This window comes from Ancylobacter sp. VNQ12 (assembly GCF_049445835.1).
Lineage (GTDB): Bacteria > Pseudomonadota > Alphaproteobacteria > Rhizobiales > Xanthobacteraceae > Ancylobacter.
Map to the genome: position 1 here is coordinate 55465 of NZ_JBMSDU010000003.1, position 112483 is coordinate 167947.

Annotated in this window: 98 protein-coding genes, 1 tRNA gene, 1 pseudogene and 1 riboswitch (2 of these 101 running past the window's edge); of the genes and pseudogenes, 62 read left to right on the top strand and 38 right to left on the bottom strand. The window is 67.7% G+C overall.

The features are described from left to right. Together metH and ACO2RV_RS06840 are read left to right on the top strand one after the other, a co-directional pair. Positions 1–584 carry the final stretch of a methionine synthase gene (gene metH / locus ACO2RV_RS06835; protein ID WP_423291169.1) on the top strand. The gene continues 3160 nt to the left of window position 1, outside the view, so 584 of the gene's 3744 nt are visible here — the last part of the coding sequence; its start codon lies off the left edge, out of view; it ends in the stop codon at positions 582–584. Between the two features lie 5 nt (positions 585–589). Continuing rightward, positions 590–1393: an LssY C-terminal domain-containing protein gene (locus ACO2RV_RS06840; RefSeq protein ID WP_423291171.1), complete on the top strand. Its 804-nt coding sequence runs from the start codon at positions 590–592 to the stop codon at positions 1391–1393. Positions 1394–1417: 24 nt separating this feature from the next. On the opposite strand, the gene ACO2RV_RS06845 is transcribed toward ACO2RV_RS06840, so the two are convergent. Beyond that, positions 1418–2677, bottom strand: coding sequence for an amidase (locus ACO2RV_RS06845; RefSeq protein ID WP_423291558.1), 1260 nt, complete (start codon positions 2675–2677; stop codon positions 1418–1420). Positions 2678–2821: 144 nt separating this feature from the next. Between ACO2RV_RS06845 and ACO2RV_RS06850 the strand changes: the two genes are divergently transcribed. The 10 genes from ACO2RV_RS06850 to ACO2RV_RS06895 all read left to right on the top strand — a co-directional run bounded on the left by ACO2RV_RS06850 (position 2822) and on the right by ACO2RV_RS06895 (position 15231). Then, on the top strand, positions 2822–4009 hold the full coding sequence (locus tag ACO2RV_RS06850) for a diguanylate cyclase domain-containing protein (protein ID WP_423291173.1): 1188 nt from the start codon (positions 2822–2824) through the stop codon (positions 4007–4009). Positions 4010–4150: 141 nt separating this feature from the next. Beyond that, complete coding sequence (pdxY, locus tag ACO2RV_RS06855) at positions 4151–4999, top strand: pyridoxal kinase PdxY (RefSeq protein ID WP_423291175.1); 849 nt, start codon at positions 4151–4153, stop codon at positions 4997–4999. Between the two features lie 5 nt (positions 5000–5004). Beyond that, entirely contained in the window at positions 5005–5901 is an 897-nt protein-coding gene (locus tag ACO2RV_RS06860) for a PhzF family phenazine biosynthesis protein (protein WP_423291177.1), read from the top strand. 10 nt (positions 5902–5911) lie between these two features. Further along, entirely contained in the window at positions 5912–6628 is a 717-nt protein-coding gene (locus ACO2RV_RS06865; RefSeq protein WP_423291179.1) for an NUDIX domain-containing protein, read from the top strand. Positions 6629–6747: 119 nt separating this feature from the next. Then, positions 6748–7788, top strand: coding sequence for a BMP family protein (locus ACO2RV_RS06870; RefSeq protein WP_423291181.1), 1041 nt, complete (start codon positions 6748–6750; stop codon positions 7786–7788). A 153-nt stretch (positions 7789–7941) separates the two neighbouring features. Continuing rightward, a complete protein-coding gene (locus tag ACO2RV_RS06875) occupies positions 7942–9489 on the top strand; it encodes an ABC transporter ATP-binding protein (protein ID WP_423291183.1) in 1548 nt (515 codons plus the stop codon). A 205-nt stretch (positions 9490–9694) separates the two neighbouring features. Further along, positions 9695–10762: an ABC transporter permease gene (locus tag ACO2RV_RS06880; RefSeq protein ID WP_423291185.1), complete on the top strand. Its 1068-nt coding sequence runs from the start codon at positions 9695–9697 to the stop codon at positions 10760–10762. Continuing rightward, on the top strand, positions 10762–11709 hold the full coding sequence (locus ACO2RV_RS06885; protein ID WP_423291187.1) for an ABC transporter permease: 948 nt from the start codon (positions 10762–10764) through the stop codon (positions 11707–11709). Before ACO2RV_RS06880 ends, ACO2RV_RS06885 begins: the two co-directional genes overlap by 1 nt. After that, positions 11706–12998 carry an amidohydrolase family protein gene (locus ACO2RV_RS06890; RefSeq protein ID WP_423291189.1) on the top strand — a complete coding sequence of 431 codons (1293 nt, stop codon included), beginning with the start codon at positions 11706–11708 and terminating at the stop codon, positions 12996–12998. The genes ACO2RV_RS06885 and ACO2RV_RS06890 overlap by 4 nt, the downstream gene beginning before the upstream one ends. 133 nt (positions 12999–13131) lie before the next feature. Further along, positions 13132–15231, top strand: coding sequence for a putative bifunctional diguanylate cyclase/phosphodiesterase (locus tag ACO2RV_RS06895; RefSeq protein WP_423291191.1), 2100 nt, complete (start codon positions 13132–13134; stop codon positions 15229–15231). Here the strand turns inward: ACO2RV_RS06895 and ACO2RV_RS06900 are convergent. Both ACO2RV_RS06900 and ACO2RV_RS06905 read right to left on the bottom strand, forming a co-directional pair. Then, a complete protein-coding gene (locus ACO2RV_RS06900) occupies positions 15194–16018 on the bottom strand; it encodes an MBL fold metallo-hydrolase (protein ID WP_423291193.1) in 825 nt (274 codons plus the stop codon). The genes ACO2RV_RS06895 and ACO2RV_RS06900 overlap by 38 nt on opposite strands. Before the next feature lie 92 nt (positions 16019–16110). Next, positions 16111–16746, bottom strand: a complete 636-nt coding sequence (locus tag ACO2RV_RS06905; protein WP_423291195.1) for an MBL fold metallo-hydrolase — start codon at positions 16744–16746, stop codon at positions 16111–16113. Between the two features lie 113 nt (positions 16747–16859). Between ACO2RV_RS06905 and lepA the strand changes: the two genes are divergently transcribed. Both lepA and ACO2RV_RS06915 read left to right on the top strand, forming a co-directional pair. After that, complete coding sequence (lepA, locus tag ACO2RV_RS06910) at positions 16860–18665, top strand: translation elongation factor 4 (protein ID WP_423291197.1); 1806 nt, start codon at positions 16860–16862, stop codon at positions 18663–18665. 81 nt (positions 18666–18746) lie between these two features. Next, complete coding sequence (locus tag ACO2RV_RS06915) at positions 18747–18944, top strand: YegP family protein (RefSeq protein ID WP_423291199.1); 198 nt, start codon at positions 18747–18749, stop codon at positions 18942–18944. A 75-nt stretch (positions 18945–19019) separates the two neighbouring features. On the opposite strand, the gene ACO2RV_RS06920 is transcribed toward ACO2RV_RS06915, so the two are convergent. Next, positions 19020–19403: a PRC-barrel domain-containing protein gene (locus tag ACO2RV_RS06920; protein ID WP_423291201.1), complete on the bottom strand. Its 384-nt coding sequence runs from the start codon at positions 19401–19403 to the stop codon at positions 19020–19022. A gap of 235 nt (positions 19404–19638) precedes the next feature. Between ACO2RV_RS06920 and ACO2RV_RS06925 the strand changes: the two genes are divergently transcribed. Continuing rightward, entirely contained in the window at positions 19639–20655 is a 1017-nt protein-coding gene (locus tag ACO2RV_RS06925) for a L,D-transpeptidase (RefSeq protein ID WP_423291203.1), read from the top strand. Between the two features lie 10 nt (positions 20656–20665). After that, positions 20666–21565 carry a penicillin-insensitive murein endopeptidase gene (gene mepA / locus ACO2RV_RS06930; protein WP_423291205.1) on the top strand — a complete coding sequence of 300 codons (900 nt, stop codon included), beginning with the start codon at positions 20666–20668 and terminating at the stop codon, positions 21563–21565. 183 nt (positions 21566–21748) lie between these two features. On the opposite strand, the gene ACO2RV_RS06935 is transcribed toward mepA, so the two are convergent. The 3 genes from ACO2RV_RS06935 to ACO2RV_RS06945 all read right to left on the bottom strand — a co-directional run bounded on the left by ACO2RV_RS06935 (position 21749) and on the right by ACO2RV_RS06945 (position 25169). Further along, positions 21749–23368: a GMC family oxidoreductase gene (locus tag ACO2RV_RS06935; protein WP_423291207.1), complete on the bottom strand. Its 1620-nt coding sequence runs from the start codon at positions 23366–23368 to the stop codon at positions 21749–21751. 122 nt (positions 23369–23490) lie between these two features. Beyond that, positions 23491–24330 (bottom strand): lytic murein transglycosylase, encoded by an 840-nt coding sequence (locus ACO2RV_RS06940; protein ID WP_423291209.1) that lies wholly within the window; start codon positions 24328–24330, stop codon positions 23491–23493. Positions 24331–24422: 92 nt separating this feature from the next. Next, positions 24423–25169: a DUF3750 domain-containing protein gene (locus ACO2RV_RS06945; RefSeq protein ID WP_423291211.1), complete on the bottom strand. Its 747-nt coding sequence runs from the start codon at positions 25167–25169 to the stop codon at positions 24423–24425. A 191-nt stretch (positions 25170–25360) separates the two neighbouring features. Here ACO2RV_RS06945 and ACO2RV_RS06950 point away from each other — a divergent pair, with 191 nt between their 5' ends. Together ACO2RV_RS06950 and ACO2RV_RS06955 are read left to right on the top strand one after the other, a co-directional pair. Then, positions 25361–26701: an Nramp family divalent metal transporter gene (locus ACO2RV_RS06950; protein ID WP_423291213.1), complete on the top strand. Its 1341-nt coding sequence runs from the start codon at positions 25361–25363 to the stop codon at positions 26699–26701. A gap of 105 nt (positions 26702–26806) precedes the next feature. Next, positions 26807–28189 (top strand): malonyl-CoA decarboxylase, encoded by a 1383-nt coding sequence (locus ACO2RV_RS06955; protein WP_423291215.1) that lies wholly within the window; start codon positions 26807–26809, stop codon positions 28187–28189. Positions 28190–28239: 50 nt separating this feature from the next. Here ACO2RV_RS06955 and ACO2RV_RS06960 read toward each other — a convergent pair whose 3' ends face one another. Further along, positions 28240–28581: an ArsR/SmtB family transcription factor gene (locus tag ACO2RV_RS06960; protein WP_423291217.1), complete on the bottom strand. Its 342-nt coding sequence runs from the start codon at positions 28579–28581 to the stop codon at positions 28240–28242. Positions 28582–28665: 84 nt separating this feature from the next. Between ACO2RV_RS06960 and ACO2RV_RS06965 the strand changes: the two genes are divergently transcribed. Together ACO2RV_RS06965 and ACO2RV_RS06970 are read left to right on the top strand one after the other, a co-directional pair. After that, on the top strand, positions 28666–29019 hold the full coding sequence (locus ACO2RV_RS06965; RefSeq protein WP_423291219.1) for a carboxymuconolactone decarboxylase family protein: 354 nt from the start codon (positions 28666–28668) through the stop codon (positions 29017–29019). A gap of 92 nt (positions 29020–29111) precedes the next feature. Continuing rightward, a complete protein-coding gene (locus tag ACO2RV_RS06970; protein WP_423291221.1) occupies positions 29112–30329 on the top strand; it encodes a class I SAM-dependent methyltransferase in 1218 nt (405 codons plus the stop codon). A 193-nt stretch (positions 30330–30522) separates the two neighbouring features. Here the strand turns inward: ACO2RV_RS06970 and ACO2RV_RS06975 are convergent, their stop codons facing one another. Continuing rightward, the gene (locus ACO2RV_RS06975; protein WP_423291223.1) at positions 30523–31170 is read right to left on the bottom strand and encodes a TetR/AcrR family transcriptional regulator; all 648 of its coding nucleotides are present in this window, start codon (positions 31168–31170) and stop codon (positions 30523–30525) included. Between the two features lie 130 nt (positions 31171–31300). Between ACO2RV_RS06975 and ACO2RV_RS06980 the strand changes: the two genes are divergently transcribed. Beyond that, entirely contained in the window at positions 31301–32494 is a 1194-nt protein-coding gene (locus ACO2RV_RS06980) for an HlyD family secretion protein (protein WP_423291225.1), read from the top strand. An 82-nt stretch (positions 32495–32576) separates the two neighbouring features. Here the strand turns inward: ACO2RV_RS06980 and ACO2RV_RS06985 are convergent, their stop codons facing one another. Further along, a complete protein-coding gene (locus ACO2RV_RS06985; protein WP_423291573.1) occupies positions 32577–32735 on the bottom strand; it encodes a hypothetical protein in 159 nt (52 codons plus the stop codon). On the opposite strand from ACO2RV_RS06985, the gene ACO2RV_RS06990 reads away from it, so the two are divergent. Next, entirely contained in the window at positions 32671–34245 is a 1575-nt protein-coding gene (locus ACO2RV_RS06990; protein ID WP_423291227.1) for a DHA2 family efflux MFS transporter permease subunit, read from the top strand. The genes ACO2RV_RS06985 and ACO2RV_RS06990 overlap by 65 nt on opposite strands. Positions 34246–34579: 334 nt before the next feature. Beyond that, on the top strand, positions 34580–36166 hold the full coding sequence (locus ACO2RV_RS06995; RefSeq protein ID WP_423291229.1) for a 2-isopropylmalate synthase: 1587 nt from the start codon (positions 34580–34582) through the stop codon (positions 36164–36166). Between the two features lie 70 nt (positions 36167–36236). Here ACO2RV_RS06995 and ACO2RV_RS07000 read toward each other — a convergent pair whose 3' ends face one another. After that, a complete protein-coding gene (locus ACO2RV_RS07000; RefSeq protein ID WP_423291231.1) occupies positions 36237–38084 on the bottom strand; it encodes a DUF6600 domain-containing protein in 1848 nt (615 codons plus the stop codon). A 387-nt stretch (positions 38085–38471) separates the two neighbouring features. Between ACO2RV_RS07000 and ACO2RV_RS07005 the strand changes: the two genes are divergently transcribed. Next, a complete protein-coding gene (locus ACO2RV_RS07005) occupies positions 38472–39200 on the top strand; it encodes a DUF930 domain-containing protein (RefSeq protein ID WP_423291233.1) in 729 nt (242 codons plus the stop codon). Between the two features lie 3 nt (positions 39201–39203). On the opposite strand, the gene ACO2RV_RS07010 is transcribed toward ACO2RV_RS07005, so the two are convergent. The 3 genes and pseudogenes from ACO2RV_RS07010 to pabB form a co-directional block, all read right to left on the bottom strand. Continuing rightward, a complete protein-coding gene (locus ACO2RV_RS07010) occupies positions 39204–40010 on the bottom strand; it encodes an aminotransferase class IV (RefSeq protein ID WP_423291235.1) in 807 nt (268 codons plus the stop codon). A 143-nt stretch (positions 40011–40153) separates the two neighbouring features. Then, positions 40154–40714 (bottom strand): annotated as a pseudogene (locus ACO2RV_RS07015) (anthranilate synthase component II); the annotation flags it as partial. After that, a complete protein-coding gene (pabB, locus tag ACO2RV_RS07020; RefSeq protein WP_423291237.1) occupies positions 40711–42126 on the bottom strand; it encodes an aminodeoxychorismate synthase component I in 1416 nt (471 codons plus the stop codon). The gene pabB and the pseudogene ACO2RV_RS07015, both read right to left, overlap by 4 nt. A gap of 204 nt (positions 42127–42330) precedes the next feature. Between pabB and ACO2RV_RS07025 the strand changes: the two genes are divergently transcribed. The 8 genes from ACO2RV_RS07025 (at position 42331) to ACO2RV_RS07060 (ending at position 47835) form a co-directional block, all read left to right on the top strand. Next, positions 42331–43317 carry a tripartite tricarboxylate transporter substrate binding protein BugD gene (locus tag ACO2RV_RS07025; protein WP_423291239.1) on the top strand — a complete coding sequence of 329 codons (987 nt, stop codon included), beginning with the start codon at positions 42331–42333 and terminating at the stop codon, positions 43315–43317. Positions 43318–43412: 95 nt separating this feature from the next. Then, a complete protein-coding gene (locus tag ACO2RV_RS07030) occupies positions 43413–43892 on the top strand; it encodes a tripartite tricarboxylate transporter TctB family protein (RefSeq protein WP_423291241.1) in 480 nt (159 codons plus the stop codon). Positions 43893–43907: 15 nt separating this feature from the next. Continuing rightward, the gene (locus ACO2RV_RS07035; RefSeq protein ID WP_423291243.1) at positions 43908–45407 is read left to right on the top strand and encodes a tripartite tricarboxylate transporter permease; all 1500 of its coding nucleotides are present in this window, start codon (positions 43908–43910) and stop codon (positions 45405–45407) included. A gap of 110 nt (positions 45408–45517) precedes the next feature. After that, positions 45518–45593, top strand: a tRNA-Lys gene (locus tag ACO2RV_RS07040). Between the two features lie 266 nt (positions 45594–45859). Next, positions 45860–46054 carry a hypothetical protein gene (locus tag ACO2RV_RS07045; protein ID WP_423291245.1) on the top strand — a complete coding sequence of 65 codons (195 nt, stop codon included), beginning with the start codon at positions 45860–45862 and terminating at the stop codon, positions 46052–46054. A 79-nt stretch (positions 46055–46133) separates the two neighbouring features. Next, on the top strand, positions 46134–46364 hold the full coding sequence (locus tag ACO2RV_RS07050; protein WP_423291247.1) for a hypothetical protein: 231 nt from the start codon (positions 46134–46136) through the stop codon (positions 46362–46364). Positions 46365–46418: 54 nt separating this feature from the next. Next, positions 46419–47312, top strand: a complete 894-nt coding sequence (locus tag ACO2RV_RS07055) for a transglutaminase family protein (protein WP_423291249.1) — start codon at positions 46419–46421, stop codon at positions 47310–47312. 49 nt (positions 47313–47361) lie between these two features. Continuing rightward, positions 47362–47835 carry an HXXEE domain-containing protein gene (locus ACO2RV_RS07060; RefSeq protein WP_423291251.1) on the top strand — a complete coding sequence of 158 codons (474 nt, stop codon included), beginning with the start codon at positions 47362–47364 and terminating at the stop codon, positions 47833–47835. A 6-nt stretch (positions 47836–47841) separates the two neighbouring features. Here the strand turns inward: ACO2RV_RS07060 and ACO2RV_RS07065 are convergent, their stop codons facing one another. After that, the gene (locus ACO2RV_RS07065; RefSeq protein WP_423291253.1) at positions 47842–48939 is read right to left on the bottom strand and encodes an alkene reductase; all 1098 of its coding nucleotides are present in this window, start codon (positions 48937–48939) and stop codon (positions 47842–47844) included. Positions 48940–49162: 223 nt separating this feature from the next. Here ACO2RV_RS07065 and pncB point away from each other — a divergent pair, with 223 nt between their 5' ends. The 8 genes from pncB to ACO2RV_RS07105 all read left to right on the top strand — a co-directional run bounded on the left by pncB (position 49163) and on the right by ACO2RV_RS07105 (position 61295). Continuing rightward, on the top strand, positions 49163–50455 hold the full coding sequence (gene pncB, locus ACO2RV_RS07070; RefSeq protein ID WP_423291255.1) for a nicotinate phosphoribosyltransferase: 1293 nt from the start codon (positions 49163–49165) through the stop codon (positions 50453–50455). Positions 50456–51050: 595 nt separating this feature from the next. Further along, on the top strand, positions 51051–52223 hold the full coding sequence (locus tag ACO2RV_RS07075) for an SH3 domain-containing protein (RefSeq protein ID WP_423291257.1): 1173 nt from the start codon (positions 51051–51053) through the stop codon (positions 52221–52223). A gap of 134 nt (positions 52224–52357) precedes the next feature. After that, complete coding sequence (locus ACO2RV_RS07080) at positions 52358–53356, top strand: Gfo/Idh/MocA family oxidoreductase (protein ID WP_423291259.1); 999 nt, start codon at positions 52358–52360, stop codon at positions 53354–53356. A gap of 13 nt (positions 53357–53369) precedes the next feature. Further along, on the top strand, positions 53370–54539 hold the full coding sequence (locus ACO2RV_RS07085; RefSeq protein WP_423291261.1) for a DegT/DnrJ/EryC1/StrS family aminotransferase: 1170 nt from the start codon (positions 53370–53372) through the stop codon (positions 54537–54539). A gap of 50 nt (positions 54540–54589) precedes the next feature. Beyond that, complete coding sequence (locus tag ACO2RV_RS07090) at positions 54590–55183, top strand: Uma2 family endonuclease (RefSeq protein ID WP_423291263.1); 594 nt, start codon at positions 54590–54592, stop codon at positions 55181–55183. Between the two features lie 33 nt (positions 55184–55216). Further along, positions 55217–56761, top strand: a complete 1545-nt coding sequence (murJ, locus tag ACO2RV_RS07095) for a murein biosynthesis integral membrane protein MurJ (protein ID WP_423291265.1) — start codon at positions 55217–55219, stop codon at positions 56759–56761. Between the two features lie 143 nt (positions 56762–56904). Continuing rightward, positions 56905–58104, top strand: coding sequence for an efflux RND transporter periplasmic adaptor subunit (locus ACO2RV_RS07100; protein WP_423291267.1), 1200 nt, complete (start codon positions 56905–56907; stop codon positions 58102–58104). A 17-nt stretch (positions 58105–58121) separates the two neighbouring features. Next, positions 58122–61295 (top strand): efflux RND transporter permease subunit, encoded by a 3174-nt coding sequence (locus ACO2RV_RS07105; protein WP_423291268.1) that lies wholly within the window; start codon positions 58122–58124, stop codon positions 61293–61295. Positions 61296–61372: 77 nt separating this feature from the next. Here the strand turns inward: ACO2RV_RS07105 and ACO2RV_RS07110 are convergent, their stop codons facing one another. Beyond that, positions 61373–61993 (bottom strand): helix-turn-helix domain-containing protein, encoded by a 621-nt coding sequence (locus tag ACO2RV_RS07110; RefSeq protein ID WP_423291270.1) that lies wholly within the window; start codon positions 61991–61993, stop codon positions 61373–61375. Between the two features lie 151 nt (positions 61994–62144). Here ACO2RV_RS07110 and ACO2RV_RS07115 point away from each other — a divergent pair, with 151 nt between their 5' ends. After that, the gene (locus tag ACO2RV_RS07115; protein ID WP_423291272.1) at positions 62145–63134 is read left to right on the top strand and encodes a threonine ammonia-lyase; all 990 of its coding nucleotides are present in this window, start codon (positions 62145–62147) and stop codon (positions 63132–63134) included. A gap of 12 nt (positions 63135–63146) precedes the next feature. Here ACO2RV_RS07115 and ACO2RV_RS07120 read toward each other — a convergent pair whose 3' ends face one another. The 4 genes from ACO2RV_RS07120 to ACO2RV_RS07135 form a co-directional block, all read right to left on the bottom strand. Then, positions 63147–64202 (bottom strand): glycosyltransferase family 4 protein, encoded by a 1056-nt coding sequence (locus tag ACO2RV_RS07120; protein ID WP_423291274.1) that lies wholly within the window; start codon positions 64200–64202, stop codon positions 63147–63149. Further along, positions 64202–65029 carry a UDP-2,3-diacylglucosamine diphosphatase gene (locus ACO2RV_RS07125; protein ID WP_423291560.1) on the bottom strand — a complete coding sequence of 276 codons (828 nt, stop codon included), beginning with the start codon at positions 65027–65029 and terminating at the stop codon, positions 64202–64204. Before ACO2RV_RS07125 ends, ACO2RV_RS07120 begins: the two co-directional genes overlap by 1 nt. Before the next feature lie 87 nt (positions 65030–65116). After that, a complete protein-coding gene (locus ACO2RV_RS07130) occupies positions 65117–65728 on the bottom strand; it encodes a LysE family translocator (RefSeq protein WP_423291276.1) in 612 nt (203 codons plus the stop codon). 181 nt (positions 65729–65909) lie between these two features. Next, positions 65910–66725, bottom strand: a complete 816-nt coding sequence (locus ACO2RV_RS07135; RefSeq protein WP_423291278.1) for a universal stress protein — start codon at positions 66723–66725, stop codon at positions 65910–65912. Positions 66726–66959: 234 nt separating this feature from the next. Here ACO2RV_RS07135 and ACO2RV_RS07140 point away from each other — a divergent pair, with 234 nt between their 5' ends. The 3 genes from ACO2RV_RS07140 to ACO2RV_RS07150 all read left to right on the top strand — a co-directional run bounded on the left by ACO2RV_RS07140 (position 66960) and on the right by ACO2RV_RS07150 (position 69112). Beyond that, a complete protein-coding gene (locus tag ACO2RV_RS07140; RefSeq protein ID WP_423291280.1) occupies positions 66960–67397 on the top strand; it encodes a c-type cytochrome in 438 nt (145 codons plus the stop codon). Positions 67398–67413: 16 nt separating this feature from the next. Beyond that, entirely contained in the window at positions 67414–68121 is a 708-nt protein-coding gene (locus ACO2RV_RS07145) for a cytochrome b/b6 domain-containing protein (RefSeq protein ID WP_423291282.1), read from the top strand. 67 nt (positions 68122–68188) lie between these two features. Next, the gene (locus ACO2RV_RS07150) at positions 68189–69112 is read left to right on the top strand and encodes a DMT family transporter (RefSeq protein ID WP_423291284.1); all 924 of its coding nucleotides are present in this window, start codon (positions 68189–68191) and stop codon (positions 69110–69112) included. On the opposite strand, the gene ACO2RV_RS07155 is transcribed toward ACO2RV_RS07150, so the two are convergent. Next, positions 69109–69345: an Lrp/AsnC ligand binding domain-containing protein gene (locus ACO2RV_RS07155; protein ID WP_423291286.1), complete on the bottom strand. Its 237-nt coding sequence runs from the start codon at positions 69343–69345 to the stop codon at positions 69109–69111. The genes ACO2RV_RS07150 and ACO2RV_RS07155 overlap by 4 nt on opposite strands. Before the next feature lie 128 nt (positions 69346–69473). Beyond that, a riboswitch (TPP riboswitch) is annotated at positions 69474–69584 on the top strand. A gap of 57 nt (positions 69585–69641) precedes the next feature. Here ACO2RV_RS07155 and thiD point away from each other — a divergent pair. Beyond that, the gene (gene thiD, locus ACO2RV_RS07160) at positions 69642–70448 is read left to right on the top strand and encodes a bifunctional hydroxymethylpyrimidine kinase/phosphomethylpyrimidine kinase (RefSeq protein WP_423291288.1); all 807 of its coding nucleotides are present in this window, start codon (positions 69642–69644) and stop codon (positions 70446–70448) included. A 76-nt stretch (positions 70449–70524) separates the two neighbouring features. After that, positions 70525–71655 carry an MFS transporter gene (locus ACO2RV_RS07165; RefSeq protein ID WP_423291290.1) on the top strand — a complete coding sequence of 377 codons (1131 nt, stop codon included), beginning with the start codon at positions 70525–70527 and terminating at the stop codon, positions 71653–71655. On the opposite strand, the gene dgcA is transcribed toward ACO2RV_RS07165, so the two are convergent. Next, on the bottom strand, positions 71656–72633 hold the full coding sequence (gene dgcA, locus ACO2RV_RS07170; protein WP_423291292.1) for an N-acetyl-D-Glu racemase DgcA: 978 nt from the start codon (positions 72631–72633) through the stop codon (positions 71656–71658). A 266-nt stretch (positions 72634–72899) separates the two neighbouring features. Here dgcA and ACO2RV_RS07175 point away from each other — a divergent pair, with 266 nt between their 5' ends. From ACO2RV_RS07175 to ACO2RV_RS07190, 4 genes are read left to right on the top strand one after another with little or no spacing between them, the layout of a single operon-like run. Continuing rightward, positions 72900–74048 carry an ABC transporter permease gene (locus ACO2RV_RS07175; protein WP_423291294.1) on the top strand — a complete coding sequence of 383 codons (1149 nt, stop codon included), beginning with the start codon at positions 72900–72902 and terminating at the stop codon, positions 74046–74048. 60 nt (positions 74049–74108) lie between these two features. Further along, positions 74109–74897: an ABC transporter ATP-binding protein gene (locus ACO2RV_RS07180; RefSeq protein WP_423291296.1), complete on the top strand. Its 789-nt coding sequence runs from the start codon at positions 74109–74111 to the stop codon at positions 74895–74897. Positions 74898–74904: 7 nt separating this feature from the next. Then, the gene (locus ACO2RV_RS07185; protein WP_423291298.1) at positions 74905–75951 is read left to right on the top strand and encodes an MlaD family protein; all 1047 of its coding nucleotides are present in this window, start codon (positions 74905–74907) and stop codon (positions 75949–75951) included. Between the two features lie 45 nt (positions 75952–75996). Further along, positions 75997–76617, top strand: a complete 621-nt coding sequence (locus ACO2RV_RS07190; RefSeq protein WP_423291300.1) for an ABC-type transport auxiliary lipoprotein family protein — start codon at positions 75997–75999, stop codon at positions 76615–76617. A 171-nt stretch (positions 76618–76788) separates the two neighbouring features. On the opposite strand, the gene ACO2RV_RS07195 is transcribed toward ACO2RV_RS07190, so the two are convergent. Then, on the bottom strand, positions 76789–82683 hold the full coding sequence (locus ACO2RV_RS07195) for an apolipoprotein acyltransferase (RefSeq protein ID WP_423291302.1): 5895 nt from the start codon (positions 82681–82683) through the stop codon (positions 76789–76791). Positions 82684–83094: 411 nt separating this feature from the next. On the opposite strand from ACO2RV_RS07195, the gene ACO2RV_RS07200 reads away from it, so the two are divergent. Next, positions 83095–83415, top strand: a complete 321-nt coding sequence (locus tag ACO2RV_RS07200) for a 2Fe-2S iron-sulfur cluster-binding protein (protein WP_423291304.1) — start codon at positions 83095–83097, stop codon at positions 83413–83415. Here the strand turns inward: ACO2RV_RS07200 and ACO2RV_RS07205 are convergent, their stop codons facing one another. Genes ACO2RV_RS07205 through ACO2RV_RS07215 form a run of 3 tightly spaced genes read right to left on the bottom strand, consistent with a single transcriptional unit; the run spans position 83416 to position 86456 of the window. Further along, entirely contained in the window at positions 83416–84438 is a 1023-nt protein-coding gene (locus ACO2RV_RS07205) for a YcjF family protein (RefSeq protein WP_423291306.1), read from the bottom strand. A 7-nt stretch (positions 84439–84445) separates the two neighbouring features. Continuing rightward, positions 84446–85909: a YcjX family protein gene (locus tag ACO2RV_RS07210; protein ID WP_423291308.1), complete on the bottom strand. Its 1464-nt coding sequence runs from the start codon at positions 85907–85909 to the stop codon at positions 84446–84448. 25 nt (positions 85910–85934) lie between these two features. Next, positions 85935–86456: a SixA phosphatase family protein gene (locus ACO2RV_RS07215; RefSeq protein ID WP_423291310.1), complete on the bottom strand. Its 522-nt coding sequence runs from the start codon at positions 86454–86456 to the stop codon at positions 85935–85937. A gap of 203 nt (positions 86457–86659) precedes the next feature. Here ACO2RV_RS07215 and ACO2RV_RS07220 point away from each other — a divergent pair, with 203 nt between their 5' ends. After that, positions 86660–87526 carry a MipA/OmpV family protein gene (locus tag ACO2RV_RS07220; protein WP_423291312.1) on the top strand — a complete coding sequence of 289 codons (867 nt, stop codon included), beginning with the start codon at positions 86660–86662 and terminating at the stop codon, positions 87524–87526. Between the two features lie 214 nt (positions 87527–87740). Then, positions 87741–88157: an RNA polymerase-binding protein DksA gene (gene dksA, locus ACO2RV_RS07225; RefSeq protein ID WP_258733292.1), complete on the top strand. Its 417-nt coding sequence runs from the start codon at positions 87741–87743 to the stop codon at positions 88155–88157. A 104-nt stretch (positions 88158–88261) separates the two neighbouring features. Here the strand turns inward: dksA and ACO2RV_RS07230 are convergent, their stop codons facing one another. Further along, positions 88262–89233, bottom strand: coding sequence for a hypothetical protein (locus ACO2RV_RS07230; RefSeq protein WP_423291322.1), 972 nt, complete (start codon positions 89231–89233; stop codon positions 88262–88264). Between the two features lie 265 nt (positions 89234–89498). Here ACO2RV_RS07230 and cckA point away from each other — a divergent pair, with 265 nt between their 5' ends. The 3 genes from cckA (at position 89499) to ACO2RV_RS07245 (ending at position 95480) form a co-directional block, all read left to right on the top strand. Beyond that, complete coding sequence (gene cckA, locus ACO2RV_RS07235) at positions 89499–92018, top strand: cell cycle histidine kinase CckA (protein ID WP_423291562.1); 2520 nt, start codon at positions 89499–89501, stop codon at positions 92016–92018. 30 nt (positions 92019–92048) lie between these two features. After that, on the top strand, positions 92049–93692 hold the full coding sequence (gene pgi, locus ACO2RV_RS07240) for a glucose-6-phosphate isomerase (RefSeq protein WP_423291324.1): 1644 nt from the start codon (positions 92049–92051) through the stop codon (positions 93690–93692). 159 nt (positions 93693–93851) lie between these two features. Next, the gene (locus ACO2RV_RS07245) at positions 93852–95480 is read left to right on the top strand and encodes an alpha-D-glucose phosphate-specific phosphoglucomutase (RefSeq protein WP_423291326.1); all 1629 of its coding nucleotides are present in this window, start codon (positions 93852–93854) and stop codon (positions 95478–95480) included. 166 nt (positions 95481–95646) lie between these two features. Here the strand turns inward: ACO2RV_RS07245 and ACO2RV_RS07250 are convergent, their stop codons facing one another. From ACO2RV_RS07250 to ACO2RV_RS07280, 7 genes are all read right to left on the bottom strand, one after another. Beyond that, positions 95647–96153 carry a MarR family transcriptional regulator gene (locus tag ACO2RV_RS07250; RefSeq protein WP_423291328.1) on the bottom strand — a complete coding sequence of 169 codons (507 nt, stop codon included), beginning with the start codon at positions 96151–96153 and terminating at the stop codon, positions 95647–95649. Between the two features lie 300 nt (positions 96154–96453). Beyond that, positions 96454–96942, bottom strand: coding sequence for a DNA starvation/stationary phase protection protein Dps (dps, locus tag ACO2RV_RS07255; protein ID WP_423291330.1), 489 nt, complete (start codon positions 96940–96942; stop codon positions 96454–96456). 105 nt (positions 96943–97047) lie between these two features. Further along, on the bottom strand, positions 97048–98004 hold the full coding sequence (speB, locus tag ACO2RV_RS07260; RefSeq protein WP_423291332.1) for an agmatinase: 957 nt from the start codon (positions 98002–98004) through the stop codon (positions 97048–97050). After that, on the bottom strand, positions 98004–98960 hold the full coding sequence (speB, locus tag ACO2RV_RS07265) for an agmatinase (RefSeq protein WP_423291334.1): 957 nt from the start codon (positions 98958–98960) through the stop codon (positions 98004–98006). The genes speB (ACO2RV_RS07260) and speB (ACO2RV_RS07265) overlap by 1 nt, the downstream gene beginning before the upstream one ends. 181 nt (positions 98961–99141) lie before the next feature. After that, positions 99142–99918 carry a creatininase gene (locus ACO2RV_RS07270; RefSeq protein ID WP_423291336.1) on the bottom strand — a complete coding sequence of 259 codons (777 nt, stop codon included), beginning with the start codon at positions 99916–99918 and terminating at the stop codon, positions 99142–99144. Between the two features lie 18 nt (positions 99919–99936). Next, positions 99937–100662 (bottom strand): SDR family NAD(P)-dependent oxidoreductase, encoded by a 726-nt coding sequence (locus tag ACO2RV_RS07275; protein WP_423291338.1) that lies wholly within the window; start codon positions 100660–100662, stop codon positions 99937–99939. After that, entirely contained in the window at positions 100656–101414 is a 759-nt protein-coding gene (locus ACO2RV_RS07280; RefSeq protein WP_423291340.1) for an SDR family NAD(P)-dependent oxidoreductase, read from the bottom strand. The genes ACO2RV_RS07275 and ACO2RV_RS07280 overlap by 7 nt, the downstream gene beginning before the upstream one ends. A 105-nt stretch (positions 101415–101519) precedes the next feature. Here ACO2RV_RS07280 and ACO2RV_RS07285 point away from each other — a divergent pair, with 105 nt between their 5' ends. After that, positions 101520–102446 (top strand): LysR family transcriptional regulator, encoded by a 927-nt coding sequence (locus tag ACO2RV_RS07285; RefSeq protein ID WP_423291342.1) that lies wholly within the window; start codon positions 101520–101522, stop codon positions 102444–102446. On the opposite strand, the gene ACO2RV_RS07290 is transcribed toward ACO2RV_RS07285, so the two are convergent. After that, on the bottom strand, positions 102431–104551 hold the full coding sequence (locus ACO2RV_RS07290) for a GumC family protein (protein WP_423291344.1): 2121 nt from the start codon (positions 104549–104551) through the stop codon (positions 102431–102433). The genes ACO2RV_RS07285 and ACO2RV_RS07290 overlap by 16 nt on opposite strands. Before the next feature lie 129 nt (positions 104552–104680). After that, complete coding sequence (locus ACO2RV_RS07295; protein ID WP_423291346.1) at positions 104681–105988, bottom strand: lipopolysaccharide biosynthesis protein; 1308 nt, start codon at positions 105986–105988, stop codon at positions 104681–104683. Positions 105989–106094: 106 nt separating this feature from the next. Between ACO2RV_RS07295 and ACO2RV_RS07300 the strand changes: the two genes are divergently transcribed. The 5 genes from ACO2RV_RS07300 to ACO2RV_RS07320 all read left to right on the top strand — a co-directional run bounded on the left by ACO2RV_RS07300 (position 106095) and on the right by ACO2RV_RS07320 (position 110628). Further along, positions 106095–106535 (top strand): hypothetical protein, encoded by a 441-nt coding sequence (locus tag ACO2RV_RS07300; RefSeq protein WP_423291348.1) that lies wholly within the window; start codon positions 106095–106097, stop codon positions 106533–106535. Between the two features lie 184 nt (positions 106536–106719). Then, complete coding sequence (locus ACO2RV_RS07305) at positions 106720–107565, top strand: polysaccharide biosynthesis/export family protein (RefSeq protein WP_423291350.1); 846 nt, start codon at positions 106720–106722, stop codon at positions 107563–107565. A gap of 26 nt (positions 107566–107591) precedes the next feature. Next, on the top strand, positions 107592–108428 hold the full coding sequence (locus ACO2RV_RS07310) for a WecB/TagA/CpsF family glycosyltransferase (RefSeq protein WP_423291352.1): 837 nt from the start codon (positions 107592–107594) through the stop codon (positions 108426–108428). Then, positions 108425–109774, top strand: coding sequence for a hypothetical protein (locus ACO2RV_RS07315; RefSeq protein WP_423291354.1), 1350 nt, complete (start codon positions 108425–108427; stop codon positions 109772–109774). Before ACO2RV_RS07310 ends, ACO2RV_RS07315 begins: the two co-directional genes overlap by 4 nt. A gap of 2 nt (positions 109775–109776) precedes the next feature. Beyond that, the gene (locus ACO2RV_RS07320; RefSeq protein ID WP_423291355.1) at positions 109777–110628 is read left to right on the top strand and encodes an FkbM family methyltransferase; all 852 of its coding nucleotides are present in this window, start codon (positions 109777–109779) and stop codon (positions 110626–110628) included. 4 nt (positions 110629–110632) lie between these two features. Here the strand turns inward: ACO2RV_RS07320 and ACO2RV_RS07325 are convergent, their stop codons facing one another. Together ACO2RV_RS07325 and ACO2RV_RS07330 are read right to left on the bottom strand one after the other, a co-directional pair. Further along, on the bottom strand, positions 110633–111589 hold the full coding sequence (locus ACO2RV_RS07325) for a glycoside hydrolase family 18 protein (RefSeq protein ID WP_423291357.1): 957 nt from the start codon (positions 111587–111589) through the stop codon (positions 110633–110635). Positions 111590–111618: 29 nt separating this feature from the next. Then, positions 111619–112483: the 3' portion of an exopolysaccharide biosynthesis polyprenyl glycosylphosphotransferase gene (locus ACO2RV_RS07330; protein ID WP_423291359.1), read on the bottom strand. It continues 551 nt past the right edge of the window; only the last 865 of its 1416 coding nucleotides appear in the window; the start codon falls outside the window, past its right edge; the stop codon is at positions 111619–111621.

Below are 112483 nucleotides of genomic sequence, written 5' to 3' on the forward strand. Positions count from 1 at the left end.
CATTGGCCGATTTCATCGCCCCGGCGACGACGGCCGTGCCGGATTACATCGGCGGGTTCTGCGTCTCGACCGGCTTCGGCGAGCATGAGCGCTCGGAAGCCTTCAAGGCGGCGCATGACGACTATTCCGCGATTCTTCTCAAGGCCTTGGCGGACCGTCTTGCCGAAGCCTTCGCCGAGCGCATGCATGAGCGGGTGCGTAAGGAGTTCTGGGCTTATGCGCCGGATGAAGAACTTCAGAATGAGAATCTGATTCAAGAAGCCTATCGCGGCATCCGTCCCGCACCGGGCTATCCGGCTCAGCCTGACCACACGGAAAAGGCGATTCTTTTCAATCTGCTGGACGTAACTCCTAAGATCGGCGTCGAGCTGACGGAGAGTTTCGCCATGTGGCCGGGTGCGGCGGTTTCCGGTCTGTACTTCGCCCATCCCGACAGTTCATATTTCGGTGTAGGACGGATCGAACGCGATCAGGTCGAGGACTATGCGGCACGCAAGGGGATGAGCGTGGAGGAAGCCCAGCGCTGGCTCGCCCCGGTGCTCAACTACGATCCGCTCAGCTACAAGTCCGTCGCCGCCGAGTAGGGCGCATGATCGAGAAGGACGCGGCGCACGCATTGTGGTGGGGGCTCGCCGCTATTCTGGTGTGGGGGGCGCTGGCCTATGTAATGCTGCCGCGCCTGTGGACGCACCACGAGCGCCAGCCCGGCATCAAGCATCTGCCGATGGTGACGCAGACCAAGCAGGGCATTCCCGGCGACCCGATCGATATCGGACTGGTCGGAACGCGCGAGGATGTCATCCGGTCGATGTACGCGGCCGGCTGGCAGCCGGCCGATCCGGTCACGCTCAAATCGAGCATCGAGATCGTCGGCTCGGTGCTGCTGCGCCGGCCGGATCCGCAGGCGCCGGTATCGCCGCTCTACTACGATGGCCGCGTGGAGGACCTCGCCTTCGAGAAGGAAGTGGGCCGCAGCGCCAACCGACGCGACCATGTGCGGTTCTGGAAGGTGATGGACGCGGGCACTGAGGGCGCGCCGGTCTGGCTTGGCTCGGCGACCTATGACCGCGGTGTCGGCCTCAGCCATTACACCGGCGCCGTCACCCACCATATCGGCCCGGATGTCGACGCGGTGCGCGACCTGATCATCGGCGACCTGAAGGCCGCCGGGGTGGTGCGCGACATCTATCAGGTCACCGGCCTCGGCCCGACCCTGTTCGGCCGCAATGGTGGCGGCGACCGCTATTACACCGATGGCGAGCTCTGGTTCGCGCGGCTGATGCCGGACGGTGAGAAGAACCCCGATCCGCCGACCATCGTCGCCCCGCCGCCGGCCGTCGGGATCAAGGATGCCGTCTGGAACACGGTCGCCGATCTCGTCGGGTTGCAGTGAAGGCTGCCCGCGCTTTGCCCGGTCTTACGCGGCGTTGATCGCACGTTCGAGGAAGCGCGCCGCACTGAGCGCCTCCCGGTCGCGGCCGAAGCGGCCGATTAGCTGGATGCCGATCGGCAGGCCGGTGAGGCCGGTGAGGCCGGTCACGTTGATGCAGGGCGCCCCGCTCAGCGTCCACAGCCGGTTGAAGATCGGCGAGCCGGTGTTGGCGAAGCCCTCGGGCGCCTCGCCGGGCGCCGAGAAGGTGAGGATGGCGTCGAAGCCCGCCATGACATCGGCGAGGGCATGCCGGCCGCGACGGCTGGCGCGCCGCGCCTCGTCATAGGCCTCCGGCGTCACCCGCGCCGCGTCCGCGAGATAGGTGCGCAGCTTTTCCGACAGTTCCCCGCGATGGCGGTCCCATTCGTCGGCGAAGGCGAGGGCGGCCTCGAAGGCCTGCACGTCGGCGCAGGCCAGGTCCGCCGCCTCGACTTCCGCCGGCAGGTCGATCACGGTGACGCTCGCGCCCGCCTTCCCGGCGGCACGGATGGCCTCGTCGAGTGCGCGGTGCGCGTCGGGGCTCGCCTGGTCGGCACGCGCCGTCCGCGCCACCGCGAAGCGCGGGGCCTGCATGTCGTCATCCGGGACAAGCTTGCGGCCGCTGATGGCGGCAGCGGCGAAGGCGACATCGGCGACATGGGCGCCGAACAGGCCGATGGTGTCGAGCGACCAGGAGAACACCTTGAGCCCGAGCACCGGCAGCAGCTTGAAGGAGGGCTTGTAGCCGGTGACGCCGCAGAACGAGGCGGGCCGGATCACCGAGCCGCCGGTCTGCGTGCCAAGGGCGATGGGCAGCATGCCCGCCGCCACCGCCGCCGCCGAGCCGGAGGAGGAGCCACCCGGCGAGTGGGTGAGCCGGCGCGGGTTCTTCGTGCGCGAGGGGGTCATGAAGGCGAATTCGGTGGTGACGGTCTTGCCGGCGATCACGCCGCCGGCGCGCGCCGTCATCCGCACGATGGCGGCGTCCGTCGCGGGCCGATAGCCCGCATAGATCGGCGAGCCGCGCTCGGTGGGGAAGTCGGTCGTGTCGAGAATGTCCTTGATGCCGACAGGCAGGCCGGCGAGCGGCCTCTGCGCCAGGTCCGGCGCGCGGGCGCCCACCAGCAGCGCATCCGGATCGAACGCGGCGAAGGCCTGCACGTCGGCTTCCTGCGCGCGGATCGCTTCGATGCAGCGCTCGGCGACGTCGAGCGGCGTGAGGTGTCCGGCACGAATGGCCTGGGCGAGGGCGACGGCTGAGAGCATCTCGGTCATGCAATCGGCTGTCGCATGAGTGCCGGGCGGAGGCAAGATGCGACGTCGCGGCCGGCACGCGGACGCTGCAATGGAATGTCGGCGCAGGGGAACCTATGGTAGCTGCGTGCAGTTGCTGTCGCGCCAGGGTGGTCGATGCGGGGTGCCACTTTTCTTCTGGTCATCAATTTCGCCATCGGCCTGTCTTTCGCCACCGCCTTTCTGGGTCTTTCCTGGCGTTCGCGCATTGGCCTCGGCTTCTGGTGCGCCGCCGGGTTTGCGGCGGCGGCGGCGACAGTCGCCGTGGAGGCGATAGCCCCGCTCATGGCGTCGGCGCGGCTGATCTCCGGCCTGTCCTTTGCTCTCCTGATGTCGGCCCTGACTTTCATCGTCATCGGCATTGTGCGCCATTATCGGCCGGGCATGCCGCTTGGTCCCGTCATGCTGGTGCTCGCCGGCTCGATCGCGCTGGATCTCGGCGTGACCTATGATTTGCAGCGCGGCACGCTGGTCCACGGCCTCGCCTATCAGGGGCCGTATGCACTGATGACCGCGATCGGTGCCGGCATCATCCTTTGCTCGCGCCGACGCCATCGCGCCGACCTGGCGCTTGCCGCGGTGCTGGGGCTCTGTTCACTTCAGTTTCTCTTCAAGGCCGCTGCACCGCTGTTCAGCGCGGGCGCCGCGCCGGACGTGCGCAGCTATGTTTCCAGTCTCTATGCCTATTACTCGCAGACCATTGGCGCCGTCGCTGCGCTGCTGCTGGGTCTGGCGCTGCTCGGTGTGATCATCGTGGAGGTGGTTGCGGAAGCAACCGGCCGGCTGCAGCGCGATTCGCTTTCGGGCGTGCTCAACCGCGCCGCCTTCCTCGACCGCGCCGCGGCGACAGTGAACGGTCTCGTACCGGGGCAACGGGCCTGGCTGGTGATGATCGACCTCGACCATTTCAAGTCGATCAACGACCGATTCGGACACGCGGCCGGCGACGAGGTGATCCGGGCGGTTGGTGGCGTATTGAACGCACTGGCGCCGCCGGGACATCTTTCCGGCCGGCTGGGCGGCGAGGAGTTCTGCCTGCTGCTGCCCGATACCGGCGAACCGGAGATGACAGGGACGATCGAGGCCGTTCGAGCGGCCCTTCGTGGTGCGAGCTACACCCTGGTGCCGGACGACGTGCAGGTCACGGCGAGCTTCGGTGTCGCATCGCTGGGAGCCGAGGTACGGCTCGACCGGGCGATGCGCCGCGCCGACCTCGCGCTCTACCGGGCCAAGGCCGCCGGTCGCGACCGGGTCGTGCTCGCCGATCCGCCGTCGGTGGAGGGCAGTGTCCCCGTGGGGTACTGAAACGCTTCATCTGCGGGTGAATGGCGGCCTCGGCACGTTCCATCGGCATTTCTGATGGATCATCGCTCAGAAATTCGTTTGAGCCCTTGCGCGGGCGGCGGTAAGCGCGGATCGTTCAGACAAGGCTCGGGGCGCGTTTCAATGAATATTCTGTCGATCCAGTCGTGGGTTGCCTACGGCCATGTGGGCAACGCCTCGGCCATGTTCCCCATCCAGCGGCTCGGCCACGAAGTGTGGGGCATCCACACCGTGCAGTTCTCCAACCACACCGGCTACGGTGCCTGGCGCGGCGAGGTGTTCGGCGCCGAGCTGATCCGCGAGCTGGTCGGCGGCCTGGAGGATCGCAACGTGCTGCCGCGCTGCGACGGCGTGCTGTCCGGCTATATGGGTTCGGCCGAGATCGGCGACGCCATCCTCGATACGGTCGGCCGCGTGAAGGCTGCCAACGCCGCCGCGCATTACTGCTGCGATCCGGTGATCGGCGATGTGGGGCGCGGCGTCTTCGTGCGTCCGGGAATTCCCGAATTCATGCGCGACCGCGCGGTGCCGGCCGCCGACCTGATCACGCCGAACCAGTTCGAGTTGGACTATCTCTCCGGCCGCACCACGACCACGCGCGCCGAGGCTTTCGCGGCCTGCGACGCGGTGCATGCCAACGGGCCGCGCGTGATCATGGTCACCAGCCTGCACACCGAGGACACGCCGGCCGATTGCATCGACCTCATGGCCTCCGGGCCGGACGGGCGCTACCTCGTGCGCACGCCCAAGCTGGACATTTCGGTCAACGGCGCCGGCGATGCCATTGCGGCGCTGTTCTTCGTGCATTGGAAGAGCACGCACTCGACCGCCGAGGCGCTTTCCAAGGCGGCGTCCTCGGCCTATGGCTTGCTTGCCCGTACGGCAGCCGCCGGCTCGCGCGAGATCCTCACCGTCGCCGCGCAGGATGAATTCGTCACCCCGTCCCGCATCTTCACACCGGAGAAGCTTTGACCGCCATGGCACGTCGTTTCGTCACGCTCGACGTTTTCACCGACCGTACCCTCGCGGGCAATCCGCTGGCCGTCGTGCTCGATGCCGACGGGCTGGACGGCAACCAGATGCAGGCCATCGCCCGCGAGTTCAATCTCTCGGAGACGGTGTTCCTGCTGAAGCCGCAGGAAGATGAGAACCGCGCCCGGTTGCGCATCTTCACCGTCAATCACGAACTGCCCTTCGCCGGCCATCCCACGGTGGGCACGGCGGTGCTGCTCGCCATCCGCGACGGGGTGGAGACCTCGACCGACTTCGTGCTGGAGGAGAGTGTCGGCCTGATTTCCTGCCATGTGAACGTGAAGGGGCCCCGGCTCGGCAACGCCATCTTCACCGTGCCGCGCATCCCCGAGATCATCGACGACGAGCCGATGAGCATCGAGGCCTGCGCGCAGGCGCTGGGGCTGGACGCCTCCGACATCGGCTTCGACGAGTATCGCCCGGTCGTCGCCTCGGCGGGCGTGCCTTTCGTCTGCGTGCCGCTCGCCTCGCGCTCGGCGCTGGCGCGCATCAGCCCGAGCGCGGCCCGCCTGATCGGCACCTTCGGCAGCGAGGCCGAGTCGGTCTATGTGTTCTGCCGCGACGAGGACGGGGAGGGCGATTTCCGCGCCCGCATGTTCGGCGCCAATATGGGCATCGACGAGGATCCGGCGACCGGCTCGGCCGCTGCCGCCTTCGCGGCCGTGCTGCTGGCGGGCGAGAAGCCGGCCGACGGCTTCCACGCCTTCGACATTTTGCAGGGCGTGGAGATGGGGCGGCCGAGCCTGGTGCGGCTCGGGCTGGACGTGGTGGACGGTGCGCTGAAGGCGGTCACCATCGGCGGCGGCGCCACCATCGTCGCCGAGGGCGTGATCCATATCTGACGGCGCGGTGATGGCGGGAGCGCAAGCCCTGGAGATCTTCGAGGTCGACCGGCTGGACATGCGGTTCGATCCCGCTCCCTGGGCTTCGGCGCGGGAGAACCGGGCGGCGATCGACGCCAATTTCGCCGCGCGGCTCAGCCGGCAGCCGGACATCTGGAACGGGCGCATCCTCGTCCTGGTCGATCATGCGCTGGACGCGGGCACGCTGACCGGCCGCTATGCCGAAACCGACTACGCCGCGCTGCTGTGGCTGCTGGCCGCCGAGCCGCCGCTTGCCGGCGCGCGGAACGCCTTTGCCATGGGAGCCTTGCGCGGGGCGGACGGCGGCTTCGTGCTGGCCCGCATGGCGCCCTGGACCGCCAATGCCGGGCGGATCTATTTCGCCGCCGGCACGCCCGATCCGGACGACGTCACCGCCGATGGCCGGGTCGACCTCGAGGGCAGCATGCTGCGCGAACTGGGCGAGGAGACCGGCCTTGCCCCGGACGACGTGACGCCGGCGCCGCGCTGGACGGTGCTGCGCGACGAGCGCCGTCTCGCCTTGCTGCGCCCGCTCGTCGCGCGCGAGAGCGCCGACGCCGTGGCCGAACGCATTCGCGCCCATATCGCCCATGAAGATCGCCCGGAGATCGACGCCGTCCTGGTCGCGCGCGGTCCGCGGGATATTGTCGAGGGCATGCCGCCCTTCATCCGCGCCTATCTCGATCGGGTGTGGGGACGGTCTTGAAAAGTAGCGTGACTTTTCGGACTAATCAGTTCGAAAATGGCACGCCGCTAGCATGTGATGGCGCGCCACGGGGTCCGCGTTGGGGCGAGCCGCCGTCCTTTTCTCGGGGAGATAGAGACATGGTCGTCAAGACGTCCGATAGCCTGCCGCTTTTTTCGTCAGGCATGCTCGATCGGCGGCAGCTGCTGGCTCTCGGTGCGGGGGCGATCGCGCTGACCGCCGCAGGCAGCGATGCCTTCGCCGCCGGCAAGCCGAAGCCGATCAAGGTCGCCGCCATCTATACCGTGCCGGTCGAGCAGCAATGGGTGTCGCGCATCCACAAGGCGCTCAAGGCGGCCGAGGCGCGTGGCGACATCACCTATAAATTCTCCGAGAACGTGGCCAATACCGACTATGAGCGCGTGATGCGCCAGTACTCGCAGGAGGGCGCGGACCTCGTCGTCGGCGAGGTGTTCGCGGTGGAACGCCCGGCCCGCAAGGTCGCGGCGGATTATCCGAACACGGCGTACCTCATGGGCTCCTCCTTCGGCCCGACCAAGCCGAACTTCTCGGTGTTCGACAACTTCATCCACGAGCCGTCCTTCCTGACCGGCATGGTGGCGGGCAAGACCACCAAGTCGAACATCATCGGCCTGGTCGGCGGCTATGCCATTCCGGAGGTGAACCGGCTGATGCAGGCCTTCATGGAAGGCGCGCAGTCGGTGAACCCGAACGTGAAGTTCATCGTCACCTTCATCAACAGCTGGTACGACCCGCCCAAGGCCAAGGAAGCCGCCTTCGCCCAGATCGACAAGGGCGCGGACATTCTCTACGCCGAGCGCTTCGGCGTGTCGGATGCCGCCAAGGAGCGCGGCGTGAAGGCCATCGGCAACGTCATCGACACCTCCGCGCAATATCCCGGCACGGTGATCGCCTCGGCGCTGTGGCAGATGGAGCCGACCATCGACAAGGCCATCAAGGCGGTGATGGACGGCACCTTCGTCGCCGCCGATTACGGCCCGTACAGCTACATGGCCGAAGGCGGCGCGAGCCTCGCCCCGCTCGACCCGAAGGTGGTTCCGCCGGAGGTCATCGAGCTCGTTCTCCTGAAGGAGAAGGAGATCAAGGACGGCCTGTTCCGGGTGAACGTCAACGACGCCGAGCCGAAATCGACGCTGTAGTGCGCGCAGAACCCTCTCCCCGACGGGGAGAGGGTTGGGGTGAGGGGGCTTCGACGCTCCGCAATGGCGTAGCCCTCACCCGGCCGCTGCGCGGCCGACCTCTCCCCGTCGGGGAGAGGTTGAGAGAGCATTCCTCAGGCTGCGGCCACGCCCATGCACCCCGATCCCCGCCCGCTCGTCCTCTCGCTCGCTGGCATCACCAAGCGGTTCGGCCCGCTGACGGCGAACGACCATATCGACCTCGACGTGCACGCTGGCGAGATCGTCGCGCTGCTCGGCGAGAACGGTGCCGGCAAGACCACGCTGATGAGCATCCTGTTCGGCCATTACGTGGCCGACGAGGGCACGGTGCATATCGCCGGCGCCGACGGCCAGCTCGCCCCGCTTCCGGGCGGCTCGGCCGAAGCGGCGCTGGAGGCGGGCATCGGCATGGTGCACCAGCATTTCGCGCTGGCGGAGAACCTCACCGGCTTCGAGAACATCGTGCTCGGCACGCAGTCGCTGTGGAGCTTCACGCTGAAGCGCGGCGCCGCCCGCGCCAAGGTCGAGCGGCTGATGGCGGAATCCGGCCTCGCCGCCGATCTCGACGTGCCGGTGGCGCGGCTTTCGGTCGGCGAGCAGCAGCGCATCGAGATATTGAAGGCGCTCTATCGCGACGTGCGGGTGCTGATCCTCGACGAACCGACCGCCGTGCTGACCCCGCAGGAGGCGGATGGGCTGTTCGCCACCGTGCGCACGCTGGCGGCGAAGGGGCTGGCGGTGATCTTCATCAGCCACAAGCTGCACGAGGTGCTGGCGCTGTGCGAGCGGGTCGTCGTGCTGCGCGGCGGCGCCAAGGTCGCCGACCGGCCGACCGCCGGGGCCGACCGTGCCATGCTGGCCGAACTGATGGTCGGCCGCGCCATCCCGCCGCGCGTGCGGCCGCCCTCATTGCCCGGCGCGCCGATCCTCAGCCTGCGTGCCGTCAGCGTCGGTGGCGCCAGCGCGCGCGACCGGCTGGAAGATGCCGATCTCGAGGTGCGCGCCGGCGAGATCGTCGGCATTGCCGGCGTGTCCGGCAACGGGCAGGGGGCGCTTGCGGCGCTGGTGGCCGGCCTTGCGGCTCCCCGTGCGGGCGAAGCCCTGATCGCCGGGGTGAAGGTCGGGCGGGCCGACCCTGCCGGACGCATCGCCTCCGGCGTCGGGCGTATACCGGAGGACCGCCACCGCGACGGCACGGTCGGCGCGCTGTCGGTGGCGGAGAACTTCGTTATCGAGACCATCGCCGAGCCGGAAAACCAGACGGCGGGGCTGATGCGCCGCGGCGACATCCGCGCCCGCACCGCCGAGGCGATCAAGGCTTATGACGTGCGCTGCCCCGGACCGGACGCGGCGATCCGCTCGCTATCGGGCGGCAACATGCAGAAGGTGGTGCTCGCCCGCGTGCTGGAGCGCGAGCCGCGCCTCGTGCTCGCCCACCAGCCGACGCGCGGCCTCGACATCGGCGCTACCACCGATGTGCACCGCCGGCTCATTGCCGCGCGCGGGCGCGGCGCGGCGGTGCTGCTGATCTCCGAGGACCTCGACGAACTCTTCGCCCTGTCGGACCGGATTGCCGTGGTGCATGCCGGGCACCTGTCCGCGCCGATGGAGACGCAGGGGCTGGACGTGCGCACGGTCGGGCTGATGATGGCGGGCCATTCGGCCGAGGAGGCGGCATGATGGTGTGTCGCGCAAGGATACCTCGACGTGAGAATTCTCCCTCTCCCCGACGGGGAGAGGGATGGGGTGAGGGGGCTTCGACGCTCCGCAATGTTGTCACCCCTCACCGACCCGCTCCGCGGGCCACCTCTCCCCGACGGGGAGAGGGAGGAGCACCAATAGCCATGCAGATTTGGCCGCGACGGCTGTCCGTCGGAGGCCGCCGATGATCCGCTTCGTTCCGCGCGAGCGCACGCCGGTCTGGCTCACGGTGGCGGTTTCCGTCGGCTCGGGGCTGGCCGCGCTGCTGCTCACCGCCATTCCGCTCGCGCTCTCGGGCGCGCCCGTGTTCACCGCCTTCGTCCTGATGGCGAAGGGCGCGGCCGGCGACGGCTTCGCGCTGGCCGAGACGCTGACGCGGGCGACACCGCTGATCTTCACCGGCCTTGCCGCTGCGGTGGCCTTCCGCGCCAAGCTGTGGAACATCGGCGCCGAGGGCCAGCTTTATGCCGGCGCGCTCGCCACCGTCGCTCTGGGGGCCGGGCTGATCGAGGCGCCCGCCTATCTCCTGGTGCCGCTGGTGCTGGTCGGCGCCGCGCTTGCCGGCGCGCTGCTGCTGCTGGTGCCGGTGCTGTTCAAGACCCGCTTCGGCGCCGACGAGGTGGTCGTCACGCTCTTGATGAACTTCATCGTGCTGCTGTTCGTGCAGATGATGATCGAAGGGCCGATGAAGGACGAGATGGCGATGGGCTGGCCGCAATCGGCGCCCGTGCTCGACGAGGCGACGCTGCCCAAGCTGGTCACCGGGCTGCGGCTGCACTGGGGCCTCGTCATCGCCGTGGTCGCGGCCGTGCTGCTGCATGTCTTCATCACCCGCACGGTGTGGGGCTTCCGCCTGCGCGCGGTCGGCGAGAACGCCCGCGCGGCGCGCTATGCCGGCCTGCCGGTGGGCAAGGCGATGGCGCTGGTCGGCCTCATCTCCGGCGGGCTGGCGGGGCTTGCCGGCGCCAGCGAGGTGGCGGGGCTGAAAGGGTATCTGACCTCCGACCTTTCCCCCGGCTTCGGCTATGCCGGCATCGTGGTGGCGACGCTGGCCAATCTCTCGCCGCTCGGTGTCATTCCGTCCGCCATCTTCGTTGCCGGGGTCTTCGTCGGGGCGGATTCGATGAGCCGTGCCATTGGCGTATCGAACTATCTCGCCGATCTTGTCGTCGCCTTCGCGCTGCTTAGCGTGCTGGTCGGCGGTCTCCTCACCCGCTTCCGCATCGTGCTCGTTCGCCGGGGGACCGCCTGATGCTGTGGGCCGCGCTCGACATCCTCACCCAGGCGAATTTCTGGGCCGCGACCGTGCGCATCGCCACGCCGCTGATCTTCGGCGTGCTCGGCGCGCTGCTGTGCGAGCGGGCGGGTGTGCTCAATCTCGGCATTGAGGGCATCTTCGTCGTCGGCGCCATGTCCGGCTGGCTCGCGGTCTATCTCGGCCTGCCGCTGTGGGGCGGGGTGGCGGTGGCGGCACTCGCCGGGGCGGTGTTCGGGCTGCTCCACGGCGTGCTGACCGTGCCGCTGGGGCTCTCCCAGCATGTCACGGGCATCGGGGTGACGCTGCTCGCCACCTCCGTCGCCTATTTCGGCTATCGCGTCGCCTTTCCCAATGTGGCGACGCCGCCGCGCATCGAGCCGTTTCCCCCGCTGCATGTGCCGGTGCTGGGCGACCTGCCCTTCATCGGCCCGATCCTCGGCCAGCAGACGGCGTTCACCGTGCTGGCCTTCCTGTGTGTCGGGCTGCTTGCCTTCGTGCTGGCGCGCACGCCGCTCGGCCTCGCGCTGCGGGCGGTGGGCGACAATCCGGAGGCGGTGGAGGCGCAGGGGCTTTCCGTGGTGGCCTTGCGCATCGGCGCGGTGATGGCGGGCTCGGCGCTGATGGCGCTGGGCGGCGCCTTCCTCACGCTCTCCGCCTTCAACGCCTTCTATTTCGGCATGATCAACGGGCGCGGCTGGGTATGCATCGCGCTCACCGTCTTCGCCTCCTGGCGGCCGGGCAAGGCGCTGCTCGGCGCGCTGCTGTTCGGCGCGCTGGACGCCTACCAGCTGCGACTCCAGACCATCACCGGCGGGGCGGTGCCGAGCCAGATATTCCTCATGCTGCCCTATATCTTCTCCATTGCCGCGCTAGTTCTGGTGGCGCGCCGGGCGGACTATCCGCGCGCGCTGATGAAGCCTTACTTCAAGGGACAACGATGAGTTTCGATCTTCTGGTCCGCAATGCCCGCTTGGCCGACGGGCGGGCGGGCGTCGACATCGCCTGCGCGGGCGGGCGCATCGTGGCCGTCGAGCCGGGGATCGAGGCGGAGGCGGGCCGGGTGATCGATGCCGGTGGCCGGCTCGTCGCGCCGCCCTTCGTCGACGTGCATTTCCACATGGATGCGACGCTGTCGCTCGGCCTGCCCCGGCTCAACACGTCGGGCACGCTGCTCGAAGGCATCGCGCTGTGGGGCGAACTGAAGCCGCTGCTGACGCATGAGGCGGTGATCGAGCGCGCGCTCGCCTATTGCGACCTCGCGGTCAGCCAGGGCCTGCTCGCCATCCGCTCGCATGTCGATGTGTGCGACGACCGGCTGCTCGCGGTCGAGGCGCTGCTGGATGTGCGCGAGAGGGTGAAGGACTATATCGACCTTCAGCTCGTGGCCTTTCCGCAGGATGGCTATTACCGCTCGCCGACCGCCGCGCGGAATCTGGAGCGCGCGCTCGATATGGGCGTCGACGTGGTCGGCGGCATTCCGCATTTCGAACGCAGCATGGCGGACGGCGCCGGCTCGCTGAAGGCGCTGTGCGAGATCGCCGCCGCGCGGGGCTTGCGCGTCGACATCCATTGCGACGAGAGCGACGACCCGCTGTCGCGCCATATCGAGGCGCTGGCCTATGAGACCCAGCGGCTGGGGCTGCACGGGCGCGTGGCGGGTTCGCACCTCACCTCCATGCACTCCATGGATAACTACTACGTCTCCAAGCTCATTCCGCTGATCGCGGAAGCCGGCGTGCACGCCATCGCCAATCCGCTGATCAACATCACCCTGCAGGGCCGGCACGACACCTATCCCAAGCGCCGCGGCATGACCCGCGTGCCGGAGCTGCGGGCGGCGGGGGTGAACGTCGCCTTCGGGCATGATTGCGTGATGGACCCCTGGTACTCGCTCGGCTCGGGCGACATGCTGGAGGTGGCGCATATGGCGCTGCATGTCGGCCAGATGACCTCGCGCGAGGCGATGATCTGGTGCTTCGAGGCGGTGACGACCAATCCCGCCCGCATCATGGGGCTGGAAGGCTACGGCATCGCGCCCGGCTGCAACGCCGATTTCGTGCTGCTCCAGGCGGCCGATCCCATCGAGGCGATCCGCCTCAAGGCGGCGCGGCTGTTCGTGGTCCGGCGCGGGCGGGTGATCGCCGAGGGCGCGCCGCGCGTCTCGGCGCTGGACCTTCCCGGCCGGCCGGCGCTGGTCGACCCGGCGGCCTATGCGCCGCGCGAGGCCTGAGCCGAAACAGGGGCGACGCGCCTTCGCCCCGGTGTATGCTGGGCATGGGATCCCGATCTGACGCTGCGGAATCGCGGGCCGGGATCGCCAGCTTGAGGGTCGACCGCGTATGCCCATGTCGTTCGGAACGGGAGTGACGTCTGGCTTCCCACTGCCGGAATGCCGGACCGAGGGACTCGACCTGCTCCGCCGTCCCGTGTGGATTCTCGACACCGACACGATGCGCAAGCGCTACGCCAATGCCGCGGCGCGCGAGTTCTGGCGGGTCGCGCCGGGCGAGGAGGAGGAGTTCTTCTCGCGCGATTTCACCCCGCACTCGGCGGCGATACGGGCGCGGCTGCGGCTGACCCTCGACAGGGTGCGCTCCGGCGAGGTCGTCGCCGAGCGCTGGACCTTCTATCCACGGGAGCACCCCTTCACCGTCGACTGCGTGATGAGCGGCGTGCGGCTTTCCGACGGCCATATCGGCATGCTGGTCGAAGCGACGGTGCCGGAGGTCGAGCCTGCCGAGCGGCGCGGCGTCGAGGCGCTCCGGCATACGCTGGTGATGGTGACGCTGTATGACGAAGAGGGGGCGGTGCTGTTCCGGAACCCTGCTGCAGCACGGTGCTTTACCGGCGAGGCCCACCGCTTCGCGGCCGGCTTCGCGGAACCGGGCGACGGGCTCGCCATGTGGCGCGAGGCCCTTGCGCAGGAAGCTGTGCATGCCGACGCATTTCTCGGCAAGACGGTGTCGGGGGACTATCGCGTGATCACCAGCCGTGGCGTGCGCTGGCACGGCATCGATATCCGCACGACGACGGACCCGGTGAGCGGGCGGCTGGCCATGCTGGTGAACGAGCGCGACATCACCGACCGCGTGCAGGCCTATGCCCGTTCGGAATATCTCGCCAGCCATGACCCGATGACCGGCCTCGTCAACCGCAGCCGCTTCGTCGAGCTGCTCGACGCGGCGGTCAGCGTGCCCGGTTCGACAGGCGCGCTGGTGACGGTCGACCTCGACAACTTCAAGGAGGTCAACGACACGCACGGCCACGCCGCCGGCGACGCGGTGCTGCGCGAGATCGGCACGCGCCTGCGGGCAAGCCTGCGGCCGGGCGATGTGTGCGCCCGTGTCGGCGGCGACGAGTTCGCGCTCATCCTGCCGGGTCTCGTCGATGCGGATGCCCTGCAGCGGCGTGCGACCGAGCTGGACCTGAGGCTCAGCCAACTGATCGTCGACCCGGTTTCGGGCGGGGCCTTCAGCATGGCGGCGAGCTTCGGCATGGCCTGCTGGCCGGTCGACGGCGCCAGCCCGGACATTGTCCAGCGCAACGCGGATCTGGCGCTCTACGCCGCCAAGGCCGAGGCCGGACGGCGCATCCGGCGCTTCGACATGCTCATGCGCATCGATGCCGACGAACGCCATCAATGCGTGGAAGACCTCGTCGCCGCCGTCGAGCGCGACGAGTTCGATGTCTTCTTCCAGCCGCTTGTCGACCTCGCCTCGGGCGGGCTGGTCGGCTTCGAGGCGCTATTGCGCTGGCGCCATCCCACACGCGGCCTGCTGCTGCCGGACCGCTTCATCCCCGCGGCGGAAAGCGTCGGCCTGATGACCTCCATGGGGCGGCTCATGTTCGCCCGGACCTGCGCGCAACTGCGGACGTGGCTCGATGCCGGGATCGAGCCGGGTCGCATCGCGGTGAACCTGTCGGCCAACCAGTTCCGCGACCGCCGTCTGGCCGAGCAGCTGACGGCGTGGGTGAGGGAGGCCGGGCTTTCCCCGTCGCGGATCGAGTTCGAGGTTCCCGAGACCGTCACGCTTGGCCGTAGCGGGGAGGCGGTGCTCGACACGCTCTCCAAGCTGAGGCTGGCGGGATTCAGCATTGCTCTGGACGATTTCGGCACCGGCCACGCCTCGCTCACGCATCTGCGCCGGCTGCCGATCGACACCATCAAGATCGACCGGACCTTCGTCGCCGAGATGGAGCAGTCCGGTGCCGATCGTGCCATCGTTCATGCCGTCGCGGTGCTGGGGCGCGAATTGTCGATGCATGTGCTGGCCGAGGGGATCGAGACCGAGGGGCAGCGGGCGGCGCTGGCCGCTCTCGGCTGCGATTTCGGCCAGGGTTTCCTGTTCGGCCACCCGATGGACGCGGCTACCGCCACCGACTGGCTGGTGGCGCGGACAAGCGGCCGGGCCGGTCGTGGCGGGGTCATCGCGTTTCCGGCAGCACGACGACCGTCGGCTTGAGCGGCAGCGTCTCGCGGGACAGGACGATCTGCGGGCTGTCCTGCCGCTCGATCACGTATCGGCTGCTGGCGAAGCGGTCGAGAAAGCGGTTCAGCGTGCCCTGGTTGAAATAGTGCATGGGGATGACGAGCGGCGCTTCCAGCGATTTCAGCACCTCGACCATGCCGTCGACATCCAGCGTGTAGCTGCCATCGACCGGGGCCAGCACCACGTCGATGCGCCCCAGCGCGCCGAGGTCCTCCTGGGTGAGCGTGTGGTGCAGGTGGCCGAGATGGGCGATGCACAGATCCGCCGCCCTAAAGATGAAGATGGAATTGCCGTTGCGGATCGTGCCGCCTTCCATGTCACGGATATTGGTCGGCAGGTTGCCCACCCAGAGGTCGTCGATCTCCTGGTCGTAGCGGGCCGGCTCGCGGTCCTCGCGCCAGCCCTTCATCACGAATTCGATGCCGGGGTCCGGGTTGAGCGAATAATGGGTCGAGTGCGCCCGGTTCATCGTGGCCACGCGCGGCACGACGGCGGGCCGGACATAGTCGTTGTAGTCGGTCGCGACGGTGACGCCGCCGGCCGTTTCGATCAGGAAGGTCGAGTGGCCGATATAGGTGAGGCTGACCTGTTTCGGCTCCAGATAGGCCGCCGGCAGGGTCAGCGGCGCAGCCGGCGCCAGGAAGGGGCTCGTCGCCACCAGCTTCGGGCAACGGTCGGCCTGGGCTTGCGCGGGCAGGGCGCCGAGGGGGGCTGCAAGGCAGGCGAGGGCGAGCAGGCCCACGGTCGCGAAGCGCGTCATCACGGGACTCCGGGCGGGTGTCCCGTGATCATCGGCCGTGCGGTGACGCAGCGCGAGTAACAGTTTCGTGGCGATTGCCTTAGGCAATCGCCTCAGCGCAGGTACGGGTTGGTCCGCTTCTCCAACGCGATGTTCGACGCGGCGCCATGGCCGGGCAGGATGGTGAAGGCGTCGCCCAGCGGGAGGATCTTCTCCTTGATACCCTTGATGAGCAGCGGCCCGTCGCCATAGGGAAAGTCGGTGCGTCCGACGGAGCGCTGGAACAGCGTGTCGCCGACGATGGCGATCTTGTTGGCGCGATTGACCAGCACGACATGGCCCGGCGTATGGCCGGGGACGTGCAGGATATCGAACGCAACGCCGCCGATATCCACCGTGTCGCCCTCGTTGAGCCAGCGATCGGGCGTGACCGGCCGGCCGGGAATACCGGTGCGCGCGCCGGCGGTCGGCAGGTCGTCGAGCAGGAACTTGTCGGCCTCATGCGGGCCTTCTACCGGGATGTTCAGCGTCTCGGCGAGTTCCGCCGCACCGGCGGCGTGGTCGATATGGCCGTGGGTGAGCACGATCTTCTCGGGCGTGACCTCCAGTTCCTCCAGCGCGGCGAGGATGCGCGGCAGGTCGCCGCCCGGATCGATCACCGCGCCCCGCTTGGTGGTTTCGTCCCACACGATCGAGCAGTTCTGCTGGAACGGGGTCACGGGTACGACGGCGATCTTCATTTCGGACATGTCGGCTCCTTGAAGGCAGGCGGCGGGAATGTGGTCGAACATATCCTCGCGCGCAAGCCGCCGGCGGGCCTGCCGCCTTGTGGCGCCTTGCGGCCAATGCTATCCCGCGCCCCATGAGCACCGAACCCATCGACAACATCCGCAACTTCTCGATCGTCGCCCATATCGACCACGGGAAGTCGACCCTCGCCGACCGCCTGATCCAGATCACCGGCGGGCTGTCGGAGCGCGAGATGTCCGAGCAGGTGCTCGACAGCATGGATATCGAGCGCGAGCGCGGCATCACCATCAAGGCGCAGACGGTGCGGCTGTCCTATCACGCCAAGGACGGCAAGGATTACGTCCTCAACCTCATCGACACGCCCGGCCATGTCGACTTCGCCTATGAGGTGAACCGCTCGCTCGCCGCCGTCGAGGGCTCGCTGCTGGTGGTCGACGCCTCGCAGGGCGTCGAGGCGCAGACGCTGGCCAACGTCTACCAGGCGATCGACAACAACCACGAGATCGTCCCGGTCCTCAACAAGGTCGACCTGCCGGCCGCCGAGCCGGACAAGGTGAAGGCGCAGATCGAGGACGTGATCGGCCTCGACGCCTCCGACGCCGTGCTCATCTCGGCCAAGACCGGCCTCGGCATTCCCGACGTGCTGGAAGCCATCGTCACCCGCCTGCCGCCGCCCAAGGGCGACCGCGACGCCCCGCTCAAGGCGCTGCTGGTCGACAGCTGGTACGACGTCTATCTCGGCGTCGTCGTGCTGGTGCGCATCGTCGACGGCGTGATGAAGAAGGGCCAGCGCATCAAGATGATGCGCACCGAAGCCGTCTACGACATCGACCGCGTCGGCGTGTTCACGCCCAAGCTCACCGTCATGTCGCAGCTCGGCCCGGGCGAGATCGGCTTCCTCACCGGCTCGATCAAGGAAGTGGCGGATACCCGCGTCGGCGACACCATCACCGAGGAGAAGCGGCCGACCGCCGAGGCGCTGCCGGGCTTCAAGCCGGCGCAGCCGGTGGTGTTCTGCGGCTTGTTCCCGGTCGATGCGGCCGATTTCGAGGATCTGCGCGCGGCGATGGGCAAGCTGCGGCTCAACGATGCCTCCTTCTCCTTCGAGATGGAGACCTCGGCCGCGCTCGGCTTCGGCTTCCGCTGCGGGTTTCTTGGGCTGCTGCATCTGGAAATCATCCAGGAGCGGCTGGAGCGCGAGTTCAACCTCGACCTCATCGCCACCGCCCCCTCGGTCATCTACGAGATCGAGATGAACGACGGCTCGGTGATCGACCTGCACAACCCGGCCGACATGCCGGACGTGGTGAAGATCAAGGAGATCCGCGAGCCGTGGATCCGCGCCACCATCCTGACGCCGGACGACTATCTCGGCGCGGTGCTCAAGCTCTGCCAGGACCGCCGCGGCAACCAGATCGAGCTGACCTATGTCGGCTCGCGCGCCATGGTCACCTATGACCTGCCGCTGAACGAGGTGGTGTTCGACTTCTACGATCGGCTGAAGTCGATCTCGAAGGGCTATGCCTCGTTCGATTACCAGATCACCGATTACCGCGTCGGCGACCTGGTGAAGATGTCGATCCTGGTCAATGCCGAGCCGGTCGACGCGCTCTCCATGCTGGTGCACCGCACCCGCGCGGAATATCGCGGCCGGGCCATGTGCGAGAAGCTGAAGGACCTGATCCCGCAGCACCTGTTCCAGATTCCGATCCAGGCCGCGATCGGCGCCAAGATCATTGCCCGCGAGACCATCCGCGCGCTGCGCAAGGACGTCACCGCCAAGTGCTACGGCGGCGACATCACCCGCAAGCGCAAGCTGCTGGAGAAGCAGAAGGAGGGCAAGAAGAAGATGCGCCAGTTCGGCCGGGTGGAGATTCCGCAGGAAGCCTTCATCGCCGCGCTGAAGGTGGACGACTGAGGCGCCGGTCCGTCCGGCTTTCGCATCGGCGGTATTTGTGTTCCCATCTCCCGTCGGCAATACGCGACGGGAGGCAGGATCATGGCCTACAAGTTCGAAGTGTATGAGGACAAGTCGGGGGGATATCGCTTCCGATTCAAGGCCTCCAACGGCGAGACGATGTTCGCCTCGGAAGGCTACAAGGCCAAGGCGTCGGCGCTGAGCGCCATCGAATCCCTCAAGAAGAACGTGCCGGGGGCCGAGGTGGTCGAGCTTCCCAAAGACGAGAAGAAAGCCTGACGGCATCGGCCGAACCTCGTCCGTAATGAAAAAGGCCGGGCTCGCGCCCGGCCTTTCCGTTGATGCGGCCTCGCGTCAGATGACGTAGGGCGGCACGTGATAATACTCGTTGACCTTGCGGTCCCAGTCGCGGTCCTGCCACGTGCCCTCGTCGAGGTTCTTGTGGCGGGGCGCACCGTGGAGCTGCTCCTCGGTGACGTCGACGACATAGCCGTCGAGGTTCTCGTCATATTTCAGCAGCGACCAGGGCAGCGGGTAATAGTCCTCGCCGAAGCCGAGGAACCCGCCGAAGCTCATCACCGCATAGGCGGTCTGCCCGCTGAGCTTGTCGATCATGACGCGGGCGATCGAGCCGATCCGGTCGCCATTCGGACGGTAGACGGCGGTGCCCTCGACCTTGTCGCTGCCGATCAGCGTCATGGTTTCGCGGGCCTCGAGGTTCTGCTGCGTGCTGTGCATCGTAAGCCTCCCTTGTGGTTGACCAGCTGGTGATGTGAGGAAAACGATGTTGTCGCCGTCCTGTTCCGCCAAGAATTTGGAATTATGCTTGAAATATAGGGGCAACGTCTTTGAGGAGAACTCACATCGGCGATGACTTGATCTTGATACCGTCGGGAGATCCGCCGATGCGCGGTTGTGGCGTCGCGTAGCCGTGCCGGATATATTGCGCGCGCCGGCGGCGGAGAATCACGACATGGCGTGCGACGACAGCAATCCCCGACTGACGCGCCGCGCGGCGCTGGCATGGGCAGGCACCGTTGCCGCAGCTCTCGGCATGCCCGCGGGCAGCGCATTTGCGCAGCAGGCGGACGCAGCCGACGTCGATGCGCTGAAGCCCGGCCAGTATGTCTGGTACCCCGACCGGGCGCCGGACGGGTTCGTCGCCATCATCGTCTCGCTGCCGGACCAGCGCTGCTTCGTCTATCGCAACGGCGTGCGCATCGGGGTGTCGACGTGCTCGACCGGCCGGGCCGGGCACCAGACCCCGGTGGGCGTGTTCACCATCCTGCAGAAGGATGTCGACCACCATTCCTCGCTCTATGACGACGCGCCGATGCCGTTCACTGAGCGGCTGACCTGGTCGGGCGTCGCCTTGCATGCCGGCGGGCTGCCCGGCTACCCGTCCTCGCATGGCTGCGTGCACCTGCCGCTCGAATTCTCCAAGCTGCTGTTCGGCATCACCCATTACGGCACGCCGGTGATCATCGCCGACGCGCATTCCCAGCCGGTCGACGTGCTGCATCCCGGCCTCGTGCTTCCGGCGGATGCGACGACGGCGATCAAGGACGACGCCCCGAAAAACCCGAACGGCACGCCCGACACGGCGGCGGCGCCCGATCCGGCGGCCGACGCGGTGTCGATGATCGTCAGCGGCGCGGACAAGCAGCTCGTCGTCATCAAGGACGGCGTGGAGGTGCTGACGGCCCCGGTGACGATCCGCGATCCCGGCACGCCGCTCGGCAATGTGGTCTATGTGCTGAAGAAGGTCGGCGGCGAGGTCTCCTGGACCTCGGTCGCCTTCGAGGGCAACGGGGCGGGGCAGGGCAAGGCGGCCAGCGCGATCGACCGCATCACGGTGGCGCCGGAGGCGAACCAGCAGCTCGCCAAGCTGCTGGTTCCCGGCTCGACGCTGTTCATCACCGAGCTGCCGGCGGCGCAGAATACCCGCTCGAACAAGGATTTCGTTATCCTGTCGCAGGCGGTGAGCTGAGGAGACCCCGATGAACCGGCTTGCATCGGGGTTCGCGGTGTTTTGCGCCGTGCTCGGCGCCGCGACGCTGGCATGGGGGCAGCCCGCGCCATCGCCCGCCGCCGCGGCGGCCACGCCGGCCAAGCAGCTGTTCGGCGCGGCGAAGACGCCGGCCGATCTCGCCGTCCGCTCCATCGGCTTCTACTCGAAGGGCTGCCTTGCCGGCGCCGAGGCGCTGCCGATCAACGGCAAGACCTGGCAGGCGATGCGCCTCTCGCGCAACCGCAACTGGGGTCATCCCGAACTGATCGCCTTCCTGGAGCGTTTCGCCGCCAAGGTGCCCGCGGTCTCGCCATGGCCGGGCATACTGGTCGGCGACATGTCGCAGCCGCGCGGCGGGCCGATGCTGACCGGCCATGCCTCGCACCAGATCGGCCTCGACGCCGACATCTGGCTGACGCCGATGCCCAAGCGCAGCTTCACCACCGAGGAGCGCGAGAAGGTCTCCGCCACGATGATCGTGCGGCCGGACCGGCTCGACGTCGACGCCAAGGTGTGGACGCCGGCGCATGTCGCGGTCATCCGGGCGGCGGCGCAGGACCCCGAGGTCGAGCGCGTGCTGGTCAATGCCGCGATCAAGAAGGCGCTGTGCCGCGACGCGACGGGCGACCGCGCGTGGCTGCAGAAGGTGCGGCCCTATTGGGGGCATGACTACCACATGCATGTGCGCATCTCCTGCCCCGCCGGCAGCCCCGATTGCCGGCCGCAGGATGCGGTGGTGCCGGGCGAGGGCTGCGGCAGCGAGCTCGACTGGTGGTTCTCGGACGCGAACCTGCATCCCAAGCCGCCGAAGGAGCCGCCCAAACCCAAGCCGCCGCTGATGCTGAAGGACCTGCCGCCCGCCTGCCGCGAGGTGGTGCTGGCCCCGTGAGGCCCGGCGGCAAGCGGTTTCCGAAGGGCCTGCGTGCGGGAGGGTGCACTTTTCCCCTCTCCCCGTGGGGGAGAGGGTGGGGTGAGGGGGCTCTGGGCCCGGCCGCCGTGTTACCCCTCACCGACCCGCTGCGCGGGCCACCTCTCCCCGACGGGGAGAGGGAAGACGCTGCGAGCCGACGGTTCAGCGCCGCCCATCCTCCAGGATCATGCCGGCCGCCTTCTCGGCGATCATGATGGTCGGGGAATTGGTGTTGCCCGACACGATGGTCGGCATGATGGAGGCATCCGCCACGCGCAGGCCGGCAATGCCGAACACCCGCAGCCGCTCGTCCACCACTGCCAGCGGGTCGCTCGCCAGTCCCATCTTCGCCGTGCCGACGGGATGGAAGATGGTGGTGCCGATGTCGCCGGCCGCGCGGGCCAGCGCCTCCTCGGTGTCGGCGACGGAAGGGCCGGGCAGCAGTTCGTCGGGCCGGTAGCGCGCGAGTGCCGGCTGGCCGACGATGCGCCGGGCGACGCGGACACTGTCCGCCGCCACGCGCCGGTCTTCCTCGGTGGCGAGATAGTTGGGCTGGATGCGCGGCGCCGCCGTGCTGTCGGCGCTCGCCAGCGTCAGGGTTCCACGGCTGGTCGGGCGCAGATTGCACACGCTCATGGTGAAGGCGGGGAAGTCGTGCAGCGGCTCGCCGAACTTGCCGAGCGAGAGCGGCTGGACGTGGAATTCGAGGTCGGCCCGCTCCTTCTCGGCTCGCGAGCGGGTGAAGATGCCGAGCTGCGAGGGCGCCATGGTCAGCGGTCCGCGCTGAAGGAAGGCGAACTGCAGGCCCATCTTCGCCCGGCCGAACAGCGAGTGGTACTGCTCGTTCAGCGTCGGGATGCCGGTGACCTTGTAGATCATGCGCAATTGCAGATGGTCCTGCAGGTTGGCGCCGACGCCGGGCGCGTCCTTCACGACAGCGATGCCGTGCTGTGCCAGTTCCCCGGCAGGCCCGATGCCCGAGAGCTTCAGCAAATGCGGGGAGCCGATGGCGCCGGCCGCGAGGATCACCTCGCCGCGTGCCTTCGCCGTGCGCGTCACGCCGTTCTGCCGGTAGACGACGCCGGCGGCGCGGCCGTGCTCGATCAGCACCCGCTCGGTGTGGCAGCCGGTCTCCAGCCGGAGATTGGGCCGCGCGAGCGCCGGCTTGAGGAAGCCGCGCGCGGCGCTCCAGCGGAAGCCGCGCTTCTGGTTCACCTGGAAGTAGGACGAGCCCTCATTGTCGCCGGTGTTGAAGTCCGCGATCGGCGGGATACCTGCCTGCTGCGCCGCCACGCGAACCTCGTCGAGCAGCTTCCAGGTGAGGCGGGGAAACTCCACCCGCCATTCGCCGCCACCGCCGTGAAACGCGCCGGCGCCGAGATAGTGGTCCTCGTGGCGCTTGAAGGTGGGCAGCACGTCGTCCCAACCCCAGCCGGCGAGCCCGAGCTGGCGCCAGTGGTCGTAGTCGGCGGCCTGGCCGCGCATATAGATCATGGCGTTGATGGCGGAGGAGCCGCCAATGGTCTTGCCGCGCGGATAGTTCAGAGCGCGCCCGTTCAGCCCCGCCTCGGCCTCGGTCTTGAAGCACCAGTCGGCGCGCGGGTTGCCGATGGCGAAGAGATAGCCGACCGGGATGTGGAACCAGATCCAGTTGTCGCGTCCGCCGGCTTCCAGCACCAGCACGCGATTCCCGGGGTCGGCCGAGAGCCGGTTCGCCAGCACGCACCCCGCCGAGCCGGCGCCGACCACGATGTAGTCATAGGTCTCGGCGTCGATCGGCATGGCGGGCTCCCCCTCGCGGTTCTGGTTGCCGGCAACCTGCCCGCGGGGCTGGGGGGCGGCAACGGGAAATCCCGCGCAAGGGTTTTTCGCATGCGCGCGCAGCGCTCGACGATGTTTGGAGGCTACTGCGTCAGCTGGCGGGCGAAAATGCCGAGTGCCTGCGCATAGACCTCGGCCTTGTTCCAGCCGCGCAGCGCCTGATAGTTCGCTTCGCCCGGCCCCCAGCCCGCGCCCGCTCGCCAGCCATAGCCGCGCAGATAATTGGCGGTGGAGGCGAGCACGTCCGGCGCACTGCGCACGAGGTCGGCGCGGCCGTCGCCGTCGAAGTCGACCGCGAACTTCACATAGGAGCTGGCGAGGAACTGGGTCTGGCCGATCTCGCCGGCCCAGGCGCCGCGCATCTCGTCGAGGGTGAGATCGCCGCGCTGATAGATGCGCAGCGCGTCGAGCAGTTGCGGCGTGAAGAAATCGGTGCGCCGGCAGTCATAGGCGAGCGTCGACAGCGAGCGCAGGATGGGCATCTTGCCGATGTTCACGCCGTAGTCGGTCTCCATGCCCCAGATGGCGACCAGGATCGGCCCGGGCACGCCGTACTGGCGCTCGATGCGCGCCAGCGTCGAGGCGTATTGCTGCAGCAGCTGCCGGCCCTTGGCGATGCGACCCTTGGAGATGCGGTTCTTGATGAACTCGTCGAGGCTGACCTTGAAGTGCTTCTGGTTGCGGTCGAGGCTGATCACCTTGGTGTCGTAGCTGACCCCGTCGAGCACGCGCAGCGTGGCCGGCGAGATGCCTTGTCCGACCGCCTCCTGCTTGAAGGCGCCGAGCCAGGCGTCGAAGCCCGAGCTGTCATTGCCGCAGGGCGCGGCGAGCGCGGGGGCCGCCGCGAGGGGGGCAATCAGCGCGGCGACAAGGGCGGCGCGCAGGCCCGCGCGTTTCATTCGACGGATGGCACGTTCGATCATGGGCCGCTCTCCCGCGACGCTTCATTGCATCCCAACAATGCACCGTGAAAATGAACGGCCGGTATCCGCCAAACGCCCTATTCCGGGGGGCATCAGATGCCGATGCGGCCGAAGCCCGGCAGCTTGATGCCCGGCCGGCGCAGATCGATCCCGACCACGGCGCCGAACATGTTCAGCTCGATGCCCTCCACCCAGGCGAGGGTGAGCCCGGCATAGCCGTCGAGCGTCAGCCGCAATCCCGTCCGCGAGGGAGCGAGGCCGACCCAGTCGCCGTCGACCGGGAAATCCTTGCCGATGGCGGTGGAGGGCAGGGCGACGGCCATCTCCGGCACCTGCTCGACGACATGGGCGACGAAGGTGTTCGAGTTCGGCCCCGGCCAGATCCGGTAGTCGCCATAACCGGCATAGGGATAGGAGGCGATGGCGGCGCGCAGCCGCGGGATCAGCCGCTCGGCCTCCTCGCCGCTGGCGGTGAAGACGACGTCCGGCTCGTTGCCGTACCAGCGGGCGTCCGGCGCCCGCATGTTGTGGCGGATCGGCGCGCCGCTCCAGCCCACCACATCGTAGCGCTCATAGGCATCCGCGCCGCGCTCCTTGAAGACGATCCAGCTATGGACGGCGAAGATGGAGCGCCAATGGCCGACGCGGGCGGCATAGATGCGTACCAGCGCCGGCGGGCTCTGCGCAGCGGGAGGCAGGGTGCCGGTGCTGGACCAGTCGGCGGTGCGCCAGTTCTTCGTCCAGTCCACGCCGTGCCACTGCACAAGCGCGTGCGCGCCGAGCGGCAAGGCGAAAAGCAGGACGAAGACATAGGCGTTAAGGCGGAGGAAGCGGCGCATGCCGCCAAATCTGCCCGGAAATCCGTCCGGCACAAGGCTTTGCGCCTATGCGCGCGCAAATGTGTCCGACAGAAATTCGGCCGGAGCGAACGGGCTCGGGCTTTGTTGCGATTGGTTCGCAATTGCATTGACAGCAATGGTGCGGCGCGCCATGTTTAATGCAAGTCATTTGCAATAGCGGATCGGTCGGGATGTTGGATCGTTTGCAGGCCGAGAATGCGGGCTGGCGGCGCGAGCGCGGCGATCCGGCATTGGCGGAGGTGCATGGCAGCATCGCCGTGCCGAAGAAGTCCGGCATCTGGCGCTTCTTCGCCTTCATGGGGCCGGGCTACCTTGTCGCCACCGGCTACATGGATCCGGGCAACTGGGCGACCTCGCTCGCCGGCGGCTCCAAGTTCGGCTACGGCCTGCTCACCGTCGCGCTGCTCTCCAACATGATCGCCATCCTGTTGCAGGCGCTGTGTTCGCGGCTCGGCGTCGCCTCGGGGCGCGATCTCGCGCAGGCCTGCCGCGACTCCTTCCCGCGCCCGGTGGGTTTCGTGCTGTGGATGCTGGCGGAGGCGGCGATCTGCGCCACCGACCTCGCCGAGGTGATCGGCACCGCCATCGGCCTCAACCTGCTGTTCGGCATTCCGCTCGAGATCGGCGTCGTCATCACCGCGCTCGACGTGTTCCTGATCCTGTGGCTGCAAAATCTCGGCTTCCGCTTCGTCGAGGCGCTGGTGGTGGCGCTGCTCGCGGTCATCGCCGCCTGCTTCGGCATCCAGATCGCCATGGCCGACCCGAACTGGGGGGAGGTCATCCGCGGCTTCGCGCCGACCACAGAGATCGTCACCAATCCCGACATGCTCTATCTCGCGCTCGGTATCCTCGGCGCGACGGTGATGCCGCATAATCTCTATCTGCACTCGGCCATCGTGCAGACCCGGCGCCACGACGGCACGCTCGACGGCAAGCGCGAGGCGATCAAGCTCGCCACCTGGGATTCGACGCTGGCGCTGATGTTCGCGCTGACCATCAACGCCTCCATTCTCATTCTTGCAGCCTCCGCCTTCCACCATGGCGGCACGGGAGAGGTGGCCGATCTCGGCAAGGCGCATGAGCTGCTCAATCCGCTGCTCGGCAGCGCCTGGGCGCCGACGCTGTTCGCCATCGCGCTGCTGTGCTGCGGCCTGAACTCCACCGTGACCGCCACCATCGCCGGTCAGGCGGTGATGGAGGGCTTCCTCAACATCCAGTTGGCCCCGTGGCTGCGGCGGCTGATCACTCGCACCATCGCCATCGTGCCGGCGGCGGCGGTGACGATCGCCTATGGCGAGAGCGGGGCAGGGGCGCTGCTGATCCTCAGCCAGGTGATCCTCAGCCTGCAACTGCCCTTCGCCGTGGTGCCGCTGATCATGTTCACGGCGGACAAGCGCAAGATGGGCGTGCTCGTCGCCCCACGCTGGCAGATCGTGCTCGCCTCGCTGGCGGCGGCGCTGATCATCGCGCTGAACATGAAGCTGCTGTTCGACTTCGTCACCGGGGCATGAGGGCGGGAATATCCGGCCGGCGCGGCCAACCAAGGTCCGTCTTGCGCTGGTAATGGTCTCGCGTTCTCATTCCTGCCGGCGACGCGGTGGGCGCAGGAGAGCGCGATGGATGGCAGCACCAGCTTTTTCAGCGATCTGCTCGGCTCGATCGCCGAGCGCGGCCGGGCCCTGCTCGACATCGGCCGCGAGCGGCGCCCCACCGGCGCGGTGAAGGCTGCCGGGCTCACGGAATTGTGCGAGCGCCTGCTCTCCGGGCGCGGCGAGGCCTCCGGCGTCGCGCTGGCGCAGGATATCCTCGTGGCCTATCGAGGGCTCAAGACCGGCGAGCGCGTCGCCTTCTTCGAGGCGCTGGCGCAAGCCTTCGGGCCGGACCGGCCACGCCTCGACAGGGCCATCGCCGCCTATGGCGCCGGCGCTTCCGCCCGCACCCTCGCCGAACTGCATGCCGCCAGCGAGCCGCGCCGGCAGGAACTCGTTCGCCGGCTCAATCTCGCTCCCGGCGCGACGGCCCTGCTTGTCAAAATGCGTGCCGACCTTCTTGATGCGCTCGCGCGCCGCCCCGATCTTGCCGAGGTCGACGGCGATTTTGTTCATCTGTTCGCTTCCTGGTTCAATCGGGGGTTCCTTGTGCTGCGCCGGATCGATTGGTCGACCCCCGCAAACGTGCTGGAAAAGATTATCCGCTATGAAGCGGTGCACGAGATCCGCGACTGGAACGATCTGCGCGCCCGCGTCGACAGCCCGGACCGGCGTTGCTACGCCTTCTTCCATCCGGCGCTGGTGGACGAGCCGCTGATCTTCGTCGAGGTCGCGCTGACCCGCGAGGCGCCCGATGCCATCGCCCCGATTCTCGCGGAAAAGCGCACGCCGCTCGATCCCACATCGGCCAAGACGGCGGTGTTCTACTCGATCTCCAACTGCCAGCGCGGGCTCGGCGGGGTGACGTTCGGCAATTTCCTCATCAAGCAGGTGGTGGAGGAAATCTCCCGCGAGTTTCCCAACCTCACCAATTTCGTCACCCTGTCGCCGGTCCCCGGCTTCCGGAGCTGGCTGGAGGGCGAGCGGCGCAACCCGGCCTCGGCGGTGCTGACCGGCGAGGACCGCGCCGCGCTGGAAGCGCTCGATGCCGGCGGGACGCCGGACGAGGCGGCCCGTACCGCTCTCCGGCCGGTCGTTGCCGCGCTCGCGGCGCATTATTTCCTGATCGCACGGACATCGAAGGGCAAGCCGATCGATCCGGTGGCGCGGTTCCATCTCGGCAATGGCGCGCGGCTGGAGCGGATCAACCCGTTCGGCGACCTGTCGACGCGCGGCATGAAGCAGGGGGCCGGGCTGATGGTGAATTACCGTTACGTGCTCGCCGACATCGAGAAGAACCATGAGGCGTTCTTCGACAAGGCGGAGATCGTCGCCAGCCCGGCCGTGCGCAAGCTGTTGCGGGCCGAGACCCAGCAAAGGGCGCTCGCCGTGCGCGAGGCGGTGGTCTAGCGACGCGGGGCGGGCCCTTCGGGGCGCCTGTCAGGGACGGCAAGCCGGCTTCACTGCGCCGCGCGGTCGCCCGCTCCGCTGTCGATCTCCGCGCAGAAATTCTCGAAGAGCACCTGCATCACTTTCGTCGCCGCCCGATCGGCGATGAAATAATACAAGGTGCGGTGCTCGCGGCGGAAGGAGACGATGTTCTCCTCCTTCAGCTTGGCGAGGTGCTGTGACATCGAGGTCGGCGGCAGTCCCGTCGCCTCGATCAGCGCCGCGACGCTTCGCTCTCCGGCTGACAACTCGCACAGGATCAGCAGCCGGTGCGGGCTCGCCAGTCCCTTCAGGAAGCCGGCCACCTTCTCGGCCTTCTCCGCCATGGAGCCGATAGCGGCCGAATGCTGCATCCGTAATCTCCCGACGTCAATTTACCGAAATGTAATATCATAAAAACGTAAATCGACAATTTTCCGAATGTGGAGATCAAGGCCATGGCCAAGGATTATCGCGCGCTCACCCGTGACATCGGTGCCTATACGAGCGAGCTGCGGAAGCTGTTGCCCGACGCGATGCAGGCGTTCTATGCGCTCTCGCGCGGGGCAGGCGCCAGCGGCCGCATCGACGCCAGGACCAAGGAGATGATCGCGCTCGCCATCGGCATCACCCAGCACTGTGACGGCTGCATCGGCTTCCACGCCAAGGCGCTGCACGGCATGGGCGCGACGCGCGAGGAGATCGCCGAGGTGGCGGCGATGTGCGTCTATATGGGAGGCGGCCCCGCGCTGATGTACGCCGCCGACGCGCTGCGCGCCTTCGACCAGTTCGCGGCCGGCGAGGAGAGCTGAGACCGGCCGGCCGGCGGGCTCGCTCTTGACAGGGGGACCGGGCTTATGCCCGATGCCCCGAGACCCCGGCCGTCGAGAGTGTTGTATCGTCCATGCGTTTTCTCCCGCATCTCCTGAAGCGCTTCGTCCACAAGGGGCGGCTCGTCGTCATCGAGCCGAACGGCCAGCGCACCTCCTTCGGCACCGGGCAGGACGGTCCTTCGGTCGTGCTGCAACTGCACGACGAGAAGCTGGACCGCGAGCTGTTCTTCAATCCCGAGCTGGTGTCGGCCGAGGCCTATATGGACGGCCGATTGAGCTTCGAGGACGGCTCGACGGTGTACGACTTCCTCTATCTCTTCTCGATCAACCGGCGTGGTCTCGCCTCGCATCCGGTGCAGCAGGCGCTGCGGCGCGGCTGGCGCGCCTTCAAGCGCTGGCACCAGTCGAACCCGCTGGGAAAGTCGGCCAAGAACGCCCAGAGCCATTACGACCACCCGCCCGAATTCTACCGGCTCTGGCTCGACAGCCAGATGATCTATTCCTGCGCCTATTTTCCCACGCCCGAGACTTCGCTCGAAGACGCCCAGCAGGCCAAGCTGCGCCACATCGCGGCGAAGCTGAAGCTGGAGCCCGGCATGCGGGTGGCGGAGATCGGCTCGGGCTGGGGCGCGCTCGCCATCTATCTCGCCAAGCTTGGCGTGCATGTCACCGCGATCAACGTCGCCACCGAGCAGCTGGCGGAATCGAAGAAGCGTGCCGAGGCGGCGGGCGTGCTCGACCGCATCACCTTCTTCGAGCGCGATTATCGCGACCTCACCGGCACCTTTGACCGCATCGTCTCCGTCGGCATGATGGAGCATGTCGGGGTGAACCATTTCGACGAGTATTTCTCGACCATCAAGCGGCTGCTGGCGCCCGGCGGCTTCGCCATGATCCACGCCATCGGACGCATGTCGCCGCCCGGCACCACCGCACCGTTCATCCGCAAGTACATCTTCCCCGGCGGCTATGTGCCGGCCATGTCGGAGGTGTTCACCTCGCTGGAGCGCGTCGGCCTGTGGACGGCCGACTGCGAGATCCTGCGGCTGCACTATTACTGGACCATCCGCCACTGGCGGCTGAACTTCGAGGCCAGGCGCCCCGAGGTGGTGGAGATGATGGGCGAGCGTTTCGCCCGCATGTGGGAATTCTATCTCGTCGCGGTCGAGCTCGGTTTCCTGCACGGCTCGAACATGGTGTTCCAGCTGCTGCTGTCGAACGAGCGCGACGACGTTCCGGTGATCCGCGATTTCATCGTGGATGAGGAAAGGGCGCTGGCGAGGGCTTGAGAAAGCACGTCGCACCGCCACGCCCCAGAGCGAACGTCATCCTGAGGTGCCCGGCCAAGGGCCGGGCCTCGAAGGATGTTCATTCGGGCGCACCTGAGCGACCATCCTTCGAGGCTCGCTGTGCTCGCACCTCAGGATGACGGTAATCCGCGAGTGAGTCTCCAGGGAGCCTTACTTACCAGCGAATGCCGTCCTACGCCTTCGCCCCATAGGCCGCGAGGAACACCCGCACCGCGCGGTCGACGGTTTCTTCGATCTGCGCGGGCGTCGGCGGCGTCGGGTTGCCGAACAGCAGCTCCTTGGCCAGCTTGCCCTGGCACATGTTGAGGAACAGGTGCGCGTCGGCGAGGTCGTCGTCCAGCACGAGGCGACCGAGATCCGCCTGCTGGCGCAGCAGCGCGGCGAGGCGCTGGCCGCCATGGCAGGGGCCGGCGTCGAAGAAAGAGCGCCCCACGCGAGGGAACTTCTCGGCGACGGCGATGACCATGCGTACCAGACGGATGTGGTCCGGCTGCACCATCATGGTCATGAAGGAGATGCCGATTCGCCGCAGCACGCTGGCGACATCGCCGGTCGAGGTGTCGACCTCGAAGAGATGTTCGGCCGAGCGGGCGCGGTCGTTCAGCACCAGCGCCTCAAACAGCTCTTCCTTGCTGCTGAAGTAGACGTAGATCGTCGCCTTGGAAACGCCGGCGGCCTTGGCCACCTCGTCCATGCTGGCGCCGTCGAAGCCCTTGTCGAAGAACACGCGGCGCGCGCCGTCGATGATGTCGCGGCGCTTCGTGGATTCGGGCTCGGCGCGCGGTGCGGCGCGATCGGTATCGGATTCGGTAATGCTCATGGCCACCTCTTGGCCCCAGTGCATAGGGCGTGGAGCCCCTCTCTGTCAAAGAGATTGACTAAACGGTTTAGTTTGATATGTAAAGCGACAAGTGAACTAAACAGTTTAGTTTGTGACAGGTGAGGCAGCCATGGCTCAATCCGGCCTGAAGGCGATGGAAGTTCTCGAACCGGAGCGTCCGCAGGGCGCCGAGCCGGTGCCGCTCACGACGCGCCGCAAGGCCGAAGCGGCGCCCTCGCAGACCTCGGCCGCGCCGCTCGATGCACCCGCGAAGCCGAAGCGCTCGCGCCGGCAGCTGGTGTTCGGCGCCATCCTTCTCGCCGCGCTCGCGGGGGGCGGCTATTACGGCCTCGACTGGTGGCGCGTGGGGCGCTTCCTCGTCGCGACCGATGACGCCTATGTCGGTGCCGACACCTCCGTCCTCGCCGCCAAGGTGAGCGGTCATATCGTGGCGGTCGAGGTCGAGGCCAACCAGCCCGTGAAGGCCGGGGATGTCATCGCCCGCATCGACGACGGCGACTACGCGCTGGCGCTCAAGGCGGCGGAGGGCAAGATCGCCACGCAGCAGGCGGCCATCGACCGCTACGGCCAGCAGATCGAGGCGGCGCGCGCCAATGTCGACCAGGCCAAGGCGCAGCTCGTCGCCGACCAGGCCGAGCTGAACCGCACCGAGCTTGAGCTCGGCCGCCAGTCGGAGCTGGTGAAGTCGCAATTCTCCAGCCGCGCCACGCTCGACAATGCCCGCGCCGACCGCGACAAGGCGCAGGCGGCGGTCGATGCCGGCAAGGCCTCCGTCACCTCCGCCGAGGCCAACATCGCGGTGCTGGAGGCCCAGCGCAACGAGGCCGCGCACACGCTGGCCGAGCTGCGGACCGCGCGCGATCAGGCGCAGCGCGACCTCGATTTCACCGTCATCCGCGCGCCGTTCGACGGCATCGTCGGCAACCGCGCCGTTCAGGTCGGGCAATTGGTGCAGGCCGGCACGCGGCTCATCGCGCTGGTGCCGATCCGCAAGGTCTATGTCGACGCCAACTTCAAGGAGACGCAGCTTGGCAGGCTGCAGGCCGGCCAGAAGGTGAATGTCGAGGTCGACGCCTATCCGGACGAGGAGTTCCACGGCCGCGTGGTCAGCGTCGCGCCGGCGTCGGGATCGGTGTTCAGCCTGCTGCCGCCGGAGAACGCCACCGGCAACTTCACCAAGATCGTGCAGCGCGTTCCCGTGCGCATCGAGCTCGACGAGGCCGCCCGTGACAAGGCGGAACTGCGCCCCGGCATGTCGGTGGTCGCCACCGTCGACACGCGGACGGGAACAGACGGGAAGTAGGGCCGCAGAGGACGATACTCCCTCTCCCGGTGGGGAGAGGGGTGGGGTGAGGGAGCTCGACGCTTCGCAATCGTGTCACCCCTCACCGACCCGCTGCGCGGGCCACCTCTCCCCGACGGGGAGAGGGAAAGTGATAGGGGCCGCTGCCCCCCGGCGCCACCAACAGGACGACGACCATGTCGGACATCACCAGCACAGCAGGAGCCGCCCCGCGGGCGGCCTCGTCGGAGGGACGGCGCATGTTCGCCTTCCTCTGCATGGTGTTCGGCATGTTCATGGCGATCCTTGACATCCAGATCGTCTCGGCCTCGCTGGCGGAGATCCAGGCCGGTCTCGCCGCCTCGTCCGACGAGATTTCCTGGGTGCAGACCAGCTACCTCATCGCCGAGGTGGTGATGATCCCGCTCTCCGGCTTCCTGTCGCGCGCCCTGTCGACGCGCTGGCTGTTCGTTGCCTCGGCGGTCGGCTTCACCGTCATGAGTTTCATGTGCGCGACGGCGACGAGCATCAACCAGATGATCGTCTATCGCGCGCTGCAGGGCTTCCTCGGCGGCGGCATGATCCCGACCGTGTTCGCCGCCGCCTACTCGGTCTTCCCCAAGGAGAAGCAGTCCGTCGTCGCGCCGCTGATCGGCCTGGTGGCGACGCTGGCGCCGACCATCGGCCCGACCATCGGCGGCTATCTCACCGACCTGTTCTCCTGGCACTGGCTGTTCCTGGTGAACATCGTGCCGGGCATCTTCGTCGTCGTCACCACCGCGATGCTGGTCGATTTCGACGAGCCGGACCTCGCGCTGCTCGACCGCTTCGACTGGTGGGGCCTCATCTTCATGGCCGGCTTCCTCGGCAGCCTCGAATTCGTGCTGGAGGAGGGGCCGACCAATGACTGGTTCGAGGATGAAGCGATCTTCTTCTTCGCCGTGGTCGGCACCTTTTCGGCAATCGCCTTCTTCGCGCGGGTGTTCATGGCGCGCGAGCCGGTGGTGGATCTGCGGGCTTTCGCCAATCGCAATTTCGCCGTCGGCTCGGCGTTCAGCTTCGTGGTCGGTATCGGGCTTTACGGGCTGACCTACCTCTACCCGCTCTACCTGGCGCGCGTGCGCGGCTATTCGGCGCTGATGATCGGCGAGACCATGTTCGTCTCCGGCCTCGCCATGTTCATCTGCGCGCCGATCGCCGGGCGGCTGATGGGCAAGGTCGATCCGCGCGCGATGATCGCCTTCGGCTTCGGCGCCTTCGCGCTCGGCACCTGGCAGGTCACGGGACTGACCAAGGACTGGGACTTCTGGGAGCTTCTGGTGCCGCAGATCCTGCGCGGCGTCGGCATCATGATGGCGATGATTCCCATCAACAACATCTCGCTCGGCACGCTGCCGCCGGCGCAGCTGAAGAACGCCTCCGGCCTGTTCAACCTGATGCGCAATCTCGGCGGCGCGGTGGGCCTCGCACTCATCAACACCGTGCTGAACGACCGCTGGGACCTGCATCTCGCGCGCCTGCACGAGAACGTGCAATGGGCGAGCGCCGTGGCGGTCGAGCGGCTCGACACCATGACCCGCTCGCTCTCCGCGCTCGGCTCGGACGCCGACGTGGCGGCGTTGAAGAAGATGGCGGGGCAGGTGCGCATCCAGGCCGAGGTGATGGCCTTCTCCGACGTCTTCCTCGTGCTGACGGTGCTGTTCGTCGCGCTCCTGTTCGCCTCGCCGCTGATGAGCCGGCCGGTCAACAAGGGCGGTGGCGGCGGGCACTGAGCCCGGCATGCACGACGCGCTTGCCGTCGTGCCGCCGCTCGGCTAAAGAACTTTTCCAGAGAGTAACCTCGCGAGAGCCGAGCCGTGACGCATTCGTCCGTCCGCTGCTATTCCGCGACCCCGGCCGCCCTGCGGTTCACGGGGAAGGCTCTCATTGCGTCCGGGCTCCTTCTTCTTAGCCGCCCCTGAGGGCCGGCCGGGCTTATGCCTGGGCGCTCAGGGGACGACGCCTCCACTGTACGATCCGCCTGAATGACAGATTTGCGCCGGACGATGTCCGAGGGACAATGCCGCAAGCGTGGCACCCGGCGCCGGAGACAAGAAGGAAGCTCCAATGTCCAACGCCAGCAATTCCAACGCCGATCATGGCAACCGCGTCATCATTTTCGACACCACCCTGCGTGACGGCGAGCAGTGCCCCGGCGCCTCCATGACCTTCGAGGAGAAGCTGCAGGTCGCCGACCTCCTCGACACCATGGGCGTCGACGTCATCGAGGCCGGTTTCCCCATCGCCTCCAATGGCGATTTCGAGTCGGTCGCCGAGATCGCCCGCCGCACCAGGAACGCGGTGATCGCCGGTCTCGCCCGCGCCATTCCCGCCGACATCGCCCGCGCCGGCGAGGCGGTGAAGCATGCGCGCCGCCCGCGCATCCACACCTTCGTCTCCACCTCGCCGATCCACCTCGAGCACCAGATGCGCAAGACGCAGGAGCAGGTGATCGACATCATCACGGCGACCGTCGCCCAGGCGCGCAACCTGATCGACGACATCGAATGGTCGGCGATGGATGCCACCCGTACGCCGATCGACTATCTCGCGCGCTGCGTCGAGACCGCGATCAAGGCCGGCGCCACCACGATCAACCTGCCCGACACGGTCGGCTACGCCACGCCGTCGGAATATGAGGCGATGTTCCGCGAGGTCCGTGCGCGCGTGCTCGACCGCGTGCCGAACCCGGAGAAGATCGTGTTCTCCGCGCACTGCCACGACGATCTCGGCCTGGCGGTCGCCAACTCGCTGGCGGCGCTGGCCGGCGGCGCGCGGCAGATCGAATGCACCGTCAACGGCCTCGGCGAGCGCGCGGGCAACGCGGCGCTGGAAGAGGTGGTGATGGCGATCCGCACCCGCGGCGACGTGCTGCCCTATGAGACCGGCATCGACGCCTCCATGGTGACGCGCGCCTCCAAGCTCGTCTCCGCGGTGACGTCGTTCCCCGTGCAGTACAACAAGGCCATCGTCGGCCGGAACGCCTTCGCCCATGAGAGCGGCATCCATCAGGACGGCATGCTCAAGAACAACACCACCTACGAGATCATGACGCCGGAAAGCGTCGGCGTGTCGAAGACCTCGCTGGTGATGGGCAAGCACTCCGGCCGCGCCGCCTTCCGCGACAAGCTGAAGGCGCTCGGCTACGAATTGGGCGAGAACGCGCTGAACGATGCCTTCACCCGCTTCAAGGACCTCGCCGACCGCAAGAAGGTGGTCTATGACGAGGACATCGAGGCGCTGGTCGATCAGGAGATCGCCGCCGCGCATGACCGCATGAAGCTGGTCTCGCTCAGCGTGATCGCCGGCAGCCACGGGCCGCAGCGCGCCACCATGAAGATGGCGGTCGACGGGGTCGTCATCACCGAGGAATGCGAGGGCAACGGTCCGGTGGACGCGGTGTTCAACTGCATCCAGGCCATCGCGCCGCACACCGCCAAGCTGGCGCTCTACCAGGTGCACGCGGTGACCGAGGGCACGGACGCGCAGGCGGAAGTCTCGGTGCGGCTGGAGGACGGCGACAAGGCGGTGACCGGGCGCGGCTCCGATCCGGACACGCTGGTCGCCTCGGCGCAGGCCTACATCATCGCGCTCAACAAGCTGCAGCTGAAGCGCCAGAGCCTCAACGCGCAGGCCCAGCCGGCCGCCGAATAAGCTCACAACAGCCTGTAGGAACAACGAAACCCCGGCCGCGAGGCCGGGGTTTTTGTTTGGGAAGTCCGGCTTACTGGGCGCCCGGAGGCAGCGGCTGGTTCGGATCCGCATTGCCGGGCCGGCGCGGCTGCTGCTGCTGCGGGGGCTGCTGCTGCCCGCGCATCTGCTGAATCTGCTGCTGCTGGGCCGCCCTCTGCTGCTGGATCTGCTGTTGTTGCGCGGCGCGCTGCTGCTGCACGGCTTGCTGCTGCGCCGCGCGCTGCTGCTGGATCTGTTGCTGCTGGGCGGCGCGCAGCTGCTGCGCCTGCTGGGCCTTCTCCTGCTGCGCGGCGCGCTGTTGCTGGATCTGCTGCTGTTGCGCGGCCCGCTGCTGCTGCGCAGCTTGCTGCTGGGCCGCACGTTGCTGCTGAATCTGCTGCTGCTGGGCTGCCCGCTGTTGCTGCACGGCCTGCTGCTGAGCTGCCCGCTGCTGCTGGATCTGCCGCTGCTGTTCGGCGGCGCGGCGCTGAGCTTCCACGGCCTGTTGCTGCTGCTGGGCGCGCAGTTGCTGCGCCTGCTGAGCGCGTTCCTGCTGAGCCCGCTGCTGCTGCTCGGCGGCGCGACGCTGGGCTTCCACCCCCTGCTGCTGGTTCTGCAGCTGCTGGGCGCGGATTTGCTCCTGTTGCGCGCGCTGGCGTTGCATCGCGTCCTGCTGGGCGGCATTCGGAGCGTTCTGCGGTCTGCCGGGGGCGACGGCCGGGCGATAGCCCGGCATGCCGGGGTTGCCCTGCATGCGCTGCGCCCGCTCGAGATATTGCTGGCGCACGCGGTCGGCCCGCGCGCGGCGCTGATCGTTCAGCTGCTGCTGCTGAGCCGCGATCTGCGCGTTGCGCGCCATCGCGTTGCGGCGCATCTCCTCCAGCCGGGTCGCGCGCTGCTGCTCGAATTTCTGCATCTGCTGGCGATACAGGTCGGGCTGGTTGAAGCGGGCCTGCCGGAGCGCGCTCCGCTGGTTGGGCTCAAGCACATTCAGCAGGGCGGCGGAGGGGGCGAACACGCCGCGCGGGTCGCGATCGGCGTCGACATATTGGCGGATGATCGCCCGCTGGCCCGGATTGAGCCGGCGCTCATAACGCGGCGGCGGGCCGAACCGGTTGCCCATCGCGATGGCGGGGGCGAAGATTCCGAGCTGGCCGTTGCCATAGAACACGTCGTCGCGGTTTTCGACAAAGACGACATCGCGGGTGTAGAGGCGGTCGCGGATACGGCCATCATAAACATCGTAGCCGAAGCCGCGATTGACGTAGTAGCCGTCATCCCAGCTCGGCTCATAATAGTCCGGTGCTGCGGCGAGAAACACATTGGTCTGCGGGATCGGCGCGACATAGATGGCGAGGTCTTCCTCGGCCATGTAGCGGTCCTCGACGAAGACCCAGCTCTCGGCGACCGGCGGCGCATAATAGTTCGCCCGGCCGAGCGCGTATCCCGGACGGTCCGGCGCGATCGGCGCCCAGCCCGTGCGCCCGCCGCCGCGCCGCCAGGTCACCCAGGCCGGCGACCAGGTGTCGCCGGGCACCCAGAACCAGCCATAGGACGGGTCATATCCCCAGCGCCCGTAATGGTAGGTCGCCCAGCCGAACGGCTCGTAGGATTCCCAGTACCAGCCATATTGGTCGGTCCAGACCCAGCGGCCTTCCTGATAGGGGCGCCAGTCCGGTCCGACATTGGTGGGGACGAAGACGAACTCATAGTCGGGGTGCTCCACCCAGGTGCCGTAGCGGCCCAGCTGATCGTAGAACACGTTCACGTCGAGGGGCGCGTTCGCCTGCGTGGCATAATCGGGCGGCCCGTTCTGCGCAGAGGCGGGCAGCATGGCGCTGGTGGCGAGCAGGCCCGCGGTGAGGCCCGCGACGAGCAGCGGACGATAGAAACGAAGCATGGCAGGCACCTCGTGCGATCCACGGTGGGTACGTCTAACGTCCCCACCTCATTATGGTTTCAAATATAGATTTGGCAGATTGAAAATTAATCGGACATGAACAGCCGCTATAGATCGTGTCAAAACTGTGTTTTAAAGGTGTCATGAGACTATCTGAATTTTAATTACACTGAGCGCTGGCATTCAAGCTCGCTGTTGTTCATTGATTCGGCGTGCCTTCCAAATAATCGTTGGGGGCGGTGTCTGCGTGTCAGGCGTCACCTCCACAGGCTCGGAGGCGCCTGCCACAAAGATGCCGGGCGCGTTAGCCAAACTTGCGGTTCACGCCAGCGGACCGCGCTTGCCCATGTCTCGCCTCACAACGCACCGTCCTGCATGACGATCTCCGTGACTGCGCCAACGCTCGCCGGTGCGGATGCGGGGTTGCGCTGGTCCACCGGGCGACGTCCGCCGGTCCGCGCCGTGCCGACCGAGTTCATCGCCTCGCTGGCACTCCATGCCGCGCTGGTCACTGCGGCGGCCCTGCTCGCCATATCGTCGCCGCTGTCGCCCCCCACGGAGAATGCGGTCGAGACCGAGGTCATCAGCGCCCGCGATTTCGACGCGCGGTTCCGTCCGCCGCCGTCCTTGCCCTCCGCCGCTGCGGAGCCGTCGGGAGAGGCCGCCACCCCGGCCGCCGCGCAGCCTTCTCCTGTCAGGCCGGAGGCCGTCGCACCGCTCGGGCCGCCCGATATGATGCACCCCTCGCAGATGCTGTCCGAACAGGCGCTCGCCAATCCACGCAGCCGTGGGCTGCGGCGGGAGCTCGGCCGGCTCGTCGAGGAGGACCGCGTGGCCCAGCTGTGCAACCTTGAGGCGATGGAGCAGATCCATGCCTGGCGGCAGGACTTCCAGCCCGACCGTCTGGTCGACTATGCGCGCTCCGATACGCGGATGGAGGGCCACACGCTCATCGCCCAAGGCGGCGCCTTCCGCAGCGCGCGCAACTGGTACGAGGTGTCGTACCAGTGCGAGCTGGATGCGGGTCTGGGCAAGGTCGTGGGCTTCGCCTTCCACGTCGGGTCGGCGATCCCGCGCGAGGAATGGGTGGCGGACAATCTGCCGGCAGTGCACTGAAGTTCAGGCCGGGGCAGGTAGGTCGCCGCATTCGGCGGTTAGGCGGGCCTTCAAGGCTTCCGCCAGCCGGGCAATGGCCCGGTGCTCGGCGAATTCGCGTCCATCCAGCGCCGTCACGGCACGGATGACGCGCACCGAATTGGTGAGGAACACCGCTTCCGCGCCGGCGAGCGTCTCCGGGAGGAGCGGCCGCTCCGCCACCGCAAAGCCGAGCGCGGGAGCCATCTCGATCACCAGCGCCCGCATGATGCCGGGCAGGCATCCCTCGCTGAGCGGCGGGGTGACGAGCGTTCCCTCGACCAGAGCGAAGATGTTGGCGATGGCCGAGCAGGCGACGCGGCCTTGTGTGTTGAGGATCAGTGCGTCGTCGGCGCCGGCCAAGGCCGCCTCGCGCGCGGCGAGAATGTGGTCGAGATAGCCCAGCGTCTTGAGGTTCGCGGTGGGTGAGAACTCATTGCGCCGGCCACTCGCCGTTACCAGCCGCGCCGTCTGGCCGAGCAGCGCCGGGCTCCAGGGCGAGGTGGTCACGAGAACCGTCGGCGCGCCGGCGCTGGCGGGCCACAGACCCCGCGCCGCGGTGCCGCGGGTGAGCGTGGTGCGGATGATCGCCGGTGCGGCGGTCAGTGCCGCGTCGATCGCATCCTCGATGCGGCGCCGGTCCACCTCGATGCCGATGGTCCGCGCCGCGTCGATCAGGCGGACGATATGCCGCTCGCGGGCGAACACTTTCCCGTTCAGCGCCAGTGCCGTGTCGAACACGCCGTCGCCGAGGGTGAAGCCGCGATCTGCCGCCGACACAACGGGGCTCACCGCTCGCTGCCCCATCGCGCGGGCCACACCTTGGCCCAGTCCGGTGTCGGCAGGGCGGCTGATGCGAGCAGCGGGGGATAGGCGCGCGGTTCCTCGTCCACCCCGCTGACGGCCGGCCGCACCGACGACCGGACCGGCAGGCCGGCGAGCCGCAGGAAATTCGCCAGCAATTCGTAGCCGGGTCCGGTGAGCACGGATTCCGGGTGAAACTGCACGCCATAGGTCGGGTGCTCGCGATGGGCGAGGCCCATGATCTCGCCATCCTCGCTCCAGGCGGTGGCGATGAGCGGGGAGCCTTCTTCCAGCTCCACCGCGAGCGAATGATAGCGCCCGGCGGGAAAGGGGGAGGGCAGTCCCTCGAACACGCCCGTCCCGACATGGCGCACCTGCGAGGCGCGCCCGTGCATCGGTTCCTTCGCCCGCACCACGCGACTGCCGAAGGCCTGGCCGATGCACTGGTGGCCGAGGCAGATGCCGAGGATCGGCAGGCGGCCGGAGAAAGTCCGCACGGCGTCGAGCGAGACGCCCGCCTCGTTGGGCGAGCAGGGGCCGGGCGAGATCACCAGCGCCGCGGGGCGCAGGCGCTCGATCGCGTCGAGGTCCAGCGCGTCGTTGCGCATCACCTGCACGTCTTCGCCGAGTTCGGTGAGGTAGCGCGCGACGTTGAAGACGAAGCTGTCGTAATTGTCGATCAGCAGGATCATGCGGCACCCTCCGGCTTGAAGGTGCGGAACAGCCTTTCCGCCTTGGTCAGGCTTTCCTCATATTCGGCGACGGGATCGGACAGGGTGGTGATGCCCCCACCGACGCCGAAGCTCGCCACACCCCCCTCCACCGTCACGGTGCGGATGGCGATGTTGAAATCCATCGTGCCGTCGAAGCCGATATAGCCGATGGAGCCGCAATAGACGCCGCGCGGGCGTTGCTCCAGCTCGTGGATGATCTCCATGGCGCGGATCTTCGGCGCGCCGGTGATCGAGCCGCCGGGGAACGACGCCGCCATCAGGTCGAGCCCGTCGCGCCCTTCCTCCAGCGTCCCCGTCACCACCGAGACGAGGTGGTGCACATTGGCATAGGTCTCCAGCCCGCACAGGCGCGGCACCTTCACCGTACCGGGACGGCACACGCGCGAGAGATCGTTGCGCAGGAGGTCGACGATCATCACGTTCTCGGCGCGGTCCTTCTCGCTTGTCGTGAGTTCCCGCCCGCGAAAGGCATCGAGCGTCGGCTCGACGGAGCGCGGCACCGTGCCCTTGATCGGTCGCGTCTCGACCTGCGCACCCGTCAGCTTCACGAAGCGCTCGGGTGAGGAGGAGGCGATGGTCCGGTCCTCGTTCACGATCAGCGCGGCGAAGGTCGCCGGGTTGGCGCGGCGCAACTGGTCGTAAAGGGCGAACGGGTCGACCTCGCCGATCTCCGTCTCGAAGCGCTGGGTGAAGTTGGCCTGGAAGATGTCGCCGGCGCGAATGTACTCGATGACCCTTCCGACCGCCGCCTTGTAGCTCTCGGCCTCGAAGTTCGAGCGCCAGCGATCGGCGGCGACCGTGGCGCCGAGTTCGGGCAGGGGAGCAGCAAGCCGGGCGGTGGCGTCCTCCAGCCGCTCGCGTGCGCGGCGGGAGCGCTGCGCCGGGTCGCTCTCCGGCCAGCCGGTCGAGATGACGAAGGCGCGCCGGCCCGCCATGTCGAAGGCGAGGGTGAGGTCGTAGAAGCCGAGGTCGATCTCCGGGCCTTCGCCCGCCTCCGGCGCGGCGGTCGGGAAACGGTCGAACAGCCGGCCAGCCTCATAGGCGATATAGCCGGCCGCGCCGGCCTGGAAGGCGGCGTCGCCCGGCAGGCGGGGCTGGGCATAAGTTTTCAGGCGTGCGCGCAGCGCGTCGAGCGGGGCATCGGCCTCGCGCTCGCCGTTCCAGCGCGCCACGCCGCCCTCGACGCGGAAGCGCCCGAAGGGCTGCGCCATCACATAGGACCAGCGCCCGAGCAGCGGATGCGTCATCGCGCTGTCGAGGAAGACGAGCCCGTCCGCGCGCGCCCCCCCGCCGCCGGCGAGCCGGCGCGCGGCCTGCCAGGGGTCCTGGAAGGCGATCTCGACGACGAGCGGAGGCGGTTCCTGAATCATGGGCTGAATATGGGACCTCGTGCGTCGTCTTCCTAGAACGGTCGCGCAAAGACGAAAACACCTGATCATCAAGGAGCTATTGGCCAAACGGCCACTTGACGCTCAGGCACGCGGATGATGGCTTAGACGCTCAAACTGGCGACGGTCCTGACCGCAGCGCCAGATGCGTGAAAAACGTCGTCAAGATAGTCTCGGGAGGGACGTATGAGGAAGTTGAAGTCGGCAGCGGTCGCGCTCGCCGCCCTGGCGTTGTCCGCCGCATCGTTCGGCTCCGCCAGCGCACAGGATTTTCCCAACCGCACCGTGACCATGGTTGTGCCGTTCGCGGCCGGCGGCCCCACCGACACGGTGGCGCGCCTCGTCGCGGAATCGATGTCGCGCTCGCTCGGCCAGCAGGTCATCGTCGAGAATGTCGGCGGCGCCGGCGGCACCCGCGGCGCGGGCCAGGTCGCCAAGGCAGCGCCGGATGGCTACACGGTTCTCCTGCACCATATCGGCCAGGCGACCTCCGCCACGCTGTACCGCAAGCTGCCCTACAACGTGCTCACGGACTTCGAGGAAGTCGGCCTCGTCACCGACGTGCCGATGACCATGATCGCCAAGTCCGGCCTGGAGCCGAAGGATATTCCGGGCCTGATCGCCTATGTGAAGGCGAACAAGGACAAGGTGATCTACGGCAATGCCGGCGTCGGCTCGGCCTCGCATCTGTGCGGCATGCTGTTCATGTCGGCGCTGGGCACGCAGATGACCACCGTTCCCTATCAGGGCACGGGTCCGGCGATGAATGACCTCGTCGGCGGCCAGATCGACCTCATGTGCGACCAGACCACCAACACCACCGGGCAGATCAAGGCCGGCAAGGTGAAGGCCTATGGCGTCACCACCCCGAACCGCCTGAAGTCGCTGCCGGACATTCCGACCTTCAAGGAAGGTGGGCTGCCGGGCTTCGAGGTTGCCGTCTGGCACGGCATGTACGCGCCGAAGGGCACCCCCAAGGCGGCGATCGACAAGCTGAACGCGGCGCTCGTCGCGGCATTGCAGGACCCGAAGGTGATTGCCCGCTTCGCCGATCTCGGCACCGAGCCGGTGGCCCTCGACCGTGCCACCCCGGAAGTGCACCAGAAATTCCTCGCGGCGGAAGTCGCCAAGTGGAAGCCGGTGATCGAGCAGGCCGGCGTCTTCGCCGACTAGAATGACACAGCAGTCAGGTCCGCCCGCACTGCCGCCCCATCGGGCCGGCGGGGCGGGCGGACAGCTGTATTGAGTTGAGGAAGGTAGGGGCGGGTATGACGCGTTTCGTTAAAAACCCGAGGAACGTCGCCACCGGATTGCTGCTGATAGCGGCCGCGGCCCTGTTCACATGGCAGGGCCTGGATCTGCCCCTGGGGCGGGCCATCCGCATGGGGCCGGGCTACTTCCCGATGATCCTTTCCGGCCTGCTGGCCTTTCTCGGCCTTATCGTCCTGATCACCGGCATCGCCCTTCCCTCCGAGCATGACGGCGGCATTCATTTCCGCCACTGGCCGTGGCGTGCCTTGTCGCTGGTCACGCTGGCCGTAGTGCTGTTCGGCCTGAGCATTCGCCCGCTCGGCCTCGGCCCGGCCATGGGACTTGCCGTCTTCATCTCGGCGCTGGCCAGCCAGAAGTTCAACCTTGTCACCGGACTCGTTTCGGCGGGCATCATGGTCGCCTTTTCCTGGGCGGTGTTCATCAAGGGCCTCGGCCTGCCGCTGCCCATGCTCGGGCCGTGGCTCGGCGGCTACTGATCGGGAGCGGGTACCTTGGAAATCTTTGACAATCTTGCCCTCGGCTTTTCCGTCGCCTTCACCTTCCAGAACATTGCCTATTGCTTCCTGGGCGTGCTGCTCGGCACGCTGATCGGGGTGCTGCCGGGCCTCGGCCCGGTGCCGACCATCGCCATGCTGCTGCCGATCACCTTCGGCCTGCCGCCGGTGGCGGCGCTGATCATGCTCGCGGGCATCTATTACGGCGCGCAATATGGCGGCTCCACCACCGCCATCCTGATCAACCTGCCCGGCGAGAGCTCCTCGGTCGTCACCGCGATCGACGGCTACCAGATGGCGCGGCAGGGCCGCGCCGGCGCCGCACTGGCCACGGCCGCGCTCGGTTCGTTCTTCGCCGGTTCGGTCGCGACCTTCCTGCTCGCCGTGTTCGCCCCGCCGCTGGCCGACCTCGCGCTGAAATTCGGACCGCCGGAATATTTCGCGCTGATGGTGCTCGGCCTCGTCGCCTCGGTGGCGCTGGCTTCCGGCTCGGTGGTCAAGGCGCTGGCGATGGTGGTGTTCGGCATCCTGCTCGGCCTGTCCGGCCAGGACGTCTACACCGGCACGCCGCGCTTCACCTTCGACATGCTGGAACTGGCCGACGGCATCGAGTTCGTCGCGCTGGCGATGGGCGTGTTCGGCGTCGGCGAGATCGTCCGTAATCTCGAGGACGAGCACACACGCACGGTGACGGTGCAGAAGGTGAAGGGGCTGCTGCTGTCGAAGGACGACGTCAAGCGCATCCTCGGCCCGATCCTGCGCGGCACCTTCCTCGGCTCCTTCCTCGGCATCCTGCCGGGCGGCGGCGCGATTCTCTCTTCCTTCGCGGCCTATTCGATCGAGAAGAAGATCTCCCGGCATCCCCAGAAGTTCGGCAAGGGCGCGATCGAGGGCGTCGCCGGTCCGGAGGCGGCCAACAATGCCGGTGCGCAGACCTCCTTCATCCCGATGCTCACCCTCGGCATCCCCTCAAATCCGGTGATGGCGCTGATGATCGGCGCGCTGATCATCCAGGGCATCGTGCCGGGCCCGAATGTCGTCAACGAGCAGCCGAGCCTGTTCTGGGGCATCATCGCCTCGATGTGGATCGGCAATTTCATGCTGGTGGTGCTGAACCTGCCGCTGATCGGCATCTGGGTGCGGCTGCTGACCGTGCCGTACCACATCCTGTTCCCGCTGATCGTCGGCTTCTGCTGCATCGGCGTCTACAGCGTGAACAACAACGGCATCGACGTGTACACGATGGCCCTGTTCGGCATCGTCGGCTACGTGCTGGTGAAGCTGCACTGCGAGCCGGCGCCGCTGCTGCTCGGCTTCATCATCGGCCCGATGCTGGAAGAGTATCTGCGGCGCGCCATGCTGATCTCGCGCGGCGACCCGACGGTGTTCTTCACCCGGCCGATCTCCGCCACCATGTTGGCGCTGGCGGCGCTGGCGCTCGTCGTCGTGCTGCTGCCTTCGGTGCGCAAGAAGCGCGAAGAAGCGTTCCAGGAGTGAGTGTCCACAGGGCTGTTGGGGAAAGATGAGGAAGCGGGGCTGTCGCTATGGACAGGCCCGGATGCCTCTGCTACACGACCCCCCGTTCGCAAGGCAACGCCGCGCGGCAAGGGCGCATAGCTCAGTTGGTAGAGCAGCTGACTCTTAATCAGCGGGTCCTAGGTTCGAGCCCTAGTGCGCCCACCAAATCTCCGGTCGATGGAATTTTGGTGGTTTTCGGCGGTGAGGATTGATCCTCCCCGTCAGGTCTTCAGGCCGTTCCGGGCCTATATCAACCGGACGACTTTCACTTCGCCCAAGTCACAGGCCGCGAAGAGGCGCTCATCCTCTGTGCGCATGCGCGGCACCGAGACCCCGTGCATTGCGGGTTTTCATGCCTATATGGTGGGGCAGGTCATGCTGGCGCTTGATGCCGGTTCTCGGAGGACCGCAAGATCGAACATTCAGGCAGCATGCTCTGCGCCCATTGCCGGCGCTGCGGCCGTCGCTCGGCGGTGGCCCGCGGCGACCAGAACGCTCTGGCTGCACCGGGGCCGGACGAGCCGGCGCCGCGTCTGCGCTGCGACATGTGCGGCGGCCGGCAGGTGACGCTGTTCAACGCACGCGGACCGGTGGAAATGCTGGCCTTCCTCACCGGGCGCATCTGACCCGCGCGTCCAATGGCGAACGATTCAGCTTCTGGCGCGTTACTCCCGCGACATGGCTTTCCGGGCCGGGAGAACGATGATGGCGAACATGAAGGGCGGCTCCAACGGAGCAGACGAAGTGGTGGCGGCATCGAGCCGGGGCGCAACGGCGGCGACACGGCCGGGCGCATCGCCGAAGCCGCTCAGGGTTGCCGCGCCGGCTGATCTGCCGGTGACGGGTGTCGCCCGTCCGGAGCGGCGCTATTCCTTCAACATGCTGGTTGCCACCGCGCTGCTGGCCTTTGCCGCCGGGCGGATTTACGGACGCTGAGCCGCGCCCATTCACCACGCTCTCGTGCGCGGCCATTTTTCGGAAAGAAGCTCGATGCAGACCCTCACCGTCCGTCATGTGACGCAGTACGATTACGCCAATCCCGTCGTGTTCCAGCCGCACCGGCTGATGCTGCGCCCGCGCGACAGCCACGACCTGCGGGTGGTCAGCGCCGAGCTCTCGCTCTCGCCGCATGCCAATGTGCGCTGGCTGCATGACGTGTTCGGCAATTCCGTCGCGGTGGTCGATTTCCTCGAACCCGCCAGCCAGCTGAAGATCGAAAGTGTGCTGACGCTGGAGCGCTACGGCATCGGCGCGCCGGTGTTCGAGATCGAGGACAGCGCCAGGGAATATCCCTTCGTCTATTCCCCGGATGACCGCATCGACCTCGGCCGCATGCTGGACTGCCATTACCCCGATCCCGGCAATGAGCTGGAACAGTGGGCCAAGGGGTTCGTCGCCGCGCGCCCGACCGATACGATGGCGCTGCTCGCCGACCTCAACAGCGGCATCCATAACGGCTTCTCCTATAATCTCCGTCATGAGGAAGGCACGCAGGCGCCGCTGGAGACCTTGCGGCTCGGCACGGGCTCCTGTCGCGATTTCGCGCTGCTGCTGATCGAGGCGGCGCGTGCGCTCGGCTTCGGCGCCCGCTTCGTCACCGGCTATCTCTACGATCCCGCGCTGGACGGCGATGCGCCGGCGGTGGTCGGCGCCGGTGCTACCCATGCCTGGGCCGACATCTACCTGCCGGGCGCCGGTTGGGTGGAATTCGACCCGACCAACGGCACGATCGCCGCCGACAACCTGATCCGCGTCGCCGTCACCCGTGATCCCAGCCAGGCGGTGCCGGTGGCGGGCGGCTTCACCGGGCTGGTCGGCGACTATCTCGGCATGAATGTCGATGTGACGGTGCGGGCGCTCGCGCCGGAAGCTCTAGCCGCCTAGGCCTGAGCGGATTACCCTTCTCGCCGGTTTCGGGCGGGGAGGGGACGGCATGAGTTTTCAGCTCTGGGCGTGGCTGGCGCTGCTCGCCTACACGCTTCACATCCTGGAAGAATATACGTTCGACTGGCGCAACTGGGCGCGCGCGGTGATCAAGCTGCCGGTCGAGTGGAGCGACTTCTATCTCACCAACGCCGCCGTCGTGGTGCTCGGCTTCGCGCAGGCGCAGATGGTGGGCCTGTTGCCGCTGGCACCGTTGGCCTTCGCGGCGCTGATGATCATCAACGCCACCTTCTTCCATGTTCTGCCGATGGTCACCACGCGCGGGCGCTTTTCACCCGGCGCTTTCACGGCGGTCGCGCTGTTCTATCCGGTTGGTCTCGGCGTCTACGTCTCGGCCGCCGCCGAGGGCCTGCTCACCACCGGCGCGGTCATCGGCTCCATCCTGATCGGCGCCCTGCTGATGGCCTATCCCGTCGTCATGCTGCGGCTGAGGGGCCTGCCCTATTTCCGGCAGGCCCCGTGACGCGGCTCAGGCGCCGGCGCTCTCCAGCGTCGGGTAGTCGACATAGCCCTTGGCGCCACCGCCATAAAGGTGGTCGCGGTCCAGCTCGTTGAAGGCGACGCCGCGGCGCAGACGCTCCACCGCGTCCGGCGAGGAGACGAACGGCTTGCCGAAGGCCACGAGGTCGGCCTTGCCGGCGGCGACAGCCTCTTCGGCCATGGCCTTGTCGTAGCCGTTATTGACCATCCAGGTGCCGCTGTAGCGCGTGCGCAGCGCCTCGAAGTCGAAGCCGGGGACGATGTCGCGCGGACCGCCGGTGGCCCCCTCGATCATGTGCACATAGACCGGGTGCAGGCTCTCCACGACGTCGAGCACATGGTTGAACAACGCCTGCGGGTTGCTGTCCGACAGGCCGTTCGCCGGCGTTACCGGGGAGAGGCGGATGCCGGTGCGGTTCGCGCCGATCTCGCCGATCACGGCGGCCAGTACCTCCTTGAGGAAGCGCGTGCGGTTCTCGATCGAGCCGCCATAGGCATCGGTGCGCTGGTTGGCGCCGTCGCGCAGGAACTGGTCGATGAGATAGCCATTGGCGCCGTGGATCTCGACGCCGTCGAAGCCGGCGCGGATGGCATTGGCCGACGCTCTGCGGAAGTCGTCGACGATGCCGGGAATTTCTTCCAGCGTCAGCGCGCGGGGCGCGTCGACTTCCGCGAAGCCGTTGTTCACATAGGTCTTGGTCTCGGCCCGGATGGCGGAGGGGGCGAGTGGAGCGGCGCCGCCCGGCTGCAGCGAGCGATGCGAGACGCGCCCGACATGCCAGAGCTGGACGAAGATACGCCCACCCTTCGCGTGCACCGCGTCGGTGACGCGCTTCCAGCCCTCGACCTGTGCTTCGGTGAACAGGCCGGGCGTGTCCTGATAGCCCTGGGCGGTGTCGGAGACCTGCGTCGCCTCGGTGATGATGAGGCCGGCGCTGGCACGCTGGCCGTAATATTCGACGGCGAGCGGGGAGGGGACGAGGCCTTCGACGGCGCGGTTGCGCGTCAGCGGGGCCATGACGATGCGGTTCGACAGCGTGATGTCGCCGAGGCGATAGCTGTCGAACAGGGACTTGGTGGTAGCCAAGGTCAACTCCTGTGCGTTTGGTGCGTCGCCCCTATTCGGGTACGCGCTTCGCAAACAGATTTAAGCGCCGCGCGCCGGGTTCCAAGGGGCGAACGCACGGTCTTTTCGCAATGCAGCGAAAGCCGGCTTTCACACCTGACTGTCGACCGCCGCCGGGAGCGCGCTAGGAGATTGGGGCCGGCATCGGCTAGAAGGGGCGGCCGGGCAACGGGGCCTCTTCCGCATGATCGACATCGCCACGCGCGTCTACAACCACACCTGGAAGATCGATCCGATCGTCCGCTCCGTGCTCGACACGGATTTCTACAAGCTGCTGATGGCGCAGACGATCTATCGCCGCCATTTCCAGACCCGCGTGACCTTCGGCATCATAAACCGTACCCGGAGCGTGCGCATCGCCGATTTCGTCGACGAGGGGGAACTGCGCGAGCAGCTCGACCATGTGCGCTCGCTGGCGCTGACGCGCGGGGAATCCACCTGGCTGCGCGGCAATATGTTCTACGGCAAGCGCCAGATGTTCTCGCCGGACTTCATCGCCTGGCTCGAAGGCTTCCGCTTCCCCGCCTATCACCTCGAAAAGCGCGACGGCCAGTACGAGCTGACCTTCGAAGGGCCGTGGATCGAGACCACCATGTGGGAAATCCCGGCGCTCGCCATCATCAACGAGCTGCGCTCGCGCGCGGTACTGCGCAGCATGGGGCGCTTCGAGCTGCAGGTGCTCTATGCCCAGGCGATGACGCGGGTGTGGAAGAAGGTCGAGCGGCTGAAAGCGCTGGGCGGCGCCAATGTCGCCGATTTCGGCACCCGCCGGCGTCACGGCTTCCTGTGGCAGGACTGGTGCGTGCAGGCGATGATGGAGGGGCTGGGCGAGAGCTTCCTCGGCACCTCCAACTGCCTGATCGCGCTGCGGCGCGAAGTGGAGGCGACCGGCACCAACGCGCACGAGCTGCCGATGGTCTATGCCGCGCTGGCCGATTCGGACGCGGAGCTGGCCGAGGCGCCCTACAAGGTGCTGTCCGACTGGCAGAAGGACTATGAGGGCAACCTCCGCGTCATTTTGCCCGACACCTTCGGCACGACCAATTTTCTCGCCAATGCGCCGGACTGGGTCGCCGGCTGGACCGGCATCCGCATCGACAGCAAGGATCCGATCGAGGGCGGCGAGGAAGCGATCGCCTGGTGGCGCGCGCGCGGGCAGGACCCGACGCAGAAGCTCGCCATCTTCTCCGACGCACTCGACATCGACGACATTGAGCGCGTCTTCCGTCATTTCGAGGGCCGCATGCGGATGGGCTTCGGCTGGGGAACGTTGCTGACGAACGATTTTCGCGGCTTTGGCCGGAATGGCCGGCTCGATCCGATATCGATCGTGTGCAAGGTCATTTCCGCCGACGGTCGACCCACCGTGAAGCTCTCCGACAATCCGACCAAGGCGATGGGGCCGCCGGAGGAAATCGCCCGCTATGAGCGGGTGTTCGGCGAGGCGCCGAAGCTCGCTCGCGCCGCCCTTGTGTGAGGCGGGTGGGGTGTGAATAACGGCTCAGTTTGGAGGTATTCGAGTAAACAACGGGTGGGGGCTGTCAAATCGGGCCCAGAGTTGCCGCAATCCGTGGTCAATCTTAAAAATCAGTGATGTGGCTTTCTTGCACCAAGCCGGCTGCTGCGGTTAATGTGCGCGCCGGAGCGTGCGAAGCGGAAAGCCAGAGTCGAGTGGAAGCGGACCTGCAAGGGTTCGCCAAGAACCGGAAATAACGCATGCGAAGTGTCCAGCACCGTGAAACCGAGTGGATGACTGCCGGCGCCGAATGGCGCTGCCCGTCGGAGCCCCGATCCGCTGCCGAGACTTTCGTGCCTTCCGATTCCGAACTGTGCCTGTCGCGCGTGCCGTTCAGCTGCGCTGCTGTCCTCAAGCCTCCGGTAGAGTGACCAGCGCCATGTCGACTTCATCGCAAGAGCCGCGCGGTACGGGCCTTTCATCGACACTTGTCAGCGATTTCCGCGCAATTTTGAACTCTCTCGAGCAGGAGAAGGCGGCTCGCAAAGGCGGTTCCGATGACGCTGCCGCCTCTGGCGCCGCCGACCGGAGCGCTGGCGAGACGGCGGCTCCAGCCGTGGCCACCTCCGCTCCCGGTCCGGTGCCGCCGCGCCGGCCTGCCCCGCCGAACCGGCCCGCGCCGCCCCCCTATTCGGATGTCCGCAACCAGATCGCCGCGCTCGGCGAGGTGAGCGACATGTTCGCCGGCCGCCCCGCCGCTGCGGGTGCCGCAAGCGCTCCCTCCGCGCCGCGCGCCGCTACGGCGTCCGCCGATGCCGCTTCGGCGGTGCCGCCGACCGAGGCCGGCAAGCCGATCAATGCGCGGGCGGCGACGCCGGTTCCGCTCGCGGCGATCGCTGCTGCCGATACGAGGCGGCGTGGTTTCGGCGCGGCGCGCGAGGGCGAGGTCGTCACTCGCCGCCGCCGTTCGACGTCATCCGACGTCATCACCTGGAAACGCCTGGGCGTGTTGACCGTCTGCATGGCCCTGGCCGGCGGCGGGGCCATGGCGCTGCAGTCCGTGGTCGGTCGCGAGGAAGCCAAGGTCGCGCCCGAGGCGATCGGTAACGCCGCTATCGCCAGCGTGGCGCCTTCTGTGCCCCTGGCCGCGGTCTCGGCTCCGGCGCCGGAAGTGGAGGCGTCCGCCCCTCCCGCGGCTCCGGCCTTCGCGATCGGCGCAGCGCCCGCGCCGGCAACGATTCCCAACGTGGCCGCCATCGTGGCCGACGTTCCCCAGCCCTTGCTGCGCAACGCCGAGCCGGTGTTCGACACGTCGCCGCGGCCGAAGGTTCCGGCCAGCGCTGCGGCTTTCGCATCTCCCGATTCCGGCGATGCCGATGCCACCCTCGCGGCGAGCGAGGCGCCCAAGGCGGCGGCTCTGCCCAAACAAGCACCGCTGCCGCCGGCCCGCCCGGTTGCCGCCGCCGCGCCCGCCGACGCCGGTTCCACCGCAGCCCATGCGGCCGATGCCGAATCGGCGGCCGACGATGCGCCGGATGGCGAAGCCCCGGCCCAGGCCGTTTTCGGGGGCGATCCGGTCGGCACGGTGACGATCCGCTCCTCCGTCACCATGCGCTCCGAGCCGAAGCGCGGCGCCGCCGCCATCGGCAACCTGCAGAGCGGCCAGAAGGTCGATCTCGTCGCCTGTGACGGCTGGTGCGAGGTCATCGTCGAGGGCAAGCGGGGCTTCATCTACAAGAGCTTCGTCGATGCCCGCTCCGCCCGACAGGCGGACGCAGCGCCGCAGTGAACGACGCAGGCGCGGTAACATCCTGAATCAATGATTGAACCCGAGCCGGCGGGGAAGGTGCCCCGCATGGCTCGTCACGACTCCGGTCGCGTGTTAGACCCCGAGCCCAGCAGTATCACCTGAGGAATTTCGTCATGGCCCAGAGCCCGGCTGCGGAGAGCGCGCCTATCCGTGTAGGCGTCATCGGTGTTGGCGTCATGGGGTACAACCATGCGCGCGTCCTCGGCGACCTTCCCGGCGCGCAGATGGTGGGCATCGCCGATCCCGACGAGGGACAGCGCGGCAGGGTCTCCGCCCTGCTGGGGTGCACGGGCGTAGGCTCGGTGGATGAGCTGATCGCGCTCGGTGTCGATGCACTGGTCATTGCCGCGCCGACGCATCTGCACCACGACGTCGCGCTGGCCGCCATCGCCGCCGGCAAGCATGTGCTGGTGGAGAAGCCCATCGCACCCACCGTCGCCGAGGCCGAGGCCATCGTCGCCGCCGCCAAGGCCAAGGGCGTGGCGCTGATGGTCGGGCATGTCGAGCGCTTCAATCCGGCGGTCGAGGCAGTCAAGAACGCCATTCGCGGCGAGGAGATCCTCTCCATCGGCATCACCCGTGTCGGTCCGTTCCCCCCGCGCATGTCCAATGTCGGCGTGGTGATCGACCTCGCCGTGCACGACATCGACCTGATCTGCCACTTCACCGGCTCGCATATCGTGGACGTGCAGCCGCAGGTGAAGGCGGCGGTGGCCGATCGCGAGGATATCGCGCTGCTGCAGTTCCGCACCGCCAACGGCGTGCTGGCGCACATCAACACCAACTGGCTGACGCCGTTCAAGGCGCGGACGGTGCATGTCGCCACCCGCAACAAATACGTCATCGGCGACCTGCTCACCCGGCAGGTGACCGAGTGCTTCGACTACAAGCCGGATGGCAGCTATTCCATGCGCCATCTGCCGGTCGCCTATGCCGAGCCGCTGCGCGTCGAACTGACCCGCTTCCTGGAAGCGGTGCGCGGCGGCCGCGACCCCGCGGTGTCGGGCGAGGATGGCGTCGCCGCCATCGCGACCGCCATGCGCTGCCTCGACAATTTCCCCGCCCCGAAATCGGCCCCCGAGACGCCCCTGCGCGTCGTCGCCGCCGGCTGAGCGAGACAACCGAATGAATTCGCACGTGAAGACCGAGAGCGTTCCCGTGGCCCTGGCGCCGATCCCGTTCATCGACGTCGCCTCCCAGCGCGCCCGTCTCGGCACGCGGATCGACGAGGCGGTGACGCGGGTGCTGAACCACTGCCGCTTCGTGAACGGCCCGGAAGTGACCGAGCTGGAGAGCAAGCTCGCCGCCTTCGCCGGTGCCAAGCATGCGATCTCCTGCTCCAGCGGCACGGATGCGCTGGCGATGATCCTCATGGCCTGGGGCGTCAAGGCGGGGGATGCGGTGTTCTGCCCGTCCTTCACCTTCTGCGCCACCGCCGAGGTGGTGCCGTGGGTCGGCGCGACGCCGGTTTTCGTCGACGTGCTGGAAGACACCTTCAACATGGATCCGCGCAGCCTTGAGGCCGCGATCAAGGTCGCCACGGACAAGGGCCTCAATCCGAAGGTGGTGATCCCGGTCGACCTGTTCGGCCAGCCGGCCGATCTCGACGCCATCCTCGCCATCGCCAAGGCGCATGGGCTGAAGGTGCTGTGCGACACCGCGCAGGGGTTCGGCGCCACCTGGAACGGCCAGCGCACCGGTTCCTTCGGCGATGCCACCGCCACCAGTTTCTTCCCGGCCAAGCCGCTCGGCTGCTTCGGCGATGGCGGGGCGGTGTTCACCGATGACGACGATCTCGTGCCGGTGCTCAAGAGCGTGCGCGAGCACGGCCAGGGCGTCGACAAATACGAGAACGTGCGCATCGGCATGACCGGCCGTCTCGACACGATCCAGGCAGCTATCCTGCTGGAAAAGCTGGCGATCTTCGAGGACGAGATCGCCGCCCGCCAGCGTGCGGCCGCGCGCTACAACGCGGCGCTGGCGGATGTCGCCATCGTCCCGGCGGTCGATCCGCGCGCGACCTCGATCTGGGCGCAGTACACCATCCGCCTGCCGCATGGCGTGCGCGACGGGCTCGGCGCGGCGCTGGCCCGCGAGGGCGTGCCGACGGCGGTGTATTACCGCATCCCGATGCATCGCCAGCCGGCCTATGCGCAGTACCCCGCCGCCGGCAACGGCCTGCCGGTGTCCGAGCGGCTTTCCGGCGAAGTGATCAGCCTGCCGATGCACGCCTATCTCGACGAGGCGGCGCAGGACCGGGTGATCGCGGCGGTGCGGCGGGCGCTGGGAAAGTAGCGCGTTTCGCTGCGTCTTGTAGAATGGACGGGTTCCGAGGGAGCCGGTCCATGGCACCGCCCGCATTGAAGCGCATGACGCCGGAAGAGTTCTATCGCTGGCCGGGAGAGGAAGGCGTCCGCTACGAGCTGGTGGACGGTTTTCCCGTCAAGGCGATGACCGGCGCGAGCCGCCGGCATGATCGGATCGTCGTTAACGCGCTGAGCAGGCTTGATGCCCAGTTGCGCGGCGCACCGTGCCGGCCCTCGACAGATGACATCGCCATTGCCGCGATGAATGGCAACATCCGGCGCCCGGACATCTCGGTCGACTGTGGAGACTTGGCCGACACCGCCTATGAGGCGACCTCGCCACGCCTCGTTGTCGAGGTGCTCTCGCCCTCGACCCGCCAGACCGACCTCGTGCGCAAGCTCGAAGAGTACAAGGCGCTGCCCTCGCTCGCCTATATCCTGCTGGTCGAGCCGGATCTTCCGCGCGTGCTGCTGTGGTGGCGCGCACCGGGCGATATCTGGGAGCTTTCGCAGTTCGACGGACTGGAGGGCGTCATCGATCTCTCCGCCATCGGCGCGTCGCTCGCCATGGCCGATCTCTACTACCGCGTGACGTTTCCCGACCCGCTGGCGGGCGAGGGCGGGCTCCGTTAGGTTCCCGCTCCTCTCAGCGCGTCCGGACATTCCATGATTCGCAGCATCTTCTCCGTCGGCGGCTGGACGCTTCTCTCGCGGCTGACCGGCTTCGTGCGCGATATCGTGATGGCGGCGGTGCTGGGTGCCGGTCCCGTCGCGGATGCCTTCTACATCGCCTTCCGCCTGCCCAACCATTTCCGCTCGATCTTCGCCGAGGGGGCGTTCAACACCGCCTTCGTGCCGGCTTATGCGCGGGTGAAGACGGTGGAGGGCGACGGCGCGGCGCGGCGCTTCGCCGACGGCATCCTCTCCGCCGTGGTCGTCGTCCAGCTGGCGATTCTGGCCTTCGCGCTGGCGGCGACGAGCTGGGTGGTGTCGGTGCTCGCGCCGGGCCTGTCGGGCGATGGCGAGCGTTTCGCGCTGACGGTGGATTTTACCCGCATCACCTTTCCCTATCTCGGGCTGATCGCGGTGGTGACGCTGGTCGGCGGCGTGCTCAACGCCAACGACCGCTTCTGGGCAGCGGCATCCGCCTCGATCCTGCTCAACGTCGCCATGGTCGGCACGCTGAGCCTTGCCGGCCTGTTCCCCACCGCCGGTCATGCCGCGGCCTGGGGCGTGCTGATCTCCGGCTTCCTGCAGGTCGGCCTGCTGGTGTGGGACTCGCAGACACACGGGCTCGGCCTGCGCTTCGGGCGCCCGAGGCTCGATCCGGACATGCGCCGCTTCCTGCTGGCTCTGGGGCCCGCGATCATCGGCTCGGCCGGCGTGCAGCTGGCGCTGTTCGCCGACACCATCATCGCCTCGTTTCTTCCGCAAGGCGCCATCGCCGCCCTGTTCTATGCCGACCGGATCAACCAGCTGCCCATCGGCGTCGTCGGCATCGCCGCGGGCATCGTGCTGCTGCCGGAAATGTCAAAGCGCATCGCGGCCGAGGATTTCGAGGGGGCCCGCTTCGCGCAGGCGCGGGCGATCGAACTGACCATCCTGCTGGTGCTGCCCTTCCTGGCGGCGGCGCTGGTGATCCCCGAGATCATCATGCGCGGGCTGTTCCTGCGTGGTGCCTTCACCGCCGAGGCGGCCGCCGCGGCTGCGGCGACGCTGGCGGCCTATGGTGTCGGGCTCATCCCCTTCGTCATCATGCGCGCCTTCATGTCGCCGTTCTATGCGCGCGGCGACACCCGCACGCCGGTGTTGGCGACGCTGGGCGCGGCGGTGGTCAACATCCTCTTGAAGATCTGGCTGATGCACGATCTGGCGCAGGTCGGCCTGGCGCTGGCGACCTCGGCCGGCGGCTGGATCACGGTGATCGTGCTCGCCATACTGGCGCGCCGGCGCGGCTATGAATGCGGCGACGCGCAGCTGGCAGGCAAATTGCCGCGCCTGATGTTGATCGGAGTGGGGATCGCCGGGGCGCTTTTCCTCGCCGGTCACTACGGGCCGGCGCTGGTGGCCGGGCTTCCCCGTGGCCGGGACATCGCTTTGCTGGCCTTGTGCATCGCAGCCGGCGGGGTGGTCTATGGCGTGCTGACGGCGCTGCTCATCGGCCCGTCTTATCTGAAGGCGCTGCTGCGCGGGCGTCCGCCGCTGCGTTGACCGATCGGTTTTATTGCTTACGCGGTGCAGCAAAATTTGCTACTCGATCACCCGCTATGCGTCTCCTGAGCGGGGCTGAGGCGTAGCGCACGGCGCCGAAGCCGGATCCGGTGTCGAACGATAGCTGTCTCGGAGATAGACGCATGACTGCCGCCTTCGCTCGCATTTCCCTTGTTGCCTTCTCGCTCGTCGGGTTGACCCTTGCCGGCTGCTCGGAACAGAAGCAGGCGCAGCAGGCCCCGCCCGCCGCGCCGGTGACGGTGGCCCTGCCGACGACGCGCAGCATCACCGACACGGACGAGTATGTCGGCCGCTTCACCGCGGTTGATCTCGTGCAGGTCTATGCCCGCGTCTCCGGCTATCTCCAGAGCATCAATTTCACCGACGGCCAGCTGGTGAAGCAGGGCGACCTGCTGTTCACCATCGACAAGCGTCCCTTCCAGGTCGCGCTCGATCAGGCCCAGGCGAATCTGGCCAAGGCGCAGGCCGACCTCGATTTTGCCCAGTCCGACCTGCAGCGCGCCCAGACGCTGATCGACGACAAGACCTCGAACGCCATTTCCAAGCAGGCCTATGACCAGCGCCTGCAGAGCGAGCGCTCGGCCCGCGCCAGCGTGTCGGCGGCACAGGCGGCGGTGCACGCCGCCCAGCTCGACGTCGAGTTCACCGATCTGCGCTCGCCGGTGACCGGGCGCATCGGCGATCGCAAGGTCTCGGTTGGCAACCTCGTCACCGGCGGCTCGGGCGGCACCAACACCAACACGCTGCTCGCCACCATCGTCTCGATGGACCCGATCTATTTCGAGTTCACCTATGACGAGGCCTCGTTCCTGCGCTACCAGCGCATGGCGAAGGCGATGGGCGTCGCCGACAAGCCGGTCCCGGTCCGCCTCGCGCTGATCGACGAGAAAGGCTTTCCGCACGAGGGCACGCTGAACTTCGTCGACAACCAGATCGACAACACCACCGGCACGATCCGTGGCCGCGCGCAGTTCGCCAATCCGGACGGCCTGTTCACGCCCGGCATGTTCGGCCGCATCGAGGTGCCGTCCTCCGCGCCGCACGAGGCGCTGCTGGTGCCGGACGTCGCCATCGGCACTGAGCAGACCCGCAAGTTCGTCTATGTGATGGCGCCGGGCGACCAGCCGCAGGTGCCGCAGATGAAGTATGTCACGCTCGGCCGCGTCTATGACGGCCAGCGCGTGATCACCAGCGGCCTCGGCAAGGACGATCTCGTCGTGGTCAACGGCCTGGTGCGCATCCGTCCCGGCGCGAAGGTGGTCGGCAAGCCCGAGCAGCCGGCGCCCGCAGCTGCCGCGCCCGCCGCCAAGCCCGCCAACTGAGCGCGGGAGCCAGGGCCATGAAGTTTTCGCATTTCTTCATCGACCGCCCGATCTTCGCCTCGGTGGTTTCCATCGTGGTGATGATCCTCGGCGCGGTCGCTTACGTCTCGCTGCCGGTCGCGCAATATCCCGATATCGCCCCACCGGTCGTCAACGTCACCGGCCAATATCCGGGCGCGAGCGCCGAGACGGTCGCCGACACCGTCGTCTCGCCCATCGAACAGCAGATCAACGGCGTGGAGGGGATGCTCTACATCTCCTCCAACTCGACCGCCGACGGCCGCTTCTCCATCGCCGTGACCTTCGATATCGGCACCGACCTCGATATCGCGCAGGTGCAGGTGCAGAACCGCGTCGCCGTCGCGACGCCGCGCCTGCCGCAGGAAGTGCAGCAGATCGGCGTCACCGTCGCGAAGTCATCGCCCGACATCCTGATGGTGGTGAGCCTGTTCTCGCCGGACGATACGCGCGATTCGCTGTTCATCTCCAACTACGCCAATCTGCAGATCAAGGATCAGCTCCAGCGCGTGCCCGGCGTCGGTTCGATCACCGTGTTCGGCTCGCGCGACTACGCCATGCAGGTGTGGCTCGACCCGCTGAAGCTGCAGGCGCTCAAGCTCACGGCCACGGACGTCACGGCCGCCCTCCAGGCGCAGAATCTCCAGGTCGCCTCGGGCGTGCTGAACGCGCCGCCGGTCGAGCAGCAGCTCGCCTTCCAGGTGGCGGTGCGCACGCTCGGGCGCCTGTCGACGCCCGAGGAGTTCGGCAACATCGTCGTGCGCCAGAGCGGCAATGCCGTGGTGCGCCTGCGCGACGTCGCGCGGATCGGCATCGAGGCGCAGGACAACTCCTCGATCTCCTATTTCGACTCCAAGCCTTCCGTCGCGCTCGGCATCTTCCAGCTGCCGGGATCGAACGCGCTCGCCACCGGACAGGCCATCGAGGCGCAGATCAAGGAGATCGCCAAGAGCTTCCCGCCGGGTGTCGCCTATTCGACCGCCTATAATCCGACGCAGTTCATCGCCGAATCCGTGCGCGCGGTGGAAGACACGATCCTCGAGGCGATCGTCCTCGTGGTGATCGTGGTGATCCTGTTCCTGCAGACCTGGCGGGCGGCGATCATCCCGATCCTGGCGATTCCGGTCTCGCTGATCGGCACCTTCTTCATCATGAGCCTGTTCGGCTTCTCGCTGAACAATCTGTCGCTGTTCGGCCTTGTGCTCGCCATCGGCATCGTGGTCGATGACGCCATCGTCGTGGTGGAGAGCGTCGAGCACAACATCTCGACCGGGCTCAGCCCACGCGATGCCGCCTACAAGACCATGGATGAGGTAGGCGGGGCGCTGGTCGCCATCTCTCTGGTGCTGGCCTCGGTGTTCATTCCCTCGGCCTTCATCACCGGCATTTCCGGCGAGTTCTACCGGCAGTTCGCGCTCACCATCGCCGGCTCGACGCTGATCTCGCTGCTGGTGTCGCTGACGCTGTCGCCCGCCATGTGCGCGCTGCTGCTCAAGCCGCATAAGGGCCCCGAGCACAAGCCGGTGTGGTTCCTGCGGCCGATCACCGGCTTCTTCCATTACTTCAACAAGGGGTTCGACGGCATCTCGCGCGGCTATGGCTGGCTGACCGGCAAGCTGGTGCGCTTCGCGGTGATCGTGCTGCTGGTCTATGTCGGCATCCTCGCCGGCGGCTTCCAGCTGTTCCGCATGACGCCGCAGGGCTTCATCCCGGCGCAGGATCGCGGCTATCTCATCGTCGCCGCGCAGCTTCCCGGCGGCGCCGCGCTTTCGCGCACCAACGAGGTGATGACCCGCGCCGCCAAGGAAGTGCTCGCCACGCCGGGCGTCGCCCATGTGGTGAACATCGTCGGCTTCTCCGGCGCGACCTTCACCAACGCGCCGAATGCCGGCGCCATGTTCGTCATTCTCGGACCGGCCGAAGAGCGGGCCAAGCATCCCGGCCAGTCGGCCGTCGCGATTCAGGGCCAGCTGTTCGGCAAGCTGTCTTCGATCGAGGAAGCCTTCATGATCGTCGTCATGCCGCCGCCGGTGAACGGTATCGGCAATGCCGGCGGCTACCGTATGATGATCGAGGATCGCGGCGGGCGCGGCTATGAGGCGCTGCAGGGCGCGGTCTATGCCATGATGGGCCGGGCCAATCAGACGCCGGGGCTCAAGCAGGTCTATTCGCTGTTCGAGACCTCGACGCCGCAGCTCTTCCTCGACATCGACCGCACCAAGGCGCAACTGCTCGGCGTCAACATCGCCGACGTGTTCTCGACGCTGCAGACCTTCATCGGCTCGTCCTACGTCAACGACTTCAACCTGTTCGGCCGCACCTACCGCGTGCAGGCGCAGGCTGACGCGCCCTATCGCCTGACGCCGGACGATCTGCTGCGGCTGCGGGTGAAGAACGCCGACGGAGAACTCGTGCCGCTGGGCTCCTTCACCACGGTGAGGGACATTTCCGGTCCCTACCGCGTGCCGCGCTACAATCTCTATCCGGCGGCGGAACTGGACGGCGACGTGGCCGGCATCTCGCAGGGCCAGGCGATCCAGCTGATGCAGAATATCGCGGCGGAGACGCTGCCGGACGGCTTCTCCTTCGAGTGGACGACGCTGGCCTTCCAGCAGGTGCGGGCGGGTAACACGGCGATCTTCGCCTTCGGGCTCGGCGTGGTGTTCGTCTTCCTGGTGCTGGCGGCGCAGTATGAGAGCCTGACGCTGCCGCTGGCGGTGGTGCTGATCGTGCCGATGTGCCTGATCGCCGCCGTCACCGGCATTTTGCTGCGCGGACAGGACAGCAACATATTGAGCCAGGTCGGCTTCATCGTGCTGATCGGTCTGGCGGCGAAGAACGCGATCCTGATCGTGGAGTTCGCCAAGCAGCTGGAGGATCGCGGCGAGAACCGTTTCGCCGCCGCGACCCATGCCGCCCAGCTGCGCCTGCGCCCGATCATCATGACCTCGCTCGCCTTCATCCTCGGCGTGGTGCCGCTGGTGCGGGCGACCGGCGCGGGCTCCGAGCTGCGTCAGGCGCTCGGCACGGCGGTGTTCTCCGGCATGATCGGCGTGACCGTCTTCGGCCTGCTGTTCACGCCGACTTTCTACGTGGTGTGCCGCTGGCTCGCGGGCTTCGGCGAGCGCCGGCGCGAACGCAAGCTGGCCGCTGCCGAAAACACGCCGCACTGACGGCCTGCCGACCAGACAGAAAAGGCGCCCTGCGGGGCGCCTTTTTTCATTTCGGGCTCGTGTCCCGCACTCGCGGCTCAGTCCAGCACGGCGGCCTTGAGCAGGCAGACCATGGTGGCGTGGGCGGTTTCCCCGGTCAGATTGCGGATGACGTGGCGGCGGTCGCAGCGGTAGCGCAGCGTCTCGCCGGCACGCGCGGTCTCGATGATGTCGCCGCACTCGACCTGGAGCTCGCCGGAGATCACCGACAGGCACTCCACCGAGCCGCGCTGGTGGCCGTCCGAGATCAGTTCGCCGCCGGGCTCGGCGACGAAGTCGAACCATTGCAGCCATTCCACCGTCTTGATCCAGCCGGTGATGCTGAGCCGGCACTTGCCGTCCTCCGAGAGCAGGATCGGCGTGTCGGCGCGCGTCAGATGCTCGACGAAGGGCTCGTCGTCGGTCGCCGCCATGAAGCGGTCGATCGACATGTCGAGCGCCTGCGACAGGCGCCAGACCGTGGCCAGCGTCGGGTTGGTCTCGTTGCGCTCGATCTGGCTGATGATCGACTTGGCGACGCCCGACTGCTCGGACAGCTCCGACAGGGAGAGGTTGTAGGCCTTGCGCAGGCGCTGGATGGTGCGGCCGAGCTGGCCGGTAATGGCCTGGGCGCCGGCATCCATGCCGATGCGGTCCAGGGTGCGGGTGCGGCCCGACATGGCGTCTCCCACTTGTTCGAAACTGGAATTTAGGGCGGCGGAGCGCTCCGGCGCAAGCGGCGTCGTCGTTGGCTGCGCGGCATTCAACGCAAATCGGGAATGTCCGCCACAGGGGGGTGCGCGGCGGCGCGCGCGGGACTAGATTTGGCGCATGACACACGCCAATGCTCTCCCCACGATTGAAGATGTTGCCTCGGCGGCCGAGAGGCTTGCCCCGGTGGCCGTGCGCACGCCGCTGATTTCCTCGCCGAGGCTCGACGAGATCACCGGCGGACGCGTCTTCCTGAAGCCCGAGCCGCTGCAGCGCACCGGCTCGTTCAAGTTTCGCGGCGCCTATAACCGCATCTCGCGAATCCCGCTCGACCAGCGCGCGGGCGGCGTGGTCGCCTGTTCCTCGGGCAACCATGCGCAGGGCGTGGCGGCGGCGGCGACGCTGCTGGGCATGCCCTCGGTCATCGTGATGCCGAAGGACGCACCGGCGATGAAGCGGGCCCGCACCATCGCCTTCGGCGGCGAGGTGGTCGAATATGACCGGGAGACCGATGACCGCGACGCCATTGCCGACGTCATCGCGCGCGAGCGTGGCGCGGTGTTCGTGCCGCCCTATGACGATTTCTACATCATCGCCGGGCAGGGCACGGTCGGGCTGGAGATCGCGCAGGATCTCGCGGCGCTGGGCATCGCCCCGGATGTGGTGATCGCCAACGCCTCCGGCGGCGGTCTCGTCTCCGGCATCGCGCTGGCGGTGAAGGACCGTTTCCCTGAGGCGCGGGTGATGACCGCCGAGCCCGCCGGCTTCGACGACCATGCGCGCTCCTTCCGCTCCGGCGGGCGCGAGCGCAACAACCGCGCCACAGGCTCGATCTGCGACGCGTTGCTGGCGGCGACGCCGGGGCGGCTGACCTTCGAGATTTCCTCGCGCATCGTCGGGGAGGGGCTGTCTGCCACCGACGAGGAGGTGGCGCGTGCCGTCGCCTTCGCCTTCGAGGAGCTGAAGATCGTGGTGGAGCCGGGCGGCGCGGTTGCGCTGGCCGCCGTGCTCGCCGGCAAGATCGATCTCAGGGACAAGGTCGCGGCCGTCGTGCTGTCAGGCGGCAATGTCGACGCGGAGATGTTCGCCCGCTGCCTCGCCGTCGCCTGAGCCCGGCGAGCGTCAGGCGGCGCGGCTGAAGCGTTTCACGCGGGCCTGCGCGGCCTCGATATTGTGCAGGAACTGTTCGGTACAGGCGCGCCAGGTGAAGCGCAGCGCGTAGTCGCGGGCGTCCGAGCGGTCGAGGTCGAGCGCGGCGAGCGCCGCGCGGCGCAGGTCGTTGTCGAGCACGCCGGCGGGCGACTCGGCGGGGGCGTCGTTTATGACGTCCATCGGCCCGGTGACGGGGAAGGCGGCGACCGGCAGGCCGCTCGCCAGCGCCTCCAGCAGCACGATGCCGAAGGTGTCGGTCAGGCTGGAGAAGACGAAGACATCGGCCGCGGCATAGATACGCGCCAGCGCCTCGCCCTGCCGCAGGCCGAGAAAATGCACGCCCGGATAGCGCTTTTCCAGCTCCGCCCGCGCCGGCCCGTCGCCGACCACGACCTTGGAGCCGGGCAGGTCGAGCGCGAGGAAGGCGTCGATGTTCTTCTCCACCGCGACGCGGCCGACCGACAGGAAGATCGGCCGCGGCAGGTCGCGTACGAAGGCGTCCATCTCGTCATGCGGGCGGGGGCGGAACAGTTCGGCGTCGACGCCGCGCGACCAGCGCATGATGTTGTGGAAGCCGCGTCCGCGCAGCTCGTCCTCAAGCGTATGGGTCGAGACCATGATGCCCGCGCCGGCATTGTGGAAGCGGCGCAGCCAGGCATAGGAGAGCGCCTGCGGCACCGGCGCGCGCGCGGCGAGATATTCCGGGAAGCGGGTGTGGTAGCTGGTGGTGAAGCTGCGTCCGCGCCGCAGGCACACGCGCCGCGCCATGATGCCGATCGGCCCCTCGGTGGCGATATGCACGAAGTCGGCGCCGATCTCGTCCATGCGCCGCGCGACCATGCCGGGCGTGGCAAGCGCGAGCCGGATTTCCGGATAGGTCGGCATGGGCAGTGTGCGGAAGTCGCCGGGGGTGAGGAAGTCGATCCGCGCGCCGAGCAATGCCGCCTCGCGCGCCGTGTTTTGCAGCGAGCGCACCACGCCGTTCACCTGCGGCGTCCAGGCATCGGTCGCGATCAGGATGCGCATCAGGCGGCGACCTTCGGCCTCTCGAGCAGCAATGGCGCGTTGAGCCGCGCACGAGTCTGGCGCGCCCAGTCGATCAGTTCCAGCCGCCCGTCGGCATGTTCGACGATGGCGGTGCAGCTCTCGACCCAGTCGCCGCAGTTAACATACTCCACGCCGAAGCTGTCATGCATTACCGCGTGGTGAATATGGCCGCAGACCACGCCGTCGACCTTGTGGCGCCGCGCCTCGGTGGCGACGGCTTCCTCGAAGCGGCCGATGAAATTGACCGCGTTCTTGACCTTCAGCTTGGCCCACTGGCTCAGAGACCAATAGGGAAAGCCGAGCTTGCGCCGGGCCCAGTTGACATAGGTGTTGATGCCGAGCGCGGCGGTGTAGGCGCCGTCGCCGAGGAAGGCGAGCCATTTGGCGTGGCGCACGACGACGTCGAACACGTCGCCGTGGATGACGAGGTAGCGCTTGCCGTTGGCCGCTTCGTGAATGGCCGTCTCGACCACCTCGATGCCGCCGAAATGACTGCCGTAATAGTCGCGGAGGAATTCATCGTGGTTCCCCGGCAGGTAGACGATGCGCGCGCCCTTGCGCGCCTTGCGCAGCAGCTTCTGCACGACGTCGTTATGCGCCTGCGGCCAGTACCAGCCGGAGCGCAGCCGCCAGCCATCGACGATGTCGCCGACGAGATAGATCGTGTCGGCGTCGTAGTAGCGAAGGAAATCAAGCAGGAGGTCGGCCTGGCAACCCTTGGTGCCGAGATGGACGTCCGACAAAAAGAGGCTGCGATAGCGGTGTGCCTCGGGCGTGTCGTTCACCTCGGAAGCCCTCCCCGTCATGCCCGGAAGCGGGCTTAGCGATGGGTTCATGAGGGCACATAAGCCCGACTCGCATCACCGTTTTATGACGGTTGCTGCAGTGCAGCGTCACAGGAAGAGCATGATCACGCTGGAGGCGACGAGGGCGGCCATGACGTAGTTCACGATGCGCTGCTGGCGCGGGGTGGAGAGCAGCCGGGCGAGCAGGGCGCCGAAGCCGGCCCACAGGGCGAGGCTGGGAAGCGTCACCAGGCCGGAGACCAGGGCAATGACGAGGATCTCCTCCACCAGCCGGTCGCCGCCCACCGTGGTGAAGGCGGGCACCATGCTGAGCGCGAGGGTCCACGCCTTCGGGTTGACCCACTGGAACAGCGCCGACTGCAGCGAGGTCATCGGCTTTTCCATCGCCGTGCCGCCGCCCGGCCCACCGGCATTGGCGATCTTCCACGCCAGCCAGAGCAGATACAGCGAGCCGACGATCTTCAACCCCTGATGCAGATAGGCAATGCTGGTGAACAGCGCGCCGAGCCCGAGGCCGACGGCCACCACCATGAAGGCGAAGCCGAAGGTGACGCCCCAGATCTGCGGCAGGGTGCGCCGGAAGCCGAAGGCCGCGCCCGATCCGGCGGAGATCATGTTGTTCGGGCCGGGCGTGAGCGCACCGGCGACGGCGAACAGCACCAGCGGAAGCAGCTGGCCAGACAGAAGCTGGCTGGGCACGGGGGCGTTTCCTAGGTTACGTCAGCTATGCTGACATTTATCCGTCATTGCTATTCCTCGAGCAGGGGGCCTGCAACCCGAAATCGCGGGGGGCGGCGTACGCACGCTGTCCGCTCGTCCGCAACGAAAAGGGCCGGCCTCCTTTTGGAGACCGGCCCCGAATCGTCGTGCTGTGCCGTGCTCAGTGGGCGACCAGCAGCGCCACCGGTGGGTCGTCCAGCAGCGAGGCGGTCACGCCGCCCAGCACCAGTTCGGCGATGCGCGAGCGGCTATAGGCGCCGAGCACGAGGAGGTCGGCGCCGAAGGAGCCTACTTCCTTGATGATGGCGCCCGTCGCGTCGCCTTCGCTGACGTGGTGGTGCTTGGCGTTGACGCCGTGCGACTTGAGATAGGCGGTCAGCTGCTCGCCCGATGCGGCGGCCTTGGCCGAGCCTTCGGCGACGGTGAGCACCTCGACCTCGGTTGCCTCGGCGAGCACGGGAAGCGCGAAGCGCACGGCATGGCCGGCCTCGCGCGAAGGCTTCCACGCCACCAGAACCTTGCCGACGCGCGCCGGCACCGGCTTGCCCGTGGGCACCACCACGACCGGGCCGTTGGCGGCGAGGGCGAGGTGCTCGGGAAGGGTGGCGGCGAGCTGGTCGTCCACCGTGCCGTAGCGCGTTTCGCTGACGACGGTGATGTCGGAGAAAGTGACGGCATCGCGCAGCGCCGTGGTCACGTCGCCTTCGACGCTCGCCCAGCTGCCGACGACCCCGGCAGCGCCCGCGGCCTGCTCGAACTGGGCCTTGAGCACGGCCTCCTTCTCCTTCGCCTCGTGCACCAGCTCGTTCACATAGATCGACAGCGCCCGACCCACGCGCGGAACGCCTGTCGGGTAGAGAGTGTAGACGGCATTGATCGATGCCCCGGACTGGCGGGCAAGCGCGATCGCGAAGGCGAGTCGATCGCTGAAGCCGCTGTCGGCAGCGGCGTGCAGGAGAACGGTTCGAATGGCCATGGCGTATTTTTCTCCACTAACGGGCGTTTCGCGCGTTTTTTTGACCTTACGTTACACGTCGGCAACGGAAATCGGGGAAACCACGATCCGTAGGCAACATTATGCCGACATAATGCCGCAAGGTAACTCACTTCACGTCCTCGCGAACTGGACATTGGGACAATTGTCTCGATTTAGACCGCCAATAAGGTGCGAGGCGGGCCGGCTGTCGGCCCGCCGCTTTGGGGAGCACCTATGAGCCGTCGCATTCTGGTCATTGCCGCCGCTTTCGCTACCGCTGTCGCCGCCACGGCCGTCATGGCGCAGGCGGAAGTCGTCAAGCAGCGCGAAGCGCTCATGAAGGATCTCGGCAACGCCACCAAGCCGGTCGGCGGCATGCTGCGGGGGAGTGTGCCGTTCGACCTCGCGACCGTGCAGGCGGCGCTCGACACCTATGCCAAGAACGCCAAGGCGCTGCCCGTGCTGTTCCCCGCCGGATCGGGCGAGGGCAGCGATGCGCTGCCCACCATCTGGGAGCGCAAAGCCGAGTTCGACGGCCTGTTCGTCAAGCTTGCGGCCGACGCCTCCGCCGCGCGCGCCGCGATTACCGACGAGGCCAGCTTCAAGGCGAACTTCCCCGGCGTGATCCGCACCTGCGGCACCTGCCACGACAGCTTCCGCAAGAAGAGCTGAGGCGTTGGACGCTTCCGTGCATGCGCATTCCCTGGGCACCCCGGCCGGCTCCGTGCTGGCCTGGGACCTGCCCACCCGAATCGCCAAATGGCTGCTTGCGGCGCTGGTCGGGCTTGCCTTCGCCAGCCGGTATTACGGCGATGCAGGCCTTGTCTGGCACCAGTGGAACGGGCTCGCCATCCTCGTGGTGATCGTGTTCCGCCTGCTCTGGGGCGCGGTCGGCGGCTCGACGGCGCGCTTTGCCCGATTCCTACGCGGTCCCGGCGCCGCCTTCGCCTATCTCGCCAGCCTGCTGCGCGGCCGACCGCAGCGCTTCCTCGGCCATAATCCGCTCGGGGGATGGATGGTGGTGGCGCTGCTCGCCATCGTTGCCGCGCAGGCTCTGACCGGGCTGTTCACCACCGACGACATCGCCGTCTACGGTCCGATGACGATGGTGGCGAGCGACGAGACCATCGCCCGCGCCTCGGCGTGGCACCAGAAGATCTACCCTTTCCTGCTCGCGCTGATCGCGATCCATATTGCGGCGAACGTGCTCTACGCGCTGTTCGGCCGCGACAGGCTGATCGCGGCGATGATCACCGGCCGCAAGCCGGCCGGCGCCTATCTCGACCGCGCGCCGGCGACGGCGGGATCGATCGTTCGGGCGCTCGGCTGCCTCGTGGTCGCAATCGTGATCGTGTTCGGCACGATCGCGCTTGCCGGCGGCGATCCCTTCCCTTAAGCCTCGCCGCCTCCTTCGCTCTTCGATCCGTCTCCGGGCGGATCGAAACTACTTTTCGTGGCGCCAAATGAATGCGCTCAAGGGCATCGCGCTGCAGATCGGCGCGACGTTCCTCTTCACCATCATGTCGGCCATGGTACGCATCGTGTCGGAGCATGTTCCGACCGGCGAAGTGGTCTTCGCGCGCTCCTTCTTCGCGCTGTTCCCGCTCATGGCGATGCTCGCCTGGCGCGGCGAGATCAGCGCCGCGGTGCGCACCGCCCATCCGCTCGGCCATATATTGCGCGGCACCATCGGCGTGATGTCGATGGGGCTCGGCTTCGCGGCGCTGGCGCGCATCCCGCTCGCCGACGTCACCGCCATCGGCTTCACCGCGCCGCTGCTGACCGTCGTGCTGGCGGCGCTCGTCCTGGGCGAGCGGGTGCAGCTCTATCGCTGGGCCGCGGTGTTCGTCGGCCTGGGGGGCGTCGTGGTGATGCTCTGGCCGCATCTCGCCGGCAATTTCGACAGCTGGGAGCACAAGCTCGGCGCTATGATGGCGCTGGCGGCGGCCGGGTTCACCGCCGGGGCCATGATCCAGGTCCGCCGGCTCACAGGGACGGAGACCACGGCCGCCATCGTGTTCTATTTCCAGGCGCTGGCGGCCGTCGCCGGCCTCGCCACCGCCGGTTGGGGATGGGTGGTGCCGACCCTGCGCGAGGGGGTGATGCTGGTCACCCTTGGCATCATCGGCGGGATCGGGCAGATCCTGCTCACCGAGAGCTACCGCTGGGCGCCGGCCTCGGTGGTGGCGCCCTTCACCTATTCCGCGATGCTGTGGTCGCTGCTGCTCGGTTTCGTGCTGTTCGCCGAGGTGCCGCCCGTGCTGGTGGTCGTCGGCGCCGTCATCGTGATCGGTGCCGGCCTCTTCGTCATCTGGCGCGAGCGCCGCGCGGGCGCGGTGACGGCGCCGGACGAGGGGGCCGTCCCGCCGGCCGGGCCGATTACCTAGAAGGCCTTGAAGGTGATGATGGTGCGGGTGTCCTGGATGCCGGGAATCTGCTGCACCTTCTCGTTCACGAAGTGGCCGATATCGGTGGCCTCGGGAACGTAAAACTTGACCAGCAGGTCGAATTCGCCGGCGGTGGAATAGATTTCCGAGGCTATCTCGGCATCCGCGAGGGCGTTCGCCACCTCGTAGGAGCGGCCGAGCTGGCATTTGATCTGGACGAAGAACGGGACCATCGCGAGGCATCCGGGCACGGTTTTGGTGCGCCACAGGATCAGAACCGGCCCCGCCGCGCAACCCCCGCCCTGCGCCGCGCCGAGACGTGTCTTGAAAGCGCGCGGCGCTTCGCCTATTGCGGGACAAGTCGATCTCGTTGGGGTGCCCCGGAACGCGAAAGCCGGGGCTGAGAGGCGGTGAGCCAACCCACGAACCTGATCCGGGTCATGCCGGCGGAGGAAACGGGTCGCGCGCGCCGGGCGTTTCGCGCTCGGCGAAGGACGCGCCCGGCCTTGCCGGCCAGGGAGGCGTGCCGATGACGGCGTCCACGGCGATTGCGGTGACGATTGCGGGCTCGGATTCCGGCGGCGGCGCCGGCATCCAGGCCGATCTCAAGACATTCTCGGCGCTGGGCGTCTACGGCGCCTCGGTGATCACCGCGCTGACGGCGCAGAACACGCTGGGCGTTACCGGCATCCACGACGTGCCGGCCGATTTCATTACCGCGCAGATCGACGCGGTGTTCTCCGATCTCGCGGTCGATGCGGTGAAGATCGGCATGCTGTCGCGTCCGGAGGCGATCGGCGCGGTTGCGGAGGGGCTCGACCGTCACGCGATCGCGACCGTCGTGCTCGACCCGGTGATGGTCGCGGCCTCGGGCGACCGGCTGCTGGTGCCGGAGGCGGTGGAATCGCTGCGCACGCAACTCTTGCCGCGCGCGCTGCTGATCACGCCGAACCTGCCCGAGGCGGCGGTGCTGCTCGACGAGGCGCCCGCGGCCGATCTCGCCGCCGTGCGCCGGCAGGCCGAGCGGCTGCGCGCGCTCGGGGCGCGTGCCGTGCTGATCAAGGGCGGGCATGGCGAGGGGCCCGACAGCGTCGACGTGCTGCTCGATTCCGAGGGCTTTGCGGAGTTCTCCGCCCCGCGCGTGGCGACCCGCAACACCCATGGCACCGGCTGCACGCTGTCTTCCGCCATCGCTGCCGGGCTGGCGCGTGGCATGAGCCTGCGCGCGGCCGTCGAGGCCGCCAAGGTCTATCTCACCCAGGCTATCGGCGCCTCCGACATGCTGACCATCGGGCGGGGCCACGGGCCGGTGCACCACTTCCACGCCTGGTGGTGAGGGCTGACGGCGAGGGCGTCCTCGCCGTCGCCCGCGCGGGCTGCTATCGAGGCGGCGCAATCTCAGAGTCGCCCCCGTGCCCGTCCTCGCCCCACGCCATGCCATCGCCACCGCCTATGCCGGGCTGTTCTTCGGCATCGGCGTGTACCTGCCGTTCTTTCCGGTGTGGCTGGAGGGCAGGGGCTTCGACGCCTCGATGATCGCCTTCACGCTGGCGGTGCCGTTTGCCGTGCGCCTGTTCACCATGCCGCTCGGCGGGCTGGCGGCCGACCGCAGCGGGCGGCCGCGCGCGACCCTCATCGTCTATGCGCTGGCGACGGCTTGTGCCTTCACCGGCGTGGCGCTGGCGCCCAGTGCCGCGCTGATGATCGTGGCGCTCGGCGTCGCCGCCAGTTTCTGGCAGCCGAGCCTGCCGGTGCTGGACGCCTATGCCGTGGCGCGCCGCGCCGAGGGGCTGATCGACTATGGCCGCGTGCGGCTGTGGGGCTCGCTTGCCTTCATCGGCGGCAATTTCGCCGCCGGCTTCCTGCTCGGCGGCCTGCCGGCGGACGCCATCGTCTGGTTCATCGTCGCGGGCAGCCTCATTGCCGCCTGCGCGGCGCTGACGCTCGACGAATTGCGGCTGCCCCCGCGCGAGGCGACAACGCATCGCCTGCCGAAGATCTCGCTGGTGCTCGGCCTTGCCATCCTGGCGGCGGCGCTGGTGCAGGGCTCGCACGCCACGCTCTATGCCTTCGCCTCGCTGCACTGGCGGGCCATCGGCCTGTCGGATTCGGCGATCGCCCTGTTATGGGCGACCGGCGTCATCGCCGAGGTGGTGCTGTTCCGCTTCGGGACGGGGCTGACGCGCCGGCTGGGCGCCGACCGGCTCTTGCTGATCGGCGGGCTGGCCGGCGTGCTGCGCTTCGGCGCCATGGCGTTCGATCCGCCGGTGGCGCTGGTGCTGCCCTTGCAGTTGCTCCACGCAGCGACCTTCGGCTGCACCTATCTCGGCACGGTCGAGATGGTGGCGCGCCACGCGCCGCCAGGACGCGGCGCGGCGGTGCAGGCGCTGGCGGCCTGGGTGACGATCATCGCCATGGCGACGGCGACGGTGGCGGCGGGGCCGCTGTGGCAATGGTTCGATTGCGGCGCGTTCTTCGTCTCAGCCGGCTTTGCCGCAGCGGGGACGCTCATCGCGCTCATCGTCGCGATGCGGCGGGGCTGATCAGCCCCAGAGCTCCGGTTCGGGTGGCAAGACCCGGCTGCCGACATAGCGCAGCCCCGGCTCTCGGTCATGGGCCAACAGCAGCGGGCCGTCGAGATCGACGAAGCGGGCGAGGCCGGCGAGCAGCAAGGCCGGCGCCATGGCACGCGAGGTCGCGACCATGCAGCCGACCATGATGTCGATGCCCTTTTCCCGCGCGGCTTTCGCCAGTGCAAGGCCCTCGGTGAGGCCGCCGGTCTTGTCCAGCTTGACGTTGATGGCGTCGTAGCGGCCGACCAGATGCGGCAGCGTGTCGAGCCCGTGCACGCTCTCGTCGGCGCAGATGGCGACGGGATGCTCGATCTCGGCGAGGAGGGCGTCATGTTCCGCCGGCAGCGGCTGCTCGACGAGTTCCACCCCGGCGCGGGCACAAGCGTCGAGATTCGCGGCCAGATCGCCGGCCGACCAGCCCTCATTCGCATCGACGATGAGTCGCGTGTGCGGCGCCGCGGCGCGGATGGCGGCCAGACGCGCGGCGTCGCCTGCGGCGCCCAGCTTGAGCTTCAGCAGGTCATGGCCGGAGCGCGCGGCCGCGCTCGCCATGGCTTCGGGGGTGTCGAGGCTGATCGTATAGGCGGTCAGGACGGAGGACGGCGCGGGTACGCCGGCGGTCTCGAAGGCGCGCCGGCCGCTGCGCTTGGCTTCAAAGTCCCACAGCGCGCAGTCGATCGCATTGCGCGCGGCGCCGGCCGGCATCAGCCTCTGCAACGATTCACGGTCCAGTCCGTGGGTGATGGCGGCGCGCATCGCGTCGATCGCCGCCGCCACCCCTTCGACGCTTTCACCGTAGCGGGCATAGGGCACGCATTCGCCGCGGCCGATCGCGTCGCCGTCGCGGATCTCCGCCGTGACGACGATGGCTTCGGTCTTAGAGCCGCGCGCGATGGTGAAGGAGCCGCGGATGGGAAAGCGTTCGACGCTGACGGTGAGCTGGGGCATCTGGACGAGAAGAACCTACAATTGGCCTGCGAATCACTAGGTGGCCTTCTGGTCTTCTATGAGGCACGCGATGGGTCTGGCCGTCACAGGGAAAGCACACTATTCGCAGTAGCGTGTGCGTATAGTATCTAATTACCCTTGCGAAGGGCTGGCGGCTCGACAGAGCGGAAGCCGTACCTGTATGAAACGACACGGCGAATTGTGTTTTGGCAGGACGAGGCGATCGTCCGGGCCGAACTGGGCTGCGGGGGAAGTGGGAGCCGGTTTTGGGAGCTGCTGAAGCGCCGCTTCTGGCGACAGCGCGCCACGGGCGAGAGCTGGTCTTCGTCGGCAATGGCCGGTGGACGGCTGCGGAGGCGCGCGCGCTCGAAGGATCGGTGGAAGCCAGCCTCGCGCAGCTTGCGAGCGGTGCGGTGGAAACGGCCCGGCTCGACCTTTCCGGCGTGCGCCGTTTCGACACCGTCGGCGCGGTCATGCTCGACCGGCTGATCCGCGGGCTCGAGGAGAATGGCGCGCGGCTTCAGGTCATTGGCCTCGAAAAGCGCTTCCAACCGCTGCTCGACGAGGTGGTGCGGGGCTGTCACGAGGTGCCTCCCGCGCGGCCCCGGGTCAATGCGCTCGTCGGCGGCCTCGAAGTCGTTGGCCGCACCATGGTCGAGACCGGGCGGGATGCGCTGACACTGCTGTCCTTCATCGGTGCCGTCGTCAGCGCACTGCTGCGCGTGGTCGTACGTCCGCAGACGTTCCGCGGCACCTCGATGGTCTATCACCTGGAGCGCACCGGGCTGCGGGCGGTGCCGATCATCGCGCTGATCACCTTCCTCATCGGCTGCATCATCGCGCAGCAGGGCATCTTCCATTTCCGCAAGTTCGGCGCGACCACCTATGTCGTCGACATGGTCGGCATTCTCACGCTGCGCGAGCTCGGCGTGCTGATCGTCTCGATCATGGTCGCCGGCCGCTCGGGCAGCGCCTTCACCGCCGAACTCGGTTCCATGCGCATGCGCGAGGAGGTCGACGCGCTGCGCGTCATGGGGTTCGATCCGAACGAGGTGCTGGTGCTGCCGCGCCTCGTCGCGCTGATCATCGCCGTGCCGCTGCTGACCTTCATCGGCAACATGTGCGCGCTGTTCGGCGGCGGGCTGGTGGCGTGGCTCTATGGCGGCATCTCGCCGACCATCTTTCTCAGCCGTCTGCAGGAGGCGATCTCGCTGAGCACCTTCGAGGTCGGCATGATCAAGGCGCCCTTCATGGCGGCGATCGTGGGTCTCATCGCCTGCATGGAGGGCATGCGGGTGGGCGGCAGCGCCGAGTCGCTCGGGGCACATACGACGGCGGCGGTGGTGAAAGCCATCTTCCTGGTCATCGTGGTCGATGGCCTGTTCGCCATGTTCTTCGCCGCGATCGACATGTGAGGTGATCGGGTGGAGCCCCAGACAACCCAGCTTCGACAGCCGAGCGGTACGGCGCCGGCCGTGGCCACGCCGGAGCCGATCATCAGCGTGCGCGACCTCGTCGTCGGCTTCGGCGAGCGCATCGTGCTCAACGGCCTTTCCCTTGACGTCATGAAGGGAGAAATCCTGGGCTTCGTCGGCGCGTCCGGCGGCGGCAAGTCGGTGCTGACGCGCACCATTCTCGGGCTCGTGCCCAAGCGCGCGGGCACGGTCGAGGTGTTCGGCGAGGACCTCGACACCCTGAGCTACGCGCAGCGCCGGCAGATGGAGCAGCGCTGGGGCGTGCTGTTCCAGCAGGGCGCGCTGTTCTCCTCGCTCAGCGTGCGGCAGAACATCCAGTTCCCGATGCGCGAATATCTCGACATGTCGCAGCGGCTGATGGACGAGATCACCGTCGCCAAGATCGAGATGGTGGGGCTGAAGCCGGACGTCACCGAGAAAATGCCCTCGGAGCTTTCCGGCGGCATGATCAAACGCGTGGCGCTGGCGCGGGCGCTGGCGATGGATCCGGAAATCCTCTTCCTCGACGAGCCGACCTCGGGTCTCGACCCAATCGGCGCGGGCGAGTTCGACGAACTTATCGCGACGCTTCAGCAGACTTTGGGACTGACCGTATTCATGGTAACGCACGATCTGGACAGCCTTCACACCGTGTGCGACCGCATCGCCGCCCTGGCGGATGGGAAAGTCATCGCGGTTGGACCGATAGAGACCATGCTGGCATCGCAGCACCCCTGGGTTTCCGCCTATTTCCACGGCAAGCGGGCCCGGGCTGCCGGCTTCGGTTCTGAACAGGAAAGGGCGCGCTGAGGCCGACATGGAAACACGCGCCAACTACGTCATCATCGGCCTCTTCACGCTTGCGGTCATCGCGGCCGGATTCGGCTTCGTCTGGTGGTTCAACGGCTCGAACTCGCGGGGCCCGCGCACCTCCTACGACGTGGTGTTCAGCGGTCCGGTGAGCGGCCTGCAGACCGGCTCCGCCGTGACCTTCAACGGCATCCCGGTCGGCGAAGTCACCGGGCTCCGGCTCGATGCCCAGGATCCGCGCAAGGTGGTCGCCACCGTCTCCGTGCAGCCGGCGACGCCGGTGAAGTCCGACACGCGGGCGCAGCTCAACGCGCAGGTGCTGACCGGCCTTGCCTCCGTCGGTCTCGTCGGCGGCGCGGCCAACGCCGAGCCGCTGCCGGCCCCGCCCGAGGGGCAATTGCCGCGTATCGAAGCGGATGCTTCCGCCGTCCAGGACCTGATGCAGGGTGCCCGGCAGGTCATCGGCCGTGTGGACGACATCGCGATGCGGGTCGACGACATCCTTCGCGACAACCAGGCCAAGATCAATTCGGTGATAGACAATGTCGACAAGTTCACCACCGTGCTCGGCAACAATTCCGAGAACATCAACGGGCTGATCGGCGATGTCAGCGCCGCCGCCAAGCGGATCGAGCAGCTTGCGGCCAATCTCGACAAGACCGTGCAGTCGATCCAGCCCGAGAAGGTGAGCTCGACGGTGGACAACATCGCCCAGTTCTCCAGTGAACTCGGCGGCATGGCCGCCAAGATCAACACCATCCTCGACAACGTGAACGGCATGACCACGAGCGAGGAGGGCAAGGGCATGTTCGCCGAGATCACCGCCGCGGCCGCCGAGGTGCGCAAGCTGGCGGCCAATCTCGACACGCGCACCGCCGAGCTTTCGGCCAACCTGAACCAGTTCACCGGCTCCGGCCTGCGCCAATACGAGGCGCTGGCGGTCGACGGCCGGCGGACGCTGGCGGAGATCGAGCGGGTGTTCAAGAAGCTTGAGAACAACCCGCGCCAGTTCATCTTTGGCGGCTCGTCCGTTCCCAGCTACAGTGGTCGCTAAAGCATGGGGCGCTTTGAGAAAAAATCCGACGACGGGGGCAGCGGCGTGAAGAGCGACAGGGTGTGCCGTAAGCTGACCGGCACGGCCACGGCCATGATGATTGCGCTGTCTCTCGGCGGCTGTGCCCAGATGCTTGCCGGCGGCGACAAGGCGGTGCCGACCTTCGACCTGACCGCGCCATCCGGCTTCACCGCACCGCGTTCCGGCGCGGGGCAGCTCGTCGTGGCGTCGCCGACGGCGCTGCAGGTGCTCGACACGGAACGCATCGTGGTCGAGCCGGCGTCGGGCCAGATCACCTATCTCGACAAGGCGCAGTGGAGCGACCGCCTCCCGGCGCTGTTCCAGGCGCGGCTGATCCAGTCCTTCGAGAATGCCAGCCGTGGCCGCTCGGTCGGCCGTCCGGGCGACAGCATCGTCGCGAACTACACGCTGCTGACCGACATACGCAGCTTCGGCATCCAGGCCTTCGCCGAGGGTGGGCCGGAGGCGGTGGTCGAGGTGTCCGCCAAGATCGTCAGCGCGGACGGCGGCCGTATCCTCGCCGCGCGGGTTTTCAAGGCGCGCGTGTCGGCGTCCGGCACCAGCGGTGCCGAGGCGACGCAGGCGCTGGATGCCGCCTCTGACCAGGTGTTCGTCGAGATCGTGGCCTGGGCGAGCCGCTTCTGAGCTTCCCGATATTTGTCATCCCGGACGGCCGACAGGCCGATCCGGGATCGCCTTCAGGATGGAGAGCGGTCCCGGCTCTCGCTGCGCTCGGCCGGGATGACGCCGACGGAAAGACCAAATGAAAAGGGCCCCTCGCGGGGCCCTTCTTCGTTTCAGGACGGCGCCGGCGGCTCAGTCGAAGCGACCGGCCGCGTGAGCGAGCAGGGTGTAGACCTTGCCGGTGTCCGACGTCAGATAGGTCTTGGTCATGGCCTGGCCGCGATCGTCGCGCGAGACCTGGTCCAGCAGGCGCTCGAACTCGCCGATATAGCGGTCGACCGTGTCGCGGAACTCGAGGTCGCGCCGGTACTTGCGGCGGATTTCCTCGAAGGTCTGCTGGCCCTGCATGGTGTAGAGGCGGCGGGTGAAGACGTTGCGCTCGCCGCGCTTGTAGCGCTCCCACAGATCGACCGCCGCCTCGTGGTCGATCATCCGGGCGATGTCGACCGAGAGCGAATCCAGCGATTCGATGGTGTGGTGCACCGGACGCTCGGCCTGGCTGGCACGCCCGGACTGACCGCGCGAGCGCGGGGCATTGGGCGCGAGCGAGGGGCCGTCATTGTCCGAGGCGCGGGCGAGAAGTTCCGAGAGCCAGCCGCTACCCTGGCCTTCCTGACCACCGCCGGAACGGGCCGGCGGCTGAGCCTGCGCCGGACGACGCGCCGCCGGAGCCGGGGAGGGTGCCGGGGCCGGACGGGGCGGGGTGGCCTGACGCGCCGGTTCAAAGCGCGGCGCGACGGGGCGGGCGGGTTCCGGCCGGCTCGGGGCCGGGGCGGGACGCGCGGCGACGGGGGCCGGAGCCGCCTGGACCGGCACGGGGGCAACGGGAGCCGGAGCGACCGGCGCCGCCGCAGCGGGCGCGACCGGGGCCGGTGCATGGGCCACCGGGGCAGGGGCCGGCGCGGTGGCGGCCGGCGCGGGCGTCCGGGTACGGACCCCGGTGTCGACGTCGAGCGAGCGGCCGTGGCGGGACACGATGTCGTTGAGCTCCGCCAGCGCCTTGATCTGCTCGGCGATGGTGCGGCGCATGGCCGAGGCATTGGCCTCGGTCTCCTCGGGCAGCTCCAGAATGCCGCGCTTGAGCTCCTCGCGGGTGGTCTCCAGCAGCGTCTTGATGTCGGCCACGGAGCTGCGCAGCTCCTGCGCCGTGCCGGTGAAGCCCTGGCTGGCTTCGCCCATCAGGGCGCTCACTTCGCGGACCGCCTGCTCGTAGGTCTCGCGCAGCACGGCGAGGGTGCGCTCGCGGCCGTTCTCGGTCGCGCTGCGGATCTCTTCCTGCTGGGCGATGATGGCTTCGGCCGATTCGCTGGTCGAGGCGAGGATCGACTTGGAGAGCTCGCTCGCGCGCTTTTCCGCCCGGCTGAAGGTTTCTTCCAGCGAGCGGGTATAGGCGGCGAGGCGTCCGTCCAGCTCGGTGGCACGGCCGCCGACATCCTGGGCCAGCGCCAGCAGCGCCTCGTGACGCCCGCCGAGCGTCTCGTCCAGGTTCTCGTGCGCCGCGCCGAGGGCGCTGGCGACGCTGGTGATGATGTTGGCCTGCTCGCCGAAGTTCTGGCTGAGCGAGGCAACATCCTGCAGCACGCTGGTCGAGACGGTGCGCAGCTCGCGGATCTGCTCGTCCATGCGGGTGGAGGCGAGGCGGCTGGCCTCATCGACATTGTCGACCGTGCTCTGGAACGTGCCGAGCCGTTCGGTGATCGTCTGCTCGATGGAGGCGAGGTTGGTCGCCGAGCTCGAAAGCACGTCCTGAAGCTGGACGTTGACGTCGCCGAGACGCTCCAGGAGCGCGGAGACGTCGCCCTGCAGGGCCTGGTTGGTGGCGGCGATTTCCGACACCGCGGCGCGGCCGCTTTCGGAGATCGAATCGATGAGCCCCGCGCCGCGCCCTTCCAGCGTGCTGACGAATTCCTCGGTGAGGCGCGACAGCTCGCCCGAGGTGAACTCGGTGGTCTGGCGCGCGGCGTCGACGATGGAGCCGCCGCGGCCTTCCAGCGCGCCGATGAACTCCTCGGCAAGGCGGTTCAGTTCGCCCGAGGTGAACTCGGTGGTCTGGCGGGCGGCGTCGACGATGGTACCGCCGCGGCCTTCCAGCGCGCCGATGAACTCCTCGGTGAGACGGGTCAGTTCGCCCGAGGTGTATTCGGCGGTCTGGCGGGCGGCATCGACGATGTTGCTGCCGCGTCCGTCCAGATTGCCGATGAACTCCTCGCTGACGCGCGAGAGCTCGGTCGAGGTGAACTCCGCCGTCTGGCGGGCCGCATCGACCAGGCTGGTGCCGCGCTCGTCGAGCGTGCGGATGAAGTTCTCGGTGAGGCGGGTGAACTCGGCGGAGGTGACGTCGCTGGTCTGGCGCACCGTATCGACGAGCTGCGAACCGCGGCCGTCGAACTCGGCGAGCAGCGCATCGCTGGCGCGAGCGATCTCGTCGACGACCTGGCCGCTGACATGGCGGACCGTATCCACGAGGTGCGAGCCGCGTCCGTCGAACTCGGTCAGCAGCGCGTCGCCGGCGCGGGCGATCTCGCCCGTGACCTGGCCGCTGAGCTGCTGCAGGGCGGAGACCACGTCGCCGCTCTGGTTGTTGAGGTTGGCGAGGAGATCGTCGCCGATCCGCGCCATTTCGCCCGCCGTGTTCTGGCTGGAGCGCTGGAAGGCGTCCAGCAGGCCGGCGGTGCGTTGCTCGACGGTGTTCAGCACATCGTCGCTCATCTGCATGAGCTGTTCGGTACGCCCACCGGTCGCCTGCTCGAAGGCGGAGACGATGGCGTCGGAGCGGGTCTCCAGCGTGTGCAGCAGGTCTTCGCTGGCGCGCATGATGTCGTCCACCGCACCGGAGCGGGTGGTGTCGAGAGCACGCACCAGATTGTCGCGATGATCGTCGATCGCGGCGAGCAGGTCGGAACTGGCGCGGGAGATCTCGCTGGTGATGCCGAGGCTGCGGTCTTCCAGCGAAGCCAGCAGGCCGTTGCCACGCTCCTCGACGATGCGGGCGAGTTCTTCGGTGCGGGTGTCGAACAGCGAGGTCACGTCGCCGGCGCGGTCGACCAGCGTGCGGCTGACATTGTCGACGAGCGAGGTGAGGCTGCTCTCGATGTCGCTCGCTTCGTTGCGCAGCTGGCCGGCAACGGCGCCGATGCGCTGGCCGAGAAGGTCGGCCATGGCGGCGCCGCGCACTTCGACCGAGGTGGCCACGCTGTCGATGCGGCCGACCACCGTCTCCTCGAAGCGGTTGACGCGGATATCGAGCGTGTCGGCGATTTCGAGCGCGCGGGCCGCGAGGGTGCGGTCGACCTGCTCGATGCGCTCGGAGAGCTGCTCGGTGACGGAGACCGCGCGATCGTCGAAGAACCTGCCGAGCACGTCGAGCGAGTGGCTCATCGCCTCGTTGGCCTTCGCGGCGCCGTCCGTCATGGTGCGGGCGGCAAGGTCGATGCGCTCGCTGATGTTGGTGGTGACGTCCTGCGCATGCTGGCTGAAGAAGCCGTCCAGCACCCCGAGCGACTTGTCCATCGCGTCGGTGGCGAGGCGGGCACCCTCGGTCATGGTCTGGGCGAATTCCTGGGTGCGGCCCGCCAGCGTCTCGTTCAGGCCCTCGACGCCACGATCGAGCACGCCTTCGATATTGGCGATGCGCAGATCCAGCGACGCGGCGATGGTCTCGGTCTTGGCGGTGATCTGGTCGTCGAAGCCGGAGAGGTTGTCGTCCATCGCGCGGGTGATGGCGTCGACGCGCTCGGTGATGCGCTGGACGATGGCGCCGCCCTGGCCCTGCAGCACGTTGTCGAAGTCGCGCAGGCCGTCGGCGATCTGCCGGCCGAGCAGATTGGCGTCGGTGGCGATGCGGTCGGCGACTTCGGCGCCCTGGACGGTGACAGTCTCCTCGATCGCCTTGAGGCGCGAGCCGAGCATTTCGCGCACGGCGTCGGCGCGGTTGCCGAGCGTGGCCGTCAGCGCTTCCGCGGATTCACGGAACTGGTCGTTGGCGCGGGTGCCACGGGTGGCAATGGCATTCGCCACTTCCGCGCCGACCTGGGCGAGCTGGTCGCTCATCGCGGTGCCGCGGTAGTTGATGTCCTGCGAGAAGCGGTCGGCGGCCTCGGCGAGGGTGTCGTGGGCGTTCGCGCCGGCCTCGGAGAGCTGGTGGACGACGCGCTGGCCGGTCTCGCCGAGCAGGCGCTCGAGCTCGCTGCCGCGCACGGCGATGGTGTCGTAGATGCGGTTGCCGGTGTCGGCGATGCGGTCGGCGAGATCGTCGCCCCGCACAGTGATGGTCTCGGCGACGCGGTTGCCGGTCTCCTCCAGCTTGCGGACGACTTCGCCGCCCCGCACCGACATGTCGAGAACCAGCGAGTCGCCCGTGGCGCGCAGCGTCTGGTTGACCTCGCTGGCCCGCACTGCGATCTCGTCGGCGAGGCGGGTGCCGGTGCCGACCAGCGCGTCGGTGATCTCGTCGGAGCGCGCCGACAGCGTATCGGTGAGGTTCACCGTGGTCGCGTTCAGCTTGTCGCTCAGCTCCTGCGTGCGGGAGGTGACGACGTCGGAAAGCTCGGAGGCGGTGGAGAGCAGCTTCTGGCCGATCTCGTCGGTGCGGCTCTGCAGCGTGTCGGTGAGATTGGCGGTCACGCCGGAGAGGCGCTGGCTGATCTCGTCGGTCTGCGAGCTCAGCGTCGAGATGAGGTGCTCGCTGGCATCCGACAGGTTGGTGTTGACGTCGGTGCCGGTCGCCTGCAGGCGGTCGATCAGGTCGCCGCCCTTCTCGGTGAGGGCATCGATGATGGTGTCGCCGACGCGGCCGAGGGCGAGCGTGATGTGCTCGCCCTTCTCGGACAGCGTGTTGGTGACGCGGTCGGCAGCATCGAGCACGGTCGAATTGATGCGGTCGCTAACGCCGCTCACTTCCGTCGCGAAGGAATAGTGTGCGGTGGAGATGGCGTCGCGGATGTGGTCGGCGTGGGTGAGAATGATCTCGCGCTCCGCCTGAAGGCGCTCGATGAGGTGGCGCATGCGCACCTCATTCTCTTCATAGGCGCTCTCGAGCGTGGAAATCTCGGTGCGTACCAGCGCTTCCAGCTCGCTGGCGCGGGCGATGGTGCGCTCCACGCCATCACCCATCGCGGCGACCTCGCGGCGCACCACCTGGCCGACATTCACCACCGCCTCGGTGGTGGTGCCGTGATCGGGCTCGGCGAGGCGGATCGCCACCTGCGCCATGGAGTGGGCGACGATGCGCATCTCCTGCATGCGGCTGATCATGGTCGCCAGCACGAAGAAGAACACCGGCGGCACGACAAGGCCGGCGGCGGTGGCCAGCAGCGCGGGGGCGGAGAAGGCATCGATGCCGGCCTGCCCGACATGCAGATAGGTCAGCACGCCGCCAATGCCGAGCCACGCGGCGGAGGCGCCGGCGGCGAGATAATGCGGGGTGGCCGGCGGGCGCCGCTGCAGCGCGGAGAGCAGCTGGCCGATGGTCTGGCGGTCGTCATTGGCCGCGCGGCGCTCGGGCTTGGCGGCGCGTGCCGTGCCGCGCTGCGGCTCGGCGACGGTCGTGGCCGCTGCTGCGGCGGCGGCGACCGGGGCGATGGTGGAGGCGAGGTCCGGGCCGGCGTCAATGGTGCCACCCGCGGTGACGTCGGGTGCCCGGAGGCTGACGTCCGGAGCGAAGTCGCCGCGCGGCTGGGTCTCGAAGCCGAAATCGAAAGTGGGCTCGACATGTTCTCCCGAGGTTTCGAGCGGGAGCTCGAACGCGGCATGGGTGATGTCGGACCCACCGTCGTCCTCGGCTTCCAGATCGCTGGCGCTCAGGAAAGTTGGCTCCTCGCCGAGCGGCTCGTCGAGAGTGGAGCGGCTGCGCTCCTCGATCCGCGGTCCGTTCGGCTCGCGTGCCGGCGGCAGGTCGAAGCCGTCGTCGCCATGTTCGGGGGCGGCGTTATCGTCATCGCTCGTCAGGTCGAGACTCAGGGCCTCCTCGATGGCCGACAGCGCGGCCTCCGCGGGATCCTGGTGAACCTTCTTCGTATTCGTCGACATCGGCGCCTGCCTCCGGTCCGTACGCTACTCCGACCGGCTTTCGCCGTCGGGCCGGGGATCCGCGATGATCCAACGTTGCTCGCGCCATTTGGTGCCCCGCGCTAAAACATCACGGAGCTTGACGAGAGCAGCGTTAGTCCACCGCACCTCTATCCTACGCTCTTGCCCAATAAAAATGGAACTGGGGTTAATGTGCCGATTGAGGTTATCGTTAACGGCCTGTTCACCATGCCCGGTAACGAACGATTAAGACCTCGGCCACGGCTCACTTCTTGGAGAGGCGTGAGGTGCGAATCTAGGCGGTATCCTTCGCTGCTGCCATCGCATCGCCGCGCTGGCATTCCCCGCCGACGGAGGCTATCTAGGGCGCCTGCTGCTTTTAAACCTTCCAGAACGCCGAAGCTCTCCGCCATGCCCAAGATCACGTACATCGACTCCACCGGGACCGAGCGCACCGTGGAGGCACAATCCGGCTCAACTGTGATGGAAGCGGCGATTCGCAACGGCGTGCCGGGGATAGACGCGGAATGCGGCGGCGCCTGTGCCTGCGCCACCTGCCACGTCTATGTCGACGAGGCCTGGACCGCAGCCACCGGCGAGCCGGGGCCGATGGAAGAGGACATGCTCGACTTCGCCTCCGACGTGCAGCCCAATTCGCGCCTGTCGTGCCAGATCAAGATCAGCGACGCGCTGGACGGGTTGGTCGTGCGCACGCCCGAGCATCAGGGCTGATCACTCGCCTTCCTTCTCCTGCCGCGCGATCAGCCCCGAAGCAACGTCCCTCAGCGCCGGAGCCGGCAGCGCCGCGAAGGGCAGGGGGCGTGTCACGTCGATGGCGGCCAGTCCCAGCCGGGCGGTCAGCAGCCCGTTGACCACGCCCTCGCCGAGGCGCGCGGAAAGCTTGGCGGCAATGCCGTGCCCGACCACCTGCTGGATGAGCGAATCCCCCGCCGCCATGCCGCCGGTGACGGCGAGATGCGCCACGACCTGCCGGAACAGCCGGATCATGCCCAGTGCGCCGGGGCGCCCGCCATAAAGCTGCGCCAGCCGGCGGACCAGCCCGACCGCCGTCACCAGCACGAAGATGAGGTCGACCGCCGCGCGCGGCGACACCGCCGTCACCACCGACACGCGCTTGGCGGCATTGGACACCAGTAGCGTGGCCTCGGCGTCGAGCGGCGCCATCAACTGGCGCTCGGTGAGGCGCACGAGGTCGCCGCCGTCGATGATGGCGTCCAGGTGGGCGCCGAGCTCGCTGCGGGCGCGAAACAGGCGCGGCGAGGACTTCGTTACCGCCATCAGCTCCCGCGTCACCTCCTCGGCGAGGCGGCGGTCGTCCTTCTCCAGGGCAAGAGCAGCGCGCTCGCGCAGCTGGTTCAGCGTCTTCAGGCGCATCAGGCCGAACAGCTCGCGCGCGACGATGGCGAGGGTGGCCAGTGCGAGCGCGGCGGCAAAGCCCAGTCCCGCATAGCCGAGCCAATCCGCGCGGGCGAACAGGTCCTCGATCAGCTTCGACACCGCGAGTCCGATGCCGAGGCTGACGAGCCCGCCGAGGCCCGACCAGAACAGCATGCCCCAGCGCGAGGTGGAGGGAGGCGGCGCGGGCAGCGGCACGTCCTCGACCGCGTCCTCCTGCGGTTGCGCCGGCGTGACGACGATCGCACCGCGCGGCGCGGGACGCCCATCCTCGGCCAGCACGACGTCGGGGTCGTCGAGGCGGAAGGCTTGCGGGCGGCGGGGGGAGCGGTCGGTCATCTCTTCTCTATTTCAGCCGGTCGCCGAGGAGGAATTCGAGGGCGCGATCGAGACGGATATGGGGCAGGGCGAGCGCTTCGCCATCGGCGTTGCGTTCCACCAGCGGCGGACGGAAGCGCAGGAAGCGGAAGTCGCCGCCCTGCGCATCCGACAGGCCGCTGAAGCCGACGCCGGGGTCGAACAGGGCGGACGGCGCCTCCGGCAAGTCGCCGGGGAACACGGCGGCCTCGGCGAGCCCGTCGAACGCATCGGCGCCATGCTGGCCGGCTTCCGGCACGCCGACAATGGCGGGAAGGTGGGAGCGGCCGCGCTTCACCATCGCCTCGCGGGTCGCCCGCACGGCGGCGAGCGCGACCACGTCGATCTCCGAGCCGGCGCTGTGCGCCCGCGCCAGCGCGCGTTCGACCAGCCGGCGCAGGATCGCCTCCAGCGGATCGTGGCTGGTGTGGTGGAGGTGGTCGGCTTTGGTGGCGGCGAACAGCACCTTGCCGATGCGGTGGCGGAACAGCGCCTCCAGCCACGAATTCCGGCCGACCCGGAAGGCCCCGAGGATGCCGTCCAGCGCGGATTCGAGATCCGCCAGCGCCGCCGGCCCGGCATTGAGCGCGGCGAGAACGTCGATCAGCACGATCTGCCGGTCGAGCCGGGCGAAATGGTCGCGGAAGAAGGGGCGAACGATGGTGTCCTTATAGGCATCGTAGCGCCGCTTCATCATGGCGTGCAGCGAGCCGGACGGCGGCTCGCGCCCCTCGTCCAGATCCAGCGGCGCGAAGGTCAGCGCCGGCGAGCCTTCGAGGTCGCCGGGCATGAGGAACCGGCCGGGCGGCAGCAGGCTCATCGACACGGTCTCAGTGCGGCAGGCGGCGAGATAATCGGTGAACAGGCCTGCGAGCCGGCGCGCCGTGGCCTCGTCCGCCGGCGCGTCCGGATCGGTCGCCTTCAGCTCGGCGAGAAAGGGCGCGGCCAGCGCCTGCCGGGCGGGCGCACGGGCGAGCCTCAGGCTCTGCGCGGCGAAGGCGGCGTAGTCCTGTTCGAGCAGCGGCAGGTCGAGCAGCCACTCGCCGGGATAGTCGACGATGTCGAGGGTCAGCATGCGCCGCCCGCCGCGCGCCGGGGCGTAATCAATGGCGAGGCGCAGCTCGCTGATGCGGCGGGTCGAATCCGGCCAGCGCCGCTCATCGACGAGTGTCGCGAGATGGCCCTCATAATCGAAGCGCGGCACGTCGTCGTCCGGCTGCGGCTCCAGCCGGGCGCCGGCGATGCGACCCTCATGCATGGCGCGGAACACCGGCAGGCGCCCGCCGCGCATCAGCGCGTGCACCAGGGCGGTGGTGAACACCGTCTTGCCGGCGCGCGACAGGCCGGTGATGCCGAGCCGGAGCGTCGGGCTGGCGAGATTCTCCGCGCGGTCGAGCAGAGTCTGCGCGGTGAGCCGCGCCTCGTCGATGATGGTCTCGTACCAGGAGGGCAATGCAGGTCCTTCCGATGCTCGCGCCTCAGTCCCCGTCGCTCTTTGCGACGCCGAGCGCACGCGGCGTCACGAATCGTTCGAGCGTCCCCTGGCCGGGCGTGATCCCGTTCCAGTCGTCGACCGGCAGGTCGATCACCGCAAGAGCGCCCGTCGGGTATTTCGGCAGCACCTTGGCGCGGTGGGCGCGCTTGAGCAGCAACGCGGCCAGCCCCTCCATGCCGGGATTGTGGCCGACGAGGAGGAGCGGGGAGCGGCCGGTCTGGCGCCGGACCAGCGCGAGCAGCGCCTCCGGCGAGGCTTCATAGATCGCCCCCTCGAAGAAGGGCGGCACATGCGGCGGCCAGTTACGGGTCGCAACGTCCCACGTCTCTATGGTGCGCCGCGCCGGCGACACCAGCGATACCGCGGGGACGAGGCCGTTCTCGGCCATGTAGGCGCCAATGGCGCCAGCTCCGCGCTGGCCGCGCCCGGCCAGCGGGCGGTCACGATCGGCAACTCCATCCGGCCAGGCGGACTTCGCGTGGCGGAGCAGAAACAGGCGCAGCATCAGCAACTCGGCTCCGATGATCGAGGCATGGTTTCACCAATATAGGGATTCGCCGGCGCCTTTGTGTGGGACCGATTGCCTGTCGCCCCGTGCCGGTGTCGGACACGAACGATAAATGCTTTGCCGTTAAGTGACTTTTCGGCAACCACAGGCGTCGTATCGTCATGTATGAACGTTACCGAACAAGGTTTGAGGTTTGAGAGATGCAGGCGATCGGCGTGAAGGGTTTCGTGGTGGTCGCGGGTGTTCTCGGCCTCTCTGCCGTGGCGAATGCCGCCGATGTCGGCATGCCGGCGCCGGCCTACAAGGCGGAGCCTGCGCCCACGACGGACCGTCAATGGACCGTGACGGTCGGCGCCTATGTGTTCACCGAGGCGGACTATGCCGGGTCGGACGATTATGAATTCGCCATTCGTCCGCTCTTCAGCATCTCGCGCGCCGACCGGCTGAGCGAGTTCGACAGCTTCAAGGACAACCCCAGCATCGCCCTGTGGGACAACGGTGCCTTCGAACTCGGCATCGTCGGCGGCCTCGAGTGGAAGCGCGATGCCGGCGATTCGCCGGACCTGCGCGGCCTGAAGGACATCGACTACGCCTATCTCGTCGGCGGCTACGCCCAGTGGTACCCGGTCGAGTGGCTGCGCCTGCGCGGCGAACTGATGTATGGCTTCGGCGGTTTCGACGGCGTCGTGGGCAACCTGGCGGCGGACGCGATCTACTTCAGCGAATCGCTTGGCGGCATCACGCTGTCGGCCGGCCCGCGCATGACGCTGGCGAGCTCGGGCTATATCGACACCTATTTCGGCATCACCCCGGCTGAGGCCGCGGTGGCCCAGGCGCTCGGCAACAATGTCACGGCCTATGAGGCCGGTGGCGGCGTCTATTCGGTGGGCTTCGGCGGCCAGATCTCCAAGCGCTTCACCAAGAACATCACCGGTTCGATCTTCGGCGAGTACGAGTACCTGCTCGATGACGCCGCCGACAGCCCGATCGTGGCCCAGAGCGGCGATCGCAACCAGTTCCAGGCGGGCGTGTCGCTGTCCTACACCTTCTTCCTCGGCTTCGAATAAGCGGCGCTGCCTCCTCCTTCCGGCGTGTGGCCGCCGCGTTCCGGCCGGCCCGCTTCCGCACTTGGTCGAACTGCCCTTTTTCGGCGCGCAAGCTGCTGAAAAATCCAGCATTTCATGTCGTGGAGATGACGACGAGAAATGTTGTACGGGGGCATGCGGAAGGCTATAAGCAGCGCCCGAGAGGGGTGACCCCGGAACACGAGGACGAGGGCCGATGTCAGTAGAGATCGACCAGGAATATCGCCCCCGCGAGGACGAGCCTTTCATGAATGAGCGGCAGCGGGAGTATTTCCGCCATAAGCTGCTGCAGTGGAAGGACGACATCCTCCGCGAGGCGCGTGAAACGCTTCAGCATCTGCAGGATGAGAATCAGAACCACCCGGACATCGCCGACCGGGCGTCTTCCGAGACGGATCGCGCGATCGAGCTTCGTGCCCGCGACAGGCAGCGCAAGCTGATCGCCAAGATCGACGCGGCACTCGAGCGAATCGACGACGGCTCCTACGGCTATTGCGAGGAGACCGGCGAGCCGATCTCGCTCAAGCGGCTGGAAGCGCGTCCGATCGCGACGCTGTCGATCGAGGCGCAGGAACGGCATGAGCGCCGCGAGCGGGTCTACCGCGACGACTGAGCGCTCTCAGCCTCCGGCATGAATCGAAACGGCGGCCCGCTTGCCACGGGCCGCCGTTTTCATGTGTCGATGCCGGCGCCTCTGGCGTCGAAGGCGCTCCCCGTTCAGGGACGGCGCGTGCGGCCGAGCAGGCTGGCCATTTCCTGTTCGAAGAGATCGCCCGATGCGGGACGGTCCGCCACGGTGGGCGGCACGACTTCCGGCGAGGCGGCCTGGTCCGGCGTGACGGCGTTCGGCGGGAGGATTTCCGGAATGGGAGCGGCCGTTGCGGGTGTTTCGGCCGGGGCGAGGACCGCCTGAACTTCGGGCGCGGCGCGGGCCGGCACCGGGGCCTCGGAAACGTCCTCCGCCATGGTGACGGCCGCCGCAGTCAGCTGTGCGCCGCGCGCGGATGGGGTGGGGCGGCGCAGGGTCTCCTCGAGCTGCTCGACCATACCGGCGAAAAACGGATCGAGCTTGACCGCGACACGCTGGCCCGCCTCGGTTCGTTCGCTCGGGGCTGCGCTCGCACCGGGGCGCGCCGGAGCAGGCTCGAGGGCCGCCTCGGCTCGGACTGGTGCGGCAGGGCGCGGACGCGCCGGCTCAAGGCCGGGCGGCGGCCGATGGGTCTGGAAGGGCGTGTGTGCCGGCTTCGCGGCCGGTGCGGCGACGGGCGGCGTTGCCGGCGGGGCGGCGGCGGGCTCCGCCTCCCGGTTCAGCGGCGCGGCGAGAGGCCGGGAGGGCTTGGCGGCAGCGGGCTCGGCGTCGGCCGGTACGTCGTCGTGACGGACGGCCATCCGCGCATGCGGCGCTTCCTGTGCACGCACGGCGCCGATGCCGCTCTCGACGAGGAAGTCGCTGCCGCCGCCGAGAATGACGAGGTGCTGGACCTCGTCGCGCTGGATCAGCACCAGCCGGCGGGTTTCGTCGATAGGGATCTGGTCGACGACCGCCAGCCTGTGGCCGGCGATCAGCGCATGGTGACCGCGGCGCTTGCGCCGCCGCAGCACGGCCACGAGAATCGCCAGTACGACGATGCCGCCCAGTGCCAGCAGCAAGCCGCCGGTGCCGCCCGATACGGACAGAGAATCCAACATGATCCCGGTCTCCTGATACGCCCCCCGCGCCCCGTCTAGGGCTCGGATTGAGCCCTTTGTGTCGCGGATGGGCGGTTCGGGCAAGTGCGGCAACCAATTGCGGTAAATGGCTGAGGTCGGCAGAGGACGCCTGCGCGTCGTCGCCGTCCGATTTACGGGTGGGCCGGCCGAATCGGCGCTTGCCCCCCGGGGCCGGCTCGGGCACCAAGAAGGGGTAATTGAATCGCTCGCCGTCCATGCCGGGCGGGAGCCGACCGGCATGGACATGGCGGAAAGCGGACCCGACGACCAAACGCTGACCCGGCTCGAGATCGGGGGAAGCATCCGGCTGGTGCTCCTGGTGGCGCTGGCCCTGGTTGGTGCCGTGGTGTCGCTGCTGTTGCTCGGTCGCGACCGGGCCGATCCCTGGATCATCGGCCTGTTGACCGTGCTCGCCGTCGTCGGCGTTTTCGCGCTGTTCGCCTATGCCACGGGCCTGCTGCGCTTCGGCGTGCCTGACGTGCGCGACGAACTCGCCCGCCGCATCGTCGACAGCGCCACCGATGGCATGAGCATCGTCGATCCGCTGGGGCGCGTGCTCTACGCCAATCCGCGCTATTGCGAGATCATCGGAGCTGCGAGCCCCGAGGAAGCACGTCCGGTCGAGCGGCTGTTCACCAGCGATCCAGATGCCTCCGAGGCGGTGTATCGGCTGGCGCAGGCGGTGCGCGAGGGCCGGGCGGCGGTCGAGGAGATTCGCATCGCCGTGCCCGGCCAGCCGGTGCGCTGGTTGAGGCTCGGCGCTCGTCCGGCCGCATCCGCGGCGCGTGGCCAACGGTCCGCCGTCTGGACGGTGAGCGACCTGACGCGCGAGCGCGAGCGGCAGGAGACGGCGTTCCTCGAATTGCAGCACGCCATCGATTATCTCGACCACGCGCCGGCCGGTTTCTTCTCGGCGGCGGGCGGGGCGATCCACTACATCAATGCGACCCTCGTCGACTGGCTCGGCTACGACCTTGCCGAGTTCGGCCCCGGCGGGCTTTCGGTGGCCGATCTCGTGCCGGGGCCGGCGGCGGCGCTGCTCACCAACATTTCCCCGGCGCCGGGCGGTGTGCGTACCGAGGTGCTCGACATCGACCTGAAGCGCAAGAACGGCAAGACCTTGCCGGTGCGCATCTGGCACCGCGTCGCCTTCGCCTCCGACGGTACGCCCGGTGCCTCGCGCACCCTCGTGGTCAATCGCTCGCGGGAAGACAATGCGGCCGATCCGGCCCGCGCGGCAGAGGTGCGGTTCGCCCGTTTCTTCCACAATTCGCCCATCGCCATCGCTACGGTGGACGGGCAGGGGCGCGTCGTGCGCGCCAATGCCGAGTTCGCGCGGCAGTTCGGCGGGCGCGAGGCCGAGCGCCGGCATATCGCCGATCTGGTGGCGGAAACCTCGCGCGCCTCGCTCAGCGCGGCCGCCGCCGCGGCGGCGAAGGGCCGCGCGCCGGAAACCCCGATCGACACGACGGTAGAGCGCGATGGCGGGCGTTCCGTACGGTTCTACATCGCGCCGGTGCAGGATGGCGAGGCGGAGAGCGAGGTCGCCATCGTCTACGCCATCGACACCACCGAGCAGCGGGCACTTGAGGCGCAGTTCGCCCAGTCGCAGAAGATGCAGGCGGTCGGCCAGCTGGCCGGCGGCGTGGCGCATGATTTCAACAATGTGCTGACCGCCATCATCGGCTATTCGGATCTTCTGCTTGCCAGCGCGCGACCGACCGATCCGTCCTTCCAGGACGTGATGCAGATCAAGCAGAACGCCAACCGCGCGGCCGGGCTGGTGCGGCAGCTGCTCGCCTTCTCCCGCCGCCAGACGCTGCGCCCGCAGGTGCTGAACCTCGGCGACGTGATGAGCGACATCTCCATGCTGTTGCGCCGCCTGCTCGGCGAACTGGTCAAGCTGGAGGTCAAGGAGGGGCGCGACCTCTGGCCGGTGAAGGCGGACATCAACCAGTTCGAGCAGGTCATCGTCAATCTGGCGGTCAATGCGCGCGACGCCATGCCCGACGGCGGCACGCTCACCATCCGCACCGCCAATGTGCCGGCGCGCGAGGCCATGCACTATGCCGAGGCCGGGCTGCCGGAGGCCGACCATGTGCTGGTCGAGGTGGCGGACACCGGCGCCGGCATGCCGCAGGCCATCCTCGACAAGATCTTCGAGCCGTTCTTCACCACCAAGGAGGTCGGCAAGGGCACCGGCCTCGGGCTTTCCACCGTCTACGGCATCGTCAAGCAGACCGGCGGCACGCTGCAGGTCGAGAGCGATGTGGGGCACGGCACGGTGTTTCGCGTGTTCCTGCCGCGCTACGTGCCCGATGTCGTCGAATTGGCGGCGCGGCCGGCCGAGCCGGAGCCAGAGGCGACGCAGAAAGGCGCCGACCTCACCGGGCGCGGCACGCTGCTGCTGGTCGAGGACGAGGAGGCGGTGCGCGCGTTCGCCGCCCGCGCGCTGGCCTCGCGCGGCTACCAGGTGCTGGAAGCCGGCTCAGGCGTCGAGGCGCTGGAGGTCATGGCCGAGCACGGCGGCGAGGTCGATCTCGTGCTGTCCGACGTGGTGATGCCGGAGATGGACGGGCCAACCCTGCTGCGGGAGTTGCGCGCGGCGCATCCCGACATCAAAGTGATATTCATGTCCGGCTATGCCGAGGAAGCCTTCGCCAAGAACCTGCCCGAGGGCGCGAATTTCGGCTTCCTGCCGAAACCCTTCACGCTCAAGCAGCTTATCGAAGCCGTGAAGAAGCATATGGGCCGGAGCGAATAGGCGCCGGTTCTGACGAGTTCGGGGACGCATATGAGCGCAGCGACGATGAATGTCTTCAAGGCCCTGGCCGCCGACAAGGCTGCGCGAGCGGACGAGAAGGTGGCGAGCCTGTTCGCCGCCGATCCCGCGCGCTTCGAGGCATTTTCCGCCACCTTCGAGGATATCCTGCTGGATATTTCGAAGTGCTCGCTCAACGCCGAGACGCTCGGCCGGCTCGTCGAGCTCGCGCGCGCCGCCGGTGTCGAAGAGAAGCGCGCCGCCATGTTCGCCGGCGCGCACATCAACATCACCGAGGACCGCGCGGTGCTGCACACGGCGCTGCGCAACCGCAGCGACACGGCCTTCACCGTCGACGGGCAGGACGTGCGCGGCGATGTGAAGAAGGTGCTGGCGGACATGACCGCCTTCGCCGAGGGTATCCGCTCGGGCGCGCTGAAGGGCTGGACGGGCAAGCCGATCACCGACGTGGTGAATATCGGCATCGGCGGCTCCGACCTCGGCCCGGTCATGGCGACCATCGCGCTGACGCCCTATCACGACGGGCCGCGCGCGCATTACGTCTCCAATGTCGACGGCGCGCATCTCTACGACACGGTGAAGGAGCTCGACCCAGCCTCCACGCTGTTCATCGTCGCCTCCAAGACCTTCACCACGCAGGAGACCATGTCGAACGCCGCCAGTGCGCGGCGCTGGGTCGTCGAGGCGCTCGGCGAGGCGGCGGTGGCGAACCACTTTGCCGCCGTGTCCACGGCGCTCGACAAGGTGGCGGCCTTCGGCATCGCCCCGGACCGGGTGTTCGGCTTCTGGGACTGGGTCGGCGGGCGCTATTCCGTGTGGTCGGCGATCGGCCTGCCGGTAATGATCGCGGTGGGCGCTTCGAGTTTCGGCCGCTTCCTCGATGGCGGCCATGCGATGGACGAGCATTTCCGCACCGCGCCGCTGGAGAAGAATCTTCCCGTCCTGCTCGGCCTTGTCGGCATCTGGCACCGCGACGTGTGCGGCTATGCCACCCGTGCGGTCATCCCTTACGACCAGCATCTGGCGCGCCTGCCGGCCTATCTCCAGCAGCTCGACATGGAGAGCAACGGCAAGCATGTGACGCTCGACGGCGAGATCGTGGCGCACGATACGGGGCCGGTGGTGTGGGGCGAGCCCGGCACCAACGGCCAGCACGCCTTCTTCCAGCTGATCCATCAGGGCACCAGCCCGATCCCGGTCGAGTTCCTGATTGCCGCCAAGGGGCACCAGGAGGACAAGGATTCCGGCCTGAAGCGCCAGCACGCCATGCTGATCGCCAACTGCCTGGCGCAGTCCGAGGCGCTGATGCGCGGGCGCACGCTGGAGGAGGCCAAGGCGCAGCTTGTCGCCGCCGGTCATGACGAGGCGAGCGCTTCGAAGATCGCGCCGCACCGCGTCTTCACCGGCAGCCGTCCGTCCGTCACCATCGCCTATGACAAGCTCGACCCCTACACGCTGGGCCGGCTGATCGCGCTCTACGAGCACCGGGTGTTCGTCGAGGGCGCGATCTGGAACATCAACAGCTTCGACCAATGGGGTGTCGAACTCGGCAAGGAACTCGCCAACACGCTGCTTCCCGCTGTCGAAAGCGGCGTCGCTCCAGCCTCGCTGTCCGGCTCGGCGGCGGGGCTGTTGCATCATCTCACGGGAAAGTAGAACGCTCCGCGTCAGCATCCTTCGAGGCCCGACCGGTGGTCGGGCACCTCAGGATGACGTTGCTTTACGAGCGCCGTCATCCTGAGGTGCGAGCCGCAGGCGAGCCTCGAAGGATGATTGCGCCAAGCGGCACCGCATACGAAGACAGTTGGGGGTAACATGATCCGCGTCGTCGCCACCTCGCCTTTTGACGGCCAGAAGCCCGGCACGTCCGGCCTGCGCAAGAAAGTGCAGGTCTTCCAGCAGCCGCACTACATCGAGAACTTCGTCCAGTCGGTGTTCGACAGTCTCGACGACTATCAGGGCGAGACGCTGGTGCTGGGCGGCGACGGGCGCTACTACAATCGCGAGGCGATCCAGATCGTCATCAAGATGGCCGCCGCCGCCGGCTTCGGCCGCGTGATGGTCGGCAAGGGCGGCATTCTCTCGACGCCGGCTGCCTCCGCCGTCATCCGCAAACACGGTGCCTTTGGCGGCATCATCCTCTCCGCCAGCCACAATCCGGGCGGCGAGCACGGTGATTTCGGCATCAAGTACAATATCGGTGCCGGTGGCCCGGCGCCCGAATCCGTGACCGACGCCATCTTCGAGAAGTCGAAGACGATCGCCGAGTACCGCATCTCCGACGCGCCCGATGTCGACCTCGACACGCTCGGCATCACCCGCGTCGAGGATATGGTCGTCGATGTGGTCGATCCGGTCGAAGACTATGCCGAGCTGATGGGCAGCCTGTTCGACTTCGACGCCATCCGCGACCTGTTCTCGGGCGGCTTCACCATGCGCTTCGACGCCATGAGCGCGGTGACCGGCCCTTATGCCAGGGCGATCCTGGAGGAGACGCTGGGCGCCGCGCCGGGTACGGTGGTGCATGGCGAGCCGCTGCCGGATTTCGGCGGGCACCATCCCGATCCGAACCTCGTCCACGCCAGGGACCTCTACGACCTGCTGATGTCCGACGACGCGCCGGATATGGGCGCGGCATCCGATGGCGATGGCGACCGCAACATGATCATCGGCCGCGGCCGCTTCGTCACGCCGTCGGATTCGCTCGCCATCATCGCCGCCAATGCGCATCTGGCGCCGGGCTACAAGGCCGGGATCACCGGCATCGCCCGTTCCATGCCGACCAGTGGTGCGGCCGACCGCGTGGCCGAAAAGCTCGGCGTCACTTGCTACGAGACGCCCACGGGCTGGAAGTTCTTCGGCAACCTGCTCGATGCCGGCCTCGCCACGGTGTGCGGCGAGGAGAGCTTCGGCACCGGCTCGAACCATGTGCGCGAGAAGGACGGCCTGTGGGCCGTGCTGATGTGGCTGAACATCGTCGCGGTGCGCGAGCGGAGCGTCGCCGAGATCGTCGCCGAGCATTGGGCGACCTATGGGCGCAACTACTACACCCGCCACGACTATGAGGAGGTCGACGCGGGGGCGGCGGAGGATCTGGTCGCCGATCTGCGCGCGCGGCTCGAGACGCTGCCCGGCACGGTGATCAATGGGCTCACCGTCGAGCGGGCGGACGACTTCGCCTATACCGACCCGGTGGACGGTTCGGTGACGACGAAGCAGGGGCTGCGGGTGTTCTTCGCCGACGGCTCGCGCATCGTCTACCGGCTGTCGGGGACCGGCACGGCAGGGGCTACTCTGCGCGTCTATATCGAGCGTTTCGTCACAGATCCGGCGCGTCTCGATCTCGATACGCAGGACACGCTGGCCGATCTCATCGCCATCGCCCGCAGCCTGCCGGACATCGAGGGGCGTACGGGTCGCGCCGAACCGAGCGTGATTACCTGATAGACGGTGACTTTCTCCCTCTCCCCGCCGGGGAGAGGGAATGGTTCGTCATCCCGTACGTCACCGCAGCCAATGAGCAGGGATCGCTCTCCGCTCCTTCGGCGATCCCGGATCGGCTTTTGGTCGTCCGGGACGAGGCGCAAACGATGTGATGGCGCGGGTGTTGCTAGCCGCCTTCGCCGTAGCGCAGCGAACCGGTCCACAGAATCTCTAGCCGGCGAAGCACCGTATAGGTGATGCCGAGCTCATAGGCCTCGCTCTCCTCGCGTCCGCCATTGCGATGCACGTTGTCATGCATGCTGCGGATCGAGTCGCACAGATGCTGGGCCTTGGACGTCAGCCGCAGCCGGGCCGATCGCCGATCGCGCAACGATGCCGAGCGGTGGACATAGCCGGCATCGACCAGCTGCTTGAGATTGTAGGAGGCATTCGAACCGAGATAGTGCCCGCGCTCCAGCAGGTCGCGCACCGAAAGCTCGTCATTGCCGATGGTGAACAGCAGCATCACTTGCGATGGGCTGATGTCGTCGGTGCCCAGCCGGGCGAGCTCAATGCGCAGCAGATCGAGAAACCGGCGATGCGCCCGCTCGATGAGTCGCGCGATCTCCAGATGCGTGACGACCGGTTCGGAAGACGCCTCGCTGCTAAAACTCGACGGAGATTGAGAATTCACCCCTTCGTCCTCCGACGAGCCGGCCGAATGGCTTCGATCTTTCGCGGGCCGAGCTGCCATGCGCCGATGTCCCCCTTACGCATTAGTGCAGTGGAGCGAGCGGGTATTTTGCATCGTGCGCGACTCCATGCTGCATTACGGTACAAACAATGACCGAATATGCCGCCGTCGCAAAGCGGTAACCCTTGGTGAATCCAACAAAATCTTCACATATGGCAATAACGTGCCGCGCTTGTGTCATGAGCGTGGCACGTTGTTGCGTATTACGGGCCGCGGATAGGCCCGGGCAGGGAGACGCAATCAGTGCGATTCCTGCAGATGCGCCTCCAGAAACCACAGGGCCTTGTCGAGTGAGCGGGAGGCAGCGGTGAAGATGTCGGCGGTGGTCGGGTCGCCGGCATCGTCGGACTCGTCGATCGCCTTGCGCACATTGTTGGCGACGGCGCTGTAGCGCTCGATCAGCGCCTTCAGATGATCGCTGACCGGGTAGATGTCGACGGGATAGGCTTTGAGCGGGCTCGCCTCGGCGATCACCTGCGTCGTTCCCAGCGCCGTGCCGCCGAGCTGCACCACACGCTCGGCCATGGTGTCGGTGTGGGTGTCGAGTTCGGCCCGGAAGCCGTCCAGCATCTCGTGCACGGCGATGAATTGTGGCCCCTTGAGGTTCCAGTGTGCCTGCTTGGTGGCAAGGGCGAGGTCGAGGCCGGCGGCGAGATTGGCGTTGAGAAGGTCGATGGCGACCTTCTTCGCGTTGGAGGGCACGTCGTTCAGGGTCTTGTGCTGGCGCATGTCTAGTCCTCTTCGGGTCCCGGCCCGCCCATTATGGCACCTCCGCCGGTGCGGACGACAGCCGGTATGTACACACTCCCGGAAATTGGCCTGTGCGCGCCGCCGTCAAGGGCGGCGGTGGTGGAGAATGCGGCCGACGAAGTTGAGCAGCACCTGCGCGGCGAGGATCGAGGTCACGCCCGAGGGGTCGTATTCGCGAGCGACCTCGACGAGGTCGATGCCGACCACATTTCCGCGCTTCGCCAGCCCGTCGAGCAGTTCCAGCACCTCGTAATAGGTGAAGCCGCCATGGCTCGGCGTGCCGGTGCCCGGCGCGATGGAGGGGTCGAAGCCGTCAATGTCGATGGTGACGTAGTAGCGCTTGCCCTCGGGGATGCGCGCCAGCACCGCCTCAGTCCCGAGCTTGCGGATCTGCCGCACGCTGAGGATGTCCGAGCCCATGGCGCGCGCGGCCTCGTAGCCCTCGCGCGCTGTGGAGGAGACGTTGCGGATGCCGAGCTGGGTGAGGCCGGTCACATAGGGCTTCTCCGCGGCGCGGCGCAGCGGGTTGCCATGGCCGCGCCGCACGCCGTGGCGCTCGTCGACGAAATCGAGATGCGCGTCGAACTGCACGATGTGGATCGGCGCCTCGTCGGAGAACGCCTCGATGCAGGGAATGTTGATCGAATGGTCGCCGCCCAGCACGATCGGGATGGCGCCGGCCGCGAGGATCTTGCGCACGCCATATTCGATGTTGGCGTGGCTGGTCTCGGTGTCGGTGTGAACCATGTCGGCATCGCCGATGTCGACGATGCGGGTGGTCTCCGCCGCGAGATAGGTGACGTCGTCCTCGTGGTCATAGGCACCGGCATGGCCGAAGGCGAACAGCGTCGAGGCCTCGCGGATGGCGCGCGGGCCCGAGCGTGCGCCCGAGCGCCATTGCGTGCCCATGTCGAAGGGCGCGCCGATGATCGCGACATCCGCGTCGATCTTGTCCCAGTCGAGCTGCAGCGGGTATTTGCCGAAGGTGCAGATGCCCACGAAGGGCAGGTCGAGCCGGCCGCCTTCATATCCATGTGCCATCAGCGTGCGGCCTTCTTCTCGACGACGCCGGCGAGGACGCACAGCAGCTCGAACAGGATGGTGGCGCCGGTGAGGGCGGTGAGGCCGGAGGGATCGAAGGGCGGGGCGACCTCGACAAGGTCGGCGCCGATGATGTCGAGCCCGTCGAGCAGGCGCACCATCTGTTGCGCCTCGCGGGTTGAGAAGCCGCCGATTTCCGGCGTGCCGGTGCCGGGTGCCTGCGAGGGGTCGATGCCGTCAATGTCGAAGGTGACATAGGTCGGCTGCGTGCCGACGATTGCCCGCGCCTCGGCCATCACGTCCTCGACGCCGCGCGCCATGAATTCCTCGATGAAGATGATGCGCACCCCGACATCGCGGGCATAGTCGTAATTGCCGGCGTCGGAGACGGCGCCGCGCAGGCCGATCTGCACGAAGCGTTTCGGGTCGACCAGCCCTTCCTCGATGGCACGGCGGAACGGCGTGCCGTGGGTGTAGCGGGCGCCGTTGAAGAAGCTGTCATAGGTGTCGGAATGGGCGTCGAACTGGATGAGGCCGACGGGGCCGTCGCTCGCCAGTCCGCGCAGGATCGGCAGGCTGATGAGATGATCGCCGCCGGCGGTGAGCGGCAGCGCACCGGCTTCGCGCACGCTCGCATAATGCGCCGAGATCAGGTCGAGCGAGCGCATCAGGTCGAACGGATCGGTGATCACGTCGCCGCAATCGGCCACGCGGGCGCGGTCATAGGGCGACAGGCCGGTGACATGGTGCACGCGGCGCATCAGGCTCGACTGGTTGCGCAGTTCGCGCGGTCCGTGGCGGGTGCCGGCGCGGTTGGTGGTGCCGAGATCGAAGGGCAGGCCGAGAATGGCGATGTCGACCTCGGCGGGCTCGGCCACCGGCAGGCGCATGAAGGTGGGAAGGCCCGCATAGCGGGGGATGCTGCCGGAATCGAGCGGCTCGAAGGCGTGGGTCATATTCGGTCTCGTTGCGAGGGTGCGGTGTGCAATCGTTGAGGCGGTCAGATGCTGCGTGCTTCGAGACGCGGGGCGTTGCCCCGCTCCTCAGCATGACGATGTTGGGCTCCGGTCCTCGTCATCCCGAGGTGCCCGGCGCAGCCGGGCCTCGAAGGACGCAGACGGGTTTCCGCTGTCAGCCCTAAAGTCCGAATTCCTTGCGGATCGCGGCGGAGATGCGGGTGATGTAGTCGGCCATCAGCAATTCGCCCTTCTCCGCGGTGGAGCCGACCGCGACCGCCAGCACGCCCGAGGGCGGCAGGCCGAAATCGTCCGGCACGGGGAACTTGTCATAGGTCGGGAAGGTGGCCGGGCCGTCGGTCGGCACCTTGTCCATCTCGACAAGGTCGGGCCGCAGCACCAGCATCAGCGAGGTTTCCAGCAGGCTGGCATGTTCGAGGTCGATGCCGGGGAAGCCGTCCGGAAACAGCTTGTCGAGCGTGGCGCGCGTGGCGAAATCCCAATATTCCAGACGCATCACCTGCATGTCGGTGATGCCGTCGCGGCGCAGCTCGCGCAGGGCGAGGTCGAGCCCTTCCACCGAGGGCCACAGATTCTCGTAATGGCCGTTGACGATGACGAGGCGGCGCACGCCCTGGCGGCCGAGATTGCGGATCACGTCGCGCAGCACCAGCGCGAAGGTGTGGGCGTCGAGGCTCAGCGTGCCGGGAAATTGCTCGCCGCCGCCCGAGCGCGGCATCGACTTGCAGCCATAGTTCACGGTCGGCGCGACGATGCCGCCGATCTCGCGCGCCACGCGCTCGCACACGCCGGTGGGCAGCACCACGTCCACGTTCAGCGGCAGATGCGGGCCGTGCTGTTCGGTGGAGCCGAGCGGCAGGAAAACCGGCGCGCCGGCGGCGATCTTCCGCGCGAATTCGGGCCAGCTCAATTCGTCAAGGCGGACGCTGTCGACCATGTTTCCCTCTGGTGTTCTTCAGTGCATGCCCGCGCCGCCATCGACGCTGATGCATTGGCCGGTGATGAAGCCGGTGGCACGGCTCGACAGGAAGAGCACGGCCTGCGCGATCTCCTCCGGGCGGCCGACGCGGCCGAGCGGATTGGCGGTCTCCAGCGCCTTCGCCTCCGCGCTCATCGCCTCGAAGCCGAGCAGCGGCGTGTCGACCGGGCCGGGAGCGACGGCGTTGACGAGGACGCTCGGAGCCAGCTCGCGTGCCCAGGAGCGCGTCAGCGACAGTACGGCGCCCTTGGTGGCGGCGTAGCCGGACGCGCCGCCCCGCCCGAGATAGGCGAGTTCCGAGGCGATGTTGATGATCCGCCCGCGTATCGGGCCGCTGCCGTTGAAATGGCGCAGCGCCTCGCGCGCCATCAATATGGGGCCGCGAATGTTCACCGCCGCCATGCGTTCATAGTCACCGATGTCGAAGCTGGCGAGCGGCGCCTCGGAGAGGATGCCGGCGCAGTTGACGATGACGTCGAGCCCGCCGAGATGGGCGCGCGCGGCCTCCATGCTGGAGATCACGGCCGCCTCGTCCGACACATTGGTCAGGATGGTGGGCCAGCGCGAGGTCTCCTCCGGCGGATGCAGGTCGAAGCCGACCACCTTCGCCCCGGCCTCGCTCAGCGCGTCGGCGCTGGCGCGGCCGATGCCGCTCGCCGCGCCGGTGACGATGACACGCAAATCCCTATGCGGGCTCACCATGGAATTTCTCCGCGATCGACGCCGAGGCTCTGGCCGGTGATGTTGGCCGCGAGGTCGGATGCCAGGAACAGATAGGTGCCGGCGACGTCGTCCGGGTCCATGAAGCCGGGCAGGATCTGTGCCGCGACGATCTCGTCGAGCAACGTGTCGGGAGCGACGTTCATCCGCGCCGCCATGGCGTGCAGCGAGCGTAGCGAAGCTTCCGTTCGCACCCAGCCGGGGCACACCGCATTCACGGTGATGCCGCGTGGGCCGAGTTCTTTCGCCCAGGTCTTGGTTAGGCCGATGGTGGCGTGCTTGGAGGCGACATAGGCGCCGAACAGCGCCTCCGACCCGCGCGACCACACCGAGGCGGTGTTGATGACCCGCCCGCCATGGCCGAGCTTCGGCAGAAAGGCGCGGGTGACGAGGAAGGTGCCGACCACATTGATCTCGATCACCCGCCGGAAGGTCGCTTCATTGGCGGGGCCGGCATCGTCCAGCGGCGTCACCAGCTCCAGCCCGGCATTGTTCACCAGCACGTCGAGATGCGGGATCGCCTCGGCGACGGAGGCGATATCTTCAGCGCGGGTGATGTCGGTCTGGTGGCCGCGCGCGCCGAGCCGCTCGGCGGCGGCGAAGATCGCCGGGTCATCGGCGAGCATGTGCAGTTCCGCGCCCGCCGCCGCAAAGGCGCGGGCGATGCCGAGGCCGATGCCGCGGCTCGATCCGGTGACGAGCACGACGCGCCCGGAGATGCCGTCGAGACGCATGCGGCGCTCCTTGTTGACGAGGCGCCATGCTCCCGCAGTTTCACTTCCAGAAAAATCGGAATTAGTGGAAAGTTACATCGATGAATGCCGATGTGAGGGCCTGCCATGCGCCGCCTCGACAATATCGACCTGCGCCTGTTGCGCGTCTTTGTCGTTCTGGCGGAGGAGGGCGGCTTCCACGACGCGCAGATCGCGCTCAACCTGTCGCAATCTACGCTCTCCACGCATCTGGCGGCGCTGGAGCGCAAGCTCGGCGGGCAGCTCTGCGAGCGCGGGCGCGCCGGCTTCCGCCTCACCCCGCTGGGCGAGGGCACGCTGGCGGCGGCGAAGCAGCTGTTCGAGGATATCGAGGCGTTTCACGGCCGCATCGGCCGGGACCGGAAGCGCCTTGTCGGGCGGCTGCGGCTCGGCATCGTCGATGGCGTCGTGACCAATCCGCAGCTCGGCCTGCAAACGGCGCTGTCGCGCTATCTGGACTACGCCAGCGAGGTATTCGTCGATCTCGAACTCGGCTCGCCGGCGGCGCTGGAGCGGGCGCTGATGGACGGGGCGCGCGACATCGTGGTCGGGCCGTTCTCGCAGAAGGTGCCGGGCATCACCTACATTCCGCTGCACCGCGAGGCGCAGGCGCTGTATTGCGGGCGCGGGCATGCCCTGTTCGACATTCCCGCCGAGGCGATCAGCCACGCCCGGATCGAGGAGGCGCTGTTCTCCGTGCGGCGCTACCGCCACCTCGACGACCTCTACCGGGTCAACCATCCCCGCGCCTCGGCCGCCATCGAGCATATGGAGGCGCAGGTGATGATGATCCTGTCCGGCCGTTTCATCGGCTATCTCCCGCGCCATATCGGCGAGGACTGGGCGGCACGCGGGCAGATGCGGGTGATCCGGCCCGAGAGCTATGGCTTTGATTCCACGCATTTCGCTGCGACGCGCCGCCTCAAGGGCGAGCAGCCGCTGGTCGATGCCTTCATCGGTGAATTGCGGCGCCAGGCGCGGGCCGCGCCGGATGGGACTCAGCTCAGCCGATAGAGCCAGTCCGGCAGCACGTAGCGGCGGCCGACGAGAATGAAGCCGAGCGGCACGCCGCTATTCTCCGAAATCGTGTCGCGCAGGGCGCTCGCCGCCGCTTTGCGGGTGCGCTCGGCGCGGATGACCAGCACGTTGCCGTCGACGATCGAGTCGAGCCGATGGCCGATGGCCGCGGCGTCGGCGGCGGTGGCGCAGAAGATGACGGCGTCGAACTCCGCCCGCAATTCGTCCATCAGGCGTTCGGCTTCCGCCGAGGGGACGCGAACATTGAGCAACGGCGAGCCCGCCGTGCTCGCGGCGCTCCACAGCAGCGGCGTCGAGGTCGGGGCGACGTTCAGCCCGCCCTTCTCGCGCACGGCGATGTCGTCGGGCGCGATGACGGCCGGCGGGACGGTGAGATCGACCAGCAGCGTGCGCATGCCGCGCTGCGTGGTGATCTCGGCGGCGATACCCTGTGCGAGAGCGGAGAGGTACTCGTCCTTTTCCGCCGCGATGAACTGCATGACGCGCAAGGGGTGCCCGTCGATCTCCACTTCCAGCAGCAATGCGGCGAGATTCCCCAGCTCGCGCTCGCGCGAGGCGGCCTCGTCCGGTCGCGACTGGTTGGCGAACTCGCCGAGCATGGGAAGTTCCAGCTCGCGCTCGGCCTCATGCGGCATGATGAAGGTGGAGCGCAGCGCCGAGGCCACCGCGCCGGCGGCCACGCCGAACAGCGCGGCGCCGAGCAGGCCGGCACCGAGATAGGGCAGGCGCAGGCTGCGGCTGGTCACGGCCGCGCCAGCGTCCTGAACGAGCCGGACATTCGATTCCCGCTCGCGCGAGGCGGCTTCCTCGATCTGCGCGGCCGTGGCGCGGCGCTGATATTCGCGATAGCCGTCGCTCAGCGTGTCGCGCCGACGGGTGAGTTCGACGAGCTCGGTCTCGGCCGCGCGCAGCTCGGAGAGGCGGCGTTCCGCCTTGGCCTGCTGGTCGGCGAGTTCGGATTCCTGCCGGTCGAGCGCGTCGGCCTCGACCCGCAGGTTCAGGATCATGTTGTTGAGATAGGCGATGGAGGGATTGCGGACGTCCCGGCTGGTCTCGTAGTTGCGGTCGCCGCGCGTCGCCAGCTGCTGGCGGATCGTCTCGATCTTGCGGTTGATCTCACGCATCATCGCGCCGTTCGGCGCGTAGAGCATCGCCAGACGGTCGCGCTCGATCAGCAGGCGGGTGAGCGTGTTGTGGTCGTCGTCATTGTCGAGCGCGTCGGCGCGCTGGTTGAAGTCGAAGACCGTGGCGGGCAGCGCCTTGAGCTGGCGTTCCGCCTCGGCAAGCTGCCCGGCCACCGAGACCTTGCGCTCGGCGATCTGCAGGCGGCGCTGGACGACGGTGTCGACCTGGTTGGCGGCCAGCGTGGCGTCCTGCGCGAAGTCGATGATGCCAATCCGGGCCTTGAAGGCCTCGATGGCCGCGTCCGTCGCCTTCAGTTCACGGCTGAACCGCGCCACCTCGGTCAGCAGGATGCTGGCCGTCGGGGTTTCCATCAACGCGCGGCGGCGGGTGAGGTAGGTCTCCACCAGCTTGTTGGTGGCTTCGATGGCGACGTCGCGGTCCGGGTGGGTGAAGGAGACCTGGACGATGTTCGAGCCGTCGAGCACTTCGGCGCGCAGCCGCGTGCGGAACTCCTCGATGGCGCGGTCCATCTTGTCGCCGCGGCTGCTGAGGAGGCTGCGCAGATAGGTGAGCAGGCTGGGGGGAAACAGCCGCTCGCTGCCGATGGTCTCGATGACGGTGCGGATGATGTCGGCGCTTTCGAGGATCTGCACCTCGGATTCGACCTGCTTCAACCCCTCGATGGAAAGCACCGAGGGGCCGGAGTCGGTCACGTTCTGCGTGTTGCTCACCTCACGGCTGACCATGACCATGAGCAGGCTGTTGGCCGTGTACTGGGTCTTGGTGAAGGTGGCGGCCGCGACCCCGATGGCGAGCGGGATCAGCCCGGCCAGCAGGACGATGCGGATGTGGAAGAACGCCGCGATCAGGAAGTCGCGCGAGGTCAGCGCGAAGGCACGCCTCTCCGGCGACGGGCCGGGAGCCGGGCCGTCGGCCGCCAAATATGACCCCGTCATCGACATCTGTGCGTTCTCGGAGCCTCGCGCCTGGGTCCGGGAAGGGGGACTCCCGGCACCGGATTCTCGCCGCCAATGTGGCGGGTTAACGCTAATGGGCGGTAAACGGAGAGGAAAATGCCTTAATTCTCAGAAGGCCTGCGGCATCAGCCGGCGCACGGCCAGCGACGTGCCGATGGCGCCCTGCGCGATGACCAGCGCGGAGAGTATGGCCGCTCCGTTCATGCCCAGGAGAGGGATGAGAATCGCGCCGGCGGCAAGGCACACCGCCAACTGGGCGGCGTTGAGCCAGCGCAGCAGTCCGCCATGGCCGGTCATCGCCAGCATGATGTCCTGGCAGGACAGAATGCAGTTGATCAACTGACCCGCCGCCATGATGACCAGCGCTGTCGCGGCGATCTCGAAGCCGGAGCCGACGAGGCTGAGCAGCGGCGAAGGGAGAAACATCATGATCGCGATCGGCGGCAGGCCGCACAGCAGGATAAGCCGGCGCGCCCGCCGGTTCTGCGCCCGCAGCGCGGTCCAGTTTTCCTGCCGGTGCAGCGCTGCGAAGGTCGGGGCGGCGATGGAGCCGATGGCGATGATCACCACCCAGATGAGCGTCGACAGGCGGTTGGCGATGCTGAAGGCGCCGACCTCGGAGGACGTCACGAACATGGCGAGCATCAGCATCGGCAGCGAGTTCAGCGACACCTGCACCACCTCGACGACACCAAGGGGAAGGGCGGTCCGCCACAGCGCCGGGAGTGCGGCGATGTCGGCGTCCGTCACCGCCGTGGAGGCGGGTACGCGCGTGCGCAGAATGAGCACCATGCCGACCAGCGCGGCGAGCGCATTGGCGCCGGCGAGCGCGTAGAGCATGCCGTCGAGCCCGTGCACCCCCGCCAGCATGGCGAGGAGGATCAGCACGGGCCACAGGCCGTTCTGCACGAATTGCCCGGCGACGCCACGATTGAAGCCGAACAGGGCGTGGCCGGTGAAGATGCACAAGGCCTGCGGCAGGATGGACGCGGCGGCGAGGGTGAGCGGCCAGGCGAGGTCCGGATCCGAGAAAAGGTAGCGTGCCGCCGGCGCCGCCACCGCAAGGGTCGCCAGCGTCGCCGCCAGCCCGCCGAGCGTGACCAGCGCCAGCCCGGTCAGCATCGCCGCGCGCGCGGCGGCCCGCTTGCCGAGGGCGATTTCGCCCGCCATGTGCCGCACCACGGCCTTCTCGAAACCCGCCCGGGCCAGCGTCGCGGCAAGGCCGGCCCAGGTGAGGCAGATGAAGAAGAAGCCGGCCTCATGGGCGCCTAGCAGCCGGGCCGCCAGCATGTAGATGCCCAGCTTGCCGACCAGCTCCAGCCCGCGCACCGCCAGCGCACCGGCATAGGGCAGATAGGCGAGGGACAGACGGCCCAATTGCCCGAGAGATGAACGCTGGAGGCGCGGATGCTGCATGCGTGCCTTCGACGCTTTCGGTGGCGGCGCGCGAATGGCACCGCGACAGCCGGGACTGGGCATGGCATAGCCGTGGGCCGTCGTGCCGGACCAGGATGCCAGACGCATGAACCACGCAGTCCTTCGCACCGCAAGGGCCTTGCGGGTCCGCCATTGTCGGGCAGCGGCGATGCGTGGCGTCGGCGCCCTCGTGCTCATCGCTGCGCTCGGCTTCGCGGTGCAGGCGCAGGGCATCACGAACGGTATGCCGAGCGATAGCGGGCTCGATCCGTTGCTCGATCCCGCGCCCTTCAACGGTCATCGCGCCATCCGCGACTATCTGCGGCGTGCGCTGCCATCGACGTGGTGGGCCGGCGAGCCCGAATTCCGGCTGGAGAGCTTTTCGGTCGCCGTGCACATACCCGATGGCTGGCAGGGCAATCCGGGCGCGGCGATGCTGAGCCTGTGCCCGCCGCGCGACAGCGTGCTCTGGCAGCACCTCGCGAAGATCGAGCTGATCCCCGTCTACAGATCGATCCGGCGTGCGGCGACGACCTGCCGCCGCTGAGGATGCCGCGGCGATAATTGTTATGCGGCAAAGCGTTAACCTTTAAGCGTTCATTAACTGCGTTTGTTTAGCTTTGACCGTGCCGCGCTGATCCACCCGCCATTCGAGGTAAGTCCCGTCCGGTTTTCGGGGCCGTCATTCGCATGCAGGTTGGGCGGCGCTGTTGCGGTTCGGGAGCCGAATGATGCCTTTTGCCCTGCGCGGCGGTCTGTTCGCCGCCACTCCTCGCAAGCACGCCGAGGTCGGCTGCCTGCGTGGACGGCAGGGCGCGATCATGTTGTGCGTTCTTGGCGGTGCACTGGCGCTTTCCGGCTGCACCACCACGACAGGCTCGGTCGGCAAGCCGCAGTCCCCCGGCGACACTTTCCAGACCGGGCAGGAACTGCGCTTCACCGAGGTCAATCCCGAACGCTTCCAGCCCTGGAGCAGCCAGACGCCGCCCTATCGCATCGGGCCGGGCGACAAGCTGAAGATCAAGTATTTCCTCACCCGCGAGATGGATGAGGAACTCACCGTCTCGCCGGACGGCACCATCGCGCCGCGCGCGATCGGCCAGCTGAAGGTGGAGGGACTGACGCTGGCCTCCGCGCAGGAGACTGTCCGGCGTGCCTCCAAGGTCGAGCTTACCGACCAGAAGGTGGTGATCGCGCTGGAGGATCCGGTCTCGGCCACGGTCTATATCGGCGGCATGGTCGAGAAGCCTGGTCCTTACAGGATCTCGGAGATCCGCTCCGGCACGTTGCAGGGCATCCTCACCGCCGGTGGCTTCACCGAGGAGGCGCGCACCGGACAGGTGGCGATCATCCGCCGCGGGCCGGACAACAGGCCGATGCTGCGGCTGGTCAACGTCAAGGACATCATCCAGAACGGCTTCACGCTGGATGACGTCCAGCTTGTCGCCGGCGATATCGTCTACGTTCCGCGCAGCTCCATTTCCGAGCTCAATGTCTGGATCGACCAGTTCATCGAGAAGGTTGTGCCGTTCCAGCGCAGCTTCAGCTATACGATGGGCACGAACGTCGTCCAGTAAGCGGTTGCCGCCGGAGAACGCCAAACGTGCAGACCGGGCTTCGCGACATCTCCCGAGACGCGGTGGATACGCAGCCGGAGCCGGAGACGGCGATGTTCCTCGGCGTTCCCATCGCTCTGCTCGATGCCGGCGACGCCGCACGCCTGATCGCCGCGCGCCCGGCGCAGATGCCTTTCACCTATGTCGTCACGCCGAACGCGGCGCATTTCACCCGACTTAATGAAGTGGGCGACGACCAGTTTCGCGCGGCCTATGCCCGTGCCTGGCTGTGTCTGCTCGACGGGCAATTGCCGCGCGGGCTCGCCCGGCTGCTGTTCGGGCTCTCGCTTCCGCTCGCCGCCGGCAGTGACGTGACGCTGCGCCTGCTCGACGCATATGTCCGCCCCGACGATGCACTCACGGTGATCGGCGGCAGCGCCGAGCTGTGCGAGCGGCTCAAACAGCGCTTCGGATTGACGCGTGTCGCCTGGCACAATCCGCCAATGGGGCTGGTTCATCGTCCCGATGCCATCGAGGCGTGTGTCGACTTCATCGTCGCCCATCCCGCGCGGTTCGTCTTTTTCTGTGTTGGTACGCCTCAGGGCGAGTATGTGGCACTGCGGACGGCGGAACGTGGAACGGCCGTCGGGTGCGGCCTGTGTGTGGGCAGTTCGCTTAATTTCGCCACCGGCATGGTTTCTCGCGCCCCGCGTCTGGTGCGGCAGGCGGGGCTGGAATGGGCCTATCGGCTGGCCCGCAATCCGCTTCGGCACTGGCGTCGGGTCTTCGTCGATTCGCTTCCCGTGCTGTGGACCATCGCACGCGCGCGCCTGAACCCGGCCGCTTTCGGCATGGCGGGCGGCAGGGACCGGGCCGGCGAATGAGCAGGCAGGCTGGCATTCCCCGGCGTGCGGCGGTGGTGAGCCTGCCGCGAGGCTTCGTGCCGCCGCGGCATGTGGTTTCGGGCGAGCGTTTCTCCGGGCCGGCGATGACCATCGTCCTGATCGTCATCTTTCCGTTCTTCGCGCAGACCTTCTATTACCTGCACGAATTCCCGCTGCCGTACCTGCTGTCGAAGGCATGGCCGGTGCTGTGTGCGCCGCTGACGCTCTACGCGCTCATCAACATGCGGCTGCCGGCGAAGCACATGTTCCTGTTTTTCTTCGCCTATGCCATCGGCTTCACGCCGTTGAACTCCATCGTCCGGCTGGGCAACGGCCTGACGGATGCGTTCATCACGACGGTGAAGGTGTGGCCGCTGACCTATTATTTCGCGCTCTCGGCGCTGCTCGTCTGGCTGGCGCCGAATGTCCGGCGGCTTCGGGCCGTGGTCGTCGGCCTTGGCTACGCGACCTTCGCCATCATGATCCTGCTGTGGTTCATCCTGCCGACGAGCGCGTATGTGAACGACCCCGCGCTCGGCAAGCTGCTGATGATGGACCTTGAGCGAGGCTACCGCATCTACATGCCGATGTTCTTCGGCTCGCTCCTGCTGTTCTATCTCACCCGCAGCTTCATGCAGCAGCCGCGCTGGCTGCCGGCGCTGGCGGTCCTCATCGGCTTCATCGCCCTGCTGAGCATCTACAAGCAGCGCACGGCGATCGGCGGCATGTTCCTTGTCTGCGTGAACGCGGCCGTGCTGTCGCTGGCGCCGCAGAGGCGGCTTCTGGTGATCGGCCTCTTCCTCGCGGTGGTGCCGCTCGGCATTGGCTATCTGGTCGTGCACAATGCGGACGGGCTGGTGGAGTCGCTCGGTGGATCGTTGACCGTCCGTCAGACCTCGCTGGCCCTGGCGACGAACTTCCTTGGGGATGACCCATGGCGCTGGCTGTTCGGGGTGGGCGCGACGACCCGCTTCGGCAGCGTGACGCTGGCCGACATATTCGGCAACAGCCAGTTCTTCATCGCCGATCTCGGCTGGTTCGGCATTGTCTTCGAATATGGGGTGCTCGGAGCGCTGCTGCTGGCCGGCCTTTACGGCTGGGGCCTGTATTGCGTGCTCAGTGCGACACGCGGCAGCAAGGACCCCCTCGCGCTCGCCATGTCGGACTACATCATCTACATGCTGGTCACCTCTACGGTCTACTCTCTGGTCTTCACGCCCGGCGAACTCGGTGTGGTCATGGCGCTGGCCGTCTACATCACGCGGACCCGAGACTCCCAAGGGTACGTCGCGCCACCGGCGCACCGCATTCGTTTCATGACCAATAGCCAGCCGAAAGGACACTGAGAATGCTGCGGCGTCTCGCCAAGCTGTTTCGCCAGCCCGCCTTCAGGCAGGCACCGCTGACCGTCCTCTGGCGCGGCGTGGCGTGGTATGTCCATGTTCTGTTCGGCAGTAACCCGGCGTTCGAACTCGTGCCCGGCGGAGCCAAGCTGCGCGTGACGCCCGATCTGCGCTACACCTCGGTGACGGCGTTCCTGCTACGCGACGCGGTGGAGCCGGAACTGCATTACCTGCAAAACTTCATCGGCAAGAATGGCGCCTTCATCGACGTCGGCGCCAATATCGGCCTCTTCACATTGAAGGCCGCACCGCTGGCCGGGCGCGTCGTGGCCGTCGAGCCGGGCGAGGAGGCGGGACGGCAGCTCGACGCCAATGTGGCGCTGAACAGCTTTTCGAACGTGTCGGTCGTGCGCAAGGCCCTCTCCGACCAGCCGGGCCGCGCCGCACTGTTCCACAATCCGCTCGGCGACGATCCGCAGGCTTTCTCGCTCATCAGCGATGGTTCGGATTCGGGCAGCGAGGCGGTCGATCTCATCACGCTCGACAAGCTGGTCGAGGAGCAGAACCTGTCGCGCGTCGACTGCATCAAGATCGACGTGGAAGGCGCCGAAGACCTGGTTCTGGCCGGTGCTACCGGCACCCTGGCCCGCGACCGGCCGACGGTAATCTTCGAGATCAACTGCCCCACCCTGTTCAAGGCGGGCGGCGATCCGGCGGCGGCATGGAACCGGCTCGTCGCGTTCAACTACCGTTTCTATCGCATCGGCGACGATGGTGTACTGACGCGCCTTGCGCAGCGCCCGAGCGAATTCGGCAACGTTGTCGCGCTGCCGGCCGAAAGCGCGCCGCCCGCCTGAACATTCAGGGAAGCGGTGCGTCGCAGCCGGGAAGCTCGAGCGACACGCAGATGGCGACGGACAGCGCGCGGTAGTCCGGATTGTCGGGGCCCGGCGGCCCGGGCGGGACCTCCAGCAGCGCATAGAGCATGGCGCCGGCAAGGGGATCGCCCGCGACCGCGTGGAGCAACCGTGCCGTCCGTTCGACGGTGAAGCGCCCGTCGCCATGGCCCGAAGGCATTACCGCAATGCCGAGGGCCAGCGGCCCCTTCCACACGGAACGATAGGCACGGAACGCCTGCGTGGCGTCGTAAGCCGGGCCGGCGTCGTAACTCATGATCGAAACCAGATCGAGGTCGCGCGCCGCGGCGGAAGCGAACAAGCCGAGCAGTAGACCACGCCACGGGCTTGCCGGAGGGGCGTTGGCGAAGTCGCCTGCGCCATACGCGCCGACGCTCCAGCCGGCCATACTGATCACGTAGGGGCGGGGCAGTTCTTTGCGCAGGCGCCGGACGACATCGACGATCATCGCGTCAGTGGCGCAGATCACCGTTTCGACACGTGGCGCGCAGCCCGGCGCGGGGGGCTCGAAATCGATGTCGACGCCGTCGGCTCCGAGATCGCGTACCAAGCGGCCAATGGAGTCGGGGGCGAGCCTGTCCCACCCCGAATAAGTGGATCCTCCCAGAGCGAGGAGCACGCGGGTTCCGGGATGGCGCGCCTTCAGCAAGGCGATGGCGTCCTTCATCACCGCGCCGGAGGGGCGATATTCGAGCCCCGTGCCCGTGAGGTCGAGCCCACCGCCATAGGTGAGATCGGGTTTGGCGAAACTCAGCGCCACATGGGTGATGTAGCCGGGCAGGCGGACGAGCGTCGTCTCCTGCGCGCGCGTGGCGTCGGGTTCGTACCAGCTCGCGTGATAGGCGAGGAAGGGGCGCGCGGGTTCAGCAACAGCCGGGGGGCCGGCGGTGACAGCCAGCATCAGTGCAGCCAGCGGGGCGGCAAGGCGGCTCAGAATGCCGAGTTGTCGACAAGACCCTTCGTCACCGTGAGCAGCAGAATCCGGATGTCGAACCATATTGACCAGTGCTCGATGTAATACAGGTCGAGGTCGACGCCGCGCTCGGCCTTCTCGACGGTGTAGATGCCGCCACGCATGCCATTGATCTGCGCCCAGCCGGTGATGCCCGGCTTCATGCGGTAGCGCGCGACATAGTCGCTGATGGCCTCATAGCGCAGGTCCGGCTTGATCAGCATGTTCGGAACATGCGGCCGGGGGCCGACCACCGACATCTCGCCCCTCAGCACATTGATGAGCTGAGGAATTTCGTCGATCGAGAAACTGCGCAGGATCGCGCCGACGCGGGTGATGCGCGGATCCTGCGGCACCGCGGCGATCGAGCCGTCGTCGACCGGGTCATAGTGCATGGTCCGGAGCTTGTAGACCATGAACTGCCGGTTGTTCAGCCCGACCCGCGCCTGCCGGAACATCACCGGGCCCGGCGAATCCAGCTTGATGGCGAGAGCGGCCAGAAGCAGCACGGGAGACAGCAGCAGCAGGGCGAGGCCGGCGACGGTGTAATCCTCGATCGCCTTCAGAAGACCCAGCGAGCCCTTCAGGGGGCGCTGCTGCACTTGCAGGGCGGGAAGATCGGCAAGCGTCATCAGCCGCGCATAATTCGGCTCGAACACGTCGGGCTCGAGTTCCACCACCACGTCGGTGGCGACGCGGTGCAACTGCCGGATGATATCGCCGAGTTCGCGAATGTCGGCCCATCGCTTGGTGATGATGACGACATCGACCGAATCCAGCTTGGCATATTCGAGCAGGTCGTCGACCCCGCCCAATACCGGCGGGCCGAAGGCGCCGTTGCGT

Excerpts from the sequence above, each read along its gene's own strand:
- ACO2RV_RS06840 (WP_423291171.1), top strand. The coding sequence starts at position 590 with ATGATCGAGAAGGACGCGGCGCACGCATTGTGGTGGGGGCTCGCCGCT.
- ACO2RV_RS06845 (WP_423291558.1), bottom strand. The coding sequence starts at position 2,677 with ATGCTCTCAGCCGTCGCCCTCGCCCAGGCCATTCGTGCCGGACACCTC.
- ACO2RV_RS06850 (WP_423291173.1), top strand. The coding sequence starts at position 2,822 with ATGCGGGGTGCCACTTTTCTTCTGGTCATCAATTTCGCCATCGGCCTG.
- pdxY (WP_423291175.1), top strand. The coding sequence starts at position 4,151 with ATGAATATTCTGTCGATCCAGTCGTGGGTTGCCTACGGCCATGTGGGC.
- ACO2RV_RS06860 (WP_423291177.1), top strand. The coding sequence starts at position 5,005 with ATGGCACGTCGTTTCGTCACGCTCGACGTTTTCACCGACCGTACCCTC.
- ACO2RV_RS06865 (WP_423291179.1), top strand. The coding sequence starts at position 5,912 with ATGGCGGGAGCGCAAGCCCTGGAGATCTTCGAGGTCGACCGGCTGGAC.
- ACO2RV_RS06870 (WP_423291181.1), top strand. The coding sequence starts at position 6,748 with ATGGTCGTCAAGACGTCCGATAGCCTGCCGCTTTTTTCGTCAGGCATG.
- ACO2RV_RS06875 (WP_423291183.1), top strand. The coding sequence starts at position 7,942 with ATGCACCCCGATCCCCGCCCGCTCGTCCTCTCGCTCGCTGGCATCACC.
- ACO2RV_RS06880 (WP_423291185.1), top strand. The coding sequence starts at position 9,695 with ATGATCCGCTTCGTTCCGCGCGAGCGCACGCCGGTCTGGCTCACGGTG.
- ACO2RV_RS06885 (WP_423291187.1), top strand. The coding sequence starts at position 10,762 with ATGCTGTGGGCCGCGCTCGACATCCTCACCCAGGCGAATTTCTGGGCC.
- ACO2RV_RS06890 (WP_423291189.1), top strand. The coding sequence starts at position 11,706 with ATGAGTTTCGATCTTCTGGTCCGCAATGCCCGCTTGGCCGACGGGCGG.
- ACO2RV_RS06900 (WP_423291193.1), bottom strand. The coding sequence starts at position 16,018 with ATGACGCGCTTCGCGACCGTGGGCCTGCTCGCCCTCGCCTGCCTTGCA.
- ACO2RV_RS06905 (WP_423291195.1), bottom strand. The coding sequence starts at position 16,746 with ATGTCCGAAATGAAGATCGCCGTCGTACCCGTGACCCCGTTCCAGCAG.
- lepA (WP_423291197.1), top strand. The coding sequence starts at position 16,860 with ATGAGCACCGAACCCATCGACAACATCCGCAACTTCTCGATCGTCGCC.
- ACO2RV_RS06915 (WP_423291199.1), top strand. The coding sequence starts at position 18,747 with ATGGCCTACAAGTTCGAAGTGTATGAGGACAAGTCGGGGGGATATCGC.
- ACO2RV_RS06920 (WP_423291201.1), bottom strand. The coding sequence starts at position 19,403 with ATGCACAGCACGCAGCAGAACCTCGAGGCCCGCGAAACCATGACGCTG.
- ACO2RV_RS06925 (WP_423291203.1), top strand. The coding sequence starts at position 19,639 with ATGGCGTGCGACGACAGCAATCCCCGACTGACGCGCCGCGCGGCGCTG.
- mepA (WP_423291205.1), top strand. The coding sequence starts at position 20,666 with ATGAACCGGCTTGCATCGGGGTTCGCGGTGTTTTGCGCCGTGCTCGGC.
- ACO2RV_RS06935 (WP_423291207.1), bottom strand. The coding sequence starts at position 23,368 with ATGCCGATCGACGCCGAGACCTATGACTACATCGTGGTCGGCGCCGGC.
- ACO2RV_RS06940 (WP_423291209.1), bottom strand. The coding sequence starts at position 24,330 with ATGATCGAACGTGCCATCCGTCGAATGAAACGCGCGGGCCTGCGCGCC.
- ACO2RV_RS06945 (WP_423291211.1), bottom strand. The coding sequence starts at position 25,169 with ATGCGCCGCTTCCTCCGCCTTAACGCCTATGTCTTCGTCCTGCTTTTC.
- ACO2RV_RS06950 (WP_423291213.1), top strand. The coding sequence starts at position 25,361 with ATGTTGGATCGTTTGCAGGCCGAGAATGCGGGCTGGCGGCGCGAGCGC.
- ACO2RV_RS06955 (WP_423291215.1), top strand. The coding sequence starts at position 26,807 with ATGGATGGCAGCACCAGCTTTTTCAGCGATCTGCTCGGCTCGATCGCC.
- ACO2RV_RS06960 (WP_423291217.1), bottom strand. The coding sequence starts at position 28,581 with ATGCAGCATTCGGCCGCTATCGGCTCCATGGCGGAGAAGGCCGAGAAG.
- ACO2RV_RS06965 (WP_423291219.1), top strand. The coding sequence starts at position 28,666 with ATGGCCAAGGATTATCGCGCGCTCACCCGTGACATCGGTGCCTATACG.
- ACO2RV_RS06970 (WP_423291221.1), top strand. The coding sequence starts at position 29,112 with ATGCGTTTTCTCCCGCATCTCCTGAAGCGCTTCGTCCACAAGGGGCGG.
- ACO2RV_RS06975 (WP_423291223.1), bottom strand. The coding sequence starts at position 31,170 with ATGAGCATTACCGAATCCGATACCGATCGCGCCGCACCGCGCGCCGAG.
- ACO2RV_RS06980 (WP_423291225.1), top strand. The coding sequence starts at position 31,301 with ATGGCTCAATCCGGCCTGAAGGCGATGGAAGTTCTCGAACCGGAGCGT.
- ACO2RV_RS06990 (WP_423291227.1), top strand. The coding sequence starts at position 32,671 with ATGTCGGACATCACCAGCACAGCAGGAGCCGCCCCGCGGGCGGCCTCG.
- ACO2RV_RS06985 (WP_423291573.1), bottom strand. The coding sequence starts at position 32,735 with ATGCGCCGTCCCTCCGACGAGGCCGCCCGCGGGGCGGCTCCTGCTGTG.
- ACO2RV_RS06995 (WP_423291229.1), top strand. The coding sequence starts at position 34,580 with ATGTCCAACGCCAGCAATTCCAACGCCGATCATGGCAACCGCGTCATC.
- ACO2RV_RS07000 (WP_423291231.1), bottom strand. The coding sequence starts at position 38,084 with ATGCTTCGTTTCTATCGTCCGCTGCTCGTCGCGGGCCTCACCGCGGGC.
- pabB (WP_423291237.1), bottom strand. The coding sequence starts at position 42,126 with ATGATTCAGGAACCGCCTCCGCTCGTCGTCGAGATCGCCTTCCAGGAC.
- ACO2RV_RS07025 (WP_423291239.1), top strand. The coding sequence starts at position 42,331 with ATGAGGAAGTTGAAGTCGGCAGCGGTCGCGCTCGCCGCCCTGGCGTTG.
- ACO2RV_RS07030 (WP_423291241.1), top strand. The coding sequence starts at position 43,413 with ATGACGCGTTTCGTTAAAAACCCGAGGAACGTCGCCACCGGATTGCTG.
- ACO2RV_RS07045 (WP_423291245.1), top strand. The coding sequence starts at position 45,860 with ATGCTCTGCGCCCATTGCCGGCGCTGCGGCCGTCGCTCGGCGGTGGCC.
- ACO2RV_RS07050 (WP_423291247.1), top strand. The coding sequence starts at position 46,134 with ATGGCGAACATGAAGGGCGGCTCCAACGGAGCAGACGAAGTGGTGGCG.
- ACO2RV_RS07055 (WP_423291249.1), top strand. The coding sequence starts at position 46,419 with ATGCAGACCCTCACCGTCCGTCATGTGACGCAGTACGATTACGCCAAT.
- ACO2RV_RS07060 (WP_423291251.1), top strand. The coding sequence starts at position 47,362 with ATGAGTTTTCAGCTCTGGGCGTGGCTGGCGCTGCTCGCCTACACGCTT.
- pncB (WP_423291255.1), top strand. The coding sequence starts at position 49,163 with ATGATCGACATCGCCACGCGCGTCTACAACCACACCTGGAAGATCGAT.
- ACO2RV_RS07080 (WP_423291259.1), top strand. The coding sequence starts at position 52,358 with ATGGCCCAGAGCCCGGCTGCGGAGAGCGCGCCTATCCGTGTAGGCGTC.
- ACO2RV_RS07085 (WP_423291261.1), top strand. The coding sequence starts at position 53,370 with ATGAATTCGCACGTGAAGACCGAGAGCGTTCCCGTGGCCCTGGCGCCG.
- ACO2RV_RS07090 (WP_423291263.1), top strand. The coding sequence starts at position 54,590 with ATGGCACCGCCCGCATTGAAGCGCATGACGCCGGAAGAGTTCTATCGC.
- murJ (WP_423291265.1), top strand. The coding sequence starts at position 55,217 with ATGATTCGCAGCATCTTCTCCGTCGGCGGCTGGACGCTTCTCTCGCGG.
- ACO2RV_RS07100 (WP_423291267.1), top strand. The coding sequence starts at position 56,905 with ATGACTGCCGCCTTCGCTCGCATTTCCCTTGTTGCCTTCTCGCTCGTC.
- ACO2RV_RS07105 (WP_423291268.1), top strand. The coding sequence starts at position 58,122 with ATGAAGTTTTCGCATTTCTTCATCGACCGCCCGATCTTCGCCTCGGTG.
- ACO2RV_RS07110 (WP_423291270.1), bottom strand. The coding sequence starts at position 61,993 with ATGTCGGGCCGCACCCGCACCCTGGACCGCATCGGCATGGATGCCGGC.
- ACO2RV_RS07115 (WP_423291272.1), top strand. The coding sequence starts at position 62,145 with ATGACACACGCCAATGCTCTCCCCACGATTGAAGATGTTGCCTCGGCG.
- ACO2RV_RS07120 (WP_423291274.1), bottom strand. The coding sequence starts at position 64,202 with ATGCGCATCCTGATCGCGACCGATGCCTGGACGCCGCAGGTGAACGGC.
- ACO2RV_RS07125 (WP_423291560.1), bottom strand. The coding sequence starts at position 65,029 with ATGACGGGGAGGGCTTCCGAGGTGAACGACACGCCCGAGGCACACCGC.
- ACO2RV_RS07135 (WP_423291278.1), bottom strand. The coding sequence starts at position 66,725 with ATGGCCATTCGAACCGTTCTCCTGCACGCCGCTGCCGACAGCGGCTTC.
- ACO2RV_RS07140 (WP_423291280.1), top strand. The coding sequence starts at position 66,960 with ATGAGCCGTCGCATTCTGGTCATTGCCGCCGCTTTCGCTACCGCTGTC.
- ACO2RV_RS07150 (WP_423291284.1), top strand. The coding sequence starts at position 68,189 with ATGAATGCGCTCAAGGGCATCGCGCTGCAGATCGGCGCGACGTTCCTC.
- ACO2RV_RS07155 (WP_423291286.1), bottom strand. The coding sequence starts at position 69,345 with ATGGTCCCGTTCTTCGTCCAGATCAAATGCCAGCTCGGCCGCTCCTAC.
- thiD (WP_423291288.1), top strand. The coding sequence starts at position 69,642 with ATGACGGCGTCCACGGCGATTGCGGTGACGATTGCGGGCTCGGATTCC.
- dgcA (WP_423291292.1), bottom strand. The coding sequence starts at position 72,633 with ATGCCCCAGCTCACCGTCAGCGTCGAACGCTTTCCCATCCGCGGCTCC.
- ACO2RV_RS07185 (WP_423291298.1), top strand. The coding sequence starts at position 74,905 with ATGGAAACACGCGCCAACTACGTCATCATCGGCCTCTTCACGCTTGCG.
- ACO2RV_RS07195 (WP_423291302.1), bottom strand. The coding sequence starts at position 82,683 with ATGTCGACGAATACGAAGAAGGTTCACCAGGATCCCGCGGAGGCCGCG.
- ACO2RV_RS07200 (WP_423291304.1), top strand. The coding sequence starts at position 83,095 with ATGCCCAAGATCACGTACATCGACTCCACCGGGACCGAGCGCACCGTG.
- ACO2RV_RS07205 (WP_423291306.1), bottom strand. The coding sequence starts at position 84,438 with ATGACCGACCGCTCCCCCCGCCGCCCGCAAGCCTTCCGCCTCGACGAC.
- ACO2RV_RS07215 (WP_423291310.1), bottom strand. The coding sequence starts at position 86,456 with ATGCTGCGCCTGTTTCTGCTCCGCCACGCGAAGTCCGCCTGGCCGGAT.
- ACO2RV_RS07220 (WP_423291312.1), top strand. The coding sequence starts at position 86,660 with ATGCAGGCGATCGGCGTGAAGGGTTTCGTGGTGGTCGCGGGTGTTCTC.
- dksA (WP_258733292.1), top strand. The coding sequence starts at position 87,741 with ATGTCAGTAGAGATCGACCAGGAATATCGCCCCCGCGAGGACGAGCCT.
- ACO2RV_RS07230 (WP_423291322.1), bottom strand. The coding sequence starts at position 89,233 with ATGTTGGATTCTCTGTCCGTATCGGGCGGCACCGGCGGCTTGCTGCTG.
- cckA (WP_423291562.1), top strand. The coding sequence starts at position 89,499 with ATGGCGGAAAGCGGACCCGACGACCAAACGCTGACCCGGCTCGAGATC.
- pgi (WP_423291324.1), top strand. The coding sequence starts at position 92,049 with ATGAGCGCAGCGACGATGAATGTCTTCAAGGCCCTGGCCGCCGACAAG.
- ACO2RV_RS07245 (WP_423291326.1), top strand. The coding sequence starts at position 93,852 with ATGATCCGCGTCGTCGCCACCTCGCCTTTTGACGGCCAGAAGCCCGGC.
- dps (WP_423291330.1), bottom strand. The coding sequence starts at position 96,942 with ATGCGCCAGCACAAGACCCTGAACGACGTGCCCTCCAACGCGAAGAAG.
- speB (WP_423291332.1), bottom strand. The coding sequence starts at position 98,004 with ATGGCACATGGATATGAAGGCGGCCGGCTCGACCTGCCCTTCGTGGGC.
- speB (WP_423291334.1), bottom strand. The coding sequence starts at position 98,960 with ATGACCCACGCCTTCGAGCCGCTCGATTCCGGCAGCATCCCCCGCTAT.
- ACO2RV_RS07270 (WP_423291336.1), bottom strand. The coding sequence starts at position 99,918 with ATGGTCGACAGCGTCCGCCTTGACGAATTGAGCTGGCCCGAATTCGCG.
- ACO2RV_RS07275 (WP_423291338.1), bottom strand. The coding sequence starts at position 100,662 with ATGGTGAGCCCGCATAGGGATTTGCGTGTCATCGTCACCGGCGCGGCG.
- ACO2RV_RS07280 (WP_423291340.1), bottom strand. The coding sequence starts at position 101,414 with ATGCGTCTCGACGGCATCTCCGGGCGCGTCGTGCTCGTCACCGGATCG.
- ACO2RV_RS07285 (WP_423291342.1), top strand. The coding sequence starts at position 101,520 with ATGCGCCGCCTCGACAATATCGACCTGCGCCTGTTGCGCGTCTTTGTC.
- ACO2RV_RS07290 (WP_423291344.1), bottom strand. The coding sequence starts at position 104,551 with ATGACGGGGTCATATTTGGCGGCCGACGGCCCGGCTCCCGGCCCGTCG.
- ACO2RV_RS07295 (WP_423291346.1), bottom strand. The coding sequence starts at position 105,988 with ATGCAGCATCCGCGCCTCCAGCGTTCATCTCTCGGGCAATTGGGCCGT.
- ACO2RV_RS07300 (WP_423291348.1), top strand. The coding sequence starts at position 106,095 with ATGAACCACGCAGTCCTTCGCACCGCAAGGGCCTTGCGGGTCCGCCAT.
- ACO2RV_RS07305 (WP_423291350.1), top strand. The coding sequence starts at position 106,720 with ATGCCTTTTGCCCTGCGCGGCGGTCTGTTCGCCGCCACTCCTCGCAAG.
- ACO2RV_RS07315 (WP_423291354.1), top strand. The coding sequence starts at position 108,425 with ATGAGCAGGCAGGCTGGCATTCCCCGGCGTGCGGCGGTGGTGAGCCTG.
- ACO2RV_RS07320 (WP_423291355.1), top strand. The coding sequence starts at position 109,777 with ATGCTGCGGCGTCTCGCCAAGCTGTTTCGCCAGCCCGCCTTCAGGCAG.
- ACO2RV_RS07325 (WP_423291357.1), bottom strand. The coding sequence starts at position 111,589 with ATGCTGGCTGTCACCGCCGGCCCCCCGGCTGTTGCTGAACCCGCGCGC.